The 114408-nt window shown below is 53.3% G+C and carries 112 protein-coding genes and 1 riboswitch (2 of these 113 cut by a window edge); of the genes, 45 read left to right on the top strand and 67 right to left on the bottom strand.

Translation table 11 applies throughout. The features are described from left to right. The 3 genes from ACTJI9_RS03380 to ACTJI9_RS03370 form a co-directional block, all read right to left on the bottom strand. On the bottom strand, nucleotides 1-740 hold the 5' portion of the coding sequence (locus ACTJI9_RS03380; protein ID WP_307285670.1) for an NAD(P)/FAD-dependent oxidoreductase. Its footprint begins 286 nt before the window's first position; 740 of the gene's 1026 nt are visible here — the first part of the coding sequence; the start codon lies at nucleotides 738-740; its stop codon lies beyond the left edge, outside the window. 374 nt (nucleotides 741-1114) lie between these two features. Beyond that, complete coding sequence (locus ACTJI9_RS03375) at nucleotides 1115-1435, bottom strand: 2Fe-2S iron-sulfur cluster-binding protein (protein ID WP_115052766.1); 321 nt, start codon at nucleotides 1433-1435, stop codon at nucleotides 1115-1117. 85 nt (nucleotides 1436-1520) lie between these two features. Then, a complete protein-coding gene (locus tag ACTJI9_RS03370) occupies nucleotides 1521-1889 on the bottom strand; it encodes an Hpt domain-containing protein (protein ID WP_115052765.1) in 369 nt (122 codons plus the stop codon). A 304-nt stretch (nucleotides 1890-2193) separates the two neighbouring features. Between ACTJI9_RS03370 and ACTJI9_RS03365 the strand changes: the two genes are divergently transcribed. Further along, nucleotides 2194-7281, top strand: a complete 5088-nt coding sequence (locus ACTJI9_RS03365; RefSeq protein WP_440805976.1) for a kinesin — start codon at nucleotides 2194-2196, stop codon at nucleotides 7279-7281. A 256-nt stretch (nucleotides 7282-7537) separates the two neighbouring features. On the opposite strand, the gene ftrA is transcribed toward ACTJI9_RS03365, so the two are convergent. Continuing rightward, the gene (gene ftrA / locus ACTJI9_RS03360) at nucleotides 7538-8560 is read right to left on the bottom strand and encodes a transcriptional regulator FtrA (RefSeq protein ID WP_337354629.1); all 1023 of its coding nucleotides are present in this window, start codon (nucleotides 8558-8560) and stop codon (nucleotides 7538-7540) included. A 67-nt stretch (nucleotides 8561-8627) separates the two neighbouring features. On the opposite strand from ftrA, the gene ACTJI9_RS03355 reads away from it, so the two are divergent. Next, complete coding sequence (locus tag ACTJI9_RS03355; protein WP_354343926.1) at nucleotides 8628-9050, top strand: rhodanese-like domain-containing protein; 423 nt, start codon at nucleotides 8628-8630, stop codon at nucleotides 9048-9050. 205 nt (nucleotides 9051-9255) lie between these two features. Here ACTJI9_RS03355 and ACTJI9_RS03350 read toward each other — a convergent pair whose 3' ends face one another. The 4 genes from ACTJI9_RS03350 to ACTJI9_RS03335 form a co-directional block, all read right to left on the bottom strand. Continuing rightward, nucleotides 9256-9840 carry an ABC-type transport auxiliary lipoprotein family protein gene (locus ACTJI9_RS03350; RefSeq protein WP_370878830.1) on the bottom strand — a complete coding sequence of 195 codons (585 nt, stop codon included), beginning with the start codon at nucleotides 9838-9840 and terminating at the stop codon, nucleotides 9256-9258. A gap of 61 nt (nucleotides 9841-9901) precedes the next feature. Continuing rightward, nucleotides 9902-10894, bottom strand: a complete 993-nt coding sequence (locus ACTJI9_RS03345; protein WP_115052760.1) for an MlaD family protein — start codon at nucleotides 10892-10894, stop codon at nucleotides 9902-9904. 47 nt (nucleotides 10895-10941) lie between these two features. Beyond that, the gene (locus tag ACTJI9_RS03340) at nucleotides 10942-11820 is read right to left on the bottom strand and encodes an ABC transporter ATP-binding protein (RefSeq protein ID WP_307285695.1); all 879 of its coding nucleotides are present in this window, start codon (nucleotides 11818-11820) and stop codon (nucleotides 10942-10944) included. Nucleotides 11821-11865: 45 nt separating this feature from the next. Next, nucleotides 11866-13041 carry an ABC transporter permease gene (locus ACTJI9_RS03335; protein WP_115052758.1) on the bottom strand — a complete coding sequence of 392 codons (1176 nt, stop codon included), beginning with the start codon at nucleotides 13039-13041 and terminating at the stop codon, nucleotides 11866-11868. A gap of 59 nt (nucleotides 13042-13100) precedes the next feature. On the opposite strand from ACTJI9_RS03335, the gene dgcA reads away from it, so the two are divergent. Beyond that, nucleotides 13101-14084 carry an N-acetyl-D-Glu racemase DgcA gene (gene dgcA / locus ACTJI9_RS03330; protein WP_440805970.1) on the top strand — a complete coding sequence of 328 codons (984 nt, stop codon included), beginning with the start codon at nucleotides 13101-13103 and terminating at the stop codon, nucleotides 14082-14084. Nucleotides 14085-14095: 11 nt separating this feature from the next. Here dgcA and ACTJI9_RS03325 read toward each other — a convergent pair whose 3' ends face one another. The 3 genes from ACTJI9_RS03325 to ACTJI9_RS03315 all read right to left on the bottom strand — a co-directional run bounded on the left by ACTJI9_RS03325 (nucleotide 14096) and on the right by ACTJI9_RS03315 (nucleotide 17346). Continuing rightward, complete coding sequence (locus ACTJI9_RS03325) at nucleotides 14096-15298, bottom strand: MFS transporter (protein ID WP_115052756.1); 1203 nt, start codon at nucleotides 15296-15298, stop codon at nucleotides 14096-14098. 163 nt (nucleotides 15299-15461) lie between these two features. Then, nucleotides 15462-16535, bottom strand: a complete 1074-nt coding sequence (locus ACTJI9_RS03320) for a glycosyltransferase family 4 protein (protein ID WP_440805966.1) — start codon at nucleotides 16533-16535, stop codon at nucleotides 15462-15464. After that, nucleotides 16525-17346, bottom strand: a complete 822-nt coding sequence (locus tag ACTJI9_RS03315) for a UDP-2,3-diacylglucosamine diphosphatase (protein ID WP_115053272.1) — start codon at nucleotides 17344-17346, stop codon at nucleotides 16525-16527. Before ACTJI9_RS03315 ends, ACTJI9_RS03320 begins: the two co-directional genes overlap by 11 nt. Before the next feature lie 195 nt (nucleotides 17347-17541). On the opposite strand from ACTJI9_RS03315, the gene ACTJI9_RS03310 reads away from it, so the two are divergent. After that, nucleotides 17542-19839 carry an NADP-dependent malic enzyme gene (locus ACTJI9_RS03310; RefSeq protein WP_440805964.1) on the top strand — a complete coding sequence of 766 codons (2298 nt, stop codon included), beginning with the start codon at nucleotides 17542-17544 and terminating at the stop codon, nucleotides 19837-19839. Nucleotides 19840-19906: 67 nt separating this feature from the next. Next, complete coding sequence (locus ACTJI9_RS03305) at nucleotides 19907-20956, top strand: DUF2865 domain-containing protein (RefSeq protein WP_440805961.1); 1050 nt, start codon at nucleotides 19907-19909, stop codon at nucleotides 20954-20956. Here the strand turns inward: ACTJI9_RS03305 and gltX are convergent. The 8 genes from gltX to ACTJI9_RS03265 form a co-directional block, all read right to left on the bottom strand. Further along, on the bottom strand, nucleotides 20874-22247 hold the full coding sequence (gene gltX / locus ACTJI9_RS03300) for a glutamate--tRNA ligase (protein WP_440805959.1): 1374 nt from the start codon (nucleotides 22245-22247) through the stop codon (nucleotides 20874-20876). The two genes, ACTJI9_RS03305 and gltX, sit on opposite strands and share 83 nt — an antisense overlap. A 66-nt stretch (nucleotides 22248-22313) precedes the next feature. Continuing rightward, nucleotides 22314-24128 (bottom strand): ABC transporter ATP-binding protein, encoded by a 1815-nt coding sequence (locus tag ACTJI9_RS03295; protein ID WP_440805957.1) that lies wholly within the window; start codon nucleotides 24126-24128, stop codon nucleotides 22314-22316. 360 nt (nucleotides 24129-24488) lie between these two features. Next, nucleotides 24489-26162, bottom strand: coding sequence for an NAD+ synthase (locus ACTJI9_RS03290; RefSeq protein WP_115053271.1), 1674 nt, complete (start codon nucleotides 26160-26162; stop codon nucleotides 24489-24491). A 52-nt stretch (nucleotides 26163-26214) separates the two neighbouring features. After that, nucleotides 26215-26565, bottom strand: coding sequence for a diacylglycerol kinase (locus ACTJI9_RS03285; protein WP_440805953.1), 351 nt, complete (start codon nucleotides 26563-26565; stop codon nucleotides 26215-26217). A 97-nt stretch (nucleotides 26566-26662) separates the two neighbouring features. Next, nucleotides 26663-27097, bottom strand: coding sequence for a GFA family protein (locus ACTJI9_RS03280; RefSeq protein WP_440805951.1), 435 nt, complete (start codon nucleotides 27095-27097; stop codon nucleotides 26663-26665). 60 nt (nucleotides 27098-27157) lie between these two features. Continuing rightward, the gene (gene nhaA / locus ACTJI9_RS03275) at nucleotides 27158-28333 is read right to left on the bottom strand and encodes a Na+/H+ antiporter NhaA (protein WP_354343933.1); all 1176 of its coding nucleotides are present in this window, start codon (nucleotides 28331-28333) and stop codon (nucleotides 27158-27160) included. Between the two features lie 96 nt (nucleotides 28334-28429). Further along, nucleotides 28430-28861, bottom strand: coding sequence for a GFA family protein (locus ACTJI9_RS03270; RefSeq protein ID WP_440806228.1), 432 nt, complete (start codon nucleotides 28859-28861; stop codon nucleotides 28430-28432). Nucleotides 28862-28940: 79 nt separating this feature from the next. Continuing rightward, entirely contained in the window at nucleotides 28941-30320 is a 1380-nt protein-coding gene (locus tag ACTJI9_RS03265) for a class II 3-deoxy-7-phosphoheptulonate synthase (protein ID WP_440805948.1), read from the bottom strand. Nucleotides 30321-30516: 196 nt separating this feature from the next. Between ACTJI9_RS03265 and ACTJI9_RS03260 the strand changes: the two genes are divergently transcribed. The 3 genes from ACTJI9_RS03260 (at nucleotide 30517) to ACTJI9_RS03250 (ending at nucleotide 32041) form a co-directional block, all read left to right on the top strand. Next, nucleotides 30517-31398, top strand: a complete 882-nt coding sequence (locus ACTJI9_RS03260) for an alpha/beta hydrolase family protein (protein WP_440805946.1) — start codon at nucleotides 30517-30519, stop codon at nucleotides 31396-31398. An 84-nt stretch (nucleotides 31399-31482) separates the two neighbouring features. Then, nucleotides 31483-31740 carry a BrnT family toxin gene (locus ACTJI9_RS03255; protein ID WP_307285738.1) on the top strand — a complete coding sequence of 86 codons (258 nt, stop codon included), beginning with the start codon at nucleotides 31483-31485 and terminating at the stop codon, nucleotides 31738-31740. Continuing rightward, the gene (locus ACTJI9_RS03250) at nucleotides 31724-32041 is read left to right on the top strand and encodes a BrnA antitoxin family protein (RefSeq protein WP_307285741.1); all 318 of its coding nucleotides are present in this window, start codon (nucleotides 31724-31726) and stop codon (nucleotides 32039-32041) included. The genes ACTJI9_RS03255 and ACTJI9_RS03250 overlap by 17 nt, the downstream gene beginning before the upstream one ends. Nucleotides 32042-32053: 12 nt before the next feature. Here the strand turns inward: ACTJI9_RS03250 and gor are convergent, their stop codons facing one another. The 3 genes from gor to rpiA all read right to left on the bottom strand — a co-directional run bounded on the left by gor (nucleotide 32054) and on the right by rpiA (nucleotide 34916). Continuing rightward, a complete protein-coding gene (gene gor, locus ACTJI9_RS03245; RefSeq protein ID WP_307285745.1) occupies nucleotides 32054-33445 on the bottom strand; it encodes a glutathione-disulfide reductase in 1392 nt (463 codons plus the stop codon). A gap of 113 nt (nucleotides 33446-33558) precedes the next feature. Beyond that, complete coding sequence (locus ACTJI9_RS03240; protein WP_336439888.1) at nucleotides 33559-34104, bottom strand: DUF2059 domain-containing protein; 546 nt, start codon at nucleotides 34102-34104, stop codon at nucleotides 33559-33561. Nucleotides 34105-34196: 92 nt separating this feature from the next. Next, nucleotides 34197-34916, bottom strand: coding sequence for a ribose-5-phosphate isomerase RpiA (rpiA, locus tag ACTJI9_RS03235; RefSeq protein ID WP_440805941.1), 720 nt, complete (start codon nucleotides 34914-34916; stop codon nucleotides 34197-34199). A gap of 183 nt (nucleotides 34917-35099) precedes the next feature. On the opposite strand from rpiA, the gene ACTJI9_RS03230 reads away from it, so the two are divergent. From ACTJI9_RS03230 to ACTJI9_RS03205, 6 genes are all read left to right on the top strand, one after another. Next, nucleotides 35100-35783, top strand: coding sequence for an HAD-IA family hydrolase (locus ACTJI9_RS03230; protein WP_115052741.1), 684 nt, complete (start codon nucleotides 35100-35102; stop codon nucleotides 35781-35783). A gap of 115 nt (nucleotides 35784-35898) precedes the next feature. Then, the gene (locus ACTJI9_RS03225) at nucleotides 35899-36408 is read left to right on the top strand and encodes a BA14K family protein (protein ID WP_115052740.1); all 510 of its coding nucleotides are present in this window, start codon (nucleotides 35899-35901) and stop codon (nucleotides 36406-36408) included. Nucleotides 36409-36638: 230 nt separating this feature from the next. Continuing rightward, nucleotides 36639-38051 (top strand): circularly permuted type 2 ATP-grasp protein, encoded by a 1413-nt coding sequence (locus tag ACTJI9_RS03220; protein WP_115052739.1) that lies wholly within the window; start codon nucleotides 36639-36641, stop codon nucleotides 38049-38051. Nucleotides 38052-38132: 81 nt separating this feature from the next. Next, nucleotides 38133-39074, top strand: coding sequence for an alpha-E domain-containing protein (locus ACTJI9_RS03215; protein ID WP_307285758.1), 942 nt, complete (start codon nucleotides 38133-38135; stop codon nucleotides 39072-39074). A gap of 5 nt (nucleotides 39075-39079) precedes the next feature. Then, nucleotides 39080-39877, top strand: coding sequence for a transglutaminase family protein (locus ACTJI9_RS03210; RefSeq protein WP_115052737.1), 798 nt, complete (start codon nucleotides 39080-39082; stop codon nucleotides 39875-39877). A gap of 30 nt (nucleotides 39878-39907) precedes the next feature. Continuing rightward, the gene (locus tag ACTJI9_RS03205) at nucleotides 39908-40648 is read left to right on the top strand and encodes a proteasome-type protease (RefSeq protein ID WP_115052736.1); all 741 of its coding nucleotides are present in this window, start codon (nucleotides 39908-39910) and stop codon (nucleotides 40646-40648) included. A 6-nt stretch (nucleotides 40649-40654) separates the two neighbouring features. Here the strand turns inward: ACTJI9_RS03205 and ACTJI9_RS03200 are convergent, their stop codons facing one another. Further along, complete coding sequence (locus ACTJI9_RS03200; RefSeq protein WP_440805935.1) at nucleotides 40655-42571, bottom strand: L,D-transpeptidase family protein; 1917 nt, start codon at nucleotides 42569-42571, stop codon at nucleotides 40655-40657. Nucleotides 42572-42860: 289 nt separating this feature from the next. Here ACTJI9_RS03200 and ACTJI9_RS03195 point away from each other — a divergent pair, with 289 nt between their 5' ends. Beyond that, nucleotides 42861-43472, top strand: coding sequence for a L,D-transpeptidase family protein (locus ACTJI9_RS03195; RefSeq protein ID WP_115052734.1), 612 nt, complete (start codon nucleotides 42861-42863; stop codon nucleotides 43470-43472). 1 nt (nucleotide 43473) lies between these two features. Here ACTJI9_RS03195 and ACTJI9_RS03190 read toward each other — a convergent pair whose 3' ends face one another. After that, nucleotides 43474-43851, bottom strand: a complete 378-nt coding sequence (locus ACTJI9_RS03190; protein ID WP_337354616.1) for a DUF971 domain-containing protein — start codon at nucleotides 43849-43851, stop codon at nucleotides 43474-43476. A 237-nt stretch (nucleotides 43852-44088) separates the two neighbouring features. On the opposite strand from ACTJI9_RS03190, the gene moaA reads away from it, so the two are divergent. The 8 genes from moaA (at nucleotide 44089) to ACTJI9_RS03150 (ending at nucleotide 50551) form a co-directional block, all read left to right on the top strand. Then, nucleotides 44089-45078: a GTP 3',8-cyclase MoaA gene (gene moaA / locus ACTJI9_RS03185; RefSeq protein WP_336440208.1), complete on the top strand. Its 990-nt coding sequence runs from the start codon at nucleotides 44089-44091 to the stop codon at nucleotides 45076-45078. Between the two features lie 134 nt (nucleotides 45079-45212). Then, nucleotides 45213-46091, top strand: a complete 879-nt coding sequence (locus tag ACTJI9_RS03180) for a DMT family transporter (RefSeq protein ID WP_115052731.1) — start codon at nucleotides 45213-45215, stop codon at nucleotides 46089-46091. A 2-nt stretch (nucleotides 46092-46093) separates the two neighbouring features. After that, complete coding sequence (mobA, locus tag ACTJI9_RS03175) at nucleotides 46094-46723, top strand: molybdenum cofactor guanylyltransferase MobA (RefSeq protein WP_337354615.1); 630 nt, start codon at nucleotides 46094-46096, stop codon at nucleotides 46721-46723. Beyond that, a complete protein-coding gene (gene mobB / locus ACTJI9_RS03170) occupies nucleotides 46720-47229 on the top strand; it encodes a molybdopterin-guanine dinucleotide biosynthesis protein B (RefSeq protein ID WP_115053268.1) in 510 nt (169 codons plus the stop codon). The genes mobA and mobB overlap by 4 nt, the downstream gene beginning before the upstream one ends. Nucleotides 47230-47465: 236 nt before the next feature. Then, nucleotides 47466-48257, top strand: coding sequence for an ABC transporter substrate-binding protein (locus tag ACTJI9_RS03165; RefSeq protein ID WP_336439881.1), 792 nt, complete (start codon nucleotides 47466-47468; stop codon nucleotides 48255-48257). Nucleotides 48258-48360: 103 nt separating this feature from the next. Then, a complete protein-coding gene (locus tag ACTJI9_RS03160; protein ID WP_440805931.1) occupies nucleotides 48361-49074 on the top strand; it encodes an ABC transporter permease in 714 nt (237 codons plus the stop codon). Next, a complete protein-coding gene (locus tag ACTJI9_RS03155) occupies nucleotides 49071-49907 on the top strand; it encodes an ABC transporter permease (RefSeq protein WP_337354614.1) in 837 nt (278 codons plus the stop codon). The genes ACTJI9_RS03160 and ACTJI9_RS03155 overlap by 4 nt, the downstream gene beginning before the upstream one ends. Before the next feature lie 23 nt (nucleotides 49908-49930). Continuing rightward, the gene (locus tag ACTJI9_RS03150) at nucleotides 49931-50551 is read left to right on the top strand and encodes a glutathione S-transferase family protein (protein WP_115052726.1); all 621 of its coding nucleotides are present in this window, start codon (nucleotides 49931-49933) and stop codon (nucleotides 50549-50551) included. 9 nt (nucleotides 50552-50560) lie between these two features. Here the strand turns inward: ACTJI9_RS03150 and ACTJI9_RS03145 are convergent, their stop codons facing one another. Next, on the bottom strand, nucleotides 50561-53014 hold the full coding sequence (locus ACTJI9_RS03145; RefSeq protein ID WP_440805928.1) for a penicillin acylase family protein: 2454 nt from the start codon (nucleotides 53012-53014) through the stop codon (nucleotides 50561-50563). Between the two features lie 58 nt (nucleotides 53015-53072). Here ACTJI9_RS03145 and ACTJI9_RS03140 point away from each other — a divergent pair, with 58 nt between their 5' ends. Next, a complete protein-coding gene (locus ACTJI9_RS03140) occupies nucleotides 53073-53942 on the top strand; it encodes an NAD(P)-dependent oxidoreductase (RefSeq protein ID WP_115052724.1) in 870 nt (289 codons plus the stop codon). A gap of 54 nt (nucleotides 53943-53996) precedes the next feature. Here the strand turns inward: ACTJI9_RS03140 and ACTJI9_RS03135 are convergent, their stop codons facing one another. The 4 genes from ACTJI9_RS03135 to ACTJI9_RS03120 all read right to left on the bottom strand — a co-directional run bounded on the left by ACTJI9_RS03135 (nucleotide 53997) and on the right by ACTJI9_RS03120 (nucleotide 56405). Then, a complete protein-coding gene (locus ACTJI9_RS03135; protein WP_115052723.1) occupies nucleotides 53997-54491 on the bottom strand; it encodes an Lrp/AsnC family transcriptional regulator in 495 nt (164 codons plus the stop codon). Between the two features lie 109 nt (nucleotides 54492-54600). Further along, on the bottom strand, nucleotides 54601-55221 hold the full coding sequence (locus ACTJI9_RS03130) for a uracil-DNA glycosylase family protein (RefSeq protein ID WP_440805924.1): 621 nt from the start codon (nucleotides 55219-55221) through the stop codon (nucleotides 54601-54603). A gap of 15 nt (nucleotides 55222-55236) precedes the next feature. After that, nucleotides 55237-55848, bottom strand: coding sequence for a glutathione S-transferase (locus ACTJI9_RS03125; protein WP_354343955.1), 612 nt, complete (start codon nucleotides 55846-55848; stop codon nucleotides 55237-55239). After that, on the bottom strand, nucleotides 55845-56405 hold the full coding sequence (locus ACTJI9_RS03120) for a thermonuclease family protein (RefSeq protein WP_440805921.1): 561 nt from the start codon (nucleotides 56403-56405) through the stop codon (nucleotides 55845-55847). The genes ACTJI9_RS03125 and ACTJI9_RS03120 overlap by 4 nt, the downstream gene beginning before the upstream one ends. A 239-nt stretch (nucleotides 56406-56644) precedes the next feature. Here ACTJI9_RS03120 and ACTJI9_RS03115 point away from each other — a divergent pair, with 239 nt between their 5' ends. Both ACTJI9_RS03115 and ACTJI9_RS03110 read left to right on the top strand, forming a co-directional pair. After that, nucleotides 56645-58168 (top strand): sensor histidine kinase, encoded by a 1524-nt coding sequence (locus ACTJI9_RS03115; protein WP_440805919.1) that lies wholly within the window; start codon nucleotides 56645-56647, stop codon nucleotides 58166-58168. 90 nt (nucleotides 58169-58258) lie between these two features. Next, nucleotides 58259-58699 (top strand): DoxX family protein, encoded by a 441-nt coding sequence (locus tag ACTJI9_RS03110; RefSeq protein ID WP_115052718.1) that lies wholly within the window; start codon nucleotides 58259-58261, stop codon nucleotides 58697-58699. A 35-nt stretch (nucleotides 58700-58734) separates the two neighbouring features. Here ACTJI9_RS03110 and cobT read toward each other — a convergent pair whose 3' ends face one another. Beyond that, entirely contained in the window at nucleotides 58735-59754 is a 1020-nt protein-coding gene (cobT, locus tag ACTJI9_RS03105) for a nicotinate-nucleotide--dimethylbenzimidazole phosphoribosyltransferase (RefSeq protein WP_440806225.1), read from the bottom strand. Nucleotides 59755-59876: 122 nt separating this feature from the next. Here cobT and ACTJI9_RS03100 point away from each other — a divergent pair, with 122 nt between their 5' ends. The 3 genes from ACTJI9_RS03100 to ACTJI9_RS03090 are packed head-to-tail and all read left to right on the top strand — an operon-like array spanning nucleotide 59877 to nucleotide 61599. After that, entirely contained in the window at nucleotides 59877-60650 is a 774-nt protein-coding gene (locus ACTJI9_RS03100; protein WP_440805916.1) for an adenosylcobinamide-GDP ribazoletransferase, read from the top strand. An 18-nt stretch (nucleotides 60651-60668) separates the two neighbouring features. Beyond that, entirely contained in the window at nucleotides 60669-60896 is a 228-nt protein-coding gene (locus tag ACTJI9_RS03095; protein ID WP_307285806.1) for a DUF1289 domain-containing protein, read from the top strand. A 1-nt stretch (nucleotide 60897) separates the two neighbouring features. Then, entirely contained in the window at nucleotides 60898-61599 is a 702-nt protein-coding gene (locus ACTJI9_RS03090; RefSeq protein ID WP_440805913.1) for a TIGR02281 family clan AA aspartic protease, read from the top strand. On the opposite strand, the gene dusA is transcribed toward ACTJI9_RS03090, so the two are convergent. The 16 genes from dusA to phnG all read right to left on the bottom strand — a co-directional run bounded on the left by dusA (nucleotide 61596) and on the right by phnG (nucleotide 74976). Continuing rightward, nucleotides 61596-62600, bottom strand: coding sequence for a tRNA dihydrouridine(20/20a) synthase DusA (gene dusA, locus ACTJI9_RS03085; RefSeq protein ID WP_307285810.1), 1005 nt, complete (start codon nucleotides 62598-62600; stop codon nucleotides 61596-61598). The two genes, ACTJI9_RS03090 and dusA, sit on opposite strands and share 4 nt — an antisense overlap. 86 nt (nucleotides 62601-62686) lie before the next feature. Beyond that, entirely contained in the window at nucleotides 62687-63316 is a 630-nt protein-coding gene (phnN, locus tag ACTJI9_RS03080) for a phosphonate metabolism protein/1,5-bisphosphokinase (PRPP-forming) PhnN (RefSeq protein ID WP_440805910.1), read from the bottom strand. Continuing rightward, the gene (locus tag ACTJI9_RS03075; RefSeq protein WP_337354604.1) at nucleotides 63316-64455 is read right to left on the bottom strand and encodes an alpha-D-ribose 1-methylphosphonate 5-triphosphate diphosphatase; all 1140 of its coding nucleotides are present in this window, start codon (nucleotides 64453-64455) and stop codon (nucleotides 63316-63318) included. Before ACTJI9_RS03075 ends, phnN begins: the two co-directional genes overlap by 1 nt. Nucleotide 64456: 1 nt before the next feature. After that, nucleotides 64457-65164 carry a DUF1045 domain-containing protein gene (locus ACTJI9_RS03070; RefSeq protein ID WP_115052711.1) on the bottom strand — a complete coding sequence of 236 codons (708 nt, stop codon included), beginning with the start codon at nucleotides 65162-65164 and terminating at the stop codon, nucleotides 64457-64459. A gap of 66 nt (nucleotides 65165-65230) precedes the next feature. Further along, nucleotides 65231-66562 carry a phosphonate ABC transporter, permease protein PhnE gene (phnE, locus tag ACTJI9_RS03065; RefSeq protein ID WP_440805906.1) on the bottom strand — a complete coding sequence of 444 codons (1332 nt, stop codon included), beginning with the start codon at nucleotides 66560-66562 and terminating at the stop codon, nucleotides 65231-65233. After that, nucleotides 66559-67527 (bottom strand): phosphonate ABC transporter, permease protein PhnE, encoded by a 969-nt coding sequence (gene phnE, locus ACTJI9_RS03060; RefSeq protein ID WP_440805904.1) that lies wholly within the window; start codon nucleotides 67525-67527, stop codon nucleotides 66559-66561. Before phnE (ACTJI9_RS03060) ends, phnE (ACTJI9_RS03065) begins: the two co-directional genes overlap by 4 nt. 70 nt (nucleotides 67528-67597) lie before the next feature. Continuing rightward, nucleotides 67598-68509, bottom strand: coding sequence for a phosphonate ABC transporter substrate-binding protein (gene phnD / locus ACTJI9_RS03055; RefSeq protein WP_440806222.1), 912 nt, complete (start codon nucleotides 68507-68509; stop codon nucleotides 67598-67600). Between the two features lie 78 nt (nucleotides 68510-68587). Then, the gene (gene phnC, locus ACTJI9_RS03050) at nucleotides 68588-69421 is read right to left on the bottom strand and encodes a phosphonate ABC transporter ATP-binding protein (protein WP_115052708.1); all 834 of its coding nucleotides are present in this window, start codon (nucleotides 69419-69421) and stop codon (nucleotides 68588-68590) included. Nucleotides 69422-69516: 95 nt separating this feature from the next. Continuing rightward, a complete protein-coding gene (locus ACTJI9_RS03045; RefSeq protein WP_115052707.1) occupies nucleotides 69517-70131 on the bottom strand; it encodes a DapH/DapD/GlmU-related protein in 615 nt (204 codons plus the stop codon). Next, the gene (gene phnL / locus ACTJI9_RS03040; protein ID WP_440805901.1) at nucleotides 70128-70838 is read right to left on the bottom strand and encodes a phosphonate C-P lyase system protein PhnL; all 711 of its coding nucleotides are present in this window, start codon (nucleotides 70836-70838) and stop codon (nucleotides 70128-70130) included. The genes ACTJI9_RS03045 and phnL overlap by 4 nt, the downstream gene beginning before the upstream one ends. Before the next feature lie 2 nt (nucleotides 70839-70840). Further along, nucleotides 70841-71617, bottom strand: coding sequence for a phosphonate C-P lyase system protein PhnK (gene phnK, locus ACTJI9_RS03035; RefSeq protein WP_307285838.1), 777 nt, complete (start codon nucleotides 71615-71617; stop codon nucleotides 70841-70843). After that, entirely contained in the window at nucleotides 71614-72495 is an 882-nt protein-coding gene (locus ACTJI9_RS03030; protein ID WP_115052704.1) for an alpha-D-ribose 1-methylphosphonate 5-phosphate C-P-lyase PhnJ, read from the bottom strand. The genes phnK and ACTJI9_RS03030 overlap by 4 nt, the downstream gene beginning before the upstream one ends. Continuing rightward, entirely contained in the window at nucleotides 72492-72773 is a 282-nt protein-coding gene (locus ACTJI9_RS03025) for a hypothetical protein (RefSeq protein ID WP_307285842.1), read from the bottom strand. Before ACTJI9_RS03025 ends, ACTJI9_RS03030 begins: the two co-directional genes overlap by 4 nt. Beyond that, nucleotides 72770-73867, bottom strand: coding sequence for a carbon-phosphorus lyase complex subunit PhnI (locus ACTJI9_RS03020; protein ID WP_307285847.1), 1098 nt, complete (start codon nucleotides 73865-73867; stop codon nucleotides 72770-72772). Before ACTJI9_RS03020 ends, ACTJI9_RS03025 begins: the two co-directional genes overlap by 4 nt. Before the next feature lie 3 nt (nucleotides 73868-73870). Beyond that, on the bottom strand, nucleotides 73871-74482 hold the full coding sequence (gene phnH, locus ACTJI9_RS03015; protein WP_115052702.1) for a phosphonate C-P lyase system protein PhnH: 612 nt from the start codon (nucleotides 74480-74482) through the stop codon (nucleotides 73871-73873). Continuing rightward, nucleotides 74482-74976, bottom strand: a complete 495-nt coding sequence (gene phnG, locus ACTJI9_RS03010; RefSeq protein ID WP_115052701.1) for a phosphonate C-P lyase system protein PhnG — start codon at nucleotides 74974-74976, stop codon at nucleotides 74482-74484. The genes phnH and phnG overlap by 1 nt, the downstream gene beginning before the upstream one ends. Before the next feature lie 90 nt (nucleotides 74977-75066). On the opposite strand from phnG, the gene phnF reads away from it, so the two are divergent. Continuing rightward, nucleotides 75067-75813, top strand: a complete 747-nt coding sequence (gene phnF, locus ACTJI9_RS03005; RefSeq protein WP_115052700.1) for a phosphonate metabolism transcriptional regulator PhnF — start codon at nucleotides 75067-75069, stop codon at nucleotides 75811-75813. A 17-nt stretch (nucleotides 75814-75830) separates the two neighbouring features. Here phnF and ACTJI9_RS03000 read toward each other — a convergent pair whose 3' ends face one another. Then, nucleotides 75831-76442, bottom strand: coding sequence for a pyridoxamine 5'-phosphate oxidase family protein (locus ACTJI9_RS03000; protein WP_115053265.1), 612 nt, complete (start codon nucleotides 76440-76442; stop codon nucleotides 75831-75833). 131 nt (nucleotides 76443-76573) lie between these two features. Here ACTJI9_RS03000 and ACTJI9_RS02995 point away from each other — a divergent pair, with 131 nt between their 5' ends. Next, nucleotides 76574-77488: a sugar kinase gene (locus tag ACTJI9_RS02995; RefSeq protein ID WP_440805894.1), complete on the top strand. Its 915-nt coding sequence runs from the start codon at nucleotides 76574-76576 to the stop codon at nucleotides 77486-77488. On the opposite strand, the gene ACTJI9_RS02990 is transcribed toward ACTJI9_RS02995, so the two are convergent. The 3 genes from ACTJI9_RS02990 to ACTJI9_RS02980 form a co-directional block, all read right to left on the bottom strand. Beyond that, nucleotides 77485-78504 (bottom strand): aldose epimerase family protein, encoded by a 1020-nt coding sequence (locus ACTJI9_RS02990; protein ID WP_440805891.1) that lies wholly within the window; start codon nucleotides 78502-78504, stop codon nucleotides 77485-77487. The two genes, ACTJI9_RS02995 and ACTJI9_RS02990, sit on opposite strands and share 4 nt — an antisense overlap. A gap of 86 nt (nucleotides 78505-78590) precedes the next feature. Further along, a complete protein-coding gene (locus ACTJI9_RS02985; protein ID WP_115052697.1) occupies nucleotides 78591-80048 on the bottom strand; it encodes an NAD-dependent succinate-semialdehyde dehydrogenase in 1458 nt (485 codons plus the stop codon). 139 nt (nucleotides 80049-80187) lie between these two features. Next, the gene (locus ACTJI9_RS02980; RefSeq protein WP_162802506.1) at nucleotides 80188-81147 is read right to left on the bottom strand and encodes an AEC family transporter; all 960 of its coding nucleotides are present in this window, start codon (nucleotides 81145-81147) and stop codon (nucleotides 80188-80190) included. A 96-nt stretch (nucleotides 81148-81243) separates the two neighbouring features. Between ACTJI9_RS02980 and ACTJI9_RS02975 the strand changes: the two genes are divergently transcribed. The 6 genes from ACTJI9_RS02975 to ACTJI9_RS02950 all read left to right on the top strand — a co-directional run bounded on the left by ACTJI9_RS02975 (nucleotide 81244) and on the right by ACTJI9_RS02950 (nucleotide 86845). Continuing rightward, nucleotides 81244-81828 (top strand): histidine phosphatase family protein, encoded by a 585-nt coding sequence (locus ACTJI9_RS02975; RefSeq protein ID WP_115052695.1) that lies wholly within the window; start codon nucleotides 81244-81246, stop codon nucleotides 81826-81828. Nucleotides 81829-81934: 106 nt separating this feature from the next. Next, nucleotides 81935-82216, top strand: a complete 282-nt coding sequence (locus tag ACTJI9_RS02970) for an acyl carrier protein (RefSeq protein WP_008123430.1) — start codon at nucleotides 81935-81937, stop codon at nucleotides 82214-82216. A 70-nt stretch (nucleotides 82217-82286) separates the two neighbouring features. Beyond that, nucleotides 82287-83471, top strand: coding sequence for a beta-ketoacyl-ACP synthase (locus ACTJI9_RS02965; protein WP_440805887.1), 1185 nt, complete (start codon nucleotides 82287-82289; stop codon nucleotides 83469-83471). An 11-nt stretch (nucleotides 83472-83482) separates the two neighbouring features. Then, the gene (locus ACTJI9_RS02960) at nucleotides 83483-84760 is read left to right on the top strand and encodes a beta-ketoacyl-ACP synthase (protein ID WP_354343986.1); all 1278 of its coding nucleotides are present in this window, start codon (nucleotides 83483-83485) and stop codon (nucleotides 84758-84760) included. 117 nt (nucleotides 84761-84877) lie between these two features. Beyond that, complete coding sequence (locus ACTJI9_RS02955; protein WP_115053264.1) at nucleotides 84878-85906, top strand: zinc-binding dehydrogenase; 1029 nt, start codon at nucleotides 84878-84880, stop codon at nucleotides 85904-85906. 6 nt (nucleotides 85907-85912) lie between these two features. Further along, nucleotides 85913-86845, top strand: coding sequence for a lipid A biosynthesis lauroyl acyltransferase (locus ACTJI9_RS02950; protein WP_336439859.1), 933 nt, complete (start codon nucleotides 85913-85915; stop codon nucleotides 86843-86845). A gap of 5 nt (nucleotides 86846-86850) precedes the next feature. On the opposite strand, the gene ACTJI9_RS02945 is transcribed toward ACTJI9_RS02950, so the two are convergent. From ACTJI9_RS02945 to ACTJI9_RS02935, 3 genes are read right to left on the bottom strand one after another with little or no spacing between them, the layout of a single operon-like run. Beyond that, on the bottom strand, nucleotides 86851-87750 hold the full coding sequence (locus ACTJI9_RS02945) for a dimethyl sulfoxide reductase anchor subunit family protein (protein ID WP_440805884.1): 900 nt from the start codon (nucleotides 87748-87750) through the stop codon (nucleotides 86851-86853). Next, a complete protein-coding gene (locus ACTJI9_RS02940; protein ID WP_440805882.1) occupies nucleotides 87750-88517 on the bottom strand; it encodes a 4Fe-4S dicluster domain-containing protein in 768 nt (255 codons plus the stop codon). Before ACTJI9_RS02940 ends, ACTJI9_RS02945 begins: the two co-directional genes overlap by 1 nt. After that, on the bottom strand, nucleotides 88514-91366 hold the full coding sequence (locus ACTJI9_RS02935) for a molybdopterin oxidoreductase family protein (RefSeq protein WP_440805879.1): 2853 nt from the start codon (nucleotides 91364-91366) through the stop codon (nucleotides 88514-88516). The genes ACTJI9_RS02940 and ACTJI9_RS02935 overlap by 4 nt, the downstream gene beginning before the upstream one ends. A gap of 161 nt (nucleotides 91367-91527) precedes the next feature. Between ACTJI9_RS02935 and ACTJI9_RS02930 the strand changes: the two genes are divergently transcribed. Genes ACTJI9_RS02930 through ACTJI9_RS02915 form a run of 4 tightly spaced genes read left to right on the top strand, consistent with a single transcriptional unit; the run spans nucleotide 91528 to nucleotide 96106 of the window. Further along, complete coding sequence (locus tag ACTJI9_RS02930; protein WP_336439855.1) at nucleotides 91528-92799, top strand: acetylornithine deacetylase/succinyl-diaminopimelate desuccinylase family protein; 1272 nt, start codon at nucleotides 91528-91530, stop codon at nucleotides 92797-92799. Between the two features lie 13 nt (nucleotides 92800-92812). Next, nucleotides 92813-94294 carry an ABC transporter substrate-binding protein gene (locus ACTJI9_RS02925; protein ID WP_440805876.1) on the top strand — a complete coding sequence of 494 codons (1482 nt, stop codon included), beginning with the start codon at nucleotides 92813-92815 and terminating at the stop codon, nucleotides 94292-94294. Nucleotides 94295-94325: 31 nt separating this feature from the next. Further along, a complete protein-coding gene (locus ACTJI9_RS02920) occupies nucleotides 94326-95273 on the top strand; it encodes an ABC transporter permease (RefSeq protein ID WP_354343995.1) in 948 nt (315 codons plus the stop codon). Next, a complete protein-coding gene (locus ACTJI9_RS02915; RefSeq protein ID WP_440805873.1) occupies nucleotides 95270-96106 on the top strand; it encodes an ABC transporter permease in 837 nt (278 codons plus the stop codon). The genes ACTJI9_RS02920 and ACTJI9_RS02915 overlap by 4 nt, the downstream gene beginning before the upstream one ends. 13 nt (nucleotides 96107-96119) lie before the next feature. Here ACTJI9_RS02915 and cbiB read toward each other — a convergent pair whose 3' ends face one another. The 4 genes from cbiB to cobA are packed head-to-tail and all read right to left on the bottom strand — an operon-like array spanning nucleotide 96120 to nucleotide 100274. After that, nucleotides 96120-97100, bottom strand: a complete 981-nt coding sequence (gene cbiB / locus ACTJI9_RS02910) for an adenosylcobinamide-phosphate synthase CbiB (RefSeq protein ID WP_440805870.1) — start codon at nucleotides 97098-97100, stop codon at nucleotides 96120-96122. Nucleotides 97101-97129: 29 nt separating this feature from the next. Beyond that, nucleotides 97130-98140 (bottom strand): threonine-phosphate decarboxylase CobD, encoded by a 1011-nt coding sequence (gene cobD, locus ACTJI9_RS02905; protein WP_440806218.1) that lies wholly within the window; start codon nucleotides 98138-98140, stop codon nucleotides 97130-97132. After that, nucleotides 98140-99438 carry a cobyrinate a,c-diamide synthase gene (locus ACTJI9_RS02900; protein ID WP_440805868.1) on the bottom strand — a complete coding sequence of 433 codons (1299 nt, stop codon included), beginning with the start codon at nucleotides 99436-99438 and terminating at the stop codon, nucleotides 98140-98142. Before ACTJI9_RS02900 ends, cobD begins: the two co-directional genes overlap by 1 nt. Further along, nucleotides 99435-100274: a uroporphyrinogen-III C-methyltransferase gene (gene cobA, locus ACTJI9_RS02895; RefSeq protein WP_440806217.1), complete on the bottom strand. Its 840-nt coding sequence runs from the start codon at nucleotides 100272-100274 to the stop codon at nucleotides 99435-99437. Before cobA ends, ACTJI9_RS02900 begins: the two co-directional genes overlap by 4 nt. Nucleotides 100275-100379: 105 nt before the next feature. Here cobA and ACTJI9_RS02890 point away from each other — a divergent pair, with 105 nt between their 5' ends. After that, nucleotides 100380-101495: a cobalt-precorrin-5B (C(1))-methyltransferase gene (locus ACTJI9_RS02890; RefSeq protein WP_307286615.1), complete on the top strand. Its 1116-nt coding sequence runs from the start codon at nucleotides 100380-100382 to the stop codon at nucleotides 101493-101495. After that, nucleotides 101488-102243 (top strand): cobalt-precorrin-6A reductase, encoded by a 756-nt coding sequence (locus tag ACTJI9_RS02885; protein ID WP_440805866.1) that lies wholly within the window; start codon nucleotides 101488-101490, stop codon nucleotides 102241-102243. The genes ACTJI9_RS02890 and ACTJI9_RS02885 overlap by 8 nt, the downstream gene beginning before the upstream one ends. On the opposite strand, the gene cobM is transcribed toward ACTJI9_RS02885, so the two are convergent. Genes cobM through ACTJI9_RS02870 form a run of 3 tightly spaced genes read right to left on the bottom strand, consistent with a single transcriptional unit; the run spans nucleotide 102229 to nucleotide 103820 of the window. Then, nucleotides 102229-102990, bottom strand: a complete 762-nt coding sequence (gene cobM, locus ACTJI9_RS02880) for a precorrin-4 C(11)-methyltransferase (RefSeq protein WP_115052681.1) — start codon at nucleotides 102988-102990, stop codon at nucleotides 102229-102231. The two genes, ACTJI9_RS02885 and cobM, sit on opposite strands and share 15 nt — an antisense overlap. 9 nt (nucleotides 102991-102999) lie before the next feature. Then, complete coding sequence (locus tag ACTJI9_RS02875; protein ID WP_115052680.1) at nucleotides 103000-103392, bottom strand: cobalamin biosynthesis protein; 393 nt, start codon at nucleotides 103390-103392, stop codon at nucleotides 103000-103002. Beyond that, a complete protein-coding gene (locus ACTJI9_RS02870) occupies nucleotides 103392-103820 on the bottom strand; it encodes a TerB family tellurite resistance protein (protein ID WP_115052679.1) in 429 nt (142 codons plus the stop codon). The genes ACTJI9_RS02875 and ACTJI9_RS02870 overlap by 1 nt, the downstream gene beginning before the upstream one ends. Before the next feature lie 173 nt (nucleotides 103821-103993). Between ACTJI9_RS02870 and ACTJI9_RS02865 the strand changes: the two genes are divergently transcribed. Next, nucleotides 103994-104785, top strand: a complete 792-nt coding sequence (locus ACTJI9_RS02865; protein WP_115052678.1) for a TSUP family transporter — start codon at nucleotides 103994-103996, stop codon at nucleotides 104783-104785. 40 nt (nucleotides 104786-104825) lie between these two features. Here ACTJI9_RS02865 and cobO read toward each other — a convergent pair whose 3' ends face one another. The 7 genes from cobO to ACTJI9_RS02830 form a co-directional block, all read right to left on the bottom strand. Next, nucleotides 104826-105464: a cob(I)yrinic acid a,c-diamide adenosyltransferase gene (gene cobO, locus ACTJI9_RS02860; protein WP_115052677.1), complete on the bottom strand. Its 639-nt coding sequence runs from the start codon at nucleotides 105462-105464 to the stop codon at nucleotides 104826-104828. A 26-nt stretch (nucleotides 105465-105490) separates the two neighbouring features. Next, entirely contained in the window at nucleotides 105491-109222 is a 3732-nt protein-coding gene (cobN, locus tag ACTJI9_RS02855) for a cobaltochelatase subunit CobN (RefSeq protein WP_440805861.1), read from the bottom strand. An 11-nt stretch (nucleotides 109223-109233) separates the two neighbouring features. Then, the gene (cobW, locus tag ACTJI9_RS02850) at nucleotides 109234-110286 is read right to left on the bottom strand and encodes a cobalamin biosynthesis protein CobW (RefSeq protein ID WP_115052675.1); all 1053 of its coding nucleotides are present in this window, start codon (nucleotides 110284-110286) and stop codon (nucleotides 109234-109236) included. A 4-nt stretch (nucleotides 110287-110290) separates the two neighbouring features. Then, nucleotides 110291-110815 carry a bifunctional adenosylcobinamide kinase/adenosylcobinamide-phosphate guanylyltransferase gene (gene cobU / locus ACTJI9_RS02845; protein ID WP_115052674.1) on the bottom strand — a complete coding sequence of 175 codons (525 nt, stop codon included), beginning with the start codon at nucleotides 110813-110815 and terminating at the stop codon, nucleotides 110291-110293. Continuing rightward, nucleotides 110815-111534, bottom strand: a complete 720-nt coding sequence (locus ACTJI9_RS02840) for a CbtA family protein (RefSeq protein WP_440805857.1) — start codon at nucleotides 111532-111534, stop codon at nucleotides 110815-110817. Before ACTJI9_RS02840 ends, cobU begins: the two co-directional genes overlap by 1 nt. A gap of 124 nt (nucleotides 111535-111658) precedes the next feature. Further along, complete coding sequence (locus tag ACTJI9_RS02835) at nucleotides 111659-111838, bottom strand: CbtB domain-containing protein (RefSeq protein ID WP_115052672.1); 180 nt, start codon at nucleotides 111836-111838, stop codon at nucleotides 111659-111661. A 49-nt stretch (nucleotides 111839-111887) separates the two neighbouring features. Next, nucleotides 111888-112120, bottom strand: a riboswitch (cobalamin riboswitch). A gap of 60 nt (nucleotides 112121-112180) precedes the next feature. Next, entirely contained in the window at nucleotides 112181-113638 is a 1458-nt protein-coding gene (locus tag ACTJI9_RS02830) for a cobyric acid synthase (protein ID WP_307285931.1), read from the bottom strand. 108 nt (nucleotides 113639-113746) lie between these two features. On the opposite strand from ACTJI9_RS02830, the gene ACTJI9_RS02825 reads away from it, so the two are divergent. Beyond that, on the top strand, nucleotides 113747-114408 hold the 5' portion of the coding sequence (locus tag ACTJI9_RS02825) for an isobutyryl-CoA dehydrogenase (protein WP_115052670.1). It continues 505 nt past the right edge of the window; the window shows 662 of its 1167 coding nt (coding positions 1-662); it begins with the start codon at nucleotides 113747-113749; the stop codon falls past the right edge of the window.

The following is a 114408-nucleotide window of genomic DNA, read 5'->3' as shown; positions in this document are numbered from 1 at the left end:
AATGGCAGAAGGCGCGTCACAGGAATCTCGACCTCGCCTTCTGCCGCCTTGATGACAGCGTGGGTCAGTTCGCCATTATCGCCTTTGAGGCCAGACACTTGTCCCAGCTCAAAACGAACGCTGCCGCTTTCCACCAGTTCAAACATTTTCTTGACGCTATCGGGCGCAGCGCGGAATTCTGCGCGCCGGTGCACCACGGTCAGGCTACGGGCAATCGGCTGCAAGTTGAGCGCCCAATCCAGCGCACTGTCACCGCCCCCCACAATAAGAACATCCTGATCGCGGAATTCTTCCATGCGGCGCACGGAATAAAACACGCTCTTGCCTTCATAGGCCTCGATACCGGGAACCGGCGGGCGCTTGGGCTGGAAAGATCCGCCACCGGCTGCAATAACGACCACCTTGGCTTCGAACACTTCAGCATCATCCGTCTCGACGCGGAATGTTCCATCTTCGAGACGTTCAAGTCCCGTCACCATGCGATTGAAATGGAATTGGGGTGAAAACGGCTTGATCTGCTCCATCAGCTTTTCAGTCAGCTCATTGCCGCTGATGATGGGCCATGCCGGAATATCGTAGATCGGCTTTTCCGGATAAAGCTCTGCACACTGGCCGCCGGGGCGATCAAGAATATCGATGAGATGGCATTTCAGATCGTAAAGGCCAAGTTCAAACACCGCAAACAGGCCGACGGGCCCTGCGCCAATGATGACAACATCGGTTTTGATAATCTCGCTCATCGCAAATTCCTCATGCCGGACGGTCTGCATGCCGTGCAGATAGAAAAAGGGTAATGGCTGGCGTGTTCAAGACACACGGGCTGCCATGCGCGTAACGATTGCTTGTCCCAAGGTCAAGACAATGCCGCCGCTCAAGCTATGAAAAGCCGTTCTGCGGTTTGATTCTAATGGGTCAATGAGAAAATATCAGCCTGTGAGCTGCAATTATCGTCCTATGAGTGGCAATTCTATTGTGCGTGGTTCGACAGGGCTCACCATGCGGAAGGTGAGTTGGCTGCAGGCAGGTCACCGTGCCCGGCGCCATCTATTGCAAATACACCAACATTACTCATCCTGAGCTTGTCGAAGGGCGCACGACAGAACTGCAATAAATATCAGGACTGACGTTCCGGAACGTGCACCACAAGGCCATCCAGTTCATCAGAAACGTGGATCTGGCAGGAAAGCCTTGAATTGGGACGCACATCATAGGCGAAATCGAGCATGTCTTCTTCCATGGCCTCGGGTTCGCCAGTCGCAGCCTTCCATTCTTCATCCACATAGACATGACAGGTGGCGCAAGCGCAGGCGCCGCCACATTCCGCATCAATACCCGGAACAGCAAAGCGAATGGCACTTTCCATAACGGTAGAGCCGTTTTCGGCGTCCGCCTCGATGCGTTCGCCACCATGAGTGACAAAGGTGATTTTCGCCATGAATTAAGGCCCCAGTGATCAAGTTACCGCTGACATAGGGCTTTAAAGGCGTAAGTCAATTGTACTCCCTGACGCAGCGCAAACTTCAGCGTGTTATTGCCGCTATATAATCGCGCGCATCATCAATGGCAGGGCGAAGGTCCCTGACCAGTTTCGAATCGGCTGGAGCCTGCTCGACCGCCTCTGCCAGTTCAGCCACGCGAAATGCGCCAATTGCATTGGCCGAACCCTTGAGCGAGCGGGCAAGCCGGACGCGATCATCAGGATTTGCGTGGATAAGTCTGTCCACGATGCCGCAGGTCTGACGGGAAAACAGGTTGAGGATTTCGGTTTCGAGAGCGCGGTTGCCGAATGTTTCACGGGTAAGGTGAACAAGATCAATCGGGCGCTTTCGCGCTGGCTTCGATCGCTCGCCACCTGGCGAAGCAAATGCCATCGATGCCTGTTGGGCCATTGGATATTCTCCTGAACGCTTTTACATTTGAACTCACGAGCCTAAGCTGATGACGCTGATTCAAGGTTAAAACGGGGCGGAAATCGTGCTTAAATGGTGCCTTATGGTGAATGCCGGGTAAATTTTTGCCTACAATTGAAATTTTATGAGAGGCCCAAAAATTAACCTTGTGTTTAAACTTTTAAGCATTTCCTGAATCCATTGTTTCTTTCCAAACCATGTGCCAGTACATTAAAGTAGCGGCGTAAAGAGTATGGCGCGGTTGGCCCCACATGTGGCCACCGCCCAATATTGTGAGGAAAACATGGCCACAGCCCCGAAAAGCAAGGCTTTCAAAGCCGAAGACGAGCTCGGTGAAGCCCTTGAAAAGGCTCTAGAAATCGATTTCGACGAGTCAACGCTCGGGATGGATATGGATCTGTCTCCACTTGACGATGATCTCTTGTCCCTGAACGATCTCGAAGCCCAGATTTCACAGGCAGCGCAGGAGCTTGCCGCCGAGAAATTTGAGACACCTGCCGCGGCCGAACCTGTAAAATTGCCCGAACCTGAGGTAACAACGCCGCCTGTTGCCGCCATTCCATTGCCTGCGCCAAAGCCGCAGATCAAGGCTGCCAATCCCATTCCCGCAGCTCCACCCGCGCCACCAAAGGCTCCGGCTGTTCCATCGCAGCCCTCCTTCCGGCCAGCGAATGACGACCTGCTTCAAGCCGCCAAGACCACGCACTCCACCAGTTCCGTTGCGCAGCCGAAATCCTATAGCCTGATTACAGGGATCATCAGTGTTCTTTGGGCCGGCAGTGTCTTGGCACTTGGCAATGCTCTTTACGGTCCATCGCTCTGGTCGATCCGGTCCTTCTCTGATTTTGCCGCAGCGCCTTACGCAATTGGCCTAGCGGTAGCGATCATCGTTCCAATCATGCTTTTCTGGGCATTCGCGATCATGATCCGTCGTGGCCAGGAAATGCAGTATGCTGCGCGTTCCATGGCGGAAGCAGCAATGCGCCTGTCCGAACCGGAAATGCTCTCATCCGACCGCGTTGCTTCGCTGGGTCAGGCTGTGCGCCGCGAAGTTGCGGCCATGAGCGAAGGTGTCGAGCGCACGCTGGCGCGCGCCGTTGAACTGGAAACCTTGGTCCAGACCGAAGTGAACCAGCTTGAACGCGTCTACACCGACAATGAATACCGCATCCGTACCCTCGTTGACCGTCTCGGCGGTGAACGCGAATCGGTAATCGGCCACGCAGAACGCGTGCGCGCTTCTATTTCCAGTGCCCATGAGCAGTTGAAAGACGAGCTTTCACTGGCAGGCGATTCCTTGCGCGAACACCTTTCCAGCGCGTCCACCAATCTTAGCATGTCGATAAACCAGTCTGGTGAGTCGCTCATTGAACGACTGACACAGAGCGGACAGGTAATTTCCGAGCAGATCGTTTCCCGTTCGGACGACATATCAAACAAGATCAGCACTTCCGGCGAAGCCTTTGCAAATCTTCTGGAAATGCGCATTGCAGCTCTGTCCGAACAGACAGATTCTGTAACAATGAAACTGGCTGATACGCTCGACGGCCGCACCAACAGCATGTTGTCGCTGCTGGGCAATGCCACGCAGACGCTGGTTGGCGAATTCGACACACGTCTCGCCGGGCTCGATACAACAATCAACGAACGCGGACGCTCACTGCTTGCAGAGTTCGAAACACGCGCCCATTCGCTGGATGCCAGCACCGAGCGTCTCAATTCGGCCCTCGAAGCCCGTGCGCGCCAGATCAACGAACAGTTGATCGAACGCACTCGCGACATCGCCAAGACCTTTACCGATGGCCGCGCTTCGATTGACGGCATTGTCGATGAGACAAAAGCAAAGATCGGCAATGATCTGTCGACGCTTTCCGAGCAGGTAGGCAGCCTTCTTTCCACCAATGCGGCGGCTCTTTCCGACCGCCTTGTGGAAAGCCGTGAAGCGCTCGCTGCCAAACTTGCTGAAGAACGCGATGCCCTCGCCGCGACATTGATTCAGGAAACCGACCGCGCTGCCATCGTTATTCGCGATCAGGCAGGACAGATCGGCGATCACACCTCAAACCTTAAATCCATCCTAGAAAGCAGCACTGCAGCTATTGGTCAGATCATCGAAGGTCATGGCTCGACCCTCGAAGAGCGTACTGCTGGTCTGCGTGCATCGCTTGTGGATAATGACGCCCGCATCGGTGCCACGCTCGAACAACATGCCAAGGCAATTGAAAACCGTACTGCCGGCATTCATACGCTGCTTGAAGACAATGAAGCCCGTATTGGTGCAACACTCGAACAGCACGCTAAAGCAATCGAAGATCGCACAGCCGGCATGCACGCTGCCTTTGCGGACACTGATACACGCATTCGCGACACGCTGGACGAACATGCTCGCAACATCGATCTGCGTAGCGCCAATATTGAAACAGCGATACACGCCACCGACACACGCATTGGCCAGACACTTGATGCCCATGCCAAGATCATCGATGAGCGCACCATTGGAATGCGTGCGGCATTTGTTGAAACACATGCCAAGATTGCGCAGACGCTTGATCAGCACAATCGAAGCCTTGACGAGCGCAACCAGGAAATCCAGCTGGCTCTTTCCGGCAGCGATGCCAAACTTGGCGAAACGCTTGCTGCTCATACGCAGGCTATTGATGCACGCAACGCCGAAATTCAGGCCACGCTGCTTAATAGCGGCACACGTATCGACGGCACATTGAGCGGCTTTATCGACAGTGTGGATGACCGTACAGGTCGCATCGAGTCGGCTTTGACCAGCAGTGACGCGCGTATCAGCGATGTTCTGGCCTCGCATGCCAGCGCCATTGAAGAGCGTACGGCCGGTATCGGTCAGGCCCTGATCGAAAGCGACTCGCGCATCAGTAATATCCTTTCCTCGCATGCAAGTTCCATCGACGAGCGGACAGCGGGAATCGAGCAGGCGCTCAGCAATAGCGATCAGCGTATCGGCCAGACTTTGGCTTCGCACGCTTCTTCGCTGGATGAGCGTACAGCCGGTATTCAGGCAGCGCTTGAAAATACCCATGCCCGCATCGGCGAGACACTGGCACAGCATGCTAGCGATATTGAAGAGCGCACAGCAGGCATCCGTTCTGTGCTCGACAGCAGCAATATGCAGATCGGCGACACGCTGGCTTCCCATATCGGAACGCTGGACGAGCGCGCTGCCGCTATTCGCGCAGCCTTGGCCGAAAGCGATACCCGCGTCGGCGAAACGCTCAACGATCATGCGACCATTCTCGACCAGCGCATTGCAGCCATTCGCGCAGCGATGGAACAGGGCAATGCTGCTCTGGGTCAGACGCTGGACGACAAGGCAGGTGCTATTGGCGACCGTACGGTAGCCTTGCAGGCGGTCCTGCAAGACAGCGCAGACGTGCTTGCCAAGGCCTTCGAAAACCATGGCGGTACAATCGACGAACGCACCACAACCATGCAGAATGCACTGGCCATTGGTGTCGATAATGTTCGCAAATCGCTCGAACAGAGTGCTTCGGTTGTCGCCCGCACGCTGCGTGAGAAAATCACAGAAGCTGCTTCTACCCTTACCGGTGAAGCACAGAAGGCCGGCGAAGCTCTTGACGGCCATGGCGAGGCATTCAGCCAGCGCATGAATGAAAGCCTGGCGGAAACCGAAAAACGGCTTGGTCAGCGCGCAACGGAGGCCGCCGCCAATCTCGAGGCTTTGGAGGCCCGCTTCTCGGCAGCCACCAATACGACCGCATCGAAGCTTGCGGAAAGCACCCGCGAATTGAACGAGGTTCTCTCGGCCCGTTCGCAGGAAATCATCAGCATTCTCGACAATACGGCTCAGCCGCTGGTCGAAAGCCTTGCCGATAATGGCCGTACGCTCGCCTCGCAGCTCGTTGAAGCAACCACATCCGCAACTGAACGCCTGCGGGTTGAAAATGCGGCTCTGATCAATGCTATTGCCAGCCGTACCGCAGAGACAATCACTGCTGTTCAGGCGGCCAAGGCTGGTCTGACCGATGATGTGAGCAACCTTATCGACCGCCTCTCCTCTTCAAATGCGAAGCTTGGGGAACTCATCGATATGGCGACCAAGAACCTTGGCGACATTGACGGACGCCTGCTCGACACGACGACGGCCTTTGCGGAGAACGCCACGAAGGCTGCTGAATCCTTCGAGACCTCAACCCGTCTGATTGATGGCAATCTCGGCAAACTGTCACAATTGTCCAACAGCACGCTGACCGACATTGCTTCCATCGCCCAGCGGTTTGACGAGCACGGCAACATGCTCAACAAGGCATCGGAACTGATCAACGCATCGCAAACCAACCTCGCCTCGACTTTTGACGAGCGCCAGGAAGCTTTGCAGGCATTGGCATCAGGTCTCATCGCCAAGTCGGAAACAATCGAGAAGACAATGCGTTCGTTCGAATCGCTTGTTTCCTCGGCATTCGACCGCGCCGAAGGCCGTGCAAACCAGACAACCGAACAGATCCGCAATTCCATCTCCGAAGTTGTGGAACAGGCATCGCAGAAGTTTGCCAACGCGACCGATGAAATCCGTCGTTCTTCCGCAGCGATCCGTACGGAACTCGAACAGACCCGTTCCGAATTGCAACGCGGTGTGATGGATATGCCTGAAGAAGCCAAGCAATCCACGGCACAGATGCGCAAGGCTGTTTCCGAACAGATCAACGCATTGAAGGAACTCTCGGAAATCGTTCAGAAATCCGGGCGTCTTACTGACGTTGGCGAAGCACGGGCACAGCGCGCAGCGCCAGCCCGCGCAACAGCCGCAGTGGCAGCACAGCCACAACGGACCGAAGCGGTCGCTCCGGCACCGCGTCCTGCGGCGGCACCGACAGCATCAGCACCGGCTGCGCCTGCAATGCGCGGCACACTCGACACACGTGGCAATGCTGAACCGGCTCGTCCTGCCGGTAATGGCTGGGTGTCCGATCTCCTGCGCCGTGCTTCGACCGATGAAGCCGAGGCAGCGCCAAAGGCACCGGCAGGCCGCTCACCCGGTCAGGTTGTCGAGTCGCTCAATTCGCTATCGATTGACATCACCCGCGCCATCGACCACGAGGCTTCCGTTGAACTCTGGCAGCGTTACCGGGCTGGTGAGCGCAATGTCTTCACCCGCCGTCTCTACACGCTCAAGGGCCAGCAGACTTTTGACGAGATCAAGCGCAAATATCAGTCGGACAGCGAGTTCAAGCGTGCTGTTGATCGTTACATGGATGACTTTGAGCGCTTGCTTGAAGATGTCACACGCAATGACCGCGACAATACGACTACACAGGCCTATCTGACCTCCGACACAGGCAAGGTTTACACCATGCTTGCCCATGCGAGTAATCGCCTGCGTTAAGAGCCAATTGGTATGAAAACAAAAACGCGGTCTTCGGACCGCGTTTTTTGTTAGTATGCGTGGTTGATTGCTGAGATCAACTTAGTCTCGCATTCCGGTAGCTGCCTGGTTCGACGAGGCTCACTAGAAGGTGGTTGATTGCAGATTATTTGCCAAACTTGCAGGATATAACGCCCTGCAAATAGCAATCTTCCTCATGGTGAGCCTCGTCGAACCACGGACAAGTCAAATGCAGCTAATCTGGATGATACAACACTCAAGCCCCTTCCAGCTCTGACACCTTCCCGAACATATCCCTGTAGGCTGTGGGCGTGGTGGCCAATTGCTGGCGGAAGTGATGCCGCAGCGTAGCGGCAGTGCCAAAACCCGTGTGCAAGGCAATCGTCTCAATAGAAAGCGTAGAGTTTTCCAAAAGATCGCGTGCTTTACCCAACCGCTCGGATAATAGCCATTTGGCAGGCGTCGTGCCAGTTGCAGCTTCAAAGCGGCGCAGGAAGGTACGTGTACTCATACCCGCAGCTTTAGAGAGGCTGGCAATCGAAAAATCCTTATGAATATTGTTCCGCATCGTTTCCAGCAGCGGAGAAAGCCTCACTCCCTCATGGGCTGTGGGGACTGCCTGCTCGACAAATTGAGCCTGCCCGCCATCACGGTGGGGAGCCACAACAAGGCGCCGCGCAACCTTATTGGCGGCCTCGGTACCAAAATCGCGGCGAATAAGGTGCAGGCAAAGGTCAATGCCCGCCGCACTGCCAGCTGAGGTCAGAATATTGCCTTCGTCCACATAAAGCACATTCGGCGCAAACTCGATGTCCGGATAACGCTCGGTCAACAGATCGGCGTAGCGCCAATGGGTCGTTGCGCGCCGTCCCGATAAAAGGCCAGCGGCGGCAAGCACAAAGACGCCCGAGCAGATTGAAAGAATGCGCGCGCCCTTGGCATGGGCCTTTTGCAGAGCCTGTACCAACGGCTCCGGGACAGAATGTTCAACGCCGCGCCAGCCCGGCATGATAATCGTTCCAGCCTGCTCGAACAGGTCAAGACCGCCATCGGCAAGCACGCGCACGCCGCCTGTGGCGCGTAGCTCGCCCATTTCAATGCTGGCGACAGCAAATTTATACCAGTCATCGCCCATTTCCGGCCTTGGTAGCCCGAACATCTCGACCACGACACCAAATTCAAAGGTGCAAAGACCGTCATAAGCAACGGCGACCACAAGCGGATTATCAAGACGGGGCGGATTTGAGGCGTTTGACATGATATTGACGATATATGGCATTCTTGCCAACTACCAGCAATTTATCACCTGTTTTACTTCTTGCTCATCCAACACGAGGAGAGACAGAATGAGCTACGTAACCGAGATTGCCCCGGCCCCAGCCGATCAGGTCATTGATCATTTTTCCAGGCGTCTATCGCTGGAAACCGACTGCGCCGACGTGGCACAGGCGCTGAAGGATGGACCCGACTTCACCCTTTTGCATGTTGTAGGAACAAGCGCTGCCTATGAGCGTCGCCATATTCCCACTGCAATCCACCTGAATCACCGAGATATTTCAGCCGAACGCATGGCTGAATGGCCTCTGGATACGATTTTTGTCGTCTATTGCGCCGGACCCCATTGCAATGGGGCAGACCAGGCTGCGCTTAAGCTGGCGCGTCTTGGGCGGCCTGTGAAAATCATGATCGGTGGAATAACCGGTTGGGCCGACGAAGAATTGCCGTTTGCAACTGGACCGGAAGCTGGCAGCTTTAAGCAAGCAGCTTGATCACTCATCTGATCGAGTTGCTGAAACTGGCATCCGGTTCACTGCGTGGTTCGACGGGGCTCACCATGAGGAAGGTTCATGGGTTGCATGAACAAGATCACCGACATTAAAGGCTAGCTTTGCAGATCACTAATCTTCCTCATGGTGAGCCCCGTCGAATCACGCATTGAATGGAATGCCAAATAGCCGGTATTGAGCTTACGCTCTAAATAACCGAAAGGGTCCAGGTGACGATATCGCTGGTGGCAGTGTCGAAGGCGCTATCAAGCGCGGCAATATAGGATGCGTTGCCTGCGCCCCTTACGGGCGATGTCGAACGGAAGACCTTTGTCGCACGCACGGTGCCATTCTTGTCATTCAGTATCTTTACGGCAATCTCAACAACGGCCGTTTCACTGCCGGAAGCATCAATGTTGAAAGTGCGAATATTGCTGATCACCTGATAATCGATGGCAAGGCCATCGCCCGGGCGACCAACACCGCCAAGCCGTCCAGTGCTTTCAAATGCCTGTGCGAGGCGAGACTGCACAATATTGGGCAGACGATCCGCCCACTGCGCACCTTTCAAAAAGGAAATTGAATTGGGACCGGAACGAACAACGACATTTTCACCGTCGAGCGCTTTCAATGCGGACGGGGCAGCGATCAATATCTGACGGCCCTGCTTCCTTGACGAGGTGACTTCCGGCGATGGGCTGGAAAGATCAAATGTATCGAGCTTCTTGGAACTGGCACAGGCCGACAAGGACAAGGCGATAACCAACGCTGCAATTACTGTCTTCGATTTCACCACTTAACCAATCCCACGCGTAACAGTTCATTAACTTTCATGCGATGCGAATCCATCAAAGTCAACGGCGCGTCCGTCCGTCATATTCAGGAACATTGCCGCTACCGCCGAAAATCACCCGCTGCGGGTTTTTCTCAAGATCTGTAATAGCGCGCTCGATGCGTTGAACCGACTGCCGGCTCTCATTGACAAGAGACTGCACGTCACGCAATCCCTGCCCTGAAAAGCGGTTGAGATTGTCGGTGATTGGTCCAAGTCTCGCATTCAGATTGTCTGCTACGGAACGATAGGATTGCAGCGTCTGACGGGCTTCGCGTACAACGCTGCCATCCTCGTCGGAAAGCTGTTTGTCCAGTTTGGCCAATACGCCGTCCACACGCGTTGACGCATTATTCAGTTTTTCCATCATCTGCCGTGCTTCAGCCACGACAGCCTGAACATCTTCAGCACTGCGGCTGAACTTTTCGATGACATCGGAATTCTTTGCAAGCGCATCGGTAAACTGCTTGGTATTGTTGACCGTATCGACCAAAGGCCCCTTCACTTCCGTGATAAAGCTCTCAATCGATCCCACCGCGCCATCGACGCGTTCAAGGATGGTTTGGGCCTTTTGCAGAAGGTTATTCACGACAGACGGATCGGCATCAATGCGGGCAATGGAGTCTTCCTTTGCCGCTTCCACAAGCAGCATCGGTTCATATAGCTTTCCGCCCTTCAACTCGATAAAGGCCTGGCCGGTCAGACCAGCAAAGCCCAGCGTGGCTTGGGTGGAACGCGTAATAGGTGTTGTTGCATCGACTTCCGCCTGCGCAATCACAGCATCAGGATTATTGTCGTCAATTTTCAAGCGCCGGATTGTACCAACCTTGATACCGTTGAACAGCACCTGACTGCCGTCAGCCAAACCTGTTACCGAGCCGAGAATACGGATTTCCAAAGTTGCAGTCTCGGTTTTGTCACCATAACGCGCAATCCAGTAAACAAATCCGAAGGCCAGCATGCAGACAGCAAGCGTGAAAATACCGACCAGAACATAATTGGCTTTTGTTTCCATGAATTACTCTGCTCGACCCTGTTGTTCCGCTAGTGGTCTGATAAAATTCACTCCACTAGCCTGTTCTGCGGTGGTACATTTGGCGTTGGCGCAGCTTCACTACGCGGCGAACGCCGCCTGTTATCGCCATTGGATACAATTTGACGAGCACGCTTTCCACGGAAATATTCTTTCACCCACGGATCGTCAAACGCCAACATATCCTCAATGGTTCCTTCGATCAGAACCTTCTTATTGCCCAATACAGCGATTCGGTCACATACAGCGAACAGACTGTCGAGGTCATGGGTGACCATGTAGACGGTAAGCCCCATCGTATCGCGCAGATCCGCAATCAATTCGTCGAAGTCAGCGGCACCAATAGGATCAAGACCTGATGTCGGCTCGTCAAGGAAGACGATTTCGGGATCAAGCGACAAGGCGCGGGCCAAGGCCGCACGCTTGATCATTCCGCCTGAAAGCTCCGATGGAAACTTGTCTGCGGTATCGGGCTTGAGTCCCACGAGTTCGATCTTGAGCCGAGCTAGCTCGTCCATAAGCTTTTGAGGAATATCGAGATACTCACGCATCGGCACCTGAATGTTTTCAAGCACGGTCAAGGACGAAAACAGCGCCCCATGCTGGAAAAGAACCCCCATACGCATATCGACAGCGAGTTTGTCCTGCTCGCTCGCCTCGTCAATATCGTGACCGAAAATGCTGATCTTGCCCTTTTGCTTCTGGTTGAGGCCCAGAATCGTCCGCATGAGAACAGACTTACCCGTTCCTGACGCTCCGACGAAACCAAGGATTTCGCCGCGATAAACATCAAGATCAAGATTGTTGAGCACCGTCGAACGACCGAAGGAGACACTGACATCTTTCACAGAAAGGATGACGTCGTCAGCCTTTGTGTGCGTGCTCTGGTTGCTTTCTTTCGGATTCATGCGCCTCGATCTACTTTAAGCAGGCTTCTACCTGGGGCTTCAGTTTTAAAAATTGATGGACGCGTAGAAGATGGCGAAAATGCCATCGACCACAATGACGACGAAAATCGATTTGACCACAGATGCTGTAACCCGTTGTCCCAAAGATTCAGCGCTGCCACCAACCTTCATGCCTTCAACCGAAGCCATCACCCCGATGATCATGGCCATGAAAGGCGCTTTGATCAGACCAGCAAGGTAGCTGGAAAGATCGACCGCATCGCGCAAACGCTGGATAAAGGCATCCGGCGGAATTCCAGAATAGGCCCATGTGATGACCATGGCGCCGCCCAATGCCGCGAAATCCGCAATAATTGTCAGCAATGGCAGCGAGATCACCAATGCAACGAGACGCGGGAAAACCAGAACACCGACGGGATTGAGACCAATAACAGTCAGTGCATCGGTTTCTTCGCGCATTTTCATTGAGCCGATTTCGGCGGTGATCGCGCTACCCGAGCGGCCTGCAATCATGATTGCCGTCAAAAGCACACCGATTTCACGCAGCACCAAAATGCCAACAAGATCCACAACGAATATTTCGGCACCGAAGTAGCGCAACTGGAAAGCGCCCTGCTGCGCGATAATTGCACCAATAATGGTCGACATAAGCACAACCACCGGCACCGCGCCGATGCCCATACTGTCTATTTGATGAATAATTGCCGCCGGGCGAATACTGCTTCTGCTGCTGCCCTTCATCTGCGCGCCGCGAACGGTTGCGCCGAGAATGTGCATCGCCTTGATGAAATCATCGCCAAAGGCATAGACCATGCGACCAATCGATTCAAAGAATCGCGTTATCAAGGACGGGCGGTCAATATGAATGACTTCCGGAGGAGCAGCCGCAATATCGCCAACGGCCTCAAACAGAGCACCCCAGCTTTCGGACTGTCCTTCAATGGAAACTGTTTTGCCGGATTTTTCCAGCGCGGTGCGCAGACGCTCGACCAGCCAGGTTCCGGCAGTATCCAGCAATTCCACGCCGGACAGATCAATAACGGCGCTAGAAAACCCGTTATCAACTTCGATATCGCGCATGGTTTCGTCCACGCGGCGAACATTGCGTGTGGTCCATGCCCCTGTAAGTGTAACTGTAGCGCGATCCCCGTCCTTGTTGAACTCAACATGCGGAGGCGCGGCAGTAGAAGCACTTGAATTGTTTGCTCTATCGGTCAACATCAACAACACACATATCGAGTCTCCCGACCGATGTCACTGGAACAATTAAGGCGCAGATTATGATAATTAGCTTGGATATAGCGGTAGAACGATGGCCCATTGCCGGAACGTTTACGATCTCCCGTGGTTCCAAGACTGAAGCCGCAATTGTCGTGTGCTCGTTAAGTGACGGCGTGCACAGCGGGCGCGGTGAATGCGTGCCCTATGCGCGATATGGTGAGAGCATCGACTCGGTTTGTGCCGAGATTGAAGGTCTGCGCGATGCTTTGAGCAAGGGCGCGACACGCAACGATCTGCCGGGGCTCATTCATGCAGGCGCGGCACGCAACGCCGTAGATTGCGCCTTGTGGGATCTCGAAGCCAAGCGCCAAGGCACAAGCGTGACCTCTCTACTGGGCCTGCCAGAATTGCACGATTTGACCACCGCCGTGACTGTTTCGTTCGGTGATGCTGCAACAATGGCAAAGGCAGCGAGCGGCTTTGCCGACAGACCCTTGATCAAGGTCAAGGTTGGCGGCGAAAATGATGCAGAGCGGATAAGAGCCGTAGCACGGGCCGCGCCATCAAGCCGCATTATTATTGACGCGAACGAAGGCTGGACCAATGCCAATGTTCTGGAAAACATGCTTGCCTGCGCGCGGGCCGGTATTGCGCTGATCGAGCAGCCACTGCCCGCCGGAAATGATGCCATCCTCGCTGAAATTCCGCACCCTGTGCCCATTTGTGCCGACGAAAGCGCCCACGGCACGGATGATCTGCACAAATTGCTGGGGCGCTATGACAGCATCAATATCAAGCTGGACAAGACCGGCGGACTAACCGAAGCGCTGCGCATGCATAATCGCGCACGCGAACTTGGCTTTGGGATCATGGTCGGTTGCATGGTTGGCACATCCCTGGCCATGGCTCCGGCTGTTATCGTGGCTCAAGATGCCGATTTTGTCGATCTGGACGGTCCCTTGATCCTCAAGCAGGACCGGACGCCGGGACTCGAATTTAACGGAAGCCGGGTTTCGCCGCCCAAGCCGGAACTGTGGGGCTAGACCCAAATTTTCTAGGTCTCGCGTTGCTCAAGCCTCAGAGAAACAACGGCGAGGAACAGACCGATAGCTGCAAGGGCCACCATGGCGTAAAAGCCGTAAATGCCGGTCGCCGAGTAGAGCGGCCCTGACGCCATCGTGGCAATGGCCAATGACGTGCCGATGAAAAAGGTTGAAAGCCCCTGCGCCGTGCCGCCGCGCTCTTCAGGAATGGTCAGGACGATCATTTTTTGCATGCCGAGAAATGACAGGGCAAATGAGAAGCAGTGCAGGCACTGGACGACCAGAAAACCAGCAACGCCAAGTCCGGCGGGTTCGATCAAAGGAAAGGCGGCCCAGCGGAACATTGCCACGGCAGACCCGATCATCAGCACCTTGGCGGGATGGAGATTGCCGAATATGCGGCGGAAACAGGTGAACATGATCACTTCCGCAACGACAGAGATCGACCAGAATGCCCCGATTACGGTTTCTTCTATGCCGATCGACTTCCAGTAAATCGCCGAGAAACTGTAGCCATAGGCGTGGCTAGCCTGTGTGATGCCTGTCGCGATGAGAAATGTTACAAAGGCCGGACGGCGCAGCGCCCTGCCCGCATTTGCTATGTCGACATCGGAAAGTGGGGAAAGCCTGCGTGGTTTGCCGATTCTGGGTACGATAAAGCTCATGCCGCATGCCAGCACCAGCGCGCCGAGCAAAGCCCAAGGGATAATGTGCTCGCCCAAACGCTGGATGAAGATGCCCGCCACAAACGAAGTGAGCAGGAAAGAAATTGAGCCCCAAACCCGCATCTTGGCAAAATCGGCGCCGTAGCGGCGAACGCCCGAAAGGGCAATCGTATCTGCAACGGGTACCTGTGAAGTCCATGGCGGCGAAAGCAGCAACGACACAGCGAGAATACCGACAAAGCCGAAGGGTACGAAGTAGAACGCCGCGACGGCTACCGCCAATATAGTGCACAAGGTCAGAATATGCGCCCGGTCGTTGGAGCGGTCTGCCAGCATCGAAACCAGCGGTGCCGCGATGACCCGGACGAAAAGGGGCATCGACAATACGATGGAAATTTCTGTCGGAGTCAGCGACCGATATTCAAGCCAGAGCGGAAAATAGGGCAGATGCAACCCGTTCGACATGAAAATAGCGAAATAGGTCAACGCAATCCGCAACTCAAAGCGAGACGGTTTCCCTTGGCTTAAATCCGCAACGGCGGCTGTCATTCGGTGGGACTTTCGGAAAAATACGAAGCTGTTCAGGCAGAATCACAACCATGCGTTGCCTTGAGCTTGGCCATTATCATGAAACTTAGCTGGTTCATAGAAATAGCGGTCGGCTCATGCGCATAATTCATTGCGTTTTTTGGAATTGTATAGATTGAGTACCCTACCGCACAGAAATAGTCTGCCCAGATTTGACCGTATGACCGGGCACTTCGCGCGAGACGCCGATCCTTGTCAGGATACTTTCGAAAATATCGGCGCAGGCTTCCCAGCTGAATCCCTGCAACGTCGCTTCGGGGTCGACGCGGCCCATCGCAAGAGCAGCCAGAGCCGCCTCTCCCAAGTCCTCGGAGAGAACGCCAGCGCCGGTTGCGTTGATGACATCCTTAGATCCCGGCACAGGATAGGCCGCGACCGGCAGACCGGAGGCTATAGCCTCAAGTAGCACCAGCCCGAACGTGTCGGTCCGGCTTGGAAAGACGAAGACATCCGCCCCCGCATAGAAGCGTGCCAGCGCCTCACCTTCATGCTTGCCTGCAAAAACGGCCTTTGGATATTTGCGTTTCAGATTTTCGAGGTCGGGACCATTACCGACTATCAGCTTCGTGCCCGGCAAATCCAGCGACAGGAAAGCTTCGAGATTCTTCTCGATAGCGACCCGCCCCACACAGATGAAAACCGGTCGTTGCAAGTGCAGATCAACGTCTGGTTGCGGCCGGAACAATTCCCGGTCCACGCCCCGCGTCCACACCTTCAGGGTTTCAAATCCCCGCACAATCAGCTCATCATGGATTGACTGCGTTGGTACAAGACAGGATTCAGCAGCATTGTGGAAGCGCCGCAGCCAGCCATAGGACCATGACAGCGGGACCGGCAAGCGCTTGCGCAGATACTCAGGAAAACGGGTATGAAAGCTTGTGGTAAAACGCCAGTTATTCTTGATGCACGTGCGGCGCGCCATCATGCCCAGCGGACCTTCCGTCGCGATATGGACATAGGCCGGTTGTATGGCCTCAATCCGTGCCTTGACCGCCGATGGCAGTGTCAACGCAAGCCGGATTTCCGGATAGGTCGGGCAAGGCACAGAATGATAGTCGGCCGGGGAGATGATCGTCACCTCAAAGCCCCGCGCCTCCATCTGCTCGCGTACTTTCGTCAGGGTTCGCACGACACCATTGACCTGCGGATGCCAGGCATCCGAAACAATGACGAGCCGTTTAATCTCGTCACGCTGCATTCGCCGCCTTTGGTCGCTTATCGGCAATCTGGATCACTGGCGCGAAGCCTGCATGCTCGCTGATGAGATGTGTCCAGGATAGAAGTTCCATCCTTCCGTCAAAATGTTCCACGATAGCCGTACAGCTTTCCACCCAGTCGCCCGTGTTGATATATTCGATACCGTCTATCTGTTCGATGGTCGCATGGTGAATGTGTCCACAGATAACACCATCGGCACCGATACGCCGCGCCTCGTCGGAAACAACTGTCTGGAACGAACCGATGAAATTGACCGCTTTCTTGACGCGGAATTTTGCCCATGCGGAGAAGGACCAATAGCGCAGACCAAGACGGCGGCGCACCTTGTTCATCACGGTATTGATAGCAAGCGCTGCATCATAGGCCCAATCACCCAGATAGGCGATGTGGCGGGCATTGCGCACAACCACATCGAACTGGTCGCCATGAATCACCAGAAACTTACGGCCATCAGCCGTTTCGTGCATCAGGCGGTCGGTGACTTCAATGCCGCCGAAATGCGTGCCCTGGAAGTCACGCAGAAATTCATCGTGATTGCCGGCGACATAATGAATTGTCGCACCTTTGCGGCTTTTGCGCAGGAGCTTTTGCACAATATCATTATGTTCCTGCGGCCAGTGCCATGACCGGCGAAGACGCCAACCATCGACAATATCACCGACGAGATAGATGGTTTCGGCATCATGGTGCTTCAAAAAGTCCAGCAAAAAGCTAGCCTTAGCGCCTTTTGAGCCAAGATGGATATCGGACAGAAACAGCGTGCGGAACTTTTTAGGCTCGGCCTCGACCATGATGCGGATCTCCGTATCGCGCTGACGCAAACGCGTCTTCTGCGCGACACAAACCCGATTCATGTCACAGTCTTATGACGGCAAGGAAAAATGCAGATTCGAACGATAAAGACTTGTATCAAATCTATGTTCATTTATGCCTCAAGATAGATATCCGACGACGACCCAGACCGATACTCCGGAAGGAAGCAATTCATGGCTCAGGACAATACGCCCGGCAATTCAGAACTTGACGAAAGCGCGCTGTTTTATCACCGCTTTCCCACGCCGGGTAAGCTGGAAATTCAGGCGACAAAGCCGCTTGGCAACCAGCGTGATCTTGCCCTTGCCTATTCTCCCGGCGTTGCCGCGCCCTGCCTTGCCATTCACGCCAACCCGTCTACCGCTGCCGATTACACAAGCCGCGCCAATCTGGTTGCCGTTATTTCAAACGGCACTGCCGTGCTTGGCCTTGGCAATATCGGACCGCTGGCCTCCAAACCAGTTATGGAGGGCAAGGCCGTCCTGTTCAAGAAATTTGCGAATATCGACGTATTCGACATTGAGATTGACGCGCAGGAAATCAACAAGATTGTTGACGTTGTTGCTGCCTTGGAACCCACTTTCGGCGGCATAAACCTCGAAGATATCAAAGCACCGGAATGTTTCGAAGTTGAAGAGCAGCTTCGTGAGAAGATGAATATTCCGGTATTTCATGACGATCAGCACGGCACGGCGATCATTGTTGCCGCTGCGATCATCAACGGCATGGAGCTTGCCGGCAAAGATCTTTCCAAGGTCAAAATCGTGGCTTCTGGTGCCGGTGCCGCAGCGCTTGCCTGCCTCAATCTTCTCGTCAAGCTTGGTGCGGACCGCAAGAATATCTGGGTCTGCGATCTGGATGGTGTGGTCTATGAGGGCCGTAACACGCTGATGGACCGTTGGAAGTCTGTCTATGTGCAAAAGACCGATGCGCGCGTTCTTGCCGACGTTATCGGTGGTGCTGATGTGTTTCTTGGTCTGTCGGCAGCGGGCGTGTTGAAACCTGAACTTCTCAAGCAGATGGCACCCAATCCGTTGATTATGGCGCTTGCCAATCCAAATCCGGAAATCATGCCCGAAGTGGCCCGCGCAGCACGTGCTGATGCCATGATCTGCACGGGCCGTTCGGACTTCCCAAATCAGGTCAACAACGTTCTTTGCTTCCCCTATATTTTCCGTGGCGCGCTCGACTGCGGCGCAAGTGCGATCAACGAAGAAATGAAAATGGCGGCAGTCCAAGCCATCGCCGCCCTTGCCCGTGAAGAGCCATCGGATGTTGCAGCCCGCGCCTATTCCGGCGAAACACCGACATTCGGCCCCAACTACTTGATTCCTTCGCCGTTCGATCCGCGTCTTATTCTGCGCATTGCGCCAGCGGTGGCAAAGGCAGCGATGGAAACTGGCGTTGCTGAACGTCCCATTGAAGATTTCGACGCTTATCTCGACCGGCTGAACCGCTTCGTGTTCCGCTCCGGCCTTATCATGAAGCCAATCTTCACTGCGGCAAAAACCGCCGAGAAGAAGCGCGTCATCTATGCGGATGGTGAGGATGAGCGCGTATTGCGCGCAGCTCAGGTGGTGCTGGAAGAAGGTATCGCCATTCCAACACTTATCGGTCGTCCCCAGGTCATCGAAACGCGCCTTCAACGCTACGGCTTGAAAATCAAGATTGGACAGGATTTCGATATTATCGATCCGGAAGACGATCCTCGCTATCGCGACTATGTTGATCTGCTCGTTAGCCTGACAGGGCGACGCGGCACGACACCGGAGGTTGCTCGCACAATGGTTCGCGCCAGCGGCACCGTTATTGCAGCGCTTGCCATCGTTCGTGGCGAAGCCGATGCCATGATCTGTGGTCTTGAAGGTCGCTTTGAGCGGCACTTGCGCAATGTCGAGCTCATTATCGGCAAGTCAGAAGGCATCCGTAATTTCTCCGCTCTCAGCCTGCTCATCTCACAGCGCGGCGTGCTTTTCCTGACCGATACCTATGTGAATATCGATCCGACTGCGGAAGAGATTGCCGAAAAGACTGTACTTGCGGCCAACGAAATCCGGCGCTTTGGCATTGAGCCCAAAGCTGCATTGCTCTCACATTCGAACTTTGGCTCACGCGATTCTGAAAGCGCAGCAAAAATGCGCAACGCTTCAGAAATCCTGCGCGTAAAGGCTCCGGAACTTGAGCAGGACGGCGAAATGCACGGCGATAGCGCGCTTTCACAAATTCTACGGGAGCGCGTACTGCCCCATTCCCGCTTGACGGACGAGGCAAATCTCTTGGTTTTCCCTAATCTTGATGCAGCCAATATCACGCTCAATGTCGTCAAGTCGGTAACAGATGCCCTGCATGTCGGCCCGATCCTGCTGGGTGCTGCCAAGCCCGCGCATATTCTGACGCCTTCAGTGACATCGCGCGGTATTGTCAACATGACGGCGCTGGCAGTTGTGGAAGCTTCACAGCGGATTGAGTAAAACTTTCGTCTTATTGCTGCCGCATCAACATGGATGGTTTCGCCTATACTCCAAGAAGAGACCATCCATGCTCCGGACATCTTTTATCATCGTTGCCGCATTTGGCGCTGTACTGGCTGCGACTGGTTTCTCCCATGCGCAAAGCGATACATGCGTGCGCATGCAAGAGCGTCTCGACAGGCTGAACAGTGATCCAACGCTGGATGATTACGAGTTCAATCTGCGCCGGGATCGTATCGAGGCAGCGCTGGATGCCAATAATTGCCCTGTAAACAATTATCAGTATCGCGATCTGCCGCGGCTGGATGAGGAAGAGCCGGGATCCTACGAGATTTATGGAGGCCGCGAACCGCAACCTGTAGGGCCTGGATCAATCCCGGTCCCCATCGAAGGCGGTCAATACCAGACTATGTGCGTTCGCACGTGTGACGGTTATTATTTTCCGCTGACCTATGAAACCGGAGCGGAGAATTTTGCGCGCGATCAGGCGCAATGCCAGGCACAATGCCCCGGCGCGCAATTGTTCTTCAAGCCAACAGGCGAAGAGCGGCCGGAAGCCATGATTTCTCTGGGTGGTCAGGCTTACCGGGATATGCCGAATGCTTTTAAATTTCGCAAGGCTGGTGCTAATGCCACGCCGCAATGCACATGCCAGAAAACAGCCGGCAATTTTTCGACCATGGGCAATCCGCGTGAACTGGCGAAACAACCGCCAAAACCAGCTTCGCCGCCAGTCGCGCGGCCCGCACCACAAACTCCGCCGATTGCGCCAGCGCATCCGCAACAGCCAACAGTGACAAAGCAGGAGCCGCTTCCCGCTGCGACACCGCCCGCAAATCCGGCATTGACGGAACCTGTAAAGCCCAATGAACAACCGCCGGTTCAGACCAAGATTGAACCTTCGACCCTTCCAACAAAGCCAGTTGAAAAGCCATCATCCATCATTGAATTGGGCAAGCCCGCAGCGGCGCCCAACGAAGCGCCCCTGCCCAAACCGTTGAGCGTGGACAAGCCAATCGATCCAAACCGCAAGGTCAGGGTCGTCGGGCCAACGTTCCTTCCCGACCAAGGAGGGGCAAAAGATCCGCAAGCTCAGGACCGGAAGATCGCCCCGTAAGCGCAATACGCAAAGGCATGAACAATCCTTTGCCTTTACGCCCGCTCTGTACCTTCACAGCATCGGTCCATGATTTCCAAGTCTCATGGTTCCAAGGCTCGGATGGCAGAACATCGAAAGCAGCGCGCACGAAGTCGCGATCCTCATCGGCCAGAGGCTCATCGCTCGCAGGGCCATTTTTGACAATTGCCCACCACTGCGCGGCATCGGATACGAAAGTAAGATTGCTGCGCACAGCCAGCCAGAACGCCTCTGCATCATCACCTTGAATGCCAAGAGCAGCAAGCCTGTCTTTGGCATCGCTAAAGGGCATGGCGTGGATCAGCGCTCGGTTGAGCGCGTCCAGATCAGCAGGGTCAAACTTCGAGGATGATTTCGACGTGGAAGCCGGATCGAATATCGCCGCCAACGCATTCATATCGGGCATGGCGACAACATTTTCCGAAGTGCCCGTGAGCACGGCAAGGCTCGCAACCGCCATGGGTTCATAGCCGGCGCGGCGCAGACTGCCCACCGACAAAGCGCTAGTACGCTTGGACAAGCCCTCGCCCGTAGCAGTCGTCAGCAGATTGTGATGGCCGAGCTGCGGTGACTTTGCGCCCATCGCCTCAAAAATGGAAATCTGCACACCGCTATTGGTAACATGATCATCGCCCCGAATAATATGCGTGATGTTCATGTCGATATCGTCGACAACAGAGGTGAATGTATAAAGATAGGTACCATCTTCACGGATCAGCACAGGATCTGACAGAGATGCCAGATCGACGGTTTCCGGTCCGCGCACCAGATCATCCCAATGCACTTCCGTACGTACCGGGGCGAAAGGGTCGTCCTTGAAATTCGGCAGGAGAAAACGCCAATGCGGGCGCTTTCCTTCCGCCTCAAGCTTGGCTTTGTCTTCGTCCGACAGCTTCAGCGCGTCGCGGCCATAGACTGGCGGCAGACGTCGCGCGAGCCGCAGCTTGCGTTTCAAATCAAGTTCTTCGGCAGTTTCATAGCAGGGATACAGAAGGCCAGCGGCCTTCAATCTTTCGGCCGCTGCCGCGTATTCAGCAAACCGCTTCGACTGATATTCGACGCGAAAAGGTTTGATACCCAGCCATTCGACATCTTCGGCAATGGCTTCGACATATTCGGTCTTGGAGCGCTCGACGTCCGTATCGTCGAAACGCAGGACCATTTGTCCGCCATTTTTCAGCGCAAACAGCCAGTTGAACAAGGCAGTGCGTGTATTGCCAATATGGATATAGCCCGTAGGCGATGGTGCAAAACGTACGATTGGGGTCATGATCGGGGCATATCGGATGCGGCGATGAATGGCAATATGGGCCGCGTTTTCACGCGGCCCATATTGTTAGCTGTCCTGAAGCATGAGGCCCTTGGTCAGTTCCATCGCCTGCAATTCGAACAGACCGCGATAGATACCGCCCTTGAGCCCGATCAGCGCTTCATGGTTACCCTCTTCTGCGATGCGGCCATGGTCGAAAACCAGAAGCCGGTCGAGAGAGCGCACGGTCGACAGACGGTGAGCGATCACCAAAGTCGTCCGGCCAAGCATCAGCCGTTCCATTGCCTGCTGGATCAGCATTTCCGATTCTGAATCGAGACTGGAAGTAGCCTCGTCCAGAATAAGAACCGGTGCATCCGCAAGGAAAGCACGGGCAATGGCAACACGCTGGCGCTCACCACCGGAAAGCTTCACACCGCGCTCGCCAACGAGCGTGCTGTAGCCTTTCGGCAGATTGGTGATGAACTCATGCGCACTTGCCTGTCGCGCAGCTTCCTCCACCTCGGCCTGCGTTGCTCCCGGCCTTGCATAGGCAATGTTTTCCGCCAGCGTCCGGTGAAACAGGATCGGCTCCTGCTGCACGATGGCAATTTGCTGGCGTAAAGATGCCTGTCTGACATCGGCAATGTCCTGACCGTCAATGCGGATCTGACCGGACTGCACATCATGCAGACGCTGGATCAGCTTGACGAATGTGGATTTGCCCGAGCCCGAATGCCCGACCAGACCAACCCGCTCGCCCGCCCGGATCGTTACCGAGAACCGGTCATAGAGCGGCAGTCTGTGTGCGCCATAATGGAACGTCACATTGTCGAACTCGATCTTGCCATTGGTGATCTGGATCGGCTTTGCGCCGGGTCGATCATCAATGCCGAGTGGTTGACTCTGAATATCAACCAGCTCTTCCATGTCATTGACAGAACGCTGCAAATTGCGAATGTCCATGCCAACTTCGCGCAAATAGCCCTGCAAGATGAAGAACGAGGTGAGCACGAAGGTAATGTCACCCGCACTTGCATGGCCTTTGGACCATAGAAGCAAGGCAGAGCCAATCATTGAAGCTCTCAATACAAGAAGCATCGAGCCCTGTGTTGTGCCGTTGATCGTTCCGCGCCGCCAGGTACGCGCCGTACGGTCACGCCACTTCGCCACGACCTTGGCAAGACGTGCATCTTCGCGCGCCTCAGCACCAAAGCCTTTGACAACCATATTGCAGCTAACCGCATCGGCCAATGCACCGCCTAGCTTCGTGTCCCAACGATTGGCAAGACTTGCCATTGGAGCAACAAAGCCAAGTGACATCAGCACTGTAACAACAACGAACAGCAGTGAACCAAGACCGACAATGATGCCCATGACAGGCCAATACCAGGCCATAAGCACTGTCGAGCCGATAAGCATGATGATGGACGGAAACAGCGCCAACAACAGCGTATCGTTCAACAGATCAAGCGCCCACATGCCCCGCGTGACCTTGCGAACCGTAGAGCCGGCAAAGCTATTGGCATGCCAGTCGGTCGAGAAACGCTGAATACGGTAGAAGGCATTTGCAGCAATATCGGACATCATTTTCAATGTCAGCTTGACCACCGTCAAGAAAATGATGTGCCGCAAGACAATCGCCCCGAACGACAGGGCAATGAGCGTTGAAAAGGCTGCTATTGCAGCATTCCATGCCAGTTCGTCCTGCGGATTGCCTTTGACGATGGCGTCAACGAGCCGCCCCGAATAAAGCGGGGTCAACACATCGGCCAATGTCGACAGCAACACTGCGACAAGCGTTAGCGACAGGCGCAAAGGTTGTGCCTGCCAATGTTTCCAGGTGAATCCGAGAACGCTGCGGAAAGCTCCGCCCCGGATGGCGAGTCGAAAAAAAGCCATGACAATTGTCCGGTACGTAAGCACCGGCCTCAATAGGAATTGTAGAAGAAAGGTGCCGCGAGTAGGAAAGTGAATCAGTACGGCATTGTGGTCTGGCGACTTGACCGAATACGGACAAGGCCAATGTCGGCGATGAGTTCTTGACTTGTGAAGCCAATAGAAAAGCCAGAAGGCTTTTCGCCGTCACATATCAGAAACTGGCGCCGCCCCGTGGGGACATGATGAAAGCTGCCATTCTTAAACCTCCCGGTCGAAATTGCCGGAGATTGGCTTATAGATGAATCGCTTTGCGTCGCCAAGCGCCTATTTTTTGGGCAAATGGCTTTGATTGGCTGGTGCGGCCAGATTGCAACAGTTCGCTTACTGCCTGTCACGGAACCTGTTGGTGATCGGATAACGGCGGTCACGACCGAAATTTTTCTTCGTGACCTTCACACCCGGAGCCGACTGGCGACGCTTATATTCGGCAATGTAGAGCAGATGCTCGATACGCTCGACCGTGGCCCGCTCGTGCCCGCGCGCAACGATTTCATCCACCCCCATCTCATTTTCGACCAGGCATTCGAGGATGTCATCGAGAACCGGATAAGGCGGCAAAGAATCCTGGTCCGTCTGGTTTTCGCGCAGCTCCGCCGAGGGCGCTTTGCTGATGATATTGACGGGGATCACTTCTCCTGAGGGGCCAAGACCACCGGCAGGCACATTCTTGTTGCGCCATTCGGACATGGAATAGACCTGCATTTTGTACAGATCTTTAATGGGATTATAGCCGCCATTCATGTCGCCATAAAGCGTGGCATAACCGACGGACATTTCTGACTTGTTGCCGGTCGTCACAACCATGGAGCCAAACTTATTGGAAATAGCCATCAAGATTGTACCGCGGGCGCGGCTTTGCAGATTTTCTTCAGTAATTCCTTCCTTGGTACCTTCGAATGTCGGCCCCAACGCCCTGAGAAAACCTTCCACCGGCTCGAAGATCGGCACTATGTCATAGCGGCAACCGAGCAATCTTGCGCAATCCTCGGCGTCTTTCAGCGAATCCTTGGATGTGTAGGTGTAGGGCATCATAACAGCGCGAAGCCGCTCTTCACCCAGCGCATCAACGGCCAGAGCGGCGCAGATCGCTGAATCGATACCGCCGGAAAGTCCCAGCACCACGTCCTTGAAGCCATTCTTGTTGACGTAATCGCGCAGGCCGAGCATGCAGGCGCGGTAGTTCGCCTCCTCCCCTTCCGGGATACGTGACATCGGGCCTTCGCCACAGCTCCAGCCATCTTTGCCACGACGCCATGTGGTGACAATCAGCTGTTCCTCAAATTGCGACATTTGGAACGCGAGATTCTTGTCGGCATTGAAGGCAAATGAAGCGCCGTCAAAAATCAAATCATCCTGCCCGCCAAGCTGGTTTGCAAAAATCAGCGGCAGTCCGGTTTCAATGACCTGACGCAATGCCACCTGATGGCGCACATCGACCTTACCGCGATAGTAGGGAGAGCCATTCGGCACGCAAAGTATTTCCGCGCCGCTTTCGGCCAGCGTTTCGCAAACGCCCAGCTCGCCCCATATATCTTCACAAATCGGTATGCCGATGCGGATGCCCCTGAAATTGACGGGACCTGGCATCGGCCCCGGCTGGAACACACGCTTCTCGTCGAATTCGCCATAGTTTGGCAGATCAACTTTGAAACGCTCGGCAATAACCTTACCGCCATCCAGAACCATGACAGAATTGTGCAGACCTGTTTCGCGCCGCAGCGGCACACCAATAATGACACCTGGACCACCATCACCGGTATCCTCGGCAAAATCCTGAACTGCCTTCTCGCAAGCTGCGATAAAGGCCTTTTTCAGCACCAGATCCTCTGGTGGGTAGCCGGAAATGAACAGTTCCGTGAACAGCACAAGATCAGCGCCCTGCCGCGCAGCATCGGCTCTGGCTTCGCGCGCTTTGGCAAGATTGCCCTTGATGTCACCCAGAACCGGATTGAGTTGGGCAATGGCGATACGGAGAATATCAGGATTTTTGCTCATTATGAACATATATCGTTTCGTTGATGGAAAAACAATGTTGCCATGAAGCGTATCACAGGAAAAATACGTGCCAGAGCAAATAGAGCCAGACGATGGCAACAAGGATAACCGAGATCAGCACCGCGAGCGAACCGCAATCTTTAGCGATCTGGGTTTCCTTGTGAAAGTCGCGCGAAACTGCATCGCAAGCCGCCTCAATGCCCGTGTTTAAAACTTCCACCATAATCAGGAAGAGCAACGAGCCGGTTAGAAGCAGGAAAACGAGTACAGAGGGGGCTATAAAAGCGGCAATGGGAATGGACAGGAAAAACAGGACGAGTTCCTGTTGCACTGCCTTTTCATGCGCGGCAAGATGCTTGAGTGCCCGCATAGAATTGATAAATGCCATAACAAGCCGGTGCATGCCCTGCCCCTGAATATTCTAGAGAATTTCAGTTAAACGGAATCGCGGAAATATTCCAGATCGCCGAATAACGTGACAAGCGCAATGTGGCGATTCGTCAACCTACATCAATGCTTTGGCGGGCCACTACAACACCGCTGCTGCTTTTTTCGTACTGCGGCAGGCCATCGGCAATTTCGTAGTAATCGCCTTTGTCAGCAACGAAAATATGGACTTCACCCTCAAGACTTGTGGGACTATCGAAGGCTCCAGCCATAACTGAGATGTAGTCAAGCTCATTGTGCTTCCAGAACAGGACAGAGCCGCAATGTTTGCAGAAGCCGCGCCGGGCAAACTCACTGGCGGCATACCAACTGATATTTTCTTTTCCGGATATATCAATGCAGTCATCCTGCACGTTCGTCGCTGCGTAATGATGGCCGGACTGTTTACGGCATTGCGAGCAATGGCAGTAGACTATGCCACGAAGGGGACCGCGCGTTTCAAAGTGCACTTTTCCGCAAAGGCACGAACCTTTATGCAATTCCGTCATCAAATGGTCCTCCTTGCAGGACTGGAGAATAGCCGTGCGCAAGCCCGCCTGCTTTTACATTCACGCCTTGGCTGATCGTTTTGACGACAGCACCAGCAGGAGCGCACCAAGCAGAGCCGACAGCAAAGAGCCAAGCAGAACGCCGAGCTTCGTTTCATCCTGGAGCAAGGGCGAATTGGCGTAAGCGAGCAACCCGATAAACAGGCTCATCGTAAAGCCAATGCCGCAAAGGGTAGAGACGCCATACATTTGCATCCAATTTGCGCCGGCGGGACGCTCAGCCAGCCGCATTTTGATGGCAAGCCATGCAAAGGAAAACACGCCAAGCTGTTTGCCTACAAACAGGCCGGCTGCAACACCAAGCGGCACCGGATCGGCCAGATTGGAGAGCGAGACGCCGCTGAACGAAACACCTGCGTTAGCAAATCCGAATATCGGCACAATTGCAAAAGCGACCCATGGCTGGATGGCATGCTCAAGCTTGAGAAGCGGCGAATCTGCCTCGCCCTTTTCCCCTTTCATGGGGATAGTCAAAGCAAGAAGCACACCTGCAATCGTCGCATGAATGCCGGATTTGAAAACCAGTATCCAGAGAATTACACCAAGCACGACATAGGCCCAGAGCCTGACCATGCCCATGAAATTTATCGCCATAAGGAGAGCAAAAACGACGGCGACACCGGCGAGGGCCGGTATGTTCAAGCCTTGCGAATAGAACAGCGCGATAATGATGACCGCACCCAGATCATCGATAATGGCAAGCGCCGTCAGAAATACTTTCAACGACATAGGAACGCGTGACCCGAGCAGCGAAAGCACGCCGAGCGAGAAAGCAATGTCTGTGGCCGATGGTATAGCCCAGCCCCGGATGGTATCGCCTTCATTGAAGGCAACGAAAATCAGAGCTGGAACGACCATCCCGCCAACGGCAGCAAAGCCGGGAAGTGCTCGCCGCGACCAGTTTGACAATTGTCCGCTGATCATCTCACGTTTAATCTCAAGGCCGACCAGCAGGAAAAACACTGCCATCAGCGCGTCATTTACCCAATGCAGGACGCTTAATCCGCCAACATACCGATGAAGCAAATCAAAATATGTCTGACTGAGCGGAGAATTGGCGATGATCAACGCCAGCGCAGCAACCACCATGAGAATAATGCCGCCAGCGGCCTCGCTTGCCATGAATGAACGGAAGGATGCTGACAGACGGACTCGGCGGGGCGTTTTCGTGTTCATACCGCTTTGATAGTATTCGAAGTAAGAAAACTCCACCCCAAAGTGGTTTGTAATGACATGATTGTGAGAATAGAGTTTTCTGCGTTTATAAGGACGTCACTGTCGCGGATAGAACCTCAAAATTCCGGCTAGTTCCGAACTTGCATCCTTTCCCCTGTCGGAAGGATGACTGGTGCCGTCATTTACAGGCAGTTCTTCAAAATCAAAGGGGCTGATACCCGCAAGACATGCAGCATTAACGCCGTATTCCTGTGGATTTGAGCGGCGCTGGTGATGCGTATAGATCCCGCATTTTGAACAGAAATAATGCTTGGCTGTATTCGTATTGAATTGATAAAGTGTCAGCGCGTCTTCGCCTTGCAATATTATGATGTCACTAATATTGGCGCTCACGGCAACCGCACCACGCATCCGACAGTAGGAGCAGGTGCATCTGCGAGCACTGTGCAAGCCATTCTTCAGTCGCACATGGAACCGAACAGTGCCGCAATGGCAGGCGCCATCGATTTCGTTGATACTCTTGTCCATGGCACCTCCTGCGCTGTACCTTACCCCTAAAACAATAATGGCGGCCACGTGGCCGCCATTAAATTTTAAGTTAGCTTGATCAGCCGTTTGCAGCCATTTTCTGTGGCTGGCTGTCACGTTCCTTCTTGAGAAGCTCGGCAACCAGAAAAGCAAGCTCCAAAGCCTGATCGGCATTAAGGCGCGGATCACAATGGGTGTGGTAGCGATCCTGCAGATCTTCAGCAGAGATAGCGCGCGCACCACCCGTGCACTCCGTTACATTATTGCCTGTCATCTCAATGTGGATGCCGCCTGGATATGTTCCCTCGGCATTATGAACTGCAAAAAAGCCCTCAACCTCCTTAAGGATGCGGTCGAATGGACGTGTCTTGTAACCATTGGCAGTGATGGTATTGCCATGCATCGGATCACAGGACCAGACAACATTGCGGCCTTCCTTTTGCACGGCGCGGATCAGCTTTGGCAAATGATCGCCAACCTTGTCGTGACCGAAACGGGCAATCAATGTCAGTCGCCCAGCCTCGTTTGCAGGATTGAGCAGATCAATCAGACGCAAAAGATCGTCGGGCTCCAAGCTTGGTCCGCACTTGAGGCCAAGCGGGTTCTTGATGCCACGGCAATATTCAATATGCGCGTGATCAGCCTGACGGGTACGATCGCCGATCCAGATCATGTGACCTGACGTGCCGTACCAATCGCCGGACGTGGAATCCACGCGAGTCAAAGCTTCTTCATAGCCAAGCAGCAGCGCTTCATGGCTTGTGTAGAAGTCTGTCTCACGCAATTGCGCGTTTGTTTCAGCAGTAATGCCAACAGCGCGCATGAAGTCGACCGTATCGGCGATACGGCGTGCAAGCATGCCATAGCGCTCGCCTTGCGGACTGTCGGCCACGAAGCCAAGCATCCACTGGTTGACGTTCTCCAGATTGGCATAGCCGCCTTGCGCGAAGGCACGCAAAAGATTGAGCGTTGCTGCGGACTGACGGTATGCCATTTCCTGACGTGCGGGATCCGGAATACGCGATTGCTCGGTGAACTCGGTGCCATTGATGATATCACCGCGATAGATTGGCAGTTCAATGCCGTTCTTTGTTTCCGTGTCCGAAGAACGCGGCTTGGCGAACTGGCCCGCAATACGGCCAACCTTGACGATGGGCTGCGAGGCACCGAAGGTCAGAACAACTGCCATTTGTAGGAACACGCGGAAAAAGTCGCGAATATTGTCGGCGCCGTGTTCGGCGAAGCTTTCGGCGCAATCACCACCCTGCAGCAGGAAGCTTTCACCACGCGAGACAGCGGCGAGCTGCTTCTTCAGCTTGCGTGCCTCACCTGCAAAAACCAGCGGTGGATATGTCCGAAGACGGGCCTCGACATCGCTCAGAGCCTGAGCGTCCGGATAAAAAGGCACCTGCTTGATCGGTTTGCCTCTCCAGGAAGTCGGTGTCCAGTTCTTGGTCATTATTGCACCTGTTACTTGCTTTCCACTTTGGTAGCGTTTGTTTGAATTTTTCCGGTCATGCCGGAAGGCGCTCATATAGTCCAATTACGCCTGTGATACCAGTCCCGTTAACAATTACCCCGCTCATCTCTTTTGGTCATTGTGAGAAGTGCCCATCTATATTACCTTAACGTAAAAGTAAGTGTGGGAGGCTGCGATGCAGGAGATTGCTTTTAAGGCTGAAGATGGGTTTCCCTTGCGCGGCACTCTGTTCAGCGGGCCGGGGCAAAAGCCAGGGGTTCTGATCTCTTCTGCTGCCGCGGTTCCTGACAGTTTTTATCGGCATTTTGCCAACAGATTGCTTGAACTCGGCGCTTCTCACGTACTCACTTACGATTATCGCGGAGTAGCGAAATCACAAGTTCCCAAAGGCTGGAAGCCCCGCCTCCACATGAAGGATTGGGCAGTTCTGGACATGCCTGCGGCGCTGGACGAGTTGAAAAAAGCATCCGGTAACAAACCAATTGTCGGTATTGGCCATTCCTTTGGCGGGGTCGCGCTCGGCCTATGCAACCGTTCAGTTGATTTTGAGCGATATACCACCATCGCCTCGCTGTCGGGTTACTATCGCAACACTGCCGAGCCCATTGCCGTCTTTGCCAGAATGAACCTCCTGGGCGTGCCGCTCACATATCCGCTTGGACGATTGCCCAAATGGAGCGGAATAGGCGAAGCCCTTCCCGGCAGCATTTTCCGTGACTGGGCGCGTTGGTGCCGCAATCGGAACTTCTTATTCGAAGACCCAAAAGTTCCTGAAGCACGGCATTTTTCAGCAGTGGAGATACCGGTTCTGGGCGTTGGCATAAATGACGACCCTTGGGGAACGCCAAGGGCTGTTCGATTATTCCTCGAAAGGCTGGTGAATGCAGATGTTCACGAGCTTTGGTTATCACCGGAAAACCGCGCCGATCAGATCGGCCATCTTGGTTATTTCCGCAAAACCCGCGCTGAAACTCTCTGGCCAGACGTGATGGGCTGGTTGCTGAACGGGACGCTGCCCGCAAACGCCATAAAACGCGTTGGCGCTCGTGCAGCATAAGACCAAGGTCGTGCTTTAAACGGAGACAATTCCTTACTATCGTTCCATTATTTTGATTTCTCTTATTTATTGTACGTACAATATATGATAATCATTTGGGACGAACCGAAGCGTTTAAAAAACCTGTTGAAGCATGAGCTCGACTTTGCCGACCTGGACATAGAATTCCTTGCTGAAGCACAGGTTGTATCGGCAAATCATCACCGGCTAAAAGCGACGGGCCTATTCTATGGCCAGATCATCGCAGTTGTTTTTGTGGCTCTCGGTACCGAAGCGATATCGATAATATCAATGCGTCTGGCAAGTCGATTGGAGAGGAGAATATATGAACATTCCCAATAGGCGTGTGAGCCCCCTTAGCGACGAGGAAGAGGCAAAAATTCAGGCTGGCATTGCAAATGATCCAGATAATCCTGAGTGGACGGAGGAAGAACTGAAGAATGCGCGCCCATTTCGCGAAGTTTTCCCTGAATTGGCGAAAAAAATCGATGAGGAAATCGCCAAACGTGGCCGCCCGCTTTCTGCCACGACCAAACAGCCGGTAACGATACGTCTTGATCCTGACGTGATTGCCAAGTTCAAAGCGACCGGGAAGGGCTGGCAGTCCAGGATTAACGAAGTGCTCCGGCAAGCAAAAGTTTAATTTCCATCAAATTCAGTCGACGCGTTCGCCTTTGATAAGGCGATAGCTAGGCTTGTACATTGTAACAAGCTCCTCCGAAGCGGTCGGGTGAACCGCCATTGTCCGGTCAAAATCGTCTTTGGTGCAGCCCGCTTTGATCGGAATGCCCAAAAGCTGCGCCATTTCGCCAGCATCCGGCCCAAGGATATGGGCACCCACCACTTTGCGGCTCGCCGCATCGACAATGAGCTTGGTCAGCATCCTTTCTGTTGACCCGGAGAGCGTATTGCGCATCGGGCGGAACAAGGCCCTGTAGACTTCAACCTCGTCGAACTTCTTGGCGGCTTCCTCTTCCGAGAGACCCACCGTACCGATCTCGGGCTGCGAAAACACCGCCGTCGCGATATCATTGTGGTCAGGCTTGGTGGGATTATCCTTGAATGCCGTTTCAAGAAAACACATAGCTTCATGAATGGCCACCGGGGTTAGCTGTACGCGATTTGTTACATCGCCAACCGCCCAGATATTTCCCACAGTCGTGCGTGAATAGTCGTCAACCTTAATGGCGCCAATCTCATCAACTTCGACGCCGACCTGCTCCAGACCGAGCATTTTTGTGTTCGGCACACGCCCAATTGCCAACATGACCTGATCTGCAACAAGTTCGTCATCTGACGATAAATGCACGTCGAGGCGACCGTCAGTATTACGCTTGACCTCTTTCAATATTTCGCCACAGCGGATTTTTATGCCTTTGGCTTCCATCGCCTCGTGCAAAAGATGCCGCAGATCATGGTCGAACCGCGAAAGTATCTCCTTGCCACGATAGACAAGGGTGACGTCGACACCCAGGCCGTGGAAGATATTTGCAAACTCGACAGCTATATAACCCCCACCGGCGATTATAATGGCCTTCGGCAGCTGTTCCAGATGAAATGCCTCGTTGGAGCTTATGCAAAACTCGTAGCCCGGCAATGCGGCATGCGGGTTTGGGTGCCCACCAACAGCGATCAATATCTGATCAGCCGTAATGCGCTTACCGGTTTTGAGGATTTCAATTGTGTGAGCGTCGATCAGCACTGCTCGGCTGTCAAATATCTCGACATGCGAATTATCCAGCCCCTTGCGATACAGCCCTTCCAGCCGCGCAATCTCACGATCCTTGTTGGCAACCAGCGTGGCCCAGTCAAAGCTGACAGGTCCAACCGTCCAGCCATAACCAGCGGCTGCTTCAAAATGCTCTGGAAACTGCGAGGCATAAACAAACAGTTTTTTGGGAACGCAGCCGCGTATGACACAAGTTCCGCCCATGCGAAACTCTTCGGCAAGGCCGACCTTTTTGCCCATTGCGCCCGCAAGCCTGCCAGCGCGAACACCCCCGGACCCTCCCCCAATAACAAAAAGGTCGTAGTCATATGATGTCATGGGGAGCACTCCGAATCTTTGCCTGAGCAACTATATGGGACTTATCCAAACGATTTAAAAGCACAAAGCCCGGCTTGAACCGGGCTTTGAAATCAAGTTACCGTAGAGTTAGCTCACGGCTTGGGGGCTTCCGGTGCTGCGGGAGCAGGCGATGTTGCCGCCGCTGCTGCAACAACCTTTTCGGCAACAGCCTGAGCCAGATCGCGGGCTATACCGCGCTGCCAGATGCCGGCGGCCTTCAGAACTTCACGCGTAACAATCGGACCTTCCGAAAGGAGCTTTTTTCCAGCTGGAGAATTGTAAAAACCAGTGATGGCATTCAGGTCTTCTTCAGTGAAAGAAACAGCATATGCACGGGCTGCTTCGTTTTCGAGATCACCGCGACGCGAAGCCAAAACCAGAGCCTGTTCATCGACAGTGGTGCTGATGATCGATTCCAGGTTCGGGTCTTTCTGGATCAGCTCCGACTTCAGCTGCTGGGCAACCATTGGCAAAATTGTATCGAATTGATCGGTGGTCTTGATAGCCGTAACAGCGGCGCGTGCAGCAGCCAGATGTGATGGAGTGATCTCCTGCGCTTGTGCAGAATAAACACCGCTCAGCATGATTGCGATGGACAAGGGTGCAATCAAGCGGCGAAAGCCAGTTGCTCGGTTCATGAATTTATCGCTCCGTTTTTCGTTGTACGCGTCTCACCCGAAACATCTCCAAGCTTGCAGATGAAACAACCAATTCTAATATTACTGCGCGCCTAGACAGATGGGGCACGCTGCAATGTTTGAATACCGTCAGCACCGGCCAATATGGCTGTATGCGCCAGATTCAGAAACAATCCATGCTCCACCACGCCGGGAATGGCATGCAAAGCATTGGACAACGCTCTTGTATCCGGAATGCGGCCAAAAGATGCATCCAGGATCAAATGTCCACCGTCCGTTACAAATGGCTCTGTAACAAATGCATCGCCTCCCGTCACCCTTAATGTAAGGGCGCCCGACAGACCCAACCCCGCAGCCGCCCGCTCGATCGCCAGCTTTGTCGCGGCCAGTCCGAAGCGATTGACTTCGATGGGCAGCGGAAAAGCGCCGAGCACATCGACGAACTTTGAAGCATCGGCAATTACGATCATCCGGCTTGAAGCTGCGGCAACGATCTTTTCACGCAGCAGCGCGCCTCCGCCACCTTTGATAAGGCTGAGCTGTGCATCAATCTCGTCGGCACCATCAATGGTAAGGTCAAGCTGCGGCGTTTCTTCAAGCGTTGACAAGGGCACAGAAAGCTCGCGGCAAAGCGCTGCTGTCCGTTCCGAGGTGGGCACGCCAATGACAGATATTCCCTCCTCGACTTTCTTTGCCAAAAGGCGAACAAACTCTTCTGCCGTCGATCCCGTGCCGATACCAAGACGCATGCCATCCTCGACGTAGGTCAATGCCGCAGCGGCAGCTTCGATCTTCAGTGTTCTCGGATCCATGGGTGATGCGTCCTCTTGCAGCTTTGACATGCCATCTTTTTGCATTGACATTGGGCTCCCTAACACGTCAGTCAAAAGGGTCAAGACCAGTGGTGATCGAAAAGGGATGCGAATGTTTGAATCAGACCGCTGGCCTTTTGATTTTGGCCGGTTTGACACCCACAAAGCGATTGCAGGAATAAGATGTCTCAACCCATTATAGTATTCGACCTTGATGGAACGCTGGTAGATACAGCTCCTGATCTTCTCGACAGCCTCAATCATTGTCTGAATGCAGCAGGAATGCAAAAGGTCGACCCGGTGGCGCTGCGCCGCTATGTCGGTCAAGGCGGCCGCGTCATGATCGAGCGTGCTTTTGAGGCACAGCAAAAACTCTTGAGCCCGGAACAACTCGACTGGCTTCTCGGTCTTTTTATCGAGCATTATAGTGCAAATATGCCAGGACACTCCGCGCTTTATGAAGGCGTTGCACAGGCAATGGACGAGCTTGCCAATGCCGGTTACCTCCTTGCTATTTGCACGAACAAGTTTGAAGGTTTGGCCGTATCGCTGCTGGGCCACCTTGGAGAGACATCCCGTTTCGCCGCCATTACCGGTGGTGATACGTTTGCCTTCAGAAAACCCGATCCACGGCATCTCATTGAGACAATCCGGCTGGCAGGCGGAGACGTCGACAGAGCCGTGATGGTGGGCGACAGTCATACGGACATCAACACAGCCAAAGCAGCCGGAATTCCGGTGATCGCAGTTGATTTCGGCTATTCCGATATGCCGGTTGCGACGTACGATCCCAGCCGCGTCATTTCACATTATCGCGAGTTGAGCGTCGAGATGACCGGGAATTTGATTGCTGCCGTGAACGCATAGGCCAGAGGAAGGAACAAAGCATCGCGATGCGCGTTTCTGTTGTAGAATGATGCCGACAAAATTGGTTCGTCATTAGAACGAAGTGTTTGATACTTCGGGAAACTCTGGAGGAACGATGAAAAAGCTCACTTCAATTCTGACAGCAATGGCCATGTCTGTCGGTATGCTATCGGCGGGTGCCGTTCCGGCAATTTCCGCACCGCTTGCGCCTGTGGCTATCGAAACCAGCAATGCGAATGTGCAGACCGTGCGTGATCGCAGAACCATTTTTTACAACAAGCATCAACAATATATGAGCCGTGGTGATCGCTGGCGCGGCGACAGGCATTGGCGCGGCGATCGTGGCTGGAGAGGAGATCGCGGCTGGAGAGGCGACAGATATTGGCGCGGCCATCGCGGTTGGCGTCATCATCGTCCGGGATATCGTTATTATGACGGCGCATGGTTCCCGCTGGCCGCCTTTGGCACGGGCGTGATTGTTGGCAGCACTGTTAATCGCCCGGCATATCGTGGCGTCCGTTCGCACACTCAATGGTGCTATGACCGATATCGTTCATATCGTGCGTCGGACAATACATATCAGCCCAATTACGGTCCGCGCCGCCAGTGCAACTCACCCTATTAAGGTGGTGTGACTTGATTCTTTGGCCCGGCTATCACAGCCGGGCCCATTTCTAGTTAGCCGACATCAATGAAATGCCTTCATATTAGACGAAGGCTTTTTGCTCTTGCCCATAAGACATCATAGCTGCCTAGTTTTTAGCCCCTCTTATCCGTGGCGGATGTTAACGGAGGAATGTGCTTGCATTTTTCCCCGAACGCGCTTGAATGTCAGTTGTATAAAAGGGGATTTGAGTGAAGCCATTTGACGAGATGATCAAGACCGGCGACGAGGTCCGTCCGCCATATGACCAGCTGAAAAGCTGGCTCGATACGCAAAATCCAGGCCGACTGGCGCAAAAAGCACTCGACGCTGAGAATGTTTTTCGTAAAACCGGTATTACTTTCGCCGTCTATGGCGACGAAGAGGCTGCCGAGCGGCTTATTCCTTTCGACATTATCCCGCGCATTATAACAGGCAATGAATGGCGACGCCTTTCCCAAGGTATCGAACAGCGCGTGATGGCTCTTAACGCCTTTCTTGATGACATTTACCACCGTCAGGAAATCATCCGCGCCGGGCGCATACCCCGCGAATTGTTTACACATAATGATGCTTATCTGCCGGAAATGGTCGGATTCCGCCCACCGGGCAATGTCTATACCCATATTATAGGCGTCGATATCGTCCGCACGGCCGAAAACCAGTTCTATGTGCTTGAAGACAACGCGCGAACCCCTTCCGGCGTGTCATACATGCTGGAAAATCGCGAAACAATGATGCAGCTCTTTCCGGAACTGTTTCAGCAGATCAAGGTTCGTCCGGTAGAGACCTATCCGAAAATGCTGCGGCAGTCCCTGGCGGCTGTGGCACCGCCCGGATGCAACGGCACACCGACAATCGCGGTTCTGACACCCGGCATCTATAATTCCGCCTATTTCGAACACGCGTTCCTGGCCGATCAGATGGGTGTGGAACTGGTCGAGGGTGGCGACCTGAAGGTCGAAAATGGCAAGGTCGTCATGCGCACGACCGAAGGCAACCGCGCCATCGACGTATTGTATCGCCGCGTGGATGATTCCTATCTCGACCCCCTCACCTTCCGCCGCGACTCGGCGCTTGGCGTTGCCGGTATCATGGATGTGTATCGGTCAGGCAACATCACCATAGCCAATGCGCCGGGAACCGGGATTGCTGACGACAAGGCGCTTTATTCCTACATGCCGGAAATCGTCGAATTCTACACCGGGCGAAAGGCAATACTGGAAAACGTCCCGACTCATCGTTGTTCCGAACCGGACACGCTGAAATATGTCCTCGAAAATCTCAGCGAACTTGTGGTCAAGGAAGTGCATGGTTCCGGCGGCTATGGAATGCTGGTCGGACCGGCTGCCTCCAAAAAAGAGTGCGAGGATTTTGCACTCAAATTGAAGGCCAACCCCAAAAATTACATCGCCCAGCCAACATTGGCGCTATCGACCACACCGATCATGACGGAAAAAGGTCTCGCGCCACGCCACGTGGATTTGCGGCCTTTCGTGCTCGTTTCGGACCGTATCCGCATCACACCCGGTGGGTTGACACGCGTGGCGTTGAAGGAAGGCTCGCTGGTGGTCAACTCAAGTCAGGGAGGCGGCACAAAGGACACATGGGTGTTGGACGATTAGGTTCAATCGACTGCCGATAATTGCGGAAATAAGGGTCATCCATAAGGCCCCCGATGAATAAAAGAGGGATTTTATTAGAAAATGCTACTTGGGCGCACCGCAAACGGTCTTTACTGGATGTTTCGCTATATAGAGCGGGCAGAAAACATGGCTCGGTTGATCGATGCCGGGTTGCGCATGGCGCTGACCAAAACATCCGATGCACCCGAAGAATGGTCATCCGTATTGATGAGCGCCGGTGTGAAGATCGGTTACGACAACAAGTACAAGGAATATAACGCCAGCCTCGTTTCGGATTTTCTCCTGCGTGATCCGAGCAATCCCTCAAGTGTCATGTCCTGCGTCGAAACAGCCCGCTCAAATGCGCGCATGGTGCGTACCGCTTTGACCCGCGAAGCCTGGGAAAGCGTCAATGAAACCTGGATGGTGTTGAAGTCGACCTTGGCCTCAGCAGTTCCCGAAACAGACTTGCCACGCGTTCTCGACCAGATCAAACGTGAAACAGCAATCATTCGCGGCGCTTTTCATGGCACGATGCTGCGCAACGAGATTTTCAATTTCGCTCGGATAGGCACCTTTATTGAGCGGGCCGACAATACGGCGCGAATTCTCGACGTAAAATATTATGTGCTCCTGCCATCGATTTCCTATGTCGGTACAACGCTGGACAATTTTCAGTGGGAGTCCATTTTGCGGTCGGTTTCCGCCCATCGCTCCTATCGCTGGGTCTATGATATCGAATATAGCCCTGTGAATATTGCTGATTATCTGATCCTTAATTCACGCATGCCCCGTTCGCTGAATTTCTGCTATTCCAATATCGTCGACAATCTTAAACATCTGGCGATTGATTATGGTGCCCGGCACGAATGCCACGATATGGCAGAGGGCATCATGACGCGCCTTGAGAACAATGATATCCGCACGATCTTCGACAATGGATTGCATGAATTCCTGAGCGATCTCATCTATCAAACAACTGGCTTGAGCAGTAAAATTGCCAAAGCCTACAATTTTGATTGAAACCCATGCTTCTGAACATCCAGCATAATTCCCACTACCGCTACGATGCGCCCGTTCACTATGCCATTCAGCGGTTGCGCCTTCATCCGCAAAGCTCTCCGGGTCAGAAAGTCATCGACTGGACAGTAACCGTGGACGGCGCAACCCAGGAAGCAAATTACCGCGACGGCTATGGCAACCGGACCATGTTGATCAGTGTTGACCGGGGAACAGAAGAACTCGTGATCCGCGCCGCAGGACATGTTGAAACAGAAGACAGGAGCGGCGTTCTCGGCAAGGTCTATAATTTCATGCCGACCTGGCTCTATGAGCGCGAAACCGAACTGACGGCGGCTGGTGAGGCGATCAAGGATCTGGCAGCAGGATTGCCGGCAAAATCGGACAGGCTGGAAATATTGCATGAGTTGATGGGAGCGTTGAACCGCAAGCTGGTTTATACGCCCAACTCAACCACCATCAACACAACCGCCGAAGAGGCGCTTCGACTTGGGACCGGGGTCTGCCAGGATCATACCCATGTATTTTTGTCAGCCGCCAGACTTTTGGGTATACCTGCCCGCTATGTCTCCGGCTATCTTATGATGAACAATACGATTGAACAGACCGCCAGCCATGCTTGGGCGGAAGCACATATAGATGGGCTGGGATGGGTAGGCTTCGACGCCGCTAACGACCTTTGTCCGAACGAGACCTATGTCCGCATCGCCTGCGGGCTAGATTATCGGGAAGCAGCGCCTGTTTCCGGAATACGCTTTGGACCATCAATTGAATCACTTGCCGTCGAGGTCAATGTAGAGCAGTAATCGCTTTATATTTCGAACTTGGGATTCGCTATGACTTATTGCGTCGGGCTCAAACTGGACCGTGGGCTTGTGTTTATGTCTGACACAAGAACCAATGCGGGCGTCGACAACATTTCGACATTCAAGAAAATGTACACTTGGGCCAAAACGGGCGACCGGGTGATTACCCTTTTATCGGCCGGCAATCTAGCAACCACGCAGGCCGTTATCAGCATTCTCAATGAGCGGACGAAAACGCCCTCTGAACGCTCGCCTTCAATTTACGAGATGCCTTCGATGTTTCAGACAGCAAGGCTGGTCGGAGACACGATTCGCGATGTGATCCACCAAGTGGATAGTGGCGGTCAGCGGGCCGATTCTTTTGGAGCTTCGATTATTCTTGGTGGTCAGATAAAGGGCGGGGACCCTCGGCTTTTCCTTATTTATCCTGAGGGAAACTTTATTGAATCGACGCAGGACACGCCATTCTTCCAAATTGGCGAACATAAATATGGTAAGCCAATCATCGTGCGGTCTTACGATCCCGCGATGACTTTCGAGGAAGCGACAAAGCTATTGCTGGTTTCATTTGATTCTACGTTGAAATCGAATCTGTCGGTTGGACTGCCGCTCGATCTGCAATTTTACGAATCAGACAGTTTCCGTCTCGGGTTTGAGAAGCGTATCGAGCGCAATGATCCCTATTACGAGATCGTCTCGGAAGGCTGGTCGCAGGCTTTGAAACTTGCGTTCCAGAGCCTGCCGCCCTTTGAAATCAAATCGCGCGATTAAATTCGCTCAGAGATTTGCTGTTTGAATGGTGTCAGCCTGACGGACGGCCTGTGTCTTGAGAATAGCCTTTTGAAGATAGGCGTCGCGCTCATAGACATCATCATAATAATGAATTTGCCCAGTCGCCGCATCCGGCCAAGCTGTGAAGTAGGAGACGTAAACAGGAAGCTGTGATTTCACCTTCACGTTACGCTCGTTCTTGCCGAAATACTGGTTTAACTCCTCCACAGGCATTTCAAGCACTGCAGCTGCCATATCGCGTGGACGCTCCAAACGGATGCAACCATGGCTCAAAGCGCGCATATCCTTCTTAAAATATGACTTTGCAGGCGTGTCATGCATGTAGATGTCATGGCTGTTGGGGAACAATATCTTCAACTCACCAAGAGCATTGTCCAGACTTGGCTTCTGTCGGATGCCAACGCCGCCGCCGTTTGATGCAACCTGCCCCCAATTGACTGAACTTGATGGAACCACCCGGCCGGACTTGTCGTAGACTTCATAGCCGCTATTTTCGAGATAGGATGGATTGTTCAGGATTTTTGGCATCATCTCATTGAGAATGATGGAGCGCGGCACCCCCCAAGACGGGTTAAAAACCACCGTTTCAATCGTATCATTGAAGAAATAGGTCTGGTTCTTCGCAGACCCGACAACAACATTCATCGCCAATTTCTCAGCATTATCGTTGAAATATTGTGCGCGATATGCGGGCTGATTAATGAAGACATAGCGACTGCCAAAATCACGAGGCATCCAGCGCAAACGCTCCATCGAATAGAGAATCCGGTCGCGCTTGGACGCGCTGCTCTCGCCTTGAAGAGTTTTTATCGTGGCATTTCCAATAACGCCGTCCGCCTGTCGTCCCTGCGATTTTTGATAGTCCTTAACCGCCTCGACAAGACTTACATCATAGGTTTCAGCAGTTTCATTCGCCTGCAGAACCGCATCATGCTGAAGAAGATAATCCTTGGGTGCTTTTGCCCTGATGAGAGCAACCACATTCTTCAACTCGGCATTGCTTTCGCCAGGACGGATCAATGTGCCGGGCGCGATATGAATAGAAGGGGCAGCAGTGTCAGCTATGGCATGCAAATTCTGCTTAAGCTCGGCGTACCATTTGTTTTGCGGCTCAAATCCCGCTAAGACGGCGCTCGCATCGCCAGCCGACGCTAGCTGATCGATAACGTTGCGCGGCTTTACATTGTCCGTATTCAGATCGTGAAATCCGCTCAGGCGATTAGGATTGATGCGGCCATCCCCCTGATCCATCGCATAACGAAGGGCGCGGGCGGACAGTGAAAGTTCGAACTCGGCAAGCTCCTTCAATCGAGCAGGAATATCGCTCCGCTCATAATCATCTCCGGGTACTTTTACGGCATAGTCCTGAGGATCAAGCCCGCTTTCCGCAGCCTTTGCAAACAATGCAATAACGGCTTTGGCTTTCGGCGAAACATCATAGGATACAGTCCATATGGGGTTCTTGCCGGATGCATAATAAGCGACAATTGCATCAGCAATGTCCTTCTCCGCTTTCACATGCGCTTCGCGAAGATGATCGATCTTCAAACCGAACTGGTCCATCTCCATGGATGGCGCAACACCGGTGCCGACATGTGCGGAAGCTGTCAGTTGCGGGTCAATCTTCGTCAAATCGATCTGAACCAGCGCATCCGCTTTGTAGTCATAATTCTTGGGCGCAGTGACCGTTACACGCTTGATTGGCGCGCGTGACGCGGGCGCAGAATTCTGGTCTACGTTGACCCTTGGTTCTGGCGGCATGACAGGCTGGGATTGAACCCGGCGACCGGGGAACAGAAGCTCCATCAGATTATTGGCTGCCGAAGCTTGCGGCACGGCACTCGCCGTTGCCGACAACATTGCGGCCAGAAAGAGTGCTCGTTTTTTTGAGAAAGAAGTCATGGTGCTCGCCCAGCTGGAACAGTCTCGCCCGCAGTCAAAAGCGGGCTATCAATTTGGTGTCGTTCCAGTTTCGGCGCATCTTGTTTAGAATGTTTTAACAATGCTCCGCCGCCGGCAGATAATTCTCAGGCGACGCATTTTCGGCACTCACCCCGACTCAAAGATTAACGCGATTCACATCGAATTTCATTTTGATTCACTACACGACGAGTTGATCATAGGCATTCTTTTCCCAAACATGCAATAATGTCACAGTACAAGCGGTCGAAACATCGAATTGGGGGATACGATGATTGGAGTTTATCGCGTATTTTTAGTATGTCTTGGCGTTTTTTGTCTAAGTTGCTTCGGCGCAACAGCAAAATCAATGGATAGTAACCTTGGGAAAAGAAAACACCCAAACAACGGATACCAAATTCAGTCGACAAAATTTAAATCTGATTTTTCGCCAATTGCACGGAAAAGTGTTGCTTTTCCTTCCAAATATTCAGCCGGAACCATAGTCATACGAACCGGCGAACGGCGACTTTATCATGTGACAGCAGAAGGCCGCGCATTGGCTTATGGAATCGGTGTCGGCAAGACCGGCTTCACCTGGAGTGGAAGCAACAAAATTTCGCGCAAGGCCGAATGGCCAGGCTGGACACCACCAGCGCGCATGCGCGCCCGCGAAGCAAAGAAGGGACGCATCCTTCCCGCTTATATGCCCGGAGGGCCGAACAATCCTCTCGGCGCAAGAGCCCTGTATATTGGTTCGACAATCTATCGCATTCACGGAACCAACCAGCCGTGGACGATTGGTCACGCCATGTCATCGGGCTGCATAAGAATGGCGAATGATGACGTGAAACATCTCTATGCCAATGTCGGTGTCGGCACGCGTGTCGTCGTTCTGCGGTAGTTTATGAGTGTTTCCGGCTGACCGGATCGCGGCTAAGGCCTTTTTGCGTTAACTCGTCGAGATATGCCTGCCAGCGTGTGTCCTTATTCCGGCCAAGATCGATCAGATAGTCCCAGCTGAACAGGCCGGTGTCATGCATGTCGTCAAACGTGATTCGCACTGCGTAATTGCCAATAGGCTCCATCTTGGCAATCTCGACATTGATCTTGCCGGGGACGGTCACGCGTTGCTCGGGAGAATGCCCCTGCACCTCCGCAGATGGCGATGCCACGCGCAGCAATTCAGCGCTTAAATCATAACGCTCGCCATTATCGAATGTAACGACCAGCGACTTTCGATCCTTGCTGACGCGTAGTTCCTTTGGCCAAGCATCGGTCATTACTGATATCCCTGTTTTTATTTGGTGTAGGCGTTGTCGTTGATTGCTGCAAGCGCCAAGACGGCGCCTCTTAATTCCGCCGATCCTTATAAGCAAATGTGCGAAAACGTCTCAGCTATAAGGCATAGACGCCATTCGCAATAACTGGACAAGTCCTTGACGCCGCACTATCTCTGGGTGAGGAGGAAGCTCTTGAACCATTTGGCAACATTCGACCAGACGCCAACGCAGACAAGCATGATCGACCCTTTCGGGCGGACGATTAATTATCTGCGCGTGTCGGTAACGGATCGCTGTGATTTCCGCTGCACCTATTGCATGTCGGAACATATGACATTCCTACCGAAGAAAGAACTTCTGACGCTTGAAGAACTGGATCGTCTGTGCACTGCCTTTATCGAAAAAGGCGTGAAACGGCTAAGGCTCACGGGTGGTGAGCCATTGGTGCGCAAGAATATCATGCATCTTATCAGCGAGATCTCCCGACATTTGCGTTCAGGCGCTTTGGATGAACTGACGCTGACAACAAATGGCTCACAGCTCGCGCGGTTTGCGCATGAACTGGCGGACCTTGGGGTAAAACGCATCAATGTATCGCTGGATACGCTCGACGCTGCAAAGTTCAAGGCCATCACACGTTGGGGTGATCTTGGCCGAGTGATGGAGGGCATTGATGCTGCGCAGGACGCTGGAATCAAGGTCAAGCTGAATGCTGTCGCGCTCAAAGATTTCAACGATATCGAAATTCCGCACATGATCCGCTGGGCACATGGACGCGGCATGGACTTGACACTTATCGAAACCATGCCAATGGGCGAAATTGATCTCGACCGAACGGACCAATATCTTCCCTTGTCGCTGCTCAGAACAAGGCTGCGGGAAGAATTCACGCTGAACGATATTCCTTACAAGACGGGTGGCCCTGCCCGTTATGTCGAAATTCCGGAAACGGGTGGTCGCGTCGGCTTCATCACGCCGATGACGCATAATTTCTGCGAAAGCTGCAATCGTGTTCGCCTGACTTGTACCGGGACACTTTATATGTGCCTCGGCCAGGAGGATGCAGCAGATTTGCGTGCTCCCTTGCGGGCATCAGAAGGCAACGAGCTCCTAAGCAACGCTATTGACGAAGCTATCGGCCGCAAACCAAAGGGCCATGACTTCATTATTGACCGCCGCCATAATCGCCCGGCAGTTTCCCGCCATATGAGCGTGACCGGCGGCTAAAATTCCAAAGATTCCGCATGCACAATATTGCTTTCGTTGATATATCAATGACAGCGATTCTGGAGGAGAATCGTCCTGCCCAGCGGAAGTAAAAAATCTTGGCGCTATCTCCCAATTTGCGCGGAAGTCTGCACATGGCTATCGGCATGGCGTGCTTCACTTTCAATGACGCGACAGTGAAATTTGTCGCCGAAGAAATGAACATGGGCCAGGTCATGCTGGTTCGCAGCACCATAGCGACAGTGTTAATCGTGGCTCTGGCCTGGTATCAGGGGATGCTGATCCCGATCCGGCAGGCGCTTCATAAGATGACGATATTGCGCGTTATTGGAGAAGTCGTTGGGACAATCACCTTCCTTATCGCGCTCGTTCACATTCCGCTGGCGCTAACATCCGCCATTCTTCAATCATTACCGCTTCTGGTCACACTCGGTGCGGCATTGTTTTTCGGAGAACCCGTGGGTTGGCGTCGATGGGTCGCCATCATCATAGGCCTTGCTGGCGTTCTGATAATTGTTCGTCCCGGCCAGGAAGGAATGAGCCCCTATGTTCTGCTGATTGTGGTTACGGTGATTTTTGCGTCGTTACGAGACCTTGCAACCCGCAGAGTTCCCAAAACCATACCCGTGCTGATGATATCCGCTTTGACATCGGTCGGCGTTGGCGTCGCCGGTGCCGCGATGATTGTACCGCTGGGTGGCTGGACACCCATGTCGACCACAAATACGTTTCTGTTGATTCTTGCTGCCTGTTGCGTGATGGCAGCGTATCATTTTCTCATTCTTGCAATGCGCGAAGGTGAAATTTCGTTCGTTGCGCCGTTTCGTTATACGAGCCTTCTATGGGCAATCCTTCTTGGCTTCCTGTTTTTCGGTGATTTGCCCGATATGCCAATGATAATCGGCTCGATCATAGTTATTGGCAGCGGTCTATATACGCTTTATCGTGAGCAGATGGTGAGCCGCGCAAAGCCAGCAGCCACTGCGGCAGCGTCTTCACCCGACGGAGTCTGATCTTGAAAACAGCGGGTATCATTCTGGCGGGCGGACAATCGCGCCGCATGAATGGGTCTGACAAGGCTCTTCTACCCTTCGGCACGGGCAGACTGATCGACCATATTCACCAGCGTCTGGCACGCCAGCTACCGGTTCTAGCTCTCAACACCAATAATGATCCTGCACATTTTCGCGATCTTGGCATTCCGATTATCCCGGATGAAATTGCCGGCTACGCCGGTCCCCTAGCCGGGATACTGGCGGGAATGGAATGGGCTTCAACCCATAGCGATGGTTTTTCGCATATTTTGACGGTTGCGACCGATACCCCTTTCTTCCCGGATGATCTTTGTGAAAAACTGAGTCAGCAAATCGCCGATGCACCAGATAGGATAGTGATTGCATCGTCGGCCGGACGGATTCACCCTGTTTTTGGCATATGGCCGATTTCATCACGTGGTGAACTCCGTGCATGGCTGGCTGATGACGAAAACCGCCGAGTGATGAGCTGGATCGCTGCGTACCCACACAAGAGCTTTGAGTTTCCGTTGACAACGACGCAAACAGACCAGCCAATCGACCCCTTCTTCAACATAAATACGCAGGAAGATATTCTCGAAGCGCAAAAGCGATGGACGCCTTCAACATGACGACTCGCCTGTTCGGCATAACTGGCTGGAAAAATTCTGGGAAAACCACACTGACAGTCAAGCTGGTTACAGAACTGACGCGGCGGGGCTGGAAAGTGTCGACGATCAAGCATGCGCATCACGATTTCGACATCGATAAGGAAGGCACAGACTCTTATCGCCACCGCAAAGCCGGGGCTGGCGAAGTTGCGATTGTCTCCGGTCGCCGTTGGGCGGTGATGCACGAATTGACGAATGAGGCTGAGCCGTCGCTGGCCACCATCGTGGAGCGACTCTCACCCTGCGACCTCATATTGATTGAGGGATATAAACGCGAGGGACACAAGAAGATCGAGACACGGCGTCAGGAAGGCCGCTCCGGCGAGCCCCTGACGGCAGGCGATCCGACAATCGTCGCTGTTGCCAGTGACCACGCCTTAAATGATGAAACCGTGCCGGTTTTTGAACTTGATGACGTTAATGGGCTCGCCGATATGATCGAGCGTGAAACGGGACTTCGCGTTTGATGTGTTTGAATGTGTCTTTTCATCCCGTATGTGTGAAATAAAAATATAGAGGCCTCAAATATCGGGAATTTTTACGGTCGGATTCGTTAAACGGCACACGATTCCCGGTTGCTTTTCCTTGAAAACTAGTGGGAATATCGGTGTCAGGAGCAGTGACGTAAACTGCGACTTTGCTCGGAAGGCTGTCCAGAAAAAACAGGGGAACAGCCGGGCTTATAAAAGAGAGGTTCAAATAAATGCGTACAACCAAGCGTCTCGCAATCGCGATTTCTGCTGCAGCCCTCGCCTTAACCATGGGCGCAGCCCATGCACAGGATGCGCTGAAGATCAAAATCGCTTCCGAGGGAGCTTACCCTCCTTTCAACAATCTGACCTCGGACGGCAAGCTTGAAGGTTTCGACATCGATATTGGCAAGGCGCTGTGCGAAGAGATGAAGGCAGATTGCACTTTCGTCACGCAGGATTGGGATGGAATGATCCCAGCACTTCAGGCTGATAAATTCGATGCTGTTATCGCTTCCATGTCGATCACCCCGGAACGTCTGAAGCAGGTCGACTTCTCCAAGAAATACTACAACACGCCGCCAGCAATCGCTGTACCGAAAGATTCCGATATCAAGGATGTCTCACCGGAATCGCTGAAGGGCAAATCCCTTGGCGTTCAAGGTTCGACAAGCCACTCCAACTTTGCTGAAGCCAAATATAGCGGCTCTGACATCAAAATGTATCCGACTGCCGACGAGTATAAGCTCGACGTTTCAAACGGCCGTATCGACGCGGTTATGGATGACGTAGTTGTACTTAGCCAGTGGGTGGACAGTGATGCCGGTTCTTGCTGCAAGATCCTCGGTACAATTACCCCTGATATCGCGATTCACGGCCCAGGTGCTGGTGTGACTGTCAAAAAGGGCAATACTGCTCTGGCAGACAAGTTCAGCGAAGCGATTGCTGCGATCCGCAAGAACGGAAAGTACAAGGAAATCAACGATAAGTACTTCAAGTTCGACGTATATGGTGCAGAAAACTAAGATAAAAAGTTGATCTGACAGGCAGATGGCGGATAAAACTGCCATCTGCGAACTTACAAAAATGACGGGTTGGGGAATTGCCCGCGAGATATGAAAGTTGCCTATGGAAGGCTCAATAGCACTCTTGGGTTTTGGCGAAGGCGGATGGGGCCTGAGCATAGCCAGCGGAATTCTTGTCACTGTGACGCTGGCGCTTGCCACCCTCCCTTTGGGATTGGCGATCGGATTTTTCGTCGCCCTCGGTAAACAGTCAGAAGAACCTTCGGTCAAACTCGCCGCCAATATGTACACGACGATATTTCGTGGCTTGCCCGAGCTGTTGACGCTGTTTCTGGTCTATTATGGCGGACAGATCGGCGTTCAAAAAATCGGTCAATTGCTCGGTTATACCGGCGCCATAGAGATAAACTCCTTTATCGCGGGCATGTTCGCCTTGGGCACGGTCTTCTCATCCTATGCAAGTGAAGTTTTTCTCTCCGCATTTCGTGTTATTCCCAAAGGGCAATATGAAGGTGGCTATGCGATTGGTCTTTCCTATGGGCAAACCATGCGCAAGATTATCCTGCCGCAATTGATCCGTATCGCCCTGCCCGGTCTAGGTAATCTCTGGCTGATATTGCTGAAAGATACGGCGCTTGTGTCGGCCATCGGCCTTGCGGATATTTTGCGCCAGACTGCAGTGGCGGCACGTGTAACGAAGCAAGCCTTCCTGTTCTACGGAACCGCCTGTCTCATTTTCCTTATACTCGGCATCCTTTCATCATTCGTCATTAACAGTATTGATCGCTGGGCGGCCAAGAGCGGGGCAAAGAGATGACCGATAATGCAATCGCCCCCTCTGCAGCAGCAGTGCGCCGACCACCATCGCCGCCCAAGCCATGGACGAAAACACGCATTATCGGCCATGTGCTGGTAGGCCTTTGGACGGCTCTGATCGTCGGTCTGATATATTTTCTCTTCGTCGCCTGGGACAGAGAACTTATCGACAAATATGCTCCGACTTACCTGTCCGGGCTTTGGACCACAATAACCCTTGTCCTCGCATCAGTGATTATCGGCGCAGTGCTTTCCGTTCCGATTGCGCTTGGCCGGATGAGTAAAAATCGGATCATATCTTCCATAGCCTATTTCTATGTCTACTTTTTCCGCGGAACGCCGCTGATCGCTCAGGTTTTCCTGATCTATTACGGCCTTGGATCGTTCAGCAAAGAACTTCAGGCGATCGGGCTTTGGGGGTTCTTTCGCGAAGCCTGGTACTGCGCATTGCTATCCTTTGCACTAAACACCGCCGCCTATCAGGCGGAAATCCTGCGCGGCGCTGTTCGCAGCGTTGCACCGGGGCAATGGGAAGGCGCAGCCTCCTTGGGTATTTCCAAGTTTGTGACATTCCGCAAAGTCATCTTGCCTCAGGCATTGATCGTGGCTTTGCGGCCCTACGGCAATGAATTGATCCTGATGATCAAAGGCTCGGCTATTGTGGCGCTGATTTCAGTCTATGATCTTATGGGCTATACCAAACTGGCCTATTCACGCACCTTTGACTTCCAGACCTATCTCTGGACTGCAATCATATATCTATTGCTGGTTGAAGCTTTGCGCCATTTATGGGACTGGATGGAACGCCGCATCACCCGCCATTTGACTCGCTAAAACCCGATCACAAAGAGAATCTCATGCTCAAAATCTGGGGTCGAACAAATTCGACCAACGTCAAGAAAGTCCTGTGGGCTGCCGAAGAAGCAGGCGCTCCCTATGAAAATATCGCTGCTGGCGGCGCATTTGGCATAGTCAGTGATCCGGAATATCGTGCCAAAAATCCGAATGGACTTGTGCCGACACTAGAGGATGGCGACCTGATCCTTTGGGAAAGCAATACGATTGTCCGTTATCTGGCCGCTCAATATGGCGTTTCGGAGCTTTTTATTGCCGATGCGGGACAACGCGCAAAAGCAGAACGCTGGATGGATTGGACAACATCCTCGCTTGCGCTTCCGTTCCGTGATCTGTTCTGGAATGTCGTACGCTTGGCGCCAGACAAGCAGGATCTTGCGGCCAAGGAAACCGGTTTTCAAAACTGTAGCAAATTATTTGCGATGGTCGATGATGCTCTGGCATCACAACCCTATCTGTCGGGCTCAAAGTTCGGCATCGGCGATATTCCGCTCGGCTGCTTCGCCTATGCCTGGTTTGAAATGCCGATTGATCGTCCAGAACTGCCACATCTGAAGAGTTGGTATGAGCGGCTAAAAACCCGCCCCGCCTATCAGAAATCGGTAATGACTCCCCTCACTTGAGGAGCGTCATTACGGGTTCAAACGCCAGATCCCCTGCAAACCATCCTGATAAATGGCTTCATCCGTCGAAATCGTAATTGCTTCGATATTCGACCATCTCTCCGCAAAATCACGATAGTTGGACGAGAAAACATTGCCCGACTGACCAGTGGTCTGGATATAGGTGGACTGGTTGAGATCTGAGAGATCAAATAATCCGCGATAACTCGACCCATGGGTCGCGCGGTAAGGATTGCTCTCATCGGTGAACGTCGATTTGCCCCGATCCAACGTATAAGCGCCCCCCGAAGCAGGCACGGTAACATTGAATAATTTGTCGAGTGGACTGACCTGAGCAAAGGGGCGGTGGGCACTATAGGCATAATGCAATGCACCCCAGTTCCATTTTGCACGATCACTGCCAAGCCGCGTTTCAATATCCTTCAGCGCGTCGCCAAGTGAAAGCGCCAGCACGTCGCCGCAACTCTCTTTCTCGGGCGTGCGTCCATTGTCACACCAATCACGTCCCGGATTTTGTCCAAGCCAACGCATCATGGCATCGACGCGGCCCTGCCAATAGGACGGGAAAGCGTCGCCCAGATCGTCCTCAAGGATGCGTTTCGTCGCAAACCGCAGCCACGCATTGAACAGTAGCGGCTCGGTGCGCGCACGATCCTCGATGAAGTCCCATTCTTTCAATTGTTTTATCGCCGTCAGATCAACATCATCGCGGCCTTCAACAAGTTTGAGCATGGCAGGAGTCAGAACAGCATAGGCGCCTGCATAGACATCGCCCTGCACTATCCGGTTTGTTTCCAGCGTTTGTTGATTGGCGTTATAGATCAATGATTTGATCCGCTCCAAGCGCCATGGTTCATCCCAGTCAAAGGTCAGGAAGTGCGGATAGTTGGCATCAACCATCTTGGTATTGGCAGTGGCCAGAACATTATCCGCTGGATTATAGGCGCGCGGCAATTCCTCATAGGGAATATACCCTTTCCAGTCGTAAACGGCATCCCAACCGGGAGACGGCGCACGCCCCATAATCTGGTTAGCAGGGTCGCGGACAGGAATTCTGCCCGGCGCGATCATACCGATATTGCCGTCAACATCGGCGATGACCATCGACTGCATAGGCGTAACATAATCAGCCATGCCATTTTGGAAATCCGATACGCTTGCGAAATCCCAAAGCTTCAATCCGGCAGCGATTGTTTTATCGTCCCCCGCAAGCACAGTCCACGAAAGCGATGCAACCGTTCCCTCATCCAGATAGTGTTGAAGGCCGCGATATTCCGGCGGAAGAACTGGCCCGTGGCGTGTGCTACGGCGATCGAAACTGACGGTTTCACTGCCTTTAACGCGAATCTCCACCCTCTTCTTCTCAAATGGTCGAAAACCTTCGGGAGCCTGATACTGATCCGGATTGGCTGGATTGATCTTTTCGATGAAAATATCCTGAACGTCCGATCCTGTATTGGTGAAACCCCAGGCAACCTTGTCGTTACGGCCAAGCAGAACCAGCGGTGCGCCGGGAAGCGTGACACCAACAAGATTTTTCGCTGTTCCATTCGGCTGCTTCACCTGAAGATGCGCGAGATACCAGATCGCGGGTGCGGTCAAACCAAGATGCGGATCATTGGTCAGGATTGGCTTGCCAGTGGCAGTACGTGCTCCGCCAACCACCCAATTGTTGGATGCTCCGGTGGACATGATATCGCTCAGCGCAGCAAATTGTTTCTCCGCCTCAATCGCGCCCGTCTTGATCGTTCCTGTAGGCAGACCAAGCAATTGCTGCAAATTTGGCAATGGAGGCGGCGTATCCCCTTCGACAGGAGGCAAGAGATCCACAATTTCTTGCTCATTCATTCCGAGACGGGCAAATTTCAGTCGCAGCACCTCGTCATCAATATTGGCCGCAAGCGTAACCGACATCAGTTTCAGCGTTACAATGACATCTGCGGCTGTCCATTGTTCAGGGAAATGCTGGAGGATGACGAATTCCGGCGAATATTTCGACCCGAAAGAAGGCCCTGAACTATCTATGAATGCATTGATACCGCGCACATAGGCGTCCACCTTCGCGCGATCGGCTGGTGCCAGTGAATCCGCCGAGCTTTGCGCGGCTTCATAAAGACCAAGTGTGCGAATGAAGACGTCCGTCGCAATGGTCTTATCCCCGAAAAGCTCTGATAGGCGGCCTCGCCCTGCCATGCGGGTGACGTCCATTTGCCATAGGCGCTCCTGCGCATGCACAAACCCGAGCGCGCTGAAAACGTCCTCAACCGAGGAGCCGGTGATATGGGGCACAGCATGTTTATCGCGGGTGATGGTGACGGGACCGGACAGTCCCGCAATGCTTGTTTCACCGGTTGCCGGTGCTACCGAACCTGCGAGCCAGACATAAGCGAAGATAAAAGCGAGAAGAGCGAGAGGTATAAGTGAAAAAACAATCCAAAGCAGGCCTTTGATGATGCGCCGCAATATTCTAACCTCCGCAAATCGACCTGATTGAAGGCCATAAGACAGAGGAAATTACTGAATGGCAAGTGTTGCATTTATTGGTCTGGGCGTCATGGGTTACCCGATGGCTGGGCATTTGAAGACCCGGGGCGGTCATGACGTGACAGTCTTCAATCGCTCTGGGGAAAAGGCCGCAAAGTGGGCGGAACAGTTTTCCGGATCACATGCCGACACGCCTCAAAAGGCGGCAGAGGGCAAGGATTTTGTCTTTTGCTGTGTCGGAAACGATGATGATCTGCGCTCGGTAACGACTGGCGAGAATGGCGCTTTTCACTCCATGAAAAAGGGCGCGATTTTTATTGATAACACCACTGCATCGGCAGAAGTCGCTCGCGAGCTCAGCGCAGAAGCGATAAAGCGCGGGTTCCATTTTCTGGATGCGCCCGTTTCAGGAGGACAGGCGGGTGCCGAAAACGGCGCGCTTACCGTCATGGTAGGCGGCGAAGCGGCAGCTTTTGAAAAAGCCAAGCCAGTCATCGAATCTTACGCGAAAATGGTCGGATTGATGGGCGATGCCGGTGCAGGCCAATTGACCAAGATGATCAACCAGATTTGCATTGCCGGTTTAGTTCAGGGACTGGCCGAGGGTATCCACTTTGGCAAGAAGGCAGGACTTGATATCGAAAAAGTCATCGAAGTCATTTCCAAGGGTGCCGCAGGCTCCTGGCAGATGGAAAACCGGCACAAGACCATGAATGCCGGTAAATATGATTTTGGCTTTGCCGTTGATTGGATGCGCAAAGACTTGGGCATCTGCCTTGCAGAGGCGGACCGCAACCAGGCGAAATTACCGGTTACGGCGCTTGTCGATCAATTTTACAAGGATGTTCAGGTGATGGGCGGAAATCGCTGGGACACGTCATCCCTGCTCGCGCGACTGGAAAAGTAAGCCAGCCGCGCTTGGGTTGGATCGGTTTTGGGTCCAGTATGGCCGGCAACCGCTCTAAATTCCTTCCCGGTTTTCGTTGAGGCCTTCGATCCTCATATAGTCCAGCGGCAATTCGGTGGTGTATTTGATCTGCTCCATGGCGAAGGCAGACGATACATCCCGAATGTCGATCTTGCTGATCAGGCGCTTATAGACGGCATCATAGGCCGCAATGTCCGGCACCACTACACGCAGCAGATAGTCGACATCGCCGCTCATGCGATAGAATTCGACCACCTCGGGAAACTCCTGCACCACTTCTGAAAAGCGCTTGAGCCATTCATTATTGTGCGCGCCCGTACGGATGGAAACGAATACCGTCACCCGCGTGTTCACCCGGACCGGATCAAGAATAGCGACCCGGCGCTGGATCACGCCATCTTCTTCAAGCTTCTGGATACGCCGCCAGCAAGGTGTCGTCGATAGTCCAACTTTCTTGGCAACATCCGCCACTGCCAGCGTGGCATCCTCCTGAAGAAGGCGAAGTATTTTTCTATCGAGTCTGTCCATGTTTGCTTACCCCTTGGAATGGGATACTTTATGAGCTGATTAACGGCCGTCGTACAAGAAAATTATTCCAATCTTTTTCAATTGTAAAAAAATTTCATCCGAAAATGGATCAAATTAGATTCTGAACCGTCTGCTGAAGCACGGGCAGAACATCTTGTGCGAACCAGGGATTCTTTTTCAACCAACCACTGTTGCGCCATGATGGATGAGGCAAAGGCAGGATTGCAGGAATTGTGTGATCGTTAAAATATTCGCGCCAATTGCGCACCGTATCGGTCATGCTGGATTTGCGGCGCGAACCGAGATGATAGGCCTGCGCATATTGTCCAATGGTGAGGATCAATTTCACTTGCGGCATGGCCGCAAAAAGCCGGTCGTGCCAGACTTGGCGGCATTCCCGCCGGGGAGGCAAATCCCCGCCCTGCGCATCATAGCCGGGAAAGCAAAATCCCATCGGAACAATGGCAAATTTATGCGGGTCATAAAAAGTTTCAGCGTCAACGCCTAGCCACTGACGTAACCGCACGCCGGATGGGTCGTTGAATGGAACACCGGTATTATGAACACGAATACCGGGAGCCTGCCCGCAGATCATAATGCGCGCGACGGGCGACGGCACACAAACCGGGTTTGGTTCATGCGGCAAAGGCAAACCATATTGCGGATTGTCGCGGCAAATCCGGCAAGCCTTTATCGCCGCACTCAGATCATCCAAACCAATGGAACCCACCGCGAGCATCCAATATCAGGCCTTGGCGCTCGGACGACCGGAAACCGCCTCATGCCAGCGTTTCAAGTTCTGGAACTCGTCAGGCATGGTTATCTTGGCGGGTTTCAGAAAATCGACACTGACAAGCAATGTTATATCGGCAATTGAAAAATGTTCTCCGGCGATAAATGTATTGGTTGCCAATTGCTCATCCAGCAAAGCCATGAACTTCACGGCTTTGGGCCGATTTGCCTCACCCCATTCCGGAATTTGCGGGACTTCCCATTCCGCCATAGCCGGGTGCGTGTGCCGAAAGGCCGCCGAGACTGGCCCAAAAAAATTCAGTTCAACGCGGCGATTCCACATTTCGACACGTGCTTTGCCCAGTGCGCCTTCGCCAAACAGGGGCGGTTCCGGGTGCAATTCTTCAAAATACCGGCAGATCGCAACGGATTCGGTAATGACGGTGCCGTTATCAAGTTCGAGAATTGGCAACCTTTGCAAAGGGTTGAGCGATTCTATTTCATTCGAACGATGCCCCAATGCTCCCATATCGATCGGCACAAGCGGTATATTCAGTCCTTTTTCGGCCAGAAATATGCGCGTGCGTCTCGGGTTGGGCGCGCGACCTCCATCATATAATTTCACCAGATACCTCCCAATAATCCAACAACCCACGCGACGACCGTATCAATCGCTTCGGCGACTACGTTTCGCTCAGGTGGCGATGTTTCGGTAACACCATCATGCGTTCTGCGCCAATCCTGTGGTGTTTCAAATGCGTCGACCCATATGCCAACCCTGCGTTCACGAGCGAGCAATTCCGCATCGCGATAATCGCCATAGGCTATAGCCTGGCCCGTTTCGACCATAATACGGTTGACGTTAATTTGGCCAGCAAAACAGGTTGCCAGAAAGCGATCAAACTTGTCGCGCCCCTGTCCCTCACAACGCACGTCCGTCCTGGCAACGAGCTTTTGCAGAGCTTGCCGGGCGATCTGCCCGCAATTGCGTAGCGATGGCTGCCTGCCGCAGGTTTGATCAAGCTCCGGAGCGTCGATACCCTTTAGCCGAATATGCTGTTTCGAGATTATCAGCGTATCTCCGTCAATCACGTAGGCGTTACCGGAAAGGTCAATGGCCGGTGGTCTTTGATCAATGCGCGCTATGAGCAACGCTACCAATCCGAAGAAAATAAGCGTCAAGCAGATATCGAAAAATTTGCGAATGGCCGAGCGTGGCGCCGTTCGGTTTACAGACCATCGTCGAGAGGTGCGAAACCGCCCTCTCACGGCCTGCCCGCTTGATAAAGTTGTTTCATACTTACCTTTATCGCCAAGAATAGATTCGCTTTCTTACCGCAATCTACGCCGCTTTAATCATTTATGAACGGGCTTGCGGTGCAATGCAGCCACTGGACGGTTTATCACCGGGAATGAGGCTTATGGCACTACTAGACGCAAGCCATGCAGACAAGAACATAGTTGACCGGCGCAAGCAGCCGCGCAACCGCGATATGTCTGTGGTTGTTCGCAGCGCCCGGGAACGCCTCATGCAGCGGCCAAAAACAGAGCATTTCGAGCGGGAATTGCTGTTCATACACACGCGCGCGTTGATCATCAACGCCGCCACTATTCCCTTGCTTATCGCCATCGTCACCGTAACCAGCATTTTTGCCGGGTTCGGCCAGCAAATGATTATCTGGGCGTGCTTCAGCATTTGCCTTTATGCTCTGCTTGGCTTGCTTGCACGCCAGATCAATAGAACCAGCATTAGCGACGGTCACATTCACCAATGGCATCTTGTCTATCTGCTTGGCCACTTTGTGACGGGCATTGGCTGGACATATTTCATATTCCTCCAATGCGAAGTCTGCGGCATCAGCCAGTTTTCGATTATCAAAGCGGTGGTTCTCATTCTCGCAATGGCGATTACCGCCGTGTTTTCTTCCGCTCTGCGCTTGGCTGTACCGATTGCATTTACCCTCCCTATCCTCGCCTATATAAGCGCCGTATCGGATAGTCTTGGCGATCCTGCTCAGGCGACAATGGTTGTAATGCTGCTGGCGGGCCTGACGTTTTTCTATCTGGTTGCCACGCGCCTCAATTATTCAGTTGTTCTCACTTTGGCACTTCAGGCGGAAAAAGATGCACTGATCGCCGAACTTGAAACTGCCAATGCCATGTCTGACGAAGGAAGACGGCGCGCAGAGGAGGCAAATCTTGCAAAATCACGCTTCCTTGCCTCAATGAGTCACGAACTCCGCACGCCGCTCAATGCAATACTTGGCTTTTCGGAAGTCATGGTCAGGGAAGTATTGGGACCGATCGAAAACGCCACATACCGGGAATATGCCAGCGATATTCACGCTTCAGGTGAACACCTTCTCAATCTTATCAATGAGATTTTGGATTTAAGCCGCGTTGAAGCAGGTCGTCACACACTCAGTGAAGATGCGGTAATGCTGACAGAAATTGCCGATGAGTGCATTCGCATGATGTCTTTGAAAGCGCGTAACAAGGAAATTACGCTCATTGCACAATTCGAATCCGGCATGCTCCCCATGATGGGCGACGAACGCTCCTTGCGGCAAATACTGCTCAATCTCATGGCTAACGCAGTCAAGTTTACGCCGTCAAAAGGAAAGGTCTACGTGAAGATCGGCTGGACCGCCGGCGGCGGTCAATATCTTTCAGTTCGCGACACCGGGCCGGGCATACCCGCCGATGAAATTCCCATTGTCTTGTCCGCTTTTGGGCAGGGATCGATTGCCATAAAGACTGCCGAGCAGGGAACAGGCCTTGGACTACCCATCGTTCAAGCGTTGGTTCACGTCCATGATGGCGAGTTCCATCTCTTCTCCAAGCTTCGCGAGGGAACCGAAGCGCTCGCAACTTTTCCACGAAGCCGCATCGCCACATCTGCCGGGAAGAACAAGTCTTCGTCACAGTCCCAAAAAGCTGCCTAGAAGACTCCACTTCAACTTATTGTTATTTGATAGTGGGTTAGCGGGCCTGCATTGCTTGCTGCATTGCAACAATTCGGGGACCCGAAATTAATGGCCGTCAATAACCGCCCACTTTTCATACCAGCTCTAGGCTCAATCTATTCAAATTTCGGCACGCTCGCCGAAACGCTGTTGCGTGTAACGGCTGGCGCTTTGCTCGTCGTTCACGGCTCAGGCAAGATCGCCGCTCCATTCGGCTCTGTCGAAATGGTCGAAAGCCTCGGCTTTTATCCCGGTGTCTTCTGGTCGCCGCTCTTGGCGATAACGGAATTTTTCGGCGGTATTCTGCTGGTTCTCGGCTTGTTTACCCGTCCGGCAGCTTTTGCAACGACCATCGTTTTGATCGTAACCGTCTATTTCCATTGGGTTACTGCCGGACAAGGATTCTTTGGCGCGGAAAAATCCATTCTCTGGACATTCGTCCTGTTGTTTTTCCTCTTCCGTGGCGCCAACGCTCATTCGGTCGACGCCAAGATCGGCAAAGAGTTCTGATTGAAAGGCCCGTTTCGGCGGGCCTTTTCCATCAATTAATCGCGATTGCTGATGCCTGCCTGCTCAAATGTCGCCATGCCACTATGGCAAAGCGCTGCAGCCTTGACGATTCCTGCCGCTAGCGCAGCACCTGTGCCCTCACCCAATCTCATGCCCAGATCGAGAAGCGGCTTCTTCCCAAGCCGCTCAAGCACCTTGTGATGGCCAGGCTCGGCCGACACATGGCCGATCAGGCAATGATCAATCGCCTCGGGATTGGCGGCATGTAGAATTGCAGCCGCAGCGGTGGCTACATAGCCATCAATAATGACCGGTATTTTCTCAACGCGCGTCGCCAGGATCGCGCCCACCATGGCCGCCACTTCACGACCGCCAAGACGGCGCAACACCTCCAGCGGATCCTTGAGATGCGATCCATGCAAAGCGACCGCAGCACGTACGGCATCGGCTTTGCGCTTCATTCCCTCCCTGTCGGACCCGGTGCCCGGACCAACCCAATCTTCCGCCGCCCCGCCATAAAGCGCATGGAAAATCGCGGCAGCGATTGTAGTGTTACCAATTCCCATTTCGCCAATGCAAAGCAGATCAGTACCGCCTGCAATCGATTCCATGCCGAATGCCATGGTTGCGGCGCAGGTCTTTTCGTCCATCGCGGCATCTTCAGTGATATCGGCGGTTGGATATTCCAGCGCTAGATCAAAGATTTTCAAGCCGAGATCATTGGCAATGCAAATCTGGTTGATAGCAGCGCCGCCAGCAGCAAAATTTTCAACCATTTGGGCCGTTACAGACGATGGATATGGTGAAACGCCTTTTGCGGTAACACCGTGATTTCCGGCAAAAACAGCAACCAATGGCCGCGTCACCTGCGGCTGCGACCTTCCTGTCCATGCTGCAAGCCACTCAACAATTTCTTCAAGACGCCCCAGCGCGCCCGGCGGTTTGGTCAACATGGAGTCGCGTTTGCGAACGACTGCAACAGCCGCGTCATCCGGGCCAGGCAAAGTTTCGATAAGGGTGCGGAAGTCGTCAAATGGCAGGCCAGTGGTCATGATGTTCCTTGCGGTCAACTCTTCATGGCAAATCAGATTTACCCGTCCTATAAGCGCTGTATGGGAAAACGCAAAGGTCAACGTTCGGCGCAGAGTGTCGCGACCTGTCAACCAAGGTGTGCAACATGGACCTGATCACAGATATGATGCGCTCGCTGGCATTTCTTTCTCGCATAAGCGTCGCGTCAAGCTGGTTCGATAGATTTAGCGGGAAGCTGGCAGACAGTGTGCGCGGGTTTCCCTTGGCTGGAGTCGTTCTGTCTTTGCCTGCCGTAATAATCATTCTGATTTGCAATGCCTTTGACCTTCCAGAGAGTATTGGCGCAATCCTTGCTGTTACGGCGCTGATCGTGACCACCGGCGCACTGCATGAAGACGGCTTGGCAGATGTGGCTGATGGCTTTTTTGGCGGCGCGACGGCGGAACGCCGTCTGGAGATCATGAAAAACTCCACCAACGGTTCCTATGGCACATTGGCACTGATTCTGATGATCTTGCTGCGGATAGCGCTACTTGCAACCATCATTGATGAAGTCAGTCTGTTTCAAGTCGTTCTTATCGTGATCGGAACGGAAGCTACCAGCCGAGGATTATTGGTAAAATTCTGGCAAACCCTGCCCTCGGCGCGAAATGGTGGCGTTGCTGACAGAGCCGGAATACCCGATGCATCAGCAGCCAATTTCGCGCTCATTTCTGCCGCCATTATCGGGGTCATCACATTCGGTATTGCTGGCGGGCTTTTGGCGATTACCCTTGCTGCCACTTTAACTACTCTGGTATTTTTCGGGTTCAGCAGACTGTGCCGGGATAAAATTGGCGGGCAAACCGGCGATACGCTGGGAGCCATACAGCAATTGACTGCAATTACGCTGCAGCTTGGGCTTGTCATTGCCCTCTAATCACACCAGATTTGCTGTATGAGTATTGAGTCACCCTGCATTCTCGTATGCGCGATCGACATAAAGACCGGCTATTGTTTCGGTTGTGGACGCACACGCGATGAAATCGCCGGATGGATCATGATGTCTGCGGATAATCGCCACTCCATCATGGCCACGCTCCCCGCCCGCCTCGCGACGCTGGAACGGCGCCCGCGCCGGGAAACCCGTCGCACTCGCATGGCGCGGGAAAAGCAGGAGCAATAGAATGCGTGTGTTTTGGATCGCCATCGCTCTTATCGGCATTGTCCTGTTGCTACTGGTAACAAACAATGATGCTGGTTCGACATTCGGCATTGCCAATGATTCATTCGCGCGCCTGGCCTATTTTGGCATATTGGGCGTTGTTGTCGGGTCTGCGCTATTGGGTTCGGGAATTCCGCTCAGCCATTCCCTGCGCAACCTCGCCGTATGGATCGTTATTATTCTCACCCTCGTGACCGGATACCAATATCGCTATGAATTGCAGGATGTTGGCCATCGTATTACCGCGGGCCTGATACCCGGCAGCCCGATTTCCACGCGGGATGGAGACGGACTGGTTTCTGTAACGCTGGCCAAGGCAGAAAACGGGCACTTCGAAGTGCGCGGACAGGTTAATGGCGAAACCGTACCCTTCATGATTGACACCGGCGCGTCGTCCATCGTGCTTTCGGCAGATGATGCACGCAGAGCGGGTATCGATCCGGATAAACTTAACTACAGCACGCCCGTTATGACGGCCAACGGCCTTGCAAATGCTGCAAACATCACAATCGACAGTATAAAAATTGGCGATATCGAGCGGCGGAATATGCGCGCCATGGTAACGCAAGATGGCCGTATGGACGGCAGCTTGCTTGGCATGAACTTTCTTAACACACTCAGTGTTTTTTCAGTTCGGGGGGACCGGCTGGTCCTGACTGATTAGGCCGCTTTTTCGATGGCAGCATTCTGAACAGCCGCATAGGCGCGGCGTATGACATTGCTGGTCGCACCTGTCTGATTGGCTTCTGTTGACAAGATTTGCCGCCAGCGCCGCGCACCGGCAGCGCCATGAAACAGCCCGACCATATGGCGCGCTATGTGAGACAATCGCCCGCCAGCCGCTATATGCCTATCCGCATAATGGCACATATAATCAATAATGGCATCGATCGACGCCGGGCCGTTCTCATTGCCGTAAATGGCAGTATCAACTTCAGCGAGCATCATCGGGTTATGATAGACAGCCCGGCCGAGCATCACGCCATCAACATGATTCAAATGCTGAAGGCCTTCGCTGATGGTCTGAATACCGCCGTTTATCCCAATGAATTGATTCACATATTGCTGCTTAAGCCGGTAGACGCGATCATAGTCCAATGGCGGAATATCACGGTTTTCCTTTGGCGAAAGCCCCTTCAGCCAAGCCTTGCGGGCATGAACCCACAGAGCATCGGCACCAGCGTCGAACACGGCTTTCGCCAAATTGTTCAACGCTATCTCGGTATCCTGATCATCGACACCAATGCGGCACTTAACGGTAACCGGGACATCGACCGCCCGCTTCATGGCAAGAACGGCCTGCGCAACGATCTCCGGCGTTTTCATAAGGCAAGCGCCAAATGTTCCCGATTGAACCCGGTCTGAAGGGCAGCCTACGTTCAGGTTGATTTCCACATATCCCATTGCCTCGCCAATGCGAGCAGCTTCCGCCAGCTTGGCAGCGTCAGAGCCACCCAGTTGCAACGCAACCGGCTGTTCCTCATTCGCAAAACCCAGTATCCGCTCCCGATCTCCGTGGATGGCAGCATCGGCAACGATCATCTCGGTATAAAGCAGAGAATAGCGCGTGAACTGGCGATGCAGAGTCCGGCAATGCCTGTCTGTCCAGTCGATCATCGGCGCTACCGCGAAGCGGTTGGCGCCATAAGCACTGCTAACTGGCATTTTTTTCGCTGTCTGGTTTCGGATATGTTGTTATGCCTTCACATAATATCCTGAGGCACAATTGTCCACTCCAGCAGCTGTGTGGCTCAAACCTGTTCGGAGATTGCCGCTTTCACCGCCATCTTTCTCAGCAGCGCAACGAATTCGCCTCCGGCTTTTGCCACGTCCCCGGAATTGTCAATCATGATGGCGTCCAAAGGATCGCAAGGATTTGCACCAGCCCGCATCAAGCGACGTTGAATTTCGTCGGCACTTTCCCTGCCTCGCGCCGCGAGCCGCTTAGCCAATACCTCGTGCGAAGCCGTAATGTGGACTACGGCAAAATTTGCGTAGGTCGCACGAAGCTTCGGAACGATACCGCGCGAAACATTTGCTATTGCGACAACTCCCAGCCGGATTTCATCATGGACGGATTTAGGCAAACCATAGCATAGGCCATGCGCTTCCCACTGATGCGAAAAAGCACCCGATTGCAACGCCTTCGAGAACTCCGCCTCACTCAACGTATCATGATCCTCCGCATCGACGGACGATGGGCGAGTTACCACGCGGCGTACAAAATGAAATCCCGGCTCATCTTTTAACACCATTCGAGCATAGTCGATAATGGTATCCTTACCGGCACCACTTGGACCGACGACCGCAACAAATACGCCATTTCGAACGTAGTCAGCTGCAGGGTCAAGCAAGCGCTCTATTGAAGCAGAAGCTGTCATCACACCACTCTTCGGCCTTCCCGCCATACTGTACGCACCACCGGAATATGCTCATCGACGCGAACGCGAACAAGATCCGCGCGCTTGCCAATCTCGATGACACCACGATCTTCGAACCCTACAGCCTTGGCCGGATTTCTGGTCACAAGCTGGATAGCCTCGGGAAGCGTAATATTATCGACAGTCTCGCTCATGAAGAATGTCGATTGGATAAGGCTGAACGGAATGTAATCCGACGAGAGGATATCCAGATATCCATGCTCGGCAAGCTCTCGCGCCGAAACATTGCCCGAATGCGAACCGCCGCGAACAACATTCGGCGCGCCCATCAGCACTGAAAGACCCGCCTGTTTGGATGCAGCTGCGGCTTCAAGAGTCGTTGGAAACTCGGCAACCTGAATACCCTGCTCGACCGCCTCATCAACATGCGCGCCCGTCGCATCGTCATGACTGGCAAGAACGATACCGTGGTCACGGCAAAAATCTGAAATAGCTTTGCGGTTGGGACCGGAATTCGTCGCAGATTGCGCCATCCGCTTTTCGCAGAATGCATTAAACTCAACATCGGATAATTTCAGCTTACGCTGGTAGTAGGTTGCGTAGGTCTCAAGATTGACAAACTGCCTCTGACCCGGTGCGTGATCCATGAGCGATGCGAGACGAACCCGGTTGTCATTTTCGAAAAATGCAAATCCATCCAGGCAGTCAGCCGCCGACACCTCGCAGCGCAGATGAAAATAGTGATCAGCGCGCAGGCGATCCTGCTGCACACTGTCTTCTATTGCATCCGCCAGCTTACGGATTTCCTGCGGCGTCATTTCGGCATCTTCATCCATACCGACGCGCAAGGCATCGAGCACGGTGGTGATACCCGATGTGGCAATCTGCGCATCATGGGCTAGAACGGAAGCAATAGGATTCCAGCGGACCTTGGGGCGCGGCATGTAATGGCCTTCAAGATGGTCCGTGTGCAGCTCAATCAGCCCAGGAATAAGATAGTCGCCTTCGAAATCTTCCCCGCCCGATGTGGAGGTGTTCGAAATATCGGCGATTTTTCCGTCGCGGATAAGGACGGAACCGGGAATTACTTCATTCTCCAGAACGATTTTGGCGTTGTTCAATACAAGTTCGGCGGACATTTCAAGCGGTCTTTCTTATGTTCGTTCCTGCCAAGGGATGCAGGGAATGTACTTCGAATGGGGCACCGGGCTCCGCCTCGATAAACAATGCGATATTGTTGATCTCAACAGGCTCTTCGAGAACAGGCTCCAGAAATTCGCTCAGCATTTGAGCGATCTTTTCCCGGTCTTGCTCCGCAACGGGATTGGTAAGCGTCATGTGAAAACGGAAATCATCGAACACATAAGGATACCCCCACTGTTCAAGATTACGCCGCTCCGAAACACTCATTTTCTCAGGATTTCGCCTTGCGATTTCCGCCACGCTGGGCGGCGCGCGAAAACGATCAAATGCAACAACAATATCATTGGCCAACTGGTTTAGCTTCGCCACGGGTTCTTCAGGAACCAGAGCAAAGAAACCGTCAAGATTTGCAATCTTCAGCTTGGGAATCTCTACCGGTCGCATGGAGGACGCAAAATGCATCAAGGCGGACAGAAGCTCCCGTTCCTCCACCCCTTCGGCCAGATGAAAGGGTGCCTTGAGCGTTGCATGGAACCCATAACGCCGGGCGGATTCCGTAAGCTTCGTTACTTCCTCATGCGCCAGGTTGCGAATTTGTGGCGGACGCACCGGCTGCCCGGTAAAGGCATTTCGGCCAAGCCAGTTAGCCGCCACTTTCAACAATGGATCGCTGGAAGGCGGTGTAAAATAAATCGCATAGCGCATTTTGATTCCTCCGGAGCAGTGTCGCGTTACGCTCCGATTATGACAAGCCATTGAACGTCGCCAATTTCATTGTTGCTTTCCCATCAGGCGGGAGCGCAGTGCATTGGAAATGCTATCAAAGATAAAGATCACCGCGAGGATAAGCACGACCATATAGGCAACATTGTGCCAATTGGTATTGGTGCGCATCGCCTCCCAAAGTTTCAGTCCGATACCACCTGCGCCAACCGCACCGATAATGGTGGCCGACCGTGTGTTTGACTCCCAGAAATAAAGCGCTTGGCTGGCGAAAACCGGCAGTACCTGCGGTAAGACGCCATACCGCTGAACATTTACGGGCGCCGCCCCAACAGATTTGACGCCTTCGCGCTGCTTGTCATCAATGTTTTCCAGCGTTTCGGAATAAACTTTTCCGAGCGTACCCGTATCGGTGAAAAAGATAGCGGAAATACCGGCAAGCGGTCCCGGACCAAAGGCGCGCGTAAAGAACAATGCCCAGATCAGCATATCGACCGAACGGAGAAAATCGAAAAACCGCTTTGTGATCTGATTTGCAAAGAAGTTCGGCATGATATTGCGTGCGGCTATGAAGGCCAACGGGAACGACACAAGCGTTGCAAGCAAGGTCCCGACAAATGCCATGACAATGGTCTGCATGAGCTTGGTCCAGACATCGCCATGCTGCCAGGAGGAGTTGTACCAGATATTGTCGAATGCCAGCTCGGCATTGGACATTTCCGGCTTTATACGCTCGCCGCTGACAATCATGGATGCGACTTCGCCAAGGGATTTGTTCCAGAAGGGCGAAGCGGTATCGAAGACAAAATTCGCCCAGCCGAAGAAACGTCGGCTGACAACGACCCGCTCTGGAATAATATCGGCGGTTCCGGCAAAGCCGAAATTGACCGTGACCTGATCTTCCTTGAGCGATGCCCAATCAGGCAAAGCTCCCTGAGGTTTGGCACCATCGGGCTCAATGTGCACGAGGAGTTTCTCACTGCCGCGCGTAGCGATAACCTGTGTCGGGGTGATCTGAAGCGACTTACCCGTGCCGAATGTTATCGTGACATCATTGCCTTGCTTGATCGCCCAATCCGGCTTCGGATTGTCGCCAAGCTCGGAAAAGCGCGGATAGCTGATAGTTGTCCCCTCAGCGCCCATACGGACTGTTGTGCGGATCGCATAAGACACCCAGTCGCGAGCATAAATTTCAGCCCGCTGCCATTGGCCTGATGCAAGCACCGTGCCGATGGAAAAAAACCACCAGCAATAGATAACATAAAGCACGACACCAGCCCCTATGATCAAGGGCATGAAGCGCTTCAAAATCGAAGGGTTGAACACATCGGGGTAGCGGGCTTCGAAGTCAGCAACATTCAAGGAGGTTATAGCGCTCATGACTGTTTGCCTCCAAAAGCGAAAGCCTGATTGCCGACAAGGCGTCGCCGCAGCCAGGCAGAGAATTGATCGACGGCGATAATCGTTGCCAAAAGCAGCAATATGATTGCCAGTGTCTTTGCTTGATGACCACGCCCGATGGAAAGGCGCAATTCTTCACCAATGCCCCCGCCACCAACCGCACCGATGATTGTGGAGGCACGCACATTGATTTCCAAACGCAACAAAGCATAGGACATGAAATTCGGCATGACTTGTGGGACAATTCCAAAGCCAACTCGCTCGAACCAATTGGCACCAGCTGCGCGCAGGCCTTCATCTGCCTTCATCTCAGCATTCTCGACAACTTCGAAGAATAGCTTGCCAAGCGCACCGATGGTGTGAATGCCGACGGCGAACATAGCGGGTATAGGCCCCAGCGAAAGAATCGCGGCGAAGAACCCAGCGATGACTATCTCGGGAAAGGCGCGCAGAATTTCCATATAGCGACGCGCGGCAAACCTTATCAGCTTGCTCTTCACAAGGTTTTTGGCCGCAAGAAAACAAAGAAGGAAACCGAAAAACGCTCCCACCAATGTCGAGATGATCGCGATATTGAGCGTCTCCAGCATTTTGTAGAAATATTCGGGAATGTAGAGCCCACTGAAAATGTAAACCCGGCCCTCCGGGTAGTCGAATTTCAAGCTTCCATCGAAATAGGGTGATGGCAGATCGAACAAGGCGCGCCAGACTTCCCACCCATCGCGCGGAATCAAATCCCCAGCGAAATCGAAGAAATGTGGCAGCCGGTCAAAGAACTTGCCCGCATTTGACTCGTTTGCAAACCAAAGCGAACCCGAAACAGCAATGAGCAAGCCAATGCCGATCAACCAGGAATATGCACGGCGACGGCTGGCAAGTTCTTGCCAATGACGCTCGATCTCTATTCCTTCAGGCGTTAGTTCTGTCGAATTGGCGCGGCTCATGGGCTTATCCTTCCAGAGCATAAAAAATCACGGCCAGATCAAGTGATCTGGCCGTGAAAGGGTGATTGAATTAACCGCCGATCTGCGCCTTACGAGCGTCAATGATGGGTTGGTAGAATTCAGTGTTTACTTCTGTGTAGCCTTTGAAATCGCCGCCCATCGTTGCTGCAAAGCAGGCTGGATCTGACTTTGGAAGTTCCATCATGAAGTTTTTAAACTTTGTCTTCACGTCGCTGTCTAGCGAAGTACGGACGACTATCGGGCCATTTGGAATCAATGGTGACTTCCACAATTCCACAAAATCCTTCATGTCGATAATGCCCTTATCGACCATCTTGCGCAAATTGCCGGAGGTATAGCCTTCATCGAACTTGCCAACACCCGAACCGAAAGTCGTACCAGCATCAAACTTGCCATCTTTGACAGCAAGCACAAGATTTTCGTGTCCGCCACCAAAGCCGGTTTCGCTGAAGTAATCCTTCACAGAGGTCTTGATGTCTTTTGGCAGAGCCGTAACTGGAACAAGATAACCGGAGGTTGAGTCTGGATCAGCAAAACCCAGCTTTTTACCCTTCATGTCGGCTAACGTCTTGATGCCGCTATCTTTGCGGGCAACCATGATCGAATAATAGCCGGTGGCGCCGTCTGTCTGGACTGTTGTCAGGATTGGTTCAACAGCCTTCGGGTTTGCGAGATAGATTTTTGCGAAACCAGATGCGCCAAGCTCTGCATAATCCAACGTACCGCCGAGCAAGCCCTGGATAACGCCATCATAGTCCGTAGCAGGAAATAGTTTGACGTTCTTTACGCCAAGTACCTTTGGCAGCTGGTCTACAATGCACTGATAATTGCGCAGGCGATCAGCTTCATTCTCACCGCCGATAATGCCAACGCGGAATGTTTCGAGGTTTTCTGCACGAGCCATCGAACCGGCAAGCATTGCGCCGATTGCGATCGCACCAAGAAGGGCTTTTTTGAGCAACATTGGTCTCTCCTGTCAAACGTCTGTTTGAGTTTGTGATCTGTTCATGGTTGCCCGTGACGTGGGCTAGACGATCTCTCAGCGAGCGGCCAGAATAGCCTCAAGCTCGGGAATGGGTTTTGGCGCGCCGCGCGAAATACTGGTCGATGTAATAGCTTCTGAAAATGCGTCCTTGAGGCCGTCAGCACCGTAAATCCGGCGGGCAGCCATTTCCGTCAGGTCGTCCGGCCCGCCGTCGAATACGATTTTGCCTCCTTGCATCCCGATGATCCGCTGGCAAAAATGACGCGCCGTATCGAGCGTATGCAGATTGGTTATGACCGTAAGGCCTTCACGCTCATTGATATCACGCAGTGATTCCATAACCACTTGCGCATTGCGCGGGTCCAGCGAGGCGATAGGCTCATCGGCCAGAATGACTTTGGGATTCTGCATCAAGGCGCGGGCGATAGCGACACGCTGCTGCTGACCACCGGAAAGTGTTCCAGCACGCTGTAAAGCGGTTTTCGCAATATCCAGTCGCTCAAGAGCTGCGATCGCCATGGCGCGCTCTTCACGCGAGAAAATGCCCAGCAGACTTTTTATTGTTGAGCGGTGATTGAGGCGCCCAAGCAGAACATTGGTAAGCACATCAAGACGCGGCACAAGATTGAATTGCTGGAAAATCATTGCGCAATCACGCTGCCAGTTGCGTAGATTGCTGCCACGCAATTTCGCAACATCCGTGCCTTCAAAAATGATGGCACCTTCCGACGGATCGATCAGCCGGTTGATCATGCGCAGCAGCGTTGATTTACCCGCTCCCGACCGGCCAATAATGCCAACCATCTGACCCTGCGGAATTTCTACATTGACGTTGTCTATGGCGATATTATTGCCAAAGCGCCGCGTCACGTTTTCGATTTTCAGCATCAATTAACCTCTGTTGGCGTCAGCCTGTGGTAGAGGGTTTATGTGAACCTGCAATGGCAGTTTTGTCTCAGTTTCGTGACAACTTTGGGCTGTATCTAAACGTGATGTTTTTCCAGGAATTCCTGGATCTCCAATGTGCGGAAATCATCCAGCCCAGCACGTAATTTTGCATGATCCCAATCCCACCAGGCCAACCTTTGCAGACGCTCCGCAGTATGGGGATCAAATCGGTCCCGGATTTTTTTGGCCGCAACACCGCCAACAATTGTGTAGGGCGCAACATCCTTCGAGACGACGGCTCCAGCACCGATAACCGCCCCGTCACCAACAGTCACTCCGGGCAGGATTGTTGATCCGTGACCGATCCACACATCGTGCCCAATGGTGACAAGATTTGACCGACGCCATTCAAAAAACTCGTCGTCGACTCCCGCATCATCCCAATATTCGGCGGAACGATAGGTGAAATGATGCAGTGTCGGACGCCATGTCGGGTGGTTGGTCGCGTTGATACGAACGCTGGCTGCAATATTGGCGAATTTGCCAATCTTCGCACACCAGACGGCGCCATCCTGCATAATGTAGGAATAGTCGCCGAGCGTAGCTTCGCTTATGCGGCAACGCTCGGAAACTTCCGTGTAACGGCCCAGCGTGGAATCCTGAACCGTTGCGGTTTCATGCACCAAAGGTATTTCAGACAGACGACTCATGCGGCCGCTCCGGTTTGAGCCGAAAACGCCGTGACATCGATAATCCTGTCGGCGACTGCTTCGCGCACATCGTCATCGTGGAAGATGCCAAGCATGGCGACGCCCGCATTTTTCTTGTCGCGGATCATTGAAACCACCACATCGCGGTTTCTGGCATCGAGTGACGCCGTAGGCTCATCAAGCAACAAAATGGGATGATCCGTGATAAAGCCCCGAGCGATATTAACGCGCTGCTGCTCACCACCCGAAAATGTCGCCGGCGGCAATGACCACAACCGTTCCGGCAAATTAAGCCCCGCGAGAAGAGCGGCTGCCTTTTCGCGCGCTTCATCGCGATCAATGCCGCGTGCCACTAATGGCTCAGCTACAACATCAAGGGCAGAAACGCGCGGCACAGTGCGCAGAAACTGGCTTACATAGCCAATCAGATCGCGTCGAATGCCAAGCATTGTGCGCGCGTCTGCCGCCGCAACATCAACCAACCTGTCCCGGTAAGGCACGATGATTTGGCCGGTATCGGCAGCATAACTGCCATAGATCATCTTGAGAATCGAGCTTTTACCCGCACCGGAAGGACCACCCAGCACGGCGCATTCCCCTGCTTTAATGGAGAAGGAAACATTGGCCACAACCGGCAAGCAAATGCCGTCACGCAAATGCATGGTGAAGCTCTTGGCAACATCGGAAACAACGAGAGGTGTCGGCATGGTCAAACCTGTAGAATTGAGGAGACAAGAAGCTGCGTGTATGGCGCCTGCGGATCGTCCAGAACGCGGTCGGTAAGACCCGTTTCCACGACGTGACCGTCCTTCATCACCATCATACGATGTGAGAGAAGACGAGCTACGGCCAGATCATGGGTCACGACAATCGCTGCCAGGCCAAGATCGCTGACAAGACCGCGGAGCAGATCAAGAAGCCTTGCCTGCACCGAAACGTCCAGCCCACCCGTCGGTTCATCCATGAAAACGAGACGCGGATTGGTAACAAGATTGCGTGCAATCTGCAGGCGCTGGCGCATACCGCCGGAAAAGTCGCGCGGCTGATCGTCAATGCGGTCCCCTGCAATCTCAACGCGGCCCAGCCAATCGGTGGCTGTAGCGCGTATATTGCCATAATGCCGGTCACCAACGGCCATCAGCCGCTCGCCAACATTTGCGCCCGCAGACACGGTCATTCTCAAGCCATCAGCGGGATTCTGGTGAACAAAACCCCAGTCGGTACGCATCAGGAAGCGCCGTTCTGCCTCGCCCATGCGGTAGAGGTCACGGAAATGCCCGTCGCGCATGCGGTACTCGACCGTGCCGGCAGAAGGCGCAAGTCTCGTAGCCAGACAATTGAGCAATGTGGTTTTACCGGACCCGGATTCGCCAACGACGGCCAGCACTTCGCCAGGAAAAAGCTCAAACGAAACATTCTTGCAGCCGATACGGCTTCCGTAAAATTTCGATAATGCCCCAACCTTCAAGAGTGGTATATCGCTCATTCTGCTGCCTCCGCCTGTGGTGCCGATAATTCACCGCGATGCCCTGCGGCCTGCCGTTCTTCACAAAAATCCGTGTCGGAACAGACGAACATGCTGCCTCCTTTATCGTCGAGAATGACTTCATCGAGATAGCTGCCCTTGGCACCACAAAGAGCGCATGGCTGCGAAAACTTCTGAATCTCGAAAGGATGATCTTCGAAATCGAGACTGACGACCTGCGTATAGGGAGGAATTGCATAAATCCGCTTCTCCCGCCCTGCACCGAAAAGCTGCAAGGCTGGCGAGTTATGCATCTTGGGATTGTCGAATTTGGGTGTCGGAGATGGGTCCATCACATAACGCCCCTCGACCTTCACCGGATAGGCATAGGTGGTCGCAATATGGCCGTGGCGAGCGATATCTTCGTAAAGCTTCACATGCATGAGCCCATATTCCTCCAGCGCATGCATTTTGCGCGTTTCGGTTTCACGCGGCTCAAGAAAGCGCAACGGCTCTGGGATTGGCACCTGATAGACGAGCGTCTGACCTGCTGCTAGCGCAGTCTCCGGAATGCGATGGCGCGTCTGGATAATTGTTGCTTCTGTGGTCTTCGTGGTCACCGGAACATTGGCAACCTTTTGAAAAAAGGCACGAATTGAAACCGCATTCGTTGTGTCATCAGCGCCTTGATCGATTACTTTCAGCGTGTCCTTCGGGCCGATGATCGCAGCCGTTACCTGTACGCCGCCAGTACCCCACCCATAGGGCATGGGCATTTCGCGGCTGGCAAACGGCACCTGATATCCAGGTATGGCAATGGCTTTGAGAATAGCCCGGCGGATCATCCGCTTGGTCTGCTCATCAAGATAAGCAAAATTGTAGGTGGCAAGCTCGGTCATTTTGTCATAGCCTCAAAGGAGTTGGTTTGCGCAAAACCACGGAGTTTTGATCCTTTGGTTTGAACTGCAAAACGTAGGGATGCATGACGGGAGATATTGAGTTTTATCTTTTTACTGGTGTTTTTGTTTTCATCGTAGCGCTTGCCGCAATCAAGCAGCGCAACAAGAACCGAAAAAAATTGAATAACGATAGCGGCGACACTGGTGTTTCCGGCAGCAGCGACAGCTGGGGCGACTCCGATGGCGGAGGTGATGGAGGCGGTGGCGACTGAGTTCATTCTGCAGCCTCACTGATTTCGTTCTTTTGGCTTTCATGCCCACTACGCATACGGCGCACGAGATCGAGTTCCGCTTGGAAATCCACATAATGCGGTAATTTCAGATGCTCGACGAAGCCGGTCGACTGAACATTATCGCTGTGTGAGATGACGAATTCTTCGTCCTGCGCCGCAGCGGTAATGTCCTCTCCCAGCTCTCTTGCCCGCAATGCGCGGTCGCAAAGAGCCATGGACATGGACTTGCGCTCGCTTTGGCCGAAAACAAGCCCGTAGCCACGCGTGAATTGGGGCGGCTGCTTAGATGATCCCTTGAACTGATTGACCATCTGGCATTCGGTAAGACGAATGCGGCCAAGCGTTAGTGGAAAATCAAGTTCGGCGACTTCGAGTTCCACTTCAACCTCACCAATGCGAATTTCACCGGCAAAAGGATGGCTACGCGCGTAGCCGCGCTGGGTGGAATAGGCCAAGCCCAGCAGAAAACCCTCATCGCCGCGCGCCAGAGCCTGCAATCGCAAATCCCGCTCAAGCGGAAAGGTCAAAGGCTCGCGGGTCAAATCGCCCGTTTGAGCTCCCTCAGGCATATCACCATCAGCTTCGATCATGCCGTCATGGCCGAGAATATCGGTCACACGCGGCATATGTTCATGGGCCTCGATGCGTTGATCCGGCAGATCAACTGACCCATCTTCCGCAAGTTCAGGATCGAGCAAGCGGTGCGTATAATCGAAGGTCGGACCCAGCAATTGACCGCCTGGCAGATCCTTGAATGTTGCGGAAATGCGGCGTTCAATAGCCATCTGCGATGTCTCGACCGGCTTTGTATAGCCGAAACGCGGCAAGGTCGTCCGGTAAGCCCGAACGAGGAAAATCGCCTCAATCATATCGCCGCGAGCCTGTTTCACAGCGAGCGCAGCAAGCTCGGTATCGTAGAGCGAACCTTCAGCCATCACACGATCAACTGCGAGCGCCAGCTGTTCAACAATCTGATCGAGGCCGATAGCCGGAACGGAGCGATCACCACGGCGGCGGTCTGCCAGAAGCTTGTGCGCATTGCGAATGGCGGCTTCGCCGCCTTTAACAGCAACATACATGGCCTAAGCCTCCTTCTTCGAAATGCGGGTGGTTCGCGGCAAAGCGGCAAGCGCGCCATTGCCAGCAAAGATCAGGTCGATACCACGCGGAAAGACGCCACGATTTGCTGCCCATTGTTCAATAAACATTCTAGGAAGCTCATTCGGCGCAAAGACCGCATTATCCTTGATTCCAGGACCTTCGAGGGTCAATTCTTGCGAACCATCAAAACCGGTCACCTGCAAAATGATTGTGGTCGAACGATCCGGATATTCAGACGTGCCTTTGGCAAATGAATCAAAAGACGGCATGTTTTCGATGTCGCTGACCAAAGCAAAATCGGCCTGGGAAGGATCATTCGTGAGCTCAACGCCAGTATGGAACTTCAGCCAGCCGATAGCGTCCTGCGATGCTTTCACTGGCTTGTCACACCAGACGACCGCATCATGATCCAACAACGTGGCTGCAATCGAAGCTATCGCCGGCGATAAGGGCGATGGAGCAAGAGCCAGATCACCGACGGAAATGACACGGCCCGGATTGGCCATAGCGTCCATCAATGCCCGAAAAATCTCCTGCGAGTTTAAAACCGTGTCGGCGAACCCGCCTTCAAAAACCTGAGTTGCTGCGCGCATCAATCATCTCCTCGCACCATAGTGAAAAAATCGACCTTGGTTGCAGCGGTCTCAGCCCGCTTCAGTTCAAGCCCTTCATTCAAACGCTGCGCGATTGGAGCAAGCACGTTGTCTTCAACTGCTTGGCGATGGGCTGGCTCCTGCCAGATCGCATCAAAGACTGCAGCGAGCTTTACTTTCTCGCTTGAACGCCCGAGCGCGTAGGCATGACCGACCGCGCCATTATCGAGCCTTATGGTCGCTCGCGTCACGCTCGCCTCGCCCAGATTGAAAGCTGCGCCACCACCGCCGATGCGTCCACGCACCATGACCAGGCCGGTTTCAGGACCGCGCAGAGTTTCCACTGCTGGCTTGTTTTCCCAGCGCTCCCAGAACTGCCGCATTTCCTGCACGGTTGCTTGCGCCAGAAGCGCCATAGCCGCTTTGCGGCTGGAATCTGCAATCTCAGCTGTTACATCGGGTTCCTTACCCGTTTTCAAATTTGCATTGCGCATTGACACCTCACAGCAATTTGTCTATTTATATATACAACTAGACAATAAGCGTGGTTATAATACCCGTCAATGACAGGAGCATGACAAAGCATGCGTTCAAGCCATTTGATAACCAGGAATAGTGGCGTTGCTGTCTGGCGGCAGATTGCCGATCAGATCAGGGGCGATATTTCAGCGGGCAAAATGGCCAGTGGCGTGCGCATGCCGCCTGAGGTGGAGCTTGCAACCCGGTTTTCCGTCAATCGTCATACAATCCGCAGCGCAATAGCCGCATTAACGAAGGAAGGCGTGCTTCGAGCTGAACAAGGGCGCGGGACATTCGTCGCCAATGCCAAAAAGCTCACCTATCGAATTGGTGAACGCACGAGGTTTTCGGAAATTCTCTCAACACAGGTTCGCGAGACAAAGGGTGTGCTGCTTGGGTCGTCGCTGGAGGAGCCTACAGCGGAAGTTGCCTCTGCGCTTGGAATGCACTCCGGCATGGTCATCAGAATTGATACGATGCACACAGCAGATAACAATCCCATCTCTTGCGCCACATCCTGGTTCGATGCTGCGCGTGTGCCAAATATCATCGAGGATTATCGTGCGACCGGTTCGGTTACCGCAGCGTTTAAACGGGCAGGAATTGATGACTATCTGCGTCAGTCAACGATTATCGGAGCCCGGCATGCTGATGCTGAGGATCTGCGACACTTGAAGCTTTCGCCTGGCGCCATTGTTATCGTCGCAACAGCCGTCAATGTCGATATGGATGGACGGCCTGTTGAATACGCAACAACGCACTTTTCTGCCGACCGCATGGAAATTGCCATCGGCAGACAGTCATCTCTTTAGAGCAAACCTTGCTCCTGCTACCACATGGTTTTTGCGGCCCGCTCCGGCCATTCGCGGTCATAGGTATCACCATCAAAGCGCGCTTCGCTCAACGCGGCAAGGATTTGGCCCGGCGTCGGAAACTCCTTCGGAGAACGATGTTTTGATGGATTCCAAAGCTCCGACCGAATAAGCGCGCGGGCACATTGGAAATAGGCCTCTTCGACCTCAATGACGGTGACGGATCGTGGCGCCTTGCCGTCCACATTGAAACTCTCAAGCACTACCTGATCCGTTTCGATATAGGCACGGCCATTGACTCGAAAGGTCGTCGTCAAACCGGGAATGAGAAACAACAGAGCCACACGCGGGTCACGGACGATATTTCGCAGCGAATCAATACGGTTGTTGCCCCGCCGATCCGGCATCATTAGCGTTCTCTCGTCATGTACCCGGATAAACCCGGCTAGATCACCACGCGGAGAACAATCCAGCCCTTCCGGACCACTCGTGGCAAAAGCAACGAATGGCGATCCTTCAATCAGCAAGCGATAATCCGGCGTGATTCGATCTGCCACTTTGGCAGTCGAGGCTTCACTTACACCACTATAAATGGCTTCAAGTTGTTCTATCGACGTAATCCGCGTCATCATTTCCTCCTGCATTCGCATTCGCCGACTAACATGCCATGGCGAAACGATTATGACAGCCATCACTTTGGAAATGACATACAGACCGCACTAGTATATCAGTCGCGCGACCAATATTCGGGAGAGATGACATGGGTGGTTTTGCGGCAATCGGCGAGTGTATGATTGAGCTGTCCGGTGCTAATGGCGACCAATGGCGCATGGGTTTCGCAGGCGATACGCTTAACACCACCTGGTATGTGCGGGCGCTTACCAAAACCGAGTATCCCGTAGATTACGTCACGGCTTTCGGCGATGATCCCTTCTCGATGAAGCAGCGCGCATTCCTGAATGAAAACGGTATTCAAACAGCCAATAGTCCGATTATCGCCGGTGCGCGCCCGGGACTATATGCGATAAGTTTGACCGGGGCCGAGCGTTCGTTCACCTATTGGCGCAATGACGCGGCTGCGCGCCAGCTGGCAGATGACACGGAGGCGCTGGCACAAAGCCTCGCCGGACGTGAGATTGTTTATTTCTCCGGGATCACCATGGGTATTCTCAGTCCCAAAAACCGTGAAAATGTTTTGAACGCTGTCAAAAACGCACGCGAACAGGGATCTCTCATTGTCTTCGATGCCAATTACCGCCCTCGCCTGTGGGAAAATGCCGACACAGCCCAGCAGGTACTCAGCGATGCCTTTCGCGTCACCGACATTGCCTTACCCACATTTCCGGATGAGAACGCACTTTTTGGCGACGCAACACCTGATCACACGGCTGACCGGATAGCCGGTTTTGGCGTAGGCGAGATCGTCGTTAAAGATGGCACGGAGCCAGCGCTTGTAGTGGCTGATGGTCGCCGCACCAACGTGCCAGCAACCATTGCCAAGGCAGTTGATACGACCGGCGCTGGCGACAGCTTCAATGGCGGCTACATTGCCTCGCGCCTTGCCGGCTTAGACCCCGTCAAGGCTGCAGCCAGTGCCCATAGGGTTGCCGCTCGCGTGGTTGAATTTCACGGCGCACTTGCTCCCATGAGCGAAGCGCGCGCGGCCTTTGGCTAAGATTTTTTAAAACTGTACTTTGTCATTTGGCTGTATGTTTCGTCTGGCCGCAGGATCGCCTGCGGGAAGTACGAAAAATGTGTTGAATCTGGCCAAATCTGCGCTTCGAAACACAATGCCGCATAATTTTCATATGTTTTTCCGGTCAAACCAATGGCAGGCTTTCCGCCAAGCGTATTGGATGCATAAAGCTGCACACCCGGCTCGGTGGTGGACACGGTCATTTCCACGCCAGATTTAGCTCCTCTGGCCCAAGCGACCGGGCACAGCGGGCGCCGCTCGCTCGCCAGACAGAAATTATTGTCATAGATAACCTGCTTGCCGTTTTCTTCACGCCGTACTGGTCTGAATTCACGAAAATCATGCGTGGTTCCTGCCACAGGCAAAACGCGCCCATCAGGCAGAAGATCAGCATCGGTAGGCAGATAGGCCTGCGCATCTATACGTACCTGATGATCGAGCGCTTCAGTTGCGCCACCATCATCCAGATTGAAGTAACTGTGATGCGCGAGATTGCATAGGGTTGGCTTGTCTGTGACTGCATCCATACGAATGGCCAGAGTGCCCTTCGACTCAAGCATATAGGTGCAGGTAATGTTGAGATTACCCGGAAAACCCACCTCGCCATCGGGCAGATGAATTGTCAGCGTCACATAGTCCGGCCCAACGGCCACAACCTGCCACAAACGTTTTCCCGCCCCAAGCGTGCCGCCATGAATATTGTGCAAGCCGCGGAAATTCTTCTCCAGCTGATAGGTTTTGCCATCAATCGTCAATTCGCCGTCCCGAATGCGATTAATGGAACGGCCAATCGTGGCCCCGAGATAGGGCGAATAGGCGGGGTAATCGGCAAAGTTCTGATAGCCAAGCACCAGCGGACTTTCATGACCTTTCAGGCGCAGGTCCTGAATAACGGCACCCCAGGTCAGGACTTTCGCCGTCAGGCCACCGCCAACAATGGTAATGCAATGCACCGCTTCACCTGAATCAGTATGCCCAAAAACTTCCGTATCCATTTGACTTTAAAACCTTTTATAAGATTCATTGCGCAGGCAGCCTGATTCACCGGAATGCATCAGGTGAATGATGTGAGCTAAACAGCCTAAAGACCAAGCCCACCAATGCAGACATATTTGGTATCGAGATAATCTTCGATGCCTTGATGCCCGCCTTCCTTGCCGAGACCTGATTCTTTAACGCCGCCAAAGGGAGCTTCGACGGTTGTGATCAGTCCCTCATTGACGCCGACCATGCCATATTTCAAACCTTCCGAAACACGGAACACACGCCCAAGATCCTGCGTGTAGAAATAGCTGGCAAGGCCGAACTGCGTGTTGTTGGCAAGATCAATTGCTTCCTGCTCCGTCTCAAACTTGTAGATAGGAGCAACGGGGCCAAAGATTTCCTCTGTCGTGAAAAGCATGTCCGGCTTTGCATCGCCAATGACGGTTGGCTCAAAGAAGCTGCCGCCTAGCGAATGGCGCTTGCCACCAGTGACAATCTTCCCGCCCTTCTGTTTTGCGTCAGCGATAAATTCCTCAACCTTTTCGACGGCCTTTTCATCAATGAGCGGACCTTGTTCGGTGCCTGCTTCAAGCCCATTGCCGATCTTGAGCTTTGCAGTCTTTGCTGCAAATTTTTCAACGAAACTATCGTAGATTCCAGCCTGAACCAGAAACCGATTTGTGCAAACGCAGGTTTGTCCGGAGTTGCGGAACTTTGCCATGATGGCGCCGTCGACGGCCCGGTCGACATCCGCATCATCAAACACGATGAATGGCGCATTTCCGCCGAGTTCCATCGATACTTTCTTGACAGTATCGGCCGCCTGTTTGATCAAAATCTTGCCGATTTCGGTAGAACCCGTGAAGGTTATCTTACGCACGACGGGATTGCTGGTAATTTCGCCGCCAATCTCGCTGGCCGAGCCTGTCAGAATATTGACGACGCCCTTCGGAATACCTGCCTGCTCGCATAATAGTCCCCATGCAAGACCTGAATAAGGTGTCTGCGTGGCTGGTTTTACAACGGCTGTACAACCAGAAGCCAAGGCCGGGCCAATCTTGCGTGCCAGCATGGAAGAGGGGAAATTCCAAGGCGTGATAGCGCCGATAACGCCAACTGGCTCTTTGGTAATCATGATCCGGCGATCAGCCCAAGGTGACGGTACGGTATCACCGTAAGTACGACGCGCCTCTTCAGCATACCAAAGGATATAAGCGGCAGACATGCCAACCTCGCCCTTGGATTCGGCGAGTGATTTACCTTGTTCCAGCGTCAGCAATTCGGCGAGCGCATCCTGATTGTCCAGGATTGCATCGTGCAATTTGCGCATCAGCTTTGAGCGCTCCAGCGCCGATGTCTTGCGCCAGGTTTTGAAGGCTTCCGCTGCCGCGTCAATGGCGCGCTTCGTTTCGGCCCTACCCGAATTAGGCACTGTGCCAATGACGAGCCCCGTCGCGGGATTGATGACATCGATTGTCTTGCCCGAATCTGCCGCGATCCACTCGCCATTGATAAGATTGGCCTGCTTCATGAACTGGCTGGATTTCTGCAACATCATATTCTCCCTGTGTTCGAAGGGTTATGCTCTTTAGGTGGATTCCGTGAAGGATAACCATATTGCGCTGGGCAATCGAGCCTTGGGTCAAGGTCCGTAAGCACCCTGCTCCTTTTTGGCAAAAGCTGCAACGGCGCAGCTAGCCAAATATATAGGTAACAACTGAAACCCAGAATGCCAGTGTCACCGCAGACAGAGCAGTCGCCATAACCATTGAGTTAGATGCCAAAGCCTGCCCTGTTCCAAAGCGTGTGGCAATGAGATAGGAATTCACGCCTGCAGGCAAAGCTGCTGCCACGACGGCAATTTTTGCGGTAAACGGCGCTAGTCCCAACAGCCACACAGCCCCTAAAACAACTGCAGGCATCAGCAATAATTTTATGACAGACATGACGAGCGCTGCGGCAATATTTCCCGACACGCCAAATTTCTTCAGCCCCATCCCCATCGCGAACAGCGCAACCGGCCCCGCAACACTCGCCAGAGTTTGTATGAGAGCATCCGCTGTCTGTGGCATCGTCAGACCAACAAGCCGCCAAATCCATCCGGCTAATATTCCAAGCACGAACGGATTTCGCAGCAAGCTCTTGAAGAACGAAAGCACGACCGCCGCCAGATGGGCTTCTCCGCTGAATACGCCATCCCGTCGCATCGCGATTTCATGCAAGCTGATTGATGCTGCCATCATGATCGGCATGTGAATGGCGACAATGAGAGAGAGTATCGCAAAGCCGTTTTGCCCGAATACGCCAAGCACAAGCGGCATTCCAAGGAAAACCAAATTGGAGAAAGACCCAGAAACCCCGGCAACGACACCAGCGCGATTATCTCGGCCAAACATATATTTGATAGCGAGGTCCGACGCGGCCCAGGCCACAACGACACCGCTGAAATAGGCGATCCACAGCGACCAGGGCGCTGCGCCATGAAAGTCGGCCGTCACCATGGTTCTGAACAATAATAGCGGCGCTGCAATCATGAACACGAAATCGGAAAGACCATCGCCGACCCGCTCATCAAGCAATTTGAAATGCGCCGCCGCATAGGCGATAGCGATGACGCCAAAAACAACGATGATTGTTTGGATAAGACTCATGATCCTTGGGATAAGCCCGGAAGTTTCGAGGAGCAAGCCTGGAAAACGATCACTTTATTTTTGCGAGCAGAATTCCCATCTGCCTGATAAGGAGAATGAATGGCATATCGATCGAGTCTTTGGCTTTACTCCGGATTGGTTCTGACGTTTGGCATCGCCCTCGCATCCGTGCCCGCTCAGGCGACAGATGCCGCTTGGGCAAGAGTTCAGCGCGGAGGCTATACAATCCTCATTCAGGGCGGCGATGCTTCAGGCGCGCTCAGCCCATCATCTGATACTTCCGCGGATTGTGCCGCACGAACGCTCTCGGACCGGGGTCACCAGCTGGCGCAAAAGCTAGGCGCGCGATTTGCTGCCCGCGGTGTGCGAATCGACAAGGTTTTGACAAGCACCGTTTGTAATGCACGGGAGACAGCGCGCCTTTCCTTTGGTTCATCCCCTATGGAAATATTCGCCCCGCTTGATCCAATGGCTGGCGATGACACAGCAAGAGAAACGCAGCTTGAACAAATTCGAACCACGATCATTTCGTTCAAAGGCTCTGGAAATCTGGTATTGCTCACGGATCGTAACAATATAATAGCGCTAACAGGAGTGGCACCCCGGCCCAGCGAGGCTGTTGTTGCAGCTCCCGCAGAGGACGGAAAAACCATTCACGTTGCCGGAAGAATCATATTCGACTAATCACCACATGCTCTTGGGTCTTTCCCTCGCCTGCGAAAAAAGCTAGATACCGGCTCATCAGATCGCAGGGTCTTAGACGAGACACCTAAAACAAAAGGAAAATCAATTGTCCGATACATTCGACAAAGTCGCCGATATTATTGCTGAAACCAGCGAGATCGACCGCGACAGCATCACGCCGGAAAGCCATACAATCGACGATCTTGGCATCGACAGTCTGGATTTCCTCGATATCGTTTTCGCCATCGACAAGGCATTCGGCATCAAGATTCCGCTTGAACAGTGGACGCAGGAAGTCAATGACGGCAAGGTTCCGACCGAAGAATATTTCGTGTTGAAGAATCTTTGCGCCAAAATCGACGAACTGGTCGCCGCCAAGAAAGCCTGATCCGCAGACCAACGCGGGCGTAAGACATATCCATTAACCGGATGCACCGTAACAACGGTGTTGCGAGACAATGCAGAACAACACCGTCGTTATCACAGGTATCGGACTCATTTCCTCTTTGGGCGAAGGGGCCGATGCTCATTGGCAAGCTTTCAACGATGGAGCCAAGCCGCGCATCGATGGTGAAAGATTCAAGCCATACACAGTGCATCCGCTCGGTGAAGTCGATTGGAACAGCCAGATTCCAAAACGCGGCGATCAGCGACAGATGGAAACCTGGCAACGCATCGGCACATATACTGCCGGTCTTGCTCTACAGGACGCTGGCATCAAGGACGATGAAGCTCTCTGCGCAACAATGGATATGGTTGTGGCAGCGGGCGGCGGCGAACGCGATGTGACTGTCGACACGCAAATTCTGGCTGAAGCACGTGTACGCAACGATCTTGGCACAATGCTGAACGAAAAACTGTCGACAGAATTGCGTCCGACGCTTTTCCTGGCACAGCTTTCCAATCTCCTTGCGGGCAATATTTCGATTGTTCACAAGGTGACAGGATCTTCACGCACATTCATGGGCGAAGAAGGTGCGGGTATTTCCGCAATAGACACAGCGGTTTCGCGCATTCGTTCCGGCCAAAGCACCCACGCCCTCGTGGGAGGCTCCTATAACGCTGAACATCCCGACATGCTGCTCGGTTTCGAGCTAAACCAGATGTTGAAAACCGATGGATGGTCGCCGGTTTGGCAAAGGGAAAATTCCGAGGGCGGTGGCATTGTCACAGGCTCCGGCGGTGCCTTTCTCGTTCTCGAAAGTGCAGACCATGCCAAGAAGCGCGGTGTTCGCGCTTACGCTGCCATTGACGCTATTTACAGCTCACAGATTCGCCGCAACCGCGAAAACCTTGGCGAAACGATTTCCAAGCTTCTGGGTGCCGCAAGTGCGGATAAGGCAGCTGATCTTATTGTTTCCGGTGCAACCGGGGCAAAGAAAGTCACGTCTGCAGAAAAAGCAGCGCTGGAGGCTTTCTCCAGTTCAACAGTTCGTGGACTTTCCAGTAAAACGGGCCATCTGCGCGAGGCACAATTCCCTCTCGCTGTTGCCATCGCCGCATTGAGCGTTTTTCATGGGACAGCCTTTCTCCCGCTTGATAGTGAAAACGAGGCAACTGGTCCGGCTAATATTTCCAGTGCACTCGCGACTTCCGTCGGTGCGACGCGCAGTGAAGGCGTTGCCCGCCTGAGCAAGGTTTAAAGGATATTCCAATGTCCAAATATACTGATCATCTAGGTCGCCCCCTGGTTGCGATTACTGGTCTTGGTGTCGTCTCCTCGCTTGGACAAGGCAAGGAAGAAAACTGGACAGCTCTGACCTCGGGAACTTCCGGCATTCACACCATAACGCGTTTTGCGCTCGACAATCTGCGCACGCAAATAGCCGGGACTGTGGATTTTCTTGAAGAGAGCAGTCAGGGAGCGTCAGCACTTTCGCAGAAACTGGCTTCCCTTGCCGCTGAAGAGGCCATAGCGCAAGCCGGTTTTCCAATCGATGATTTCGGCGGGCCTTTGTTTCTCGCAGCGCCACCCGTGGAACTCGAATGGCGCAACCGCTTCGCGCTTGATGCACTGGTAAAGTCCGAAGGCGAACCCGGTTACGATCTATTGCTGGCAGCGTGCCGAAAGGCACCGCAAAGCGCGATGTTCAACACGGCCGAATTTGGCTTTATAGCAGAATGTATCGCCGACAAGTTCGGAACGCGCGGACTGCCCATCACGCTGTCGACCGCATGTGCATCAGGTGCAACTGCAATCCAACTTGGTGTCGAGGCTATCCGGCGTGGCGAAAGCGACCGCGTCCTGTCAATCGGAACTGATGGCTCCGTGTCGGCAGAAGCGCTTATCCGCTTCTCGCTGCTATCGGCACTTTCAACCCACAATGAACCTGCCCATAAGGCCGCCAAGCCTTTCTCAAAGGACCGTGACGGTTTTGTCATGGCCGAAGGTTCCGGCGCGCTTGTTATGGAATCGCTGGAATCTGCTGTCGGCCGCGGCGCCAATATTCTCGGAATCATGCGTGGTTGCGGCGAAAAGGCAGATGATTTCCATCGCACGCGCTCAAAGCCCGATGGCTCTCCGGCGATTGGTGCCGTGCGCGCAGCCTTGGACGATGCGGGGATCAAGGAAGATGCCATCGACTATGTCAATGCCCACGGCACTTCAACTCCGGAAAACGACAAGATGGAGTATTTGGCCCTCTCGACGGTTTTTGGTGACCGCATATCCTCGTTACCGGTTTCCTCCAACAAGTCGATGATCGGCCATACGCTGACTGCTGCGGGCGCTATCGAAGCCGTTTTTTCAGTTCTGACAATTCAGACCGGCACTATTCCGCCAACAATCAACTATGACAATCCCGACCCTGCAATCGTGCTCGACGTCGTTCCCAACATGAAGCGTGAGGCAAAGGTTTCAGCGGTGCTTTCAAGCTCCTTCGGATTTGGCGGACAAAATACGTGTCTTGTCATGACGGCAGAACCGAACTAATCCGGAACCTGAATTAGAGCAATTTCAAAATGCGGGATCCGGTTTTCCCGTCCGGAATTGCGCAACCCACAAATGAGCGGCTACCTGCCTTTAGCGGCGCCACTCAAGGAAACGGATATGCGTGCACTACAGCTGATCGAAGATCGCAAACTTGAAATCGTCGACGTCGCTCCTCCGCCTCCCCCTGGCCCCGGCGAAGTCACTGTTAACATCAAAGCGGTTGCGCTCAACCACATTGATGTCTGGGGTTGGCGCGGCATGGCCTTTGCCAAGCGCAAAATGCCTTTGACAATTGGTGCGGAAGCATCCGGCATCGTGGATGCTATCGGCCCGGGCGTCAGCAATCTGCTTCCAGGACAACTGGTTTCGATCTATGGCGCACAAACCTGCGGTCTATGCCGCCCATGCCGCGAAGGTCGCGATAATCTTTGCGAGCATGTCTCCGGCGTGCACGGCTTCCATCTTGATGGCTTTGCTCAAGAGAAGGTGAATCTGAAGGCTCGGCTACTGGTCCCTGCACCTCCCGGTGTTGACGAGATTGGCGCCGCAGTTGCTCCGGTCACATTTGGGACCGTCGAGCATATGCTCTTCGACAACGCGAAGCTCGAGTCCGGCGAAACCATTCTGGTCCATGCAGGCGGATCCGGCATTGGTTCGGCTGCAATCCAGCTTGCCAAAAAGATGGGCTGTACTGTCATCACCACCGTAGGTTCTGACAACAAGATTGAAAAAGCCAAGGCGCTTGGCGCGGATCATGTCATAAATTACCGCGAGGACCGCTTTGAAGGCGTTGTCCGCAAACTGACCAAGAAGAAGGGTGTAGACGTTGTTTTCGAGCATGTCGGGGCCGATACCTGGGCGGGATCCATGCTATCGCTACGACGCGGTGGACGGCTCGTGACCTGCGGCTCGACATCCGGTGTCTCTACCAGCATGAATTTGATGATGTTGTTTCAGCAACAATTGAAGCTGCTCGGTTCATTCGGTTGCCGCATGGAAAACATGGCTGATGCCATGCAGAAGATGGCGCGAGGTCTGGTTCATCCTGTCATCGATACTGAAGTCGGCTTTGATGACATTGATACGGCCCTGAAGCGAATGGAAGGCCGGGATGTTTTTGGCAAGATCATTCTGCGCGTCAACTGATCCCTTATGAAACTTGATAGAAAGCTAGCTCTGTATCGGTGGAGCCAGAAGTTGAAATCGGTCAACTACTGGCTTTCCGCAAATATTATATTCGGCATACTTTGGCTTTTGCGTCAGTTGCCCGCCAAGGCTGCGATGGATTTCATCGATGCTTCTGCGCGCAAAATCGGCCCGTTGATGGGCCGCCACCGTGTTGCAATGACCAATTTGCGCAAAGCCTATCCGGACAAACCGGAAGAAGAATTACAGCAGATCGCGCGCGACATGTGGGGAAACATGGCGCGGTTGACGGCAGAATATGTCTTCCTTGATGCAATCTTCGATTACGATCCGCACAGCGACAAGCCGGGATTGATCGAGGTACAGGGCCGCGAAATCTTTGAGCGCATCCGCGACGAAAAAGACCGGCCTCATATTTTCTTCACCGGTCACACGGGTAATTTTGAATTGCTCCCGATCTGTGCCGCAACGTTTGAACTGAACGTGACTGCCTTGTTCCGTCCACCGAATAATCCCTATGTTGCAAGGAAAATTCTCGGTGCCCGCCGCACGAATATGGGCCATCTTGTTCCGTCAAAAGCGGGCGCAGCGTGGTCACTTGCCAGTGTTTTGAATGCCGATGGCAATGTGGGTATGCTGGTAGATCAAAAGTTCCATCGCGGCATTCCAACGACTTTCTTTGATCGCCCCTGTAAAACCAATCCTCTATTGGCAAAACTTGCGCGTCAATATGAGTGTGATGTCTATCCCGCACGCTGCATTCGTCTCCCGGGGGGACGCTTCCGTCTGGAACTGGAAGAGAAGATGCAACTGCCGCGCGATGAAAAAGGCGCCGTTGACCTTGCCGCCACTGCACAGGCACTGAACGACAAGGTTGAAAGCTGGGTTCGTGAATATCCCGGCCAATGGATGTGGTTCCACAAACGCTGGAACAAATAGCGCCTTTAGTAGTAATTGGTCACCGCGTGTTTTGCCTCGGCAAAAAACAACCAGCGTTCCACAAATATCCCTAATAAGTGGCTGACAGCAGCGACAGCGAGTATTAATTGCGCTGGCAGGCCGGTTCCCAACACCATGGCGGATAGTAAAGCCGCTATAGGCAATACCACGCCGCTCAACCATGAAATGATCCACAGCTTGGCAGCGTGTTTGCGGGCAACGCGAAAACCCATCTCACGAGTCAGATAATTATCGAGTGAATGTGGCCTCTCAAACAGGCGCACCTTACCGATAAAACCGAGCCCGGTTGCGCTTTCCGGTGTTGAACGTGGCACGAGTGTCGCGATGCGATTGCGCCATACCATCTTGGCGACGAGCGCTGTCAATAATAACAACACGGCCAACAGCTCGAGTATAAGCATACCGGAGAAGGTGCTTGCCAGCAGAAAGCCGCCAGCCAGCGAAAACGATATAAAACAGAGGGGTGTAAGCCTTGTGTGCCAAGAGTCCACAGTCTTCAGCGACCCATAAATCATTGACGTGCAATAGACCGTCAATAGCGAACCGAGCACACTGATCAAACCCAGAGTCGCATCATACCGATTGGCAAAAATTGCCAAACCGGCGCTTAACGTCAAGGGAACAAAGGTAGCGATTGCCATGACACCTTCACGCGACAACCAACTGGAACGCCATTGGCTCAGCGCCCGCCAAGCGCGTTGTGGATTTCCTAAATGGAAAAGCGACGCGATCAAGCCTGTTGCAATGAGAGTTAGCGAGGTCAAGTAGGCTAGCTTTGTTGCAACCATGGCAGCATCGAAAAAGCCAAGGCCGAGCACAATGGCTAGGCCATAGCCCAATCCCGATAAGGTCGTGAAAATGATCATCGAAAACGCTGGATGCATCAGATTCTATCCAACGTTTTGTCGAGCCATGCAAAGAAGCCACGCGCACCTTCGGTATTTTCCGCAAGCGGAATAATCGGTGCAACATCACTCAATGAACTACGAGGACGTGGGGGCAAATATTTATTCGTCGGCCTTGTACCCTGTTCCGGCATCAGATCAAAACCACCCCGCTCTGCAACCATCATGGAGACATCGGAATTCGGGTCACCAAGATCACCAAAGTGCCGAGCATTGACCGGACAGGTTCTGACGCAGGAAGGAACACGATCCTCCTGCTTCAATGTCTCATTATAGATACGGTCAACGCAGAGCGTGCATTTCTTCATCACGCCGGCAGCCAGATCCATTTCCCGGGCACCATAGGCGCATGACCAGGCGCAAAGCCCGCAGCCAATACACTTATCCTCGTCCACCAGCACTATACCGTCTTCTGCGCGCTTGTATGAGGCTCCCGTTGGGCACACCGTTACGCAAGGTGCATCTTCGCAGTGCAGGCAGGACTTGGGAAAATGTACCACACGGGCTTCGCCCGCTTCACCGATGATCAGGCCACCTTCCGGAACAACTTCAAAGCTGTGAATGCGATTGAGAAATGTGCCAGATATATCTGCGCCATAGGCATGTTGGTCAGACAAGGCGCTGCCATAACCACCCGTGTTCCACTCCTTGCAACTGATGACACAGGCATGACAACCAACGCAAACATCAAGGTCGATAACCAGACCCAGTTTTTTTGAGGCAGGGCTGTGTGGCAGACTCGTCATTTCGCCCACTCCTGCCCATAACGCACTTCTTCCGGCGGCTCCTTTTGGCTTCCAGGACGCTTTATCGCCTTGAAATGCGGCTCGCTAAACCCTTCGCCAATTTCAGCTTTCTCAATCCGTACGCGCAGATCATACCACGCCGCCTGTCCGGTAATGGGATCAGAGTTTGACCAGCGCATGCCATCGGATTTCGGTGGTAGCAACTCGTGAATAAGATGGTTCAGCAAGAATCCCTTGGTGGCCTCGGGCGAATTTGGCTCAAGCGCCCAGGCTCCGCCACGCTTGCCAATTGCGTTCCATGTCCACATGGTTTTGCCATTCACGGCATCAGTACGGGCAACTTCACATTTGATCCGGCCATGATGGGAGATGATCCAAGCCCAGTCTCCATCACTCAACCCGATCTCATCGCAGATGACACCTGGCACATATAGCGGGTTTTTCGTGTGGATCTGGCGCAACCAGGCATTTTGCGAACCCCATGAATGGTACATGGCCATCGGGCGCTGGGTAATCGCATGGTACGGAAATTCCGTCGTATCAACACCCTGTTCTTCAAACGGGCGGTACCAATCCGGCAGTGGGTCGAAACATTCCAGCAGGCGCTGCTTGTATTGCGATGGCGCAAAGGGTTTTCGAATGCCTTCTGCGGAAAGCCGGAACTTCTGCAAGGTCTCCACATAGAGCTGAATCGTCACCGGCTGGGGAGTATCGAAGAAGCCCATATCGATTGCGAATTGCTGATACGCGGCATTGTGATGTTTGAAATACAATGCCTCCTGCGGAATGTGTTTTGTCCAGAAGGCTCCATTATCAATATAAATTTGAATTTGATCCTGATTGGGAGCGCCCCTGCCCTCGCTATCGGCTTGAGCGCCGCGCCAACCTGACAATGGACCAATACCCGGCTTGCGCTGGTGATTGGCGATATAATCGGCATAATCCTTGTAGAGCGCCTCACCATCCTCGTTCACAAAGCCCGGCAGCTTCAACCGAGCACCAAGGTCTATCAATACCGATTGGAAACCGCGTACATCCCGGTCAGGCTTGATGACAGGCCAGCGAATTGCATCACATACGGCCCCCGGTTCAGAAATAGGTCTGTCCAGTAGTGAGATACAGTCATGCCGTTCGAGATAAGTCGTATCGGGCAAGACAAGATCGGCATAAGCAACCATTTCCGATGAATAGGCATCGGAGTAGATAATTTTCGGAATCTTATATTCGCCGGTTGCCTCGTCACGCTCCTCCAGCATCTTGATCGTGCCACGCGTGTTCATCGACGAGTTCCAGGCCATATTCGCCATGTACAGAAACAGCACGTCAATCGGGTAAGGATCGCCCGCATGAGCATTGGCGATCACCATGTGCATCATGCCGTGGGCAGAGAGTGGCGCTTCCCATGAAAACGCCTTGTCTATCCGCTGCGGCTTGCCCTCAGCATCAACAAGCAGATCTTCCGGACCCAATGGATATCCGAGATGTGGGCCAGCCAGAGGTTTTCCCGGCGTCACATGTTCCGAACGACCATGAGGTCGGGGGTGCGCCGTGGCAGGTTTTGGATAGGGCGGCTTGTAACGATAGCCGCCAGGACAATCGATGGAACCAATGATCGTCTGCAACACATGCAAGGCGCGGGCCGATTGAAAGCCATTGGAATGAGCAGAAATGCCACGCATGGCGTGGAAGCTGACAGGTCGCCCAATCATGACCTCATGCTGCTCGCCCTTCATATCGATCCAGGGCTGCTCGACGATAATTTCTTCTTCGAAGGCTACGCGCGCAATCTCTGAAGCAAGCCCGCTAATTGTTGTCGCTGAAACCCCGGTTTCAGTTGCAACAGCTTCGGGAGCATATTTCGGATCGAGATATTTCTCCGCCATTAACCGCAGAACGCTGCGCACCTTGAGTCCATCTGCTGTCGTAAATTCAGCGTTAAGATCGGCAATATGGCCCGGCTCATCGAAACGCACGACAGCGCCTGTCTTTCGGTCTCTAATCAGCGCTTTTCCAAGATCATCGCGCAGAAATAGCCCATGATCCTCATGGCCCTCATTGTCGATTACCAGCCAAGGCGCATTAGTATACCGGGAAAGATAGTCCAGATCGATCTTACCCGTCCGGAACAGCTCATGGATAATGCTCAGGACAAGCAGACCGTCTGTGCCCGGCCGGATGCCAATCCAATTATCGGCGATAGCGGAATATCCGGTGCGAACCGGATTGACCGAAACAAAGCGTGCGCCCCGCTTCTTAAGTTTTGAAATGCCAATCTTGATGGGATTGGAGTCATGATCTTCCGCTACACCGAAGAGCACGAACAGCTTCGTTTTGTCCCAATCCGGCGCACCGAACTCCCAAAATGCCCCGCCGATTGTATAAATGCCAGCGGCTGCCATGTTGACTGAGCAGAACCCGCCATGGGCCGCATAATTAGGCGTCCCGAAATTTTGAGCCCAAAAGCTCGTCAATGCCTGGCTTTGATCTCGGCCCGTAAAAAAAGCGAGTTTCTGCGGTGCTGTATCGCGGATTGGTTGCAGCCAATCGACCGCCAGCTTAAGCGCTTCGTCCCAACTGATTTCCCTAAATTCACCCGATCCGCGCGGTCCCGCGCGGAGCAACGGCGCACGCAATCGCGCGGGCGAATAATGCTGCATGATTCCCGCTGAGCCCTTGGCGCAAAGCACACCCTTGTTAATCGGGTGATCGCGATTGCCCTCGATGTAGCGAACTTTTCCATCCTTCAAATGGACATCAATGCCGCAGCGGCAGGCACACATATAACAAGTCGTTTTGGCAATCTCGTCACCAACCGGCTCGGACAGGGCAAGGCGTGGTTCGGAATTCATGTCGTGTTGCCCCGATCATCATCAGCTTCACATGCTGTTTTATAAGAACAATTCCAATCTACCAAACACTCAAACGACATCTCACCAGGAAAGCGGCAATTTGCCATCGTTGCGAAACTTGCCTCTTGCCAAATCGGGATACCGCCTGATTTGATAGGCGAATGGACGAAAAGCTTTCCCGCGCGATTGATAAACGACGTGACGATCTGATCGCACTCACGCAAGAGTTGATACGCTTTCCGACGATTAATCCACCGGGCGAAGCCTACGCCCCCTGCGCAGAGTACATCGCACAACGATTGCAGAAGAGCGGTTTTGAAACGCAATTGATTCGCGCTGAAGGAACCCCTGGCGATACGGACCGATATCCACGGACAAATGTCCTTGCGCGCTTCGATGGTCGCACTCCTGGCCAGACCGTTCATTTCAATTCGCATATTGATGTCGTAGATACTGGCGAAGGCTGGACCGTCGACCCTTTTGGAGGTGTCGTCAAGGATGGCAAAATCTACGGTCGTGGCGCATGCGACATGAAAGGCGGTCTCGCCGCTTCAATTATAGCTGCAGAAGCTTTTCTCGAAGTCTACCCTGATTTTGCTGGCGCCATAGAGATTTCCGGCACAGTGGACGAGGAGTCCGGCGGCTTTGGCGGCGTAGCCTATCTTGCCAGCAAGGGGTTCTTTTCCAAACCTCGGGTTGATCACGTGATCATTCCCGAACCACTGAACAAGGATCGTATTTGCCTTGGTCATCGCGGCGTGTGGTGGGCGGAGATCGAAACCAAGGGCGAGATCGCGCATGGCTCGATGCCATTTCTTGGTGATTGCGCAGTCAGGCATATGGGTGCAGTTCTTGATGCATTTGAGAAAGAACTTTTTCCCGCCCTCGACCGGAAAGAAACCCGGATGCCGGTGGTTCCCGAGGGCGCGCGGCGATCGACGATGAATATCAACTCGGTTCATGGCGGACAAACCGATGATTTTTCGGGGCTGCCCTCGCCCAATGTTCCAGATTCATGCCGGCTTACAATCGATCGGCGCTTCCTGCTTGAGGAGGATATTGACGAGGTCAAGCGCGAGGTCACATCAATCCTGGACCGCCTTCAATGGGAACGGCCAAAGTTCCATTACAAAATTCGCGACATCATGGAAGTTCAGCCCTTGATGACCGAGCGCGACGCTCCTGTCGTAACGGCAGTAGCACAGGCGATTCGCTCTGTTTTCGGCAAAGAACCGGAATATGTGATTTCGCCCGGAACATATGATCAGAAACATATTGCACGCATCGGGCTTTTGCACGATTGCATCGCCTATGGTCCGGGCATTCTCGATCTTGCCCACCGGCCGGATGAATATGTCGGTATTGAAGATATGATCGAGTCAGCCAAAGTGATGGCACTTGGCCTGAAAGTGCTACTGTCCGGTTCGATTTAATGGGAGACGCTGAATGAATATCTGGAAAGCATTTTTATTCGGCACGGCAGTCGCCCTGCTCCCGGCAACCGCTTCATTTGCAGCGAAGACGGATCTCGTGCTCGGCATTGTATTGGAGCCGCCGCATCTTGATCCGACAGCCGGCGCCGCAGCGGCGATCGATGAGATCGTATATGCCAATATATTTGAGGGTTTGACGCGTATTGGCCCGAAAGGTGATGTCCTGCCCGCTTTGGCCGAAAGCTGGACCAAATCAGAAGACGGCAAGGTCTATACGTTCAAGCTGCATAAGGGCGTTAAATTTCACGATGGCACGACATTTGATGCGGACGATGTGAAGTTCTCCCTCGACAGAGCTCGAGGCGACACGTCAACCAATGCCCAGAAGGGTCTCTTTGCTGCGATAGATACGGTCGAAAGCGTCGATCCGCTGACTGTCAAAGTGGCTTTGAAACAACCGAGCGGTGATTTTCTCTATAATATGGCTTGGGGCGATGCGGTTATTGTTGCGCCGGAAAGCGCCGATACCAATAAGGACAAGCCAATCGGCACCGGCCCTTTCAAATTGGAAAACTGGGCAAAGGGATCGCAGATCGTCATCGCGAAAAATCCGCACTATTGGGGAACGCCAGTAACGCTCGAAAAAGCAACGTTTCGCATTATCCCCGATCCAGCGGCAGCAACAGCGGCTCTTTTGGCGGGTGATGTGCAGGCATTTCCGGTTTTCCCCAGCTATGAAACCATTGCTCAATTTCAGGCAGATCCGCGCTTCAAGGTCGTGATCGGCACGACCGAAGGCGAAACAGTGATGGGCATGAACAATAAGAAGCCCCCCTTCGACAACGTCAAAGTGCGTCAGGCAATTGCACATGCAGTTGACCGCAAGACGGTTATCGATGGAACCATGTTTGGATTTGGAACTCCGATTGGTTCATTCTTTCCACCACATCATCCGGCCTATTTGGATTTGACGGCAGAAACGGCCTATGATCCCGAACTTGCCAAGAAGCTTTTGGCTGAAGCTGGTTATGCCGACGGCTTCAAGACAACGCTCAAATTGCCACCCCCGACCTATGCACGGCGTGGCGGCGAGATTATTGCCGCTCAACTGCGTGAGATTGGGATAGAAGCCGAAATTATCCCGGTAGAATGGGCGCAATGGCTCGACCAAGTCTTCAAGAATAAAAATTATGACATGACAATCGTTTCTCACACCGAGCCAAACGATCTCAACATTTTTGCGCGCGATGATTACTATTTCAACTATGACAGCGCTCCGTTTAAGGAATTGATCAAGCAGATAGATGCAACTTCCGATGGACCAAAGCGCATTGAGCTTTATCAGCAGGCGCAAAAGCTGCTCGCAGCCGACGAACCCGCAGCATTTTTGTTTCAATTGCCAAAAACCGGCATATGGGACGTAAAAATCGAGGGCCTTTGGGAGAACGGGCCAATTCAGGCAAATGATTTGACCGCAGTAAAATGGGCCGATTAAAGATGACTCCTGGCTTTCAAAAAGGGATGGCATGCTGAGCTACGCGTCAAAACGCGTGGTTATTGGCATCCTTACGTTGCTGGCGGCATCAATCATTGTATTTGCCGTGTTGGAAGTTGTGCCGGGTGATCCGGCGCGACTAATGCTCGGTATTAATGCTACCGAAGACGCCGTTCGAGCCTTACAAGATCAGATGGGATTTAACCGACCCCTGATTTTACGATATTTCAGTTGGCTGGGCGATTTGCTGACCGGAGATTTTGGCAAGTCTTACACCTATTCGGTTCCGGTAATTGATCTCATTAAAGAGCGGATTGCGGTTTCCCTACCTTTGGCGCTGATTTCGCTCGCTCTTTCGACAATAATAGCCATTCCGATTGGAATATTCGCAGCATCAAGGCGCGGCAGCACAGCAGACACGACTGCGATGGGAATTGCGCAAGTTGGCGTAGCAATCCCGAATTTCTGGTTTGCTCTGCTCCTCGTCTATATATTTGCAGTTATGTTACGTCTTTTGCCAGCTGGCGGGTTCGCTGGATGGGAAAACGGCTTTTGGCCGAGCATAAAGTCACTGATATTGCCATCGGTTGCCTTGGCCCTGCCTCAAGCTTCCATTCTTGCTCGGGTAACCCGATCTTCTTTGCTAGATGTTCTCGGCGAAGATTATATACGCACTGCCCGTGCCAAAGGGCTGTCACGGCGCAAAGTGCTTTATCATCATGCGTTGCGTAACGCGCTAATACCCGTCTTGACTATACTTGGCATGCAATTTTCATTTCTCCTCGCCGGTACAATCATCGTGGAGAATGTATTCTACCTGCCGGGTCTGGGGCGCTTGGTATTCCAAGCAATCACTCAACGCGACCTGATAGTGGTAGAGGGTGTCGTCATGATTCTCGTGGCTACTGTGATTGCAGTTAATGTCCTCGTTGATCTGTCCTACGCCATTGTCGACCCGCGTTTGTGGAGCCGCACGTGAGCCGCAAATTCGAAAGTCTGATCGGCAACAGGTCATTTCTGATTGGAACGATCATCACGCTTATCGTGGCATTGATGGCTGGTCTATCGTTCTTGTGGACACCCTACAGCGTCTCAGCGCTTGATATAGTCGCGAAGTTAAAGCCGCCATCCGTTTCGCACTGGCTGGGTACAGACCATTTCGGTCGAGATATCCTGTCTATGATCATGGTCGGCAGCCGCGCTTCGATTTTCGTCGCGTTTGTTTCGGTTGCGATTGGCGCTGGTATCGGTGTCCCATTGGGACTTTGGGCTGCTGCCCGCGGCGGCATTGTCGACGAGATGCTTATGCGATTCAACGACCTCATTTTTGCTTTCCCTGCCCTTCTGTCGGCCGTCATGATCACCGCCATTTTTGGCCCTGGAGCCGTTAACGCTATCATTGCCATCGGCATCTTCAACATTCCAGTGTTCGCGCGTGTCGCGCGAGGAGCGGCGCTAGCGCTTTGGGTTCGGGAATTTGTTCTTGCCGCTCGGGCCATCGGCAAAGGTGAAGGCCGTATCACCCTCGATCACATCCTGCCGAACTTGGCCAATGTCTTGATTATACAGGGCACAATCCAGTTTTCCCTCGGCATTCTTGCTGAAGCAGGGCTGTCCTATGTCGGACTCGGCGCTCAACCGCCAATGCCAAGCTGGGGCCGAATGCTGTTTGAGGCACAAACCATGATCAGCCTCGCGCCGCACATGGCCCTTTTTCCAGGACTGGCCATCATAGTGACAGTGCTCGGGCTCAATTTGCTTGGCGATGGGCTTAGAGACTTTCTCGATCCCAAATTGCGCTATATGCGCTGATAGTGCGCTTGCTCTAGAAAAACAGGCCAACAATAAAAAGGGTAAGAACTGCTATCGCGAAGATCGCTGTTGTTGTGCTGAAAACATGTAAAGCATCCTCGATATTCTCCAAGCCCGCGTCCCGCCGCCCAGCACCATTCAACATTGGTTCATTTGCGATGACGCCGCCATAAATGCGCGGGCCCGCCAGCGCTACGTCGATTGCCCCCGCCATTGCCGCTTCAGGCCAGCCAGCATTTGGCGATCTATGCAAGCGAGCGTCCCGCATCATGACATCGAAAGACTGTTTGGCGGCCCGGTAACCGTAAACGACCCAAGCCGCACAAGCGATCAACAAACCAGTTAAACGCGCCGGTACCCAATTGGCAGCATCGTCCAGCTTTGCGGCAAAGCGGCCAAAATCGCGATGACGATCATTCAAATGTCCGATCATGGAATCAGCCGTGTTCAGCATTTTATAGGCGAATAGACCAGGCAGCCCGAGCAGTACAAACCAGAACGCGGGAGCAATGATGCCGTCCGAGGTGTTTTCCGCGAGACTTTCAATGGCAGCCCGACTGATCGCGGGCTCATCCAGAACGTCCGGATCGCGACCCACAATCATTGAAACAGCATGCCGTGCGCCAATCAGCCCTTCTTCGCGCAATGCTATTGCGACCCTCTCAACATGATCGCCAAGACTCTTCTGCGCCAAGAAAACAGCGACGATAATAGCTTCAATCAAACCACCAAAAGGCGGAATTGTCCGTAATGCCAGATGCACAAAGAAGCCAATGGCCGCGGAAAGCAATAAAAGTCCCAGCACAGCAAGAAAACCATCGCGCCGACGCCACTGGTCGGAATTGCCCGGCACATTAAAGCGCTTGTCCACATAGGAAATAGCTCTGCCAAACATAACAACCGGATGCGGTATTTTTTTCCACAACCATTCGGGGTCGCCAAAATAACGATCTGCCAGCAGGGCAAGAAACAGGATCAAGAGGTTGATTTCCATTATAGATTCTATCCTGTTGAATCAAAATATCAGTTCTGGATTGCACTCAGTGCCAAGGCAAGTCGCTTATGCAACCGGCTCGCTGCCAACTCATCGAGCGGGAGTCCGAACCGTAAGTGCTGCGGCGCATTATTAAATTTCCGGGTAAAGACACGCTGCTCGCATAATGTGTCATGAAGCCGATGCGCCTCATCGAATTGGACTAGAGAAAACAGCATCGTTCCGCCAATCTCGATTAGTTGAACTTCTGAAAGAACATCTGCGAGCAATTTGCGGCGAATTTTTAATCTCGAGGTGTACTCGCTCAAAAGCTTCGCATCAGAAAACGCATGAGCTGCTATGGCAAGCGCTGGCCCGGATACGGCCCATGGTCCAAGCCTCAGTTCCAATCGCTCAGCATATGCATGGGTGGTCAAAGCAAAACCGAGACGTAGTCCGCCAAGGCCGAAGAACTTGCCAAATGATTTGAGAACAATCAGCCCATCCATGCCTGCATATGCAGCGACGCTGCATTCTGGATGGGGGTCAGCAAAGGCTTCATCCACGATGAGATATCCACCTCTGCCATGCATTTCCTTGGCAAGATTAATCAAGATTTCCGCAGGCACAATCCGACCGTCGGGATTGTTAGGATTGACCATCACAACAATCTTTGCAGATCGAGGAATTTCGCCAATTTGAGTCTGATGGGAAACATGCCATCCAGCCTGTTTGAACGAAAACTCGTGCTCTTGATATGTGGGGCCAATGATCGTGACTTCACCAACTTGCATCAATTCCGGCAATATTTGTATCAGAGCTTGAGTGCCGGGCGCAGCGACAATACCAGCCTCAGCGCGGATGCCGTAGTAGCGCCGCGCTGCGGCAATTGCCGTGGCTAACAGCTTCTGATCCGGCAATCTGTTCCAGACTTCCGGCCCAATCTCGGGCAATGGAAACAATTCCGGATTAATGCCAGTCGAAAGGTCAATCCAATCCGACGGCGCACCGCCAAACCGCGCTACAGCGCCATCAAGGGCGCCTCCATGTTCAATCTGCATCATCCAACCAAATCAATTACATGCATATAGGAACCACTGACCGAACCGACGCGCAAACCAGCATCGCCCAGATCATTGTCCAAAGCATCGCTGACATGAAACAAGCGGTCTGCCTTTCCTTCTCTCACAATGCTCGCGTAGTGAAATTCATGTCCGGTCAAGGACGTCTGGAAAGGCGACCCTTCGACGGGCGTCAGTCGTCGATAGCCCAGATGCAGTTTGCGCTTTGCAAAGCTCGTTTCAACAGGCAATAGACCAAGCATTCTATGTGAAACTCCCGCAGCATCTTCGATGCTTTCGCCAAGCACCATATAGCCACCGCACTCACCATAGATTGGGATGTTTTTGGCCGCTGCCTGCTTCATCCCTTCGGCAAAGTGGCTGGCTGTGGCTAACTTACCCGCATAAAGCTCGGGATAGCCGCCAGGCAAATAAATCGCATCACTGTCCGCGGCAGGGACCTTATCGGCAAGCGGAGAAAAGAAGCTGATTTCAGCACCACGCCTGCGCCAACCATCCAGCAAATGAAAATAGGAGAACGCAAAAGCATTGTCCTGCGCCACCGCTATTCTCTGCCCCAGCGGAGGAACGCGCTTGACATTAGCCATTGATTCCAATGGGCCATATCGTCCCGCAATGTCGAGAATGCTTTGGATATCAATCCGTTCGGAGACCATCAAACCAGCATTTTCAAGGAAATTGTCGAGATCGCGGTGCTCGCCTGCTTGCACTAAGCCAAGATGTCTTTCCGGCAGCTGCAATTGTTCGCTTTTGGGTAATGATCCCAATACGGGAATCCCGACCAGCTGCAATGCAGAACGCAGCATCATTTCATGACGCGCACTGCCAACGCGGTTAAGAATAAGTCCTGCAATCATGACATCTCGCCGGAAATCACGAAACCCACTGACAAGTGCGGCAATTGAATGCGATTGGCGGGCACAATCGACAACCAGAATAATGGGCAGGGATAAATGTTTGGCCAGATCAGCGGCAGAGCCCTTGCCATCCAAAGCGCCGTCAAACAGCCCCATCATGCCCTCAACGATCAACGTCTTGTCGCCTTCTGCGTGCCTGGAGGCTAGCGCACTGATGAGGTCGGGCCGCATGGCCCAGGGATCAAGATTGACACAAGGCGCGCCAGCGGCAACCGCATGATAGGCAGGGTCAATATAATCCGGACCTGCTTTTGCGGGAGCAATATTAACGCCCAAATTGCGCAATGCCCGCAAAAGGCCAAGCGTAACCGTTGTCTTTCCGCTACCTGATGAGGGCGCGGCAATCAGGAAACCTTTCATCCGGCATCCTTCGCGCGCCGCGTACCGAGCGGGTCATTTGTCAGGACGCGACCTTCAAGCGCGCCTAGCCAGTCCAACGCACCACGCAGCCGAACGACCTGCCCAACGACCACTATGGCCGGAGGCCTGAGATCAGCAGCCTCCACATCAGACTCTGCTTTCTCCAGCGTTGTTTCAAGCACCTGCTGATGAGCGGTAGTGGCATTGCAGACGAATGCGACAGGTTCGTCAAAGGGGCGGCCCGCCTCCATCAAGCGCGAAGCTATAAGACCAATATGTTTCATCGCCATGTACATGACGATAACGGCAGAGCCCTGTGCAATGCTCTTCCAGTCCATCGAATCCGGAACAAGGCCAGTGGCATCGTGCCCTGTCAAAAAGGTAACGCTTTGATTGGTTTCGCGATGGGTAACGGGAATCCCGGCATAGGCCAGTCCGCCAATGCCTGCAGTTATGCCGGGAACAATCCGGAACGGCACGTCATGTTCGACAAGGGTAAGTGCCTCCTCGCCGCCTCTGCCGAATACAAATGGATCGCCACCCTTCAGGCGGAGCACCCGCTTGCCCGCACGGGCGAGCTCAACGAGCCGAAGAGAGATATCCCGTTGCTGCGGTGAAGGTTTACCACCGCGCTTGCCGGCATATTCCAAAACAGCGGACGGGCCAGCAAATGAGAGACATTCTTCGTTCACAAGCGCGTCATAGACAATCACGTCGGCCTGCTCCAGAGCATTGACTGCATGCAACGTCAAAAGTCCTGGATCACCGGGTCCGGCTCCAACAAGCCAGACATGTCCAATCTCAAATTTCGGCAGCTTATTCCGCTTTGCGCGCATCATTTAACCTCGTTCATCTGCGCATAGCACAATTTTTCTGTCTGCAAGAATGCACCTGTCGGAAAAATCATGCAACGATTGCACAAGCTGGTCTATAAGGTTGGAATGAATAACGAGCCTGAGACCGCCTTGCGCAAACCACACGAACCCGGCGGGGCCCCCTTGCGCCGCGGCTGGACAACCGGGGCATGCGCAACTGCAGCAACCAAAGCAGCATTGCTCGCGCTGATCACGGGTGAGTTTCCTGATCCGGTGGCAATCATTTTGCCTAAAGGCGAAGTTCCACACTTCCAGCTTGCCATAGAATCGATTGGTGAAGGCTACGCAATGGCTGGAATTGTAAAAGATGCGGGAGACGACCCTGATGTTACACATGGTGCAACCATAATCTCCACGGTGTTCCCTGCACCGCCGGGAAGCGGCATTCAGTTTGCCGCTGGCGAAGGTGTTGGCACAGTTACACTGCCCGGCCTTCCCATTCCTCCCGGGCAAGCCGCTATAAATCCGGTGCCCCGCGAGATGATGACAAAGATATGCGAAGAAATATGCGCAGAATATGATTTGCCAGCGGATCTGCTAATCGCAATCTCGGTTCCGGACGGCGAAGAACTGGCCAAGCAGACATGGAACCCCCGCCTCGGAATTGTTGGCGGCATTTCCATCTTGGGGACAACCGGAATTGTTCACCCGTTTTCTTGCGCTGCCTGGATACATTCCATTCATCGTGGCATTGATGTTTCTCGTGCAGCAGGACTGAAACACGTTCTTGCCGCAACAGGATCCACGTCAGAGGACGCTGCTCAGGCAATATACAATCTGCCTGAGATTGCACTTCTCGATATGGGGGATTTTGCCGGAGGATTGCTCAAATATCTGCGTGTGCACCCAATTGACAGGCTCACAATTGCGGGCGGATTTGCGAAACTGACCAAGCTTGCGCAAGGCGCTCTCGATCTTCATTCAGGCCGCAGCCAGGTTGATATGACCTTTCTGGCAGACGAGGCGGAAAACCTCGGGCTAGCCCCAGCCGAGAGAAACCGGATTCTAAATGCGAATACGGCCCAGGAAGTGCTTGAAATAACTCAAGAGCTTGGGATTGACCTTGCACACGCAATTGCCATCAAGGCGAAACAGACCGCAATTGATACACTGAAGGGTGCCCCTGTCGACGTGGAGGTTATTGTGACTGACCGCAAAGGGACTGTACTCGCCCGTGTCTGAAACAACAATTCTCATTCTGGGTGGCACGGCGGAAGCAGTTAAACTCGCATCCCGTTTGCAAGCACCGCATCTGCGCGTGATTTCATCACTAGCCGGCCGGACCCTCGCGCCTGCAAAAATTGCGGGCGAAATCCGCGTTGGCGGCTTTGGCGGACCTCAAGGGTTGGCAGACTATCTCAAGGCCGAAAACGTCAAGCTGTTAATTGACGCGACCCACCCTTTTGCCACGCAAATATCGGATAATGCTATTTTTGCCAGCACAACTGGAAATCCGATCGCATTTGTAAGACTGGAACGTCCTGCATGGCTTAAGAAACCTGGCGACAAGTGGGTTGTAGTCGATACATTGGCGCAGGCGGCAGATGCTATTCCATCAAAGGCACGGGTGCTGCTGGCGCTGGGCAAACAACATATCGCACCATTCTCCAAGCGAAACAGCGTGCACTTCGTGGTTCGCATGATCGACCCGCCTGAAGCACCGCTTGATCTTGTCGACTTCGAGCTGGAATTGTCTAAACCGGGGACCGTTGAAAGCGAGGCCAGCCTTCTTATCGCCAAGCGGATCACCCACATCGTCTGCCGCAATTCGGGCGGCAAGGCCTCCTATGCCAAAATCACAGCGGCCCGCGATCTGGGTATTCCTGTCATCATGCTTGAACGACCGCGTCGTCCAGAAATCCGCACATTCCCCGACGTGGAGAGCGTTATCGGTTTTGTCGGGCAGACATTGAATTCACTTGGAACCTGAACGCAATGTGTGGCTGTGGCTCTTATGATAAAGCGCTGAATCCCTGAAGCCGTCGGCGGATAATCCCCGCCCGACAAAGATCATCGCGGAGCGCATCAAACCAGAATCGGCAACCTTTTTGGCGATATCTGCAAGTGTTCCGTGAAGAAATTGTTCATCCGGCCAACCCACACGATAGGCGATAATGACGGGACAATCATCGCCATAAAGCGGGGAAAGCTCTTCCTCAATGCGTTTCAAATTACGGATCGACAAATGGATCACCATGGTGGCACCGGATTTGCCTAAAGTCGCAAGCTCCTCTCCTGCTGGCATGGCGGACGATTTCATCGAAGTCCGGGTGAGGATAATGGTTTGACACACCTCCGGAACGGTAAGTTCCTTTTTAAGCGCGGCAGCTGCTGCAGCAAAGGCAGGCACGCCCGGCGTTACGTCATACTCAATACCCAGCGCATCCAGCCGTCGCATTTGCTCGGCAACCGCTCCGTAAATCGATGGGTCGCCGGAATGGACACGCGCTACGTCCTTGCCCTCCGCATGCGCCAACTCAAACTCTGCAATAATTTCATCGAGATTGAGCGAAGACGTGTCGACCACGCGCGCGCCTTCCGGCACCTCCGCAACCATTTCCGGCGGGACGAGTGAGCCTGCATATAGACAAACAGGGCAAGATTGAATCAGCTTCAATCCCCGCACTGTGATAAGGTCCGGGGCACCGGGGCCCGCTCCAATAAAATGAACAATCATGATAATTCGCTATGGGATTGCGTTGTAAACTGCAAGTGCCGCGGTGGCGTGAGCTGATTTTGTCTTGCCAACTATTAGCTGCGCTTTAGATCCCGCACCCGCCAGCGCGGCAGCTTCAGCGACGCCGTGACAACCCACAAGCGCGAAAACTTGCGCAGACGGATTGAGCAAGCGCGGCGTTTCCACTTCCAACCTGGCGGCATCAAATGCGTATAAAGGAACTGCTAGGCGGGTGGCGACATAGACAATCGCTGGCTCGTTCATCCGCTGATCGATAGTGAATAGACCGGCTAGCCGCGAAATATCGCGTCCGGCGGTGGTTATAACGTGTTCTGCTAGAGCAAGCAGCTCGGCAGGATCACAACCGCGCTCACACCCAAGCCCAAGAGTATAGGTTTCCATTAATGAGACTTATGCAGCTCTTCCGGAGTTACGCCCAACATTTCCGCAGTCTTGCGGATAAGATTGGCTTCTTTGGGATCAAGCTCATTATCCGCATTTGCGATCGTAAGAAGATGGCGCAGCAGTTGCACCTTGCGTTCAAAAGGAACATCCGCAAAGGCCAGCGCCGCTTGGCTGCTGGTGGTCTCATAACCAAAGTCCTTGAGGTATTCAGCAACTTCTCCGAATTCGTCGGGCGAAATACCAAAATCGGTCGATGCTATCCGCATGATCGCAGCATACTCAGCCTTTTCAGTTTTTCCATCCGCCAACGCCACATGCAAAAGCAGCAAAAGTTCGGCTGTGAGCACCGGATCATCCGCTACCTTCTGGACCGCGCTCTTTGTGCCCAGAAACGCTGTGATCCGATCAAAAATGCTCTCGCTCATTATACCCCCGAAATGATTTGACGTAATTGATTGCAGCGCAACCCAGCAAATTCAAGTGCGTAAACAACACAGCGGGCGCCTAATCGCATCAAGCCATATAACTGTCCCGCAAAACCGCTCGCCAAACGCGAAAATCCAACTATTGTCCGCCTCGTTCAAACGAGTCTCCCGCCATGTCCGCCTTTTTCGACAATGTTCATTTGATTTTGATCGCTGCCGCCTTCGCGGCAGGCTTCATAGACTCGATTGCGGGAGGAGGCGGGTTGGTGACAGTACCTGCGCTATTGCTGGCCGGTATGTCACCAATAGAATCGCTCGGGACCAACAAGTTGCAATCGCTTTTTGGTTCAGCCTCCGCAACCGTGGCGTACGCGCAAAAGGGCCATGTCGATTTGAAAAAGCAGCTGCCGTCAGCCTTGATGGCAGCGCTTGGAGCGGTTGGGGGTGCTCTGCTGGCCGGGTTCTTGCCCGGAGACGTGCTGCGCGCGTTTTTGCCATTGTTGCTAATAGCAATCGCGCTTTACTTTGCTGTCAAACCCAATATGGGCGATGTGGACAGGGCGCAGCGCCTTACACCCTTTATTTTTGGCCTTTGCATCGTTCCCTTGATCGGCTTCTATGATGGGCTTTTCGGGCCCGGCACGGGCTCGTTCTTCATGCTTTCTTTCGTTTCCCTTGCAGGTTTTGGCCTGTTGAAAGCCACTGCTCACACGAAACTGCTGAACTTCTCGTCAAATCTTGGCGGATTCATAACATTCGCATTTCTTGGCGCAATCAACTGGAAAATCGGTTTATTGATGGGAGTGGCGCAGTTCATTGGTGCACGTATTGGCGCTGGCATGGCTATGAAAAATGGCGCGAAAATCATCAAGCCGCTTCTCATCATCGTATGTCTGGCCTTGGCAACCAAGCTTCTGCTTGACGGCGACAATCCAGTCCGTGTGTGGCTGTCGGACTTGTTCTAAAGTCCGACTTCAAGCGGCAATACCAGCCAGCCTTACATCATCAGAACTCGATACCCTTCTGTGCTTTGATGCCCGCACGGAAAGGATGTTTGATCATTTCCATTTCCGTCACAAGGTCGGCAAACTCGATTAGCTCATCCTTGGCATTACGACCTGTGATAATGACATGTTTCATGTGCGGCTTCTGTTTCAAGACGTCAATGATTTCATCGACGGGCAGATAATCATATCGAAGCGCGATATTCAGTTCGTCACAAAGCACCAACTCAGTTTCGTCATCCAATATCATCGCTTTTGCCTGCTCCCACGCATTGCGCGCCATCGCAATGTCACGCGCACGGTCCTGCGTTTCCCAGGTAAACCCCTCGCCCATGGCAGAAATCGTCACTTGCTCCGGAAACTTTTCGAGAACCCAGCGCTCACCCGTATCCCACGAGCCTTTAACGAACTGAATGACGCCGACTTTCATGCCGTGCCCCAATGCGCGGAAGACAACACCGAAACCGGCGGTGGACTTGCCTTTGCCTTTGCCCGTATTGACAATGACCAGGCCTTTCTCGTCTGTCTTCGTGGCCTGTATCTTGTCGCGAACGGCCTTTTTCTTACGCATCTTGTCTGCGTGCCGTTCGTTGATTTCCTCTTCGGTTAGATTCTGTAATTTTTGTGATTTTTCAGCCATTTGGCGTGTCCTTCCGAATCATAATCTCAAGCAGCAAGCTTACTCAGTTCAAATCGTGCCGAATTGGAACGTGGCGACCAGAAACCACGATCCACGGCAGCTTCCAGTTTCTCGGCCATATCACGCAGCGCATGGGGGTTTTTTTCAGCAAGAAAAGCCCTCACATCGTCATCCACCAGAAATGCCTGATAGACTGCCTCAAAATGGTGATCGCCCACAGCCCCTGTCGTAGCGGCAAAAGCAAACAGGTAATCAACTGTGGCAGCCATTTCAAAAGCGCCCTTGTAGCCGTGACGCATGACACCCGCAATCCATTTGGGGTTTGTCACGCGCCCACGCACAGTGCGTGCAATCTCTTCTTCCAGTGTACGGATGACTGGTTTTTCAGGGCGCGAATGATCATTGTGGTAGATCGTGGTCCGCTCGCCCGACACAAGCTCCACCGCAGCCGACATACCACCTTCAAACTGGTAATACTCGTCTGAATCAAGCAAATCATGTTCCCGATTGTCCTGATTTTGAACAACGGCATTTACCGTCCGCAATCGTTCTTCGAGAAGGCCACGCTCTGGCTTGCCCTCTTCGCCTGCACCATAGGCGTAGCCGCCCCAGACCAGCCACGCTTCGGCCAAATCATCGCGCTTCGCCCAATCATTCTCATCCATAAGCGCTTGCAGCCCCGCGCCATAGGCACCCGGCTTTGAGCCAAAAACACGGAATCCCGCGCGTTGTTTGGCAAGCTTTTCGTCGGCACCTTCGGCAATCAACCGCGCCTGTTCACTATGCATGCGCGCAGCAATAGGATTGTCCTGCTCGTCTTCGTCCAATGCTCCCACCGCACGAACGGCAGTATCAAATAATGCAATTTGATCAGGGAAAGCATCCCGGAAAAAGCCGGAAATACGCAAGGTTATATCCACGCGCGGACGCCCCAGCAAAGCAATCGGAATGATTTCATATCCAGTAACCCGGCGGGATGCCATGTCCCATACGGGTTTGACTCCAATCAGCGCCAGTGCCTGCGCAATATCATCTCCGCCGGTGCGCATATTCGACGTGCCCCAAGCGGTTAGACCAAATGATGTCGGCCATTCGCCATGATCTTGCGTATATCGGCGGATCAAAAGCTCGGCAGATTTTTGTCCCAATTCCCATGCGGCGGGTGTCGGCACAGCGCGCGTATCAATGGAAAAAAAGTTGCGGCCTGTTGGCAAAACGTCCGGCCGTCCGCGTGTTGGTGCTCCCGAAGGTCCCGGTGCTACAAAACGTCCGTCAAGTGCCGTCAAAAGTGCATTAATTTCTGCGTCGCCACATGCTGAAACAGCCGGATGCAGATTGTCGCGGATACCTTCCAGCACCGCCGTAGTCGTAACCCAATCTTCGGGGCATTCAATTTCACCCGCCACCAGCTTGGCCGCGAGGATTTCAATGCGCTCGACCGTGTCTCCGGCGATACGCCAAGACGCATCGGAAAGAGTTCTCAGGCCTCGCGGGCGCAAACCTTCCCATGGCGCGGCCATGTCACAATCAAGCGGGTCAAAGCCATCGAGTTTGAGATCCAAAGCAATCGCACGTTGCAGACTTTGATCAGATCCATGCCCCGAACCGCGGGGTACACGCGCCAAAGCCACAACCAAATCGGTTAACAGGCTGCCTTTGGGGGATTGCCCGAAAATATGCAATCCATCGCGAATCTGCATTTCCTTGAGATCACAGAGATAGGCATCAAGTTTTTGCAGAGCGAGATCATCTGGATCATGGTCATGAATGCCGGCATCCGTGTCGAGGCCAATATCGCGCACGAGATCGAGAATTTGTCCCTTTAGACGCACAAGACGACGCGGATCAACGCCCGAGGCTTCGTAATATTCGTCAACAAGCGCCTCGAGATCCTTTAACGGCCCATAGCTTTCAGCACGGGTCAGTGGCGGCGTCAGATGATCGATAATAACTGCCGATGAACGGCGTTTAGCCTGCGTACCCTCACCTGGGTCATTGACGATAAAAGGATAGATATGGGGAACAGGGCCTAAAACCGCCTCTGGATAGCATTCTTCGGATAGCGCGAGGGATTTGCCCGGCAGCCACTCCAGATTACCATGCTTGCCAACATGTACAATGGCATGGGCACCATACACGCTCCGCAGATAGGCATAGAATGCGATATAACCATGCGGCGGCACGAGATCAGGCGAATGGTAAGTCTCTTTCGGGTCAATATTATAACCACGAGCCGGCTGAATGCCGACAAGAGTTTCGCCGTATCTCGTCAAAGGCAGCGCAAATAGGCTATCGCCTGCAATGAAATACGGGTCGGCTTCTGGTTTGCCCCAACGCTCGACTACTGCAGCCTGAATCGATTGAGGAAGAGTATCGAAGAAGTCCTTGTATTCTCGCAGAGAAATCGTTTCGCGCACCTCGCGCCCATCATTCGCGGAATTGGTTGGTCCCGCCATCAAATGATTAATCAGAGCATCGCCATCGGCAGGAATATCGGCGACCGGATAGCCCTGCTCGCGCATTTTATCGAGTATATGCCGCGTTGCAGCTGGCGTATCCAAGCCGACGCCATTGCCAAGGCGGCCATCGCGATTTGGATAGTTCGCCATGATCAATGCCGTCAAACGCTTGGCAGGCTTTGTGGCGCGAAGACGAGCCCAGCCAGCAGCCAATGCTGCAACGAACTCAACCCGATCGGCCAAAGGCTCATGCGTAACAATATTTGCCTGAACCGCCTCATCGTAATGACGTGCGGATTTGAACGACACCGCGCGCGATAAAACCCGGCCATCTATCTCGGGCAGTGCAACATTCATCGCCAGATCGCGCGCTGAAAGGCCCTGATCAGAATTGCGCCATTGATCGACACTTGAGCCTGAGAAGATGACTTGCAGCACCATAGCATCGTCATGCTCAAGCACGGTGGGCTTACGCGACGCGCCGGGCACCGAAACCGCAAATCCAGTTGCATTCAGGACCACTGCTGGCGCGGCTTCATTAAAAATACCTGTCAGTGTTGCAACTGAGATTGGATCTTTCAGGCTGGAAACGAAAACCGGCAAGGGGTTAAGGCCCTTTGCCTTCAGCGCACTAACCAGTGCTTCCACGGGTTGCATTTGTCCGCTTTGCACCAGTGCCCTGTAAAAGCAGATAGCAACAATTGGAGCATCCGCCACCCAGTGTTTGCGCAATTCGGTTAGCGATGGAGCCGAGCTCCCCGGCCACCAAAGGCCCGCCTTTAACAATGGTGCAGCCTCTTGCGGCTTGTCTCCGCCATTGATCATTGCCGCGCAATAATCAAGAAAGCGATGCGCATTCTGCGCTCCACCTTCCAGCAAGTAATGCCAAAGAGCGTCGCGATCCTGACGCGTAACCGTCGAAAACCGGTCCAGACCCGGGTCGGGCTTGTCATCACCCGGCAGAACCGCCAAATGAACCTTATGATTTACAGCGCAGGCGTGGAGCGCTTCCAACCCGTAAGGCCAATAGCTTTCGCCGCCGATAATCCTGACAACGATAAGTTTGGAATATTGGGCTGTCCGCTCGATATAGGCATCGACGGACATGGGATGCGCAAGCGCCATCATATTTGCCAAGCGTAACGACAAGCCATTGCCAGCTTGCCGTTGGGCCATACCAAGGCTCGCAAGTTCTGTATCGGCAGCAGAAAGAAACAGCACATCTCCCGGCGTCTGGCCGAGATCAATTGCCTCGGTGCCTTCAGCAATCGTTCCTTTTTGGGCCAGCAGAAGATGCATTCAATTTCCGATCAGGCTGCAGCAGCATTAACAGCTGATGTAATGGCTGCTGAATCAATATCGTGCAGGCCAATAACAACGAGTCTTGTCTGGCGTTCTTCGCCCGGATTCCAGCTACGATCAAAATAATGCTCGATGCGTGATCCGACGGCTTGAATGACCAGGCGCATAGGCTTGCCGGGTACATCAACGAAACCTTTGAGCCGCAGGACATCATGATCGACGATCACATGCTTCAACTTCTCAACAAATGATTTGGGCTCTGCAACCGGCCCAAGCCCAACGACAAAGCTTTCAAATTCATCGTGATCATGCTCTTCTCCTGCCTCATGTTCCATCTCGTGATGGGACTTGCGGTTCGCAATATCCTCTTCGGTGCCAATACCAAGTCCAAGTAGGAGTTGATTGCTAAGCTTGCCAAAGCTAGCCGAAACCATGTTAAGTGAACGCGATGAGCGGCTCTGCACGTCACTCTTGACCCCGGCAAGTTGAGCTTCGTCAATAAGATCGGTCTTGTTCAGAACAATAAGATCGGCGGCGCGAATTTGATCCTCGAACAGCTCTTCCAGCGGGCTATCGTGATCAAGTGACTCGTCCTGCTCGCGCTGAGCGTCAACCTTATCGTGATCATCTGCAAAACGGCCCTCCGACACGGCGGCAGCATCAATAACGGTAACAACGCCATCAACGGTTACCTGTGTCTTGATTTCGGGCCAGTTAAAAGCTGCAACCAGCGGCTGTGGAAGAGCAAGACCGGACGTTTCAATGACAATATGATCAAAGCGATCAGGTCGATCCAGAAGCTTGGTCATGGTGGGAATGAAATCATCAGCCACGGTGCAGCAAATGCAGCCATTGTTAAGTTCGATCATATCTTCGTCGCGGCACGCTTCGATACCGCAGCCTTTGAGCAAATTCCCGTCAACGCCAAGATCACCAAATTCGTTGATGATCAGCGCGATGCGCTTGCCATTGGCATTTTCGAGCAGATTTCGGATCATGGTAGTCTTGCCCGAACCGAGAAAGCCAGTGATGACCGTTGCCGGAATCTTGTGACCCTGCATTTTGTTATCCCTTCATTTTGAGCGGCAGCCCTGCTGCCACGAAATAGACTTTTGCCGCAGCGGCAGCCACGGCTTGATGCAATCGGCCTGCGTGATCACGAAATTCACGTGCCATGCGATTTTCCGGTACTATTCCAAGACCAACCTCATTGGAAACCAGAACAATGGCACCCGCGAGATGGCTCAGTGTGTTTATCAGACGTGCAATTTCGGCGTCGATATCACGTTCGGCCATCATTAAATTGGTCAGCCACAGTGTAAGGCAATCGACCAGGATTGCCTTTTCGACACCAGCAAGACTTTCCAGTTTTCCAGCCAGATCAATTGGTTCTTCAACTGTAATCCATCGGGATCCGCGCCGCGCTCTATGATGCCCAATTCGCTCGGACATTTCATCATCCCACGCTCTGCCGGTGGCAAGATAAATAGCATCCCACCCGGATGATTCGATCAGACCTTCGGCAAAGGACGATTTGCCGGAACGCGCGCCTCCAAGAATAAAGGTAATTTCGCGTTCCAGCGGTTGCATTACTGCTCAAGCTCCGATGAAGCATAATTCTGAATTGCCCAGCCCAGTGCAGTACCAAGTACAACCCAGAAGAAGAGATTGGTTGCCAGTGCTGAGACGGCAAACTCTGAGGCAAGTGTCGGAGGCACCGCTGATGTCAGATCTTCTGCTTCCGGTGCACCATAAATATGGGGAGCGACAATCAATACAACACCAAGAAGCTTAGCCCAAGTCTGCTCACGCAGTACGATCAGATAGACGCCGCCCGCCGTCAGAATGACAGTTATCAGCCACCAGGTCTGCCGCATGGCCAGATCCGCTGCAGGCATAGCAGGCAATTCAGGGGCAAGGCTGAACGCCGGTGCAAAATTGAAGATGAAAAACCCTGCAAGCCCCCAATAGATTCCGTTCTGAAGGGTAATGCGACGACCGAGGAAAAGCGCCGCAGCACCAGTGATCAACGCAAAGCCTGCTCCAGCCACCAGATTGATCAACAACGTATTACCGAGACGACCAAATGGCAGTTCGGGACCCGCCTCTTCCGCATGTTCGTGCGGAGTAACCGCCGCAGATTCGCTCGCAGAGGCAGGCGTATCGTGAGAATGACCGCCGCCGCCCGCACTTTCATATTCTTCCGCATGCAATATCAGCGGTACATTTTTTACATACATGGCCGGTGTTAGAATTATTCCGGCAAACAGACCGGCTATGATTGTAGCCAGCAAATATTTGACCAACATGGAGTCCACTCCCCAATTCCAAAAGCGAGACGCCGGGCACCTGCAAAGGTCCCGGACCAAACAACCATCATTATTTCAATGCTTAAGGGTCGATAGCTGAATCAACATTTCAGCTATCAAAGACTCAATGGCAAGGAAATCCATATGAATGGCGGGTGTCGTGTGCTGTGTCATGCAGCGTTTCAGAATGTGAAAGACCGACGCCATAAATAATAAACACGCCGAGAAGCAATGACACAACAGCCGTCGTCAGACGCGATGCGAGTGGGAGAGAAATCGTATTAGAAGTACGAACAGTAGCCATAACAACCTCCGTGCAGGGCCAGAAGGGAAAATCCCCCTCGGTTTTGGGCACTATTACCCTGTGATTGGCAGGTCTCCTGGCTCGCGGGTCGCAAGATAAATGCCGCCTTCCCGGTTTCCCAGTGACTGCCGTCCGCTTTCGCGTTCAGCATGGCATATATCCTAACCGCTCTACAGTCGCGGGGTCGGCTGCGGTGGGATCGCCCTAATGGGTACGACCGTCGCATTCCCTTTTGATCCCTGGCCTTTGGCCAATGCGGGAACCAATCATCTGCTGAACGTTATTCACCAAGCGCTCTAAAAGTCAAACGAATCTGCGACACCTTGATCGCTGCCGACGCCGTCAGACACGTTTAAGCGCAAACAATGCCTCGATATCCAGAACTGACTCCAATTGCGCTGCAATGGAGTCGAGCGCCGCATCTACACCAGCGTGATAATCGAGAACGCCAGCAGATATTCCCATGGACTTTAAAAGTGCTGCCCGGAATGCGTCCGCGTTGAAAAGCCCGTGCATATAGGTACCGAATACTTTGCCGTCAGCGGATATTGCACCATCCGCTATGCCATCAATATTCACGGCTGGCCGGATGCAATCGGGGCCAGTCGTTCGACCAAGGTGAATCTCATAGCCCTTCAACGGTATGTCAAACTGCAATGAACGGGCTTGGACATTGCGCACGGTCTTCTCCGGCTCCATAACTGTATCGATATCGAGATAACCAAGACCTCTAATTTCCCTGATATTTCCTTCAATCCCTTGGGGATCAGATACTGTTTTACCCAGCATCTGGAAGCCGCCACAAATGCCGATAATATGACCACCTCTGCGTCTGTGCTGATCAAGATCGTGGTCCCAGCCATTTTCACGGAACCGTTGAAGGTCACCAATGGTGGATTTGGAGCCCGGAATAATGACCAAACCTGCATCTGCAGGGATTCGCTCGCCACTTTTGATCATGACGACCTCGACTTGCGGTTCAGCTATTAGCGGATCGAAATCATCAAAATTGGCAATGCGATCAAGCACTGGAACGGCAATTTTCAACGCCCGCCCATCACCTTTGACCAGCCGTTCCAATACAACCGAGTCTTCCGCCGGAAGACGGGAGGCATCTTTCAACCAAGGGACAACCCCGAAGGACGGCCAGCCCGTAAATTGTGTGATAGATTTCAAACCGTCATCGAAAAGCGAAATGTCGCCACGAAACTTGTTGATCAGATAACCGGAAATCATATCCCGATCTTCAGGCGAAAGAATTGCGTGCGTGCCGACAATCGACGCTATCACCCCGCCTCGATCAATATCGCCAACCAGAACCACAGGCACATTGGCTTTGACGGCAAAGCCCATATTGGCGATGTCCCCTGATCGCAGATTGATTTCTGCGGGCGATCCAGCTCCTTCAACGATGACTATGTCCGCATCGGCACGAACGATATCCCACGACTCCATAACCGCATTCAGCAATCCCGCCTTGTATTGCTGATAATCCTTGCCCTTCGCCTGTCCCCAAACTTTACCCTGGACAATGATTTGGCTGCCCGTTTCTGACTGAGGCTTCAGCAATACCGGATTCATGTGAACCGACGAGGGCACGCCACAAGCCAGCGCTTGCAACCATTGCGCCCGGCCAATCTCACCACCATCATCGCTAACAGCAGCATTGTTCGACATGTTTTGCGGCTTGAATGGAAAAACCCTCAAACCGCGATTGCGCGCCAGACGGCACAATCCCGCCACCAAAACGGATTTGCCAACGTCAGAGCCAGTTCCTTGCAACATGATTGCGTGTGTCATGGGCTTTGAGTAGCGGATATGTCTTTCTCTTCCTAGTCCCATGCAAGCCGTTGCGCGCTTACGCGCATCCGATAGAGTGACCGGTAGCAATATTCGGGAGGAACTATAATGGATGCAGTCGTTGATGCGGCGGCCGGTCAATTTGAACTCAATGATGATCAACTGGCAATTCAGGATATGGCACGCGCTTTTGCGGCTGATCGGGTAGCACCGAAGGCACTCGCTTGGGACCGCGACAAGCATTTTCCCGCCGATGTCATTCGCGAGACAGGTCCGCTGGGCATGGGTGGCATTTATGTGCGCGAGGATGTTGGCGGATCGGGTTTGAAACGGCTTGATGCCGTGCTGATATTTGAAGCTCTTTCAATGGCCTGCCCTGCCTTTTCAGCATTTATATCAATTCACAATATGTCGACATGGATGATCGACCTGTTCGGAACACAAGCTCAACGACAAGAATTTGTGCCCAAGTTGACGTCTATGGAGTGGCTGGGCAGCTATTGCCTGACGGAACCGAACTCCGGTTCCGATGCGGCGGCGTTGAAAACTACAGCTGTTCTGGATGGCGATCATTACGTTTTAAATGGTGCTAAACAATTCATATCCGGCGCAGGCGATAGCGATATTTATGTCACCATGGTGCGCACCGGCGAATCCGGACCAAAGGGCATTTCCGCACTGATCATTCCCAAGGATGCTCCGGGCCTGTCATTTGGCGCAAATGAATTCAAGATGGGTTGGAACGCCCAGTCCACCCGCACAGTTTTATT

It is taken from the genome of Phyllobacterium sp. 22552 (genome assembly GCF_052044585.1).
In the GTDB taxonomy this organism is placed as follows: Bacteria; Pseudomonadota; Alphaproteobacteria; order Rhizobiales; family Rhizobiaceae; genus Phyllobacterium; species Phyllobacterium ifriqiyense.
This window is presented reverse-complemented; position numbering and strand designations above follow the sequence as displayed.

Bases quoted from the DNA above. Each gene is read 5' to 3' on its own strand.
- ACTJI9_RS03190 (WP_337354616.1), bottom strand. From the start codon at position 43,851: ATGACCGATGCTTGGCCAAAGGAACTACGCGTCAGCAAGGATCGAAAG.
- ACTJI9_RS03270 (WP_440806228.1), bottom strand. From the start codon at position 28,861: ATGGACAAGAGTATCAACGAAATCGATGGCGCCTGCCATTGCGGCACT.
- ACTJI9_RS02955 (WP_115053264.1), top strand. From the start codon at position 84,878: ATGCGTGCACTACAGCTGATCGAAGATCGCAAACTTGAAATCGTCGAC.
- cobW (WP_115052675.1), bottom strand. From the start codon at position 110,286: ATGCAGGGTCACAAGATTCCGGCAACGGTCATCACTGGCTTTCTCGGT.
- ACTJI9_RS02935 (WP_440805879.1), bottom strand. From the start codon at position 91,366: ATGAATTCCGAACCACGCCTTGCCCTGTCCGAGCCGGTTGGTGACGAG.
- ACTJI9_RS03110 (WP_115052718.1), top strand. From the start codon at position 58,259: ATGGCCGTCAATAACCGCCCACTTTTCATACCAGCTCTAGGCTCAATC.
- ACTJI9_RS03255 (WP_307285738.1), top strand. From the start codon at position 31,483: ATGATAATCATTTGGGACGAACCGAAGCGTTTAAAAAACCTGTTGAAG.
- rpiA (WP_440805941.1), bottom strand. From the start codon at position 34,916: ATGGATCCGAGAACACTGAAGATCGAAGCTGCCGCTGCGGCATTGACC.
- ACTJI9_RS02945 (WP_440805884.1), bottom strand. From the start codon at position 87,750: ATGCATCCAGCGTTTTCGATGATCATTTTCACGACCTTATCGGGATTG.
- ACTJI9_RS03210 (WP_115052737.1), top strand. From the start codon at position 39,080: ATGCTTCTGAACATCCAGCATAATTCCCACTACCGCTACGATGCGCCC.
- ACTJI9_RS03070 (WP_115052711.1), bottom strand. From the start codon at position 65,164: ATGCGCTATGCGATTTATTTTACACCGCCTTCCAGCGATCCATTGTTG.
- ACTJI9_RS03100 (WP_440805916.1), top strand. From the start codon at position 59,877: ATGGACCTGATCACAGATATGATGCGCTCGCTGGCATTTCTTTCTCGC.
- ACTJI9_RS02995 (WP_440805894.1), top strand. From the start codon at position 76,574: ATGGGTGGTTTTGCGGCAATCGGCGAGTGTATGATTGAGCTGTCCGGT.
- ACTJI9_RS02960 (WP_354343986.1), top strand. From the start codon at position 83,483: ATGTCCAAATATACTGATCATCTAGGTCGCCCCCTGGTTGCGATTACT.
- phnF (WP_115052700.1), top strand. From the start codon at position 75,067: ATGCGTTCAAGCCATTTGATAACCAGGAATAGTGGCGTTGCTGTCTGG.
- ACTJI9_RS03295 (WP_440805957.1), bottom strand. From the start codon at position 24,128: ATGGCTTTTTTTCGACTCGCCATCCGGGGCGGAGCTTTCCGCAGCGTT.
- ACTJI9_RS02975 (WP_115052695.1), top strand. From the start codon at position 81,244: ATGGCATATCGATCGAGTCTTTGGCTTTACTCCGGATTGGTTCTGACG.
- phnL (WP_440805901.1), bottom strand. From the start codon at position 70,838: ATGCCGACACCTCTCGTTGTTTCCGATGTTGCCAAGAGCTTCACCATG.
- ACTJI9_RS03280 (WP_440805951.1), bottom strand. From the start codon at position 27,097: ATGACGGAATTGCATAAAGGTTCGTGCCTTTGCGGAAAAGTGCACTTT.
- ACTJI9_RS03345 (WP_115052760.1), bottom strand. From the start codon at position 10,894: ATGGAAACAAAAGCCAATTATGTTCTGGTCGGTATTTTCACGCTTGCT.
- ACTJI9_RS03200 (WP_440805935.1), bottom strand. From the start codon at position 42,571: ATGACTTCTTTCTCAAAAAAACGAGCACTCTTTCTGGCCGCAATGTTG.
- gltX (WP_440805959.1), bottom strand. From the start codon at position 22,247: ATGACCCCAATCGTACGTTTTGCACCATCGCCTACGGGCTATATCCAT.
- ACTJI9_RS02930 (WP_336439855.1), top strand. From the start codon at position 91,528: ATGGACGAAAAGCTTTCCCGCGCGATTGATAAACGACGTGACGATCTG.
- ACTJI9_RS03260 (WP_440805946.1), top strand. From the start codon at position 30,517: ATGCAGGAGATTGCTTTTAAGGCTGAAGATGGGTTTCCCTTGCGCGGC.
- ACTJI9_RS03155 (WP_337354614.1), top strand. From the start codon at position 49,071: ATGACCGATAATGCAATCGCCCCCTCTGCAGCAGCAGTGCGCCGACCA.
- cobD (WP_440806218.1), bottom strand. From the start codon at position 98,140: ATGCAGATTGAACATGGAGGCGCCCTTGATGGCGCTGTAGCGCGGTTT.
- ACTJI9_RS02835 (WP_115052672.1), bottom strand. From the start codon at position 111,838: ATGGCTACTGTTCGTACTTCTAATACGATTTCTCTCCCACTCGCATCG.
- ACTJI9_RS03205 (WP_115052736.1), top strand. From the start codon at position 39,908: ATGACTTATTGCGTCGGGCTCAAACTGGACCGTGGGCTTGTGTTTATG.
- ACTJI9_RS03090 (WP_440805913.1), top strand. From the start codon at position 60,898: ATGCGTGTGTTTTGGATCGCCATCGCTCTTATCGGCATTGTCCTGTTG.
- cobM (WP_115052681.1), bottom strand. From the start codon at position 102,990: ATGATTGTTCATTTTATTGGAGCGGGCCCCGGTGCCCCGGACCTTATC.
- ACTJI9_RS03320 (WP_440805966.1), bottom strand. From the start codon at position 16,535: ATGCAGCGTGACGAGATTAAACGGCTCGTCATTGTTTCGGATGCCTGG.
- ACTJI9_RS03355 (WP_354343926.1), top strand. From the start codon at position 8,628: ATGAGCTACGTAACCGAGATTGCCCCGGCCCCAGCCGATCAGGTCATT.
- phnE (WP_440805904.1), bottom strand. From the start codon at position 67,527: ATGAGCCGCGCCAATTCGACAGAACTAACGCCTGAAGGAATAGAGATC.
- ACTJI9_RS03180 (WP_115052731.1), top strand. From the start codon at position 45,213: ATGGCTATCGGCATGGCGTGCTTCACTTTCAATGACGCGACAGTGAAA.
- ACTJI9_RS03365 (WP_440805976.1), top strand. From the start codon at position 2,194: ATGGCCACAGCCCCGAAAAGCAAGGCTTTCAAAGCCGAAGACGAGCTC.
- ACTJI9_RS03135 (WP_115052723.1), bottom strand. From the start codon at position 54,491: ATGGACAGACTCGATAGAAAAATACTTCGCCTTCTTCAGGAGGATGCC.
- nhaA (WP_354343933.1), bottom strand. From the start codon at position 28,333: ATGAACACGAAAACGCCCCGCCGAGTCCGTCTGTCAGCATCCTTCCGT.
- phnK (WP_307285838.1), bottom strand. From the start codon at position 71,617: ATGAGCGATATACCACTCTTGAAGGTTGGGGCATTATCGAAATTTTAC.
- ACTJI9_RS03310 (WP_440805964.1), top strand. From the start codon at position 17,542: ATGGCTCAGGACAATACGCCCGGCAATTCAGAACTTGACGAAAGCGCG.
- ACTJI9_RS03075 (WP_337354604.1), bottom strand. From the start codon at position 64,455: ATGTCCGCCGAACTTGTATTGAACAACGCCAAAATCGTTCTGGAGAAT.
- ACTJI9_RS03095 (WP_307285806.1), top strand. From the start codon at position 60,669: ATGAGTATTGAGTCACCCTGCATTCTCGTATGCGCGATCGACATAAAG.
- ACTJI9_RS03290 (WP_115053271.1), bottom strand. From the start codon at position 26,162: ATGAGCAAAAATCCTGATATTCTCCGTATCGCCATTGCCCAACTCAAT.
- ACTJI9_RS03030 (WP_115052704.1), bottom strand. From the start codon at position 72,495: ATGACCGAGCTTGCCACCTACAATTTTGCTTATCTTGATGAGCAGACC.
- ACTJI9_RS02990 (WP_440805891.1), bottom strand. From the start codon at position 78,504: ATGGATACGGAAGTTTTTGGGCATACTGATTCAGGTGAAGCGGTGCAT.
- ACTJI9_RS02950 (WP_336439859.1), top strand. From the start codon at position 85,913: ATGAAACTTGATAGAAAGCTAGCTCTGTATCGGTGGAGCCAGAAGTTG.
- ACTJI9_RS02920 (WP_354343995.1), top strand. From the start codon at position 94,326: ATGCTGAGCTACGCGTCAAAACGCGTGGTTATTGGCATCCTTACGTTG.
- dgcA (WP_440805970.1), top strand. From the start codon at position 13,101: ATGATAATTAGCTTGGATATAGCGGTAGAACGATGGCCCATTGCCGGA.
- phnG (WP_115052701.1), bottom strand. From the start codon at position 74,976: ATGCGCAATGCAAATTTGAAAACGGGTAAGGAACCCGATGTAACAGCT.
- ACTJI9_RS02965 (WP_440805887.1), top strand. From the start codon at position 82,287: ATGCAGAACAACACCGTCGTTATCACAGGTATCGGACTCATTTCCTCT.
- ACTJI9_RS02940 (WP_440805882.1), bottom strand. From the start codon at position 88,517: ATGACGAGTCTGCCACACAGCCCTGCCTCAAAAAAACTGGGTCTGGTT.
- phnH (WP_115052702.1), bottom strand. From the start codon at position 74,482: ATGCGCGCAGCAACTCAGGTTTTTGAAGGCGGGTTCGCCGACACGGTT.
- ACTJI9_RS02985 (WP_115052697.1), bottom strand. From the start codon at position 80,048: ATGTTGCAGAAATCCAGCCAGTTCATGAAGCAGGCCAATCTTATCAAT.
- ACTJI9_RS03265 (WP_440805948.1), bottom strand. From the start codon at position 30,320: ATGACCAAGAACTGGACACCGACTTCCTGGAGAGGCAAACCGATCAAG.
- moaA (WP_336440208.1), top strand. From the start codon at position 44,089: ATGATCGACCCTTTCGGGCGGACGATTAATTATCTGCGCGTGTCGGTA.
- cobU (WP_115052674.1), bottom strand. From the start codon at position 110,815: ATGCAACCGCTGGAACGCGAAATTACCTTTATTCTTGGAGGCGCGCGT.
- ACTJI9_RS03020 (WP_307285847.1), bottom strand. From the start codon at position 73,867: ATGTATGTTGCTGTTAAAGGCGGCGAAGCCGCCATTCGCAATGCGCAC.
- ACTJI9_RS02865 (WP_115052678.1), top strand. From the start codon at position 103,994: ATGTCCGCCTTTTTCGACAATGTTCATTTGATTTTGATCGCTGCCGCC.
- ACTJI9_RS03140 (WP_115052724.1), top strand. From the start codon at position 53,073: ATGGCAAGTGTTGCATTTATTGGTCTGGGCGTCATGGGTTACCCGATG.
- ACTJI9_RS02870 (WP_115052679.1), bottom strand. From the start codon at position 103,820: ATGAGCGAGAGCATTTTTGATCGGATCACAGCGTTTCTGGGCACAAAG.
- phnC (WP_115052708.1), bottom strand. From the start codon at position 69,421: ATGCTGAAAATCGAAAACGTGACGCGGCGCTTTGGCAATAATATCGCC.
- dusA (WP_307285810.1), bottom strand. From the start codon at position 62,600: ATGCCAGTTAGCAGTGCTTATGGCGCCAACCGCTTCGCGGTAGCGCCG.
- ACTJI9_RS02840 (WP_440805857.1), bottom strand. From the start codon at position 111,534: ATGTTGGTCAAATATTTGCTGGCTACAATCATAGCCGGTCTGTTTGCC.
- ACTJI9_RS03225 (WP_115052740.1), top strand. From the start codon at position 35,899: ATGAAAAAGCTCACTTCAATTCTGACAGCAATGGCCATGTCTGTCGGT.
- ACTJI9_RS03305 (WP_440805961.1), top strand. From the start codon at position 19,907: ATGCTCCGGACATCTTTTATCATCGTTGCCGCATTTGGCGCTGTACTG.
- ACTJI9_RS03000 (WP_115053265.1), bottom strand. From the start codon at position 76,442: ATGACGCGGATTACGTCGATAGAACAACTTGAAGCCATTTATAGTGGT.
- phnE (WP_440805906.1), bottom strand. From the start codon at position 66,562: ATGAGCGCTATAACCTCCTTGAATGTTGCTGACTTCGAAGCCCGCTAC.
- ACTJI9_RS02890 (WP_307286615.1), top strand. From the start codon at position 100,380: ATGAATAACGAGCCTGAGACCGCCTTGCGCAAACCACACGAACCCGGC.
- ACTJI9_RS03215 (WP_307285758.1), top strand. From the start codon at position 38,133: ATGCTACTTGGGCGCACCGCAAACGGTCTTTACTGGATGTTTCGCTAT.
- ACTJI9_RS03250 (WP_307285741.1), top strand. From the start codon at position 31,724: ATGAACATTCCCAATAGGCGTGTGAGCCCCCTTAGCGACGAGGAAGAG.
- ACTJI9_RS02830 (WP_307285931.1), bottom strand. From the start codon at position 113,638: ATGACACACGCAATCATGTTGCAAGGAACTGGCTCTGACGTTGGCAAA.
- cobO (WP_115052677.1), bottom strand. From the start codon at position 105,464: ATGGCTGAAAAATCACAAAAATTACAGAATCTAACCGAAGAGGAAATC.
- phnN (WP_440805910.1), bottom strand. From the start codon at position 63,316: ATGACAGCTTCTGCTTCAATAGAGCGCTTGCTTGACCCTGCAGCTGAC.
- ACTJI9_RS03240 (WP_336439888.1), bottom strand. From the start codon at position 34,104: ATGAACCGAGCAACTGGCTTTCGCCGCTTGATTGCACCCTTGTCCATC.
- cobN (WP_440805861.1), bottom strand. From the start codon at position 109,222: ATGCATCTTCTGCTGGCCCAAAAAGGAACGATTGCTGAAGGCACCGAG.
- ACTJI9_RS02925 (WP_440805876.1), top strand. From the start codon at position 92,813: ATGAATATCTGGAAAGCATTTTTATTCGGCACGGCAGTCGCCCTGCTC.
- cobA (WP_440806217.1), bottom strand. From the start codon at position 100,274: ATGCGCGCAAAGCGGAATAAGCTGCCGAAATTTGAGATTGGACATGTC.
- ACTJI9_RS02875 (WP_115052680.1), bottom strand. From the start codon at position 103,392: ATGGAAACCTATACTCTTGGGCTTGGGTGTGAGCGCGGTTGTGATCCT.
- ACTJI9_RS03195 (WP_115052734.1), top strand. From the start codon at position 42,861: ATGATTGGAGTTTATCGCGTATTTTTAGTATGTCTTGGCGTTTTTTGT.
- ACTJI9_RS03335 (WP_115052758.1), bottom strand. From the start codon at position 13,041: ATGTTGACCGATAGAGCAAACAATTCAAGTGCTTCTACTGCCGCGCCT.
- ftrA (WP_337354629.1), bottom strand. From the start codon at position 8,560: ATGCCATATATCGTCAATATCATGTCAAACGCCTCAAATCCGCCCCGT.
- ACTJI9_RS03160 (WP_440805931.1), top strand. From the start codon at position 48,361: ATGGAAGGCTCAATAGCACTCTTGGGTTTTGGCGAAGGCGGATGGGGC.
- ACTJI9_RS03025 (WP_307285842.1), bottom strand. From the start codon at position 72,773: ATGAACTCAGTCGCCACCGCCTCCATCACCTCCGCCATCGGAGTCGCC.
- ACTJI9_RS03375 (WP_115052766.1), bottom strand. From the start codon at position 1,435: ATGGCGAAAATCACCTTTGTCACTCATGGTGGCGAACGCATCGAGGCG.
- ACTJI9_RS03325 (WP_115052756.1), bottom strand. From the start codon at position 15,298: ATGACAGCCGCCGTTGCGGATTTAAGCCAAGGGAAACCGTCTCGCTTT.
- mobB (WP_115053268.1), top strand. From the start codon at position 46,720: ATGACGACTCGCCTGTTCGGCATAACTGGCTGGAAAAATTCTGGGAAA.
- ACTJI9_RS03150 (WP_115052726.1), top strand. From the start codon at position 49,931: ATGCTCAAAATCTGGGGTCGAACAAATTCGACCAACGTCAAGAAAGTC.
- ACTJI9_RS03340 (WP_307285695.1), bottom strand. From the start codon at position 11,820: ATGAATCCGAAAGAAAGCAACCAGAGCACGCACACAAAGGCTGACGAC.
- ACTJI9_RS03115 (WP_440805919.1), top strand. From the start codon at position 56,645: ATGGCACTACTAGACGCAAGCCATGCAGACAAGAACATAGTTGACCGG.
- ACTJI9_RS03165 (WP_336439881.1), top strand. From the start codon at position 47,466: ATGCGTACAACCAAGCGTCTCGCAATCGCGATTTCTGCTGCAGCCCTC.
- ACTJI9_RS03315 (WP_115053272.1), bottom strand. From the start codon at position 17,346: ATGGTCGAGGCCGAGCCTAAAAAGTTCCGCACGCTGTTTCTGTCCGAT.
- ACTJI9_RS03230 (WP_115052741.1), top strand. From the start codon at position 35,100: ATGTCTCAACCCATTATAGTATTCGACCTTGATGGAACGCTGGTAGAT.
- ACTJI9_RS02900 (WP_440805868.1), bottom strand. From the start codon at position 99,438: ATGAAAGGTTTCCTGATTGCCGCGCCCTCATCAGGTAGCGGAAAGACA.
- cbiB (WP_440805870.1), bottom strand. From the start codon at position 97,100: ATGGAAATCAACCTCTTGATCCTGTTTCTTGCCCTGCTGGCAGATCGT.
- ACTJI9_RS03370 (WP_115052765.1), bottom strand. From the start codon at position 1,889: ATGGCCCAACAGGCATCGATGGCATTTGCTTCGCCAGGTGGCGAGCGA.
- gor (WP_307285745.1), bottom strand. From the start codon at position 33,445: ATGACATCATATGACTACGACCTTTTTGTTATTGGGGGAGGGTCCGGG.
- ACTJI9_RS03285 (WP_440805953.1), bottom strand. From the start codon at position 26,565: ATGCACCGGCTTGTTATGGCATTTATCAATTCTATGCGGGCACTCAAG.
- ACTJI9_RS03045 (WP_115052707.1), bottom strand. From the start codon at position 70,131: ATGAGTCGTCTGTCTGAAATACCTTTGGTGCATGAAACCGCAACGGTT.